This window comes from Flavobacterium sp. S87F.05.LMB.W.Kidney.N (assembly GCF_004366435.1).
Taxonomy (GTDB): Bacteria; Bacteroidota; Bacteroidia; order Flavobacteriales; family Flavobacteriaceae; genus Flavobacterium.
The window spans coordinates 333,316-448,658 of record NZ_SODX01000001.1 but is presented as its reverse complement, the minus strand read 5'-3'; the positions used below and the strand labels follow the sequence as shown (position 1 = coordinate 448,658).

The following is a 115,343-nucleotide window of genomic DNA, read 5'->3' as shown; positions in this document are numbered from 1 at the left end:
TAGTTAATACTTTACATTAAACAAACTTTTGCTTAACAATTTGGTAACATTGAATAAAAACTTAACATTGGAAAAGTATTAACAATAAAAAAACCAGTGCTTAAGCACTGGTTTTACTGGTATTTTAGAAAAAACTCTAATTTACGATAACGTTATAAATTTCGTAAATAATTTAGTTCAATAATGCACTTAGCTGTTTATCAAGTTCAGGATCAGATGGTCTAGGCGCTTCAGACTTCACAACATTTCCTTGTGGATCAATTAAGATAAATCTCGGAATTCCAGTTACACCATAATTAACGACAAACTCAGATTCCCAGTCTTTATCTGCAAAAAGCTGTGTACCTCCCAGATGTTTATCTGTCACAAACTTTTTCCATTTTTCATTGTCTTTCAATTTATCAATAGAGATACTTACGAATTCAATGTTTTTCCCGTGATATTTTTCCTCAATCTTTTGAAGATACGGAATTTCAGCTCTACAAGGCGCGCACCAAGTTGCCCAAAGGTCAATGTAAACATATTTCCCTTTTAAGTCAGACAGTTTTGTTTTTCCGCCTTTAAAGTTGTCGTAATTAAAATCTGGAGAAGCTTTTCCAACCATTTTATTAGCTTTTGCAGCTCTTTCATATTCTTCAGCAGCATATTGGTGGAAACCGTCAAAACTACGTTTTAGTGCTGTTTTAAATTCTGGGTCAAAATTTCCTTTTTCAAGACTTTCTGTATCTGCTTTTAATTTAGCATCAAGTAATGCTGTAAATTCCCCTGATTCTTTAGAAAAAGCATCTTTCTGAAAGTTTTCATCTTTTAAAGCTTGCTGCGCCAAAAAGTTACTTTCATCTACACCTTTACCTTTATATACAATAGTCTCATCAAATTCTTTAGCGTTCATGGTCAGATTAACTTCAGAATTTGGTTTTAAATATAAATTTGAAGATTCTGTTCCATCAGAAAACATATAAAATCCTTTTGGAGCATCAAAAGCTGCAGTAAAAACCTCTTTTTTATTGATTGGAATTACTTGCTTAAAATTATCTTTTCCTTTAATAACTAAAGTGTCACTGTTTCTATTTGATATTTTAGCCGTGAACTTAATCGAATTTTTACTTTGACCAATAACATTCAAAGCATTAAAAATTACCAACCCTGCAACAAAAAGTTTTTTCATAGGTATTTAAATTTGTTTTTTTAATGATTCAAAACTAAAGAATTTAAAGCTTCGTGATTTAAGAATTAACAAAATATTTAAAATTATTCTACATCAACTTATCACTTTACTATATTAATTTGAATTTTGTGTTTACTTTTGCAGTCTAAAATTTGCATCATGTATAGAAGTCATAATTGCGGCGAACTAAATGCCTCAAATATTAATACGGAAGTTACTCTAGCGGGCTGGGTACAAAAGTCACGCGATAAAGGATTTATGAATTGGGTTGACTTACGTGACCGTTACGGAATTACACAACTTATTTTTGATGAAAGCCGTACCGATAAAACAGTTTTTGAATTGGCTAAAACTCTAGGAAGAGAATTTGTTATTCAAGTAAAAGGAACTGTAATTGAGCGTGAAGCTAAAAACAAAAACATTCCAACTGGTGAAATCGAAATTTTAGTTTCTGAACTAACGATTTTAAATACTGCTTTAACTCCTCCATTTACAATTGAAGATGAAACTGACGGTGGAGAAGATATCAGAATGAAATATCGTTATTTGGATATCAGAAGAAATCCTGTAAAAAACAGTTTATTATTCCGTCACAAAGTGGCAATGGAAGTTCGTAAATACTTATCAGATTTAGATTTCTGCGAAGTAGAGACTCCTTATTTAATTAAATCTACTCCAGAAGGAGCAAGAGATTTCGTTGTACCAAGCCGTATGAACGAAGGTCAGTTTTATGCTTTGCCTCAATCGCCGCAAACTTTCAAACAACTTTTGATGGTAGGAGGAATGGATAAATATTTCCAAATCGTGAAATGTTTCCGTGATGAAGATTTACGCGCAGACCGTCAGCCGGAGTTTACACAAATCGACTGCGAAATGGCATTTGTAGAACAAGAAGACATTTTGAATGTTTTTGAAGGCTTGACAAGACATTTATTAAAAGAAATTAAAGGTATTGAAGTAGATAAATTCCCTAGAATTACTTACGACTATGCCATGAAAACATACGGAAATGATAAACCAGACATCCGTTTCGGAATGAAGTTTGGCGAATTAAACGAATTTGCACAGCATAAAGAATTTCCAGTTTTTAATAGTGCCGAATTAGTTGTCGGAATTGCAGTTCCTGGGGCAGGAAATTATACTCGTAAAGAAATTGACGGTTTAATTGACTGGGTGAAGCGTCCGCAAGTTGGAGCATCAGGAATGGTGTATGTAAAATGCAACGAAGACGGAACGTTTAAATCATCTGTAGATAAATTCTACGATCAAGAGGATTTAACAAACTGGGCAAAAGCTACAGAAGCAAATCCGGGAGATATGATTTTTGTACTTTCAGGTCCTGCAAACAAAACACGTGCACAGCTTTCTGCACTTCGTATGGAATTAGCAACTCGTTTAGGATTGCGTAAACCAGAAGAATTTGCACCACTATGGGTTGTAGATTTTCCATTATTAGAATTAGACGAAGAAAGCGGACGTTATCATGCTATGCACCACCCATTTACTTCTCCTAAACCAGAAGACATGGCTTTGCTAGAAACAGAACCAGGAAAAGTTCGTGCAAATGCTTATGATATGGTTTTAAACGGAAACGAAATTGGCGGAGGATCTATTCGTATTCACGATAAAGCTACGCAGCAGTTAATGTTTAAATATTTAGGGTTTACCGAAGAAGAAGCAAAAGCGCAATTTGGTTTCTTAATGGACGCTTTCCAATTCGGAGCGCCTCCTCACGGTGGTTTAGCTTTTGGATTGGATAGATTAGTTGCTATTTTAGGAGGTCAAGAAACTATTAGAGATTTTATTGCTTTCCCTAAAAACAATTCTGGACGTGATGTTATGATTGATGCACCTGCAGCAATTGACGATGCACAATTGAAAGAATTACATATTAAAATCGATTCTATCTAAATTATAGAAATTAAATACCTAAAAGCGCCTGAAAAATTTTCAGGCGCTTTTTTTTTATGAAAACATCAAAATAATCTTAAAATAATCATTTTTCGAAATATGAAATTCTTACAAATGGCTTGTTTTTATATTCCTACAATAAATGATTCTCAAATTATGGTATTTCATATAAAATTTGATGCAATAAACTACGTAAAAACACTGGAAATCAATAATTTTTACAAAAAATTAACACCTTAGTGTCTTTTGTATGAATTTATATGTTACATTTGCTTTATTATAAATTATTATTACAATTACAATGCGTACAGGTACAGTAAAATTTTTCAATGAATCTAAAGGTTATGGATTCATTACAGACGAAGAAACAGGAAAGGATATCTTCGTTCACGCTTCAGGAATTAACGCGGAAGAATTACGCGAAGGAGACCGTGTAAGCTATGAAGAAGAAGAAGGAAGAAAAGGGAAAGTTGCTGCTAAAGTAGCAGTAATCTAAGAAAAATATAGCAATTTATTTTTTTTGCCTCTGAATGGTCTAGAAAACGTTTCGATTAATATCGAGACGTTTTTTTTTGCTCTTTTCTTAAAATAATATTAAAATAACGCCCTGTTATTTATAATCAATAAAAATTAGGCATAAACGCTATTTCGTACCTCACTTAAAACCTTTTTTAGCTTGTGTTTTACAGAGTTGAAAGTTATCTTTGTGGCTCATTTTTTAAGTAAAAAATCGAAGTTTATGCAATCTGATCAATACAGTTACATTCCTATTTTAATGCAGTTTATTTTAGCTGTTGGTTTTGTAGTAGGAACAATCATTATTTCTGGAAAATTAGGACCAAGAAGAACCTCTGAAGTTAAAGATAAAAACTTCGAATGCGGTGTCGAATCTGTTGGTAATGCCCGTATTCCGTTTTCTGTTAAATATTTCCTAGTTGCCATTTTATTTGTATTGTTCGACGTAGAGGTAATTTTCCTTTATCCTTGGGCAGTAAACTTCAAAGATTTAGGAATTGAAGGAATGCTGAAAATGTTAGTTTTCATGTCATTACTTTTAGTTGGTTTCTTTTATATCATCAAAAAGAAAGCACTAGAGTGGGAATAAGAAAATTTAGATTTCAGATTTTTGATTTTAGATTGTTTTGATTTAGAATTTTAGATTTGAAAGCTTAATTTCTCAAAATACAATAATGATTTTAAAAATATAGATCATAGACTAAGATTTGAAAAAATCTAAAATCTAAAATCTAAAATCTAAAATAAAATGAGCGATTCAAAAGTAAATATGGTTGCGCCACCGGAAGGAGTTGTAGGAGAAGGTTTCTTCGCTACAAAACTTAATGATGTTGTTGGTTTGGCACGCGCGAATTCTCTTTGGCCTTTACCTTTTGCAACATCTTGCTGCGGAATTGAGTTTATGGCAACAATGGCTTCACATTACGATTTGGCACGATTTGGATCTGAGCGTGTGAGTTTTTCTCCACGTCAAGCAGATATGTTATTAGTAATGGGGACTATTTCAAAAAAAATGGCACCTATCTTAAGACAAGTATACGAGCAGATGTCAGAACCTCGCTGGGTAATTGCAGTTGGAGCATGTGCTTCATCAGGAGGAATATTTGATACTTATTCTGTTCTTCAAGGAATTGACAAAGTAATCCCTGTTGATGTTTATGTGCCAGGATGCCCACCAAGACCAGAACAAATCGTAGATGGAGTAATGAGACTTCAAGAATTGGTAAAAAGCGAATCTGTGAGACGCAGAAGCTCACCAGAATACCAAGAATTATTAGCTTCATATAATATCTCATAAGATGGCTTTAGAAAATACCCAGATTCAAGATAAACTTACAGAAACATTTAATAACGATGTTTTTAACTTTCAACAAGAAAGAGATATTTTTTCTTTAGAAGCTTCGGCTGATAAAATTACAGCGTTGATTTTATTCCTTAAAAACGATCCAGAATTACGTTTTCATTTCTTAACTGATTTATGTGGTATTCATTACCCAGACAATGAAGCAGAACGTCAATTTGCAGTTGTATACCACCTGCACAATTGGTACGAAAACAAAAGATTAAAGATCAAAGTTTTTCTAAATGGTGAAAAACCAGAAATCAAGTCAATTTCAAATATCTTTTTAAGTTCAAACTGGATGGAAAGAGAAACATACGATTTCTTTGGTATCAATTTTATTGGTCACCCGCAATTGAAACGTATTTTGAATATGGACGAAATGGTGTCTTTCCCGATGAGAAAAGAATTCCCAATGGAAGACAGCGGAAGAACTGATAAAGACGACAGATTCTTTGGAAGAACAACAACAAATTGCTAAAAAATAAATAATTCAACATTATAAAATGTCAGAACTATTATTACCACCAGAGCATCGTTATGCTAAAATAATTAAGGAGAAACTAAATGAAGACGGAAGTGAACTTTCAGTTCTGAATTTAGGTCCGACACACCCTGCAACACACGGTATTTTTCAAAATATACTGTTGATGGATGGGGAAAGAATTCTTGAGGCTGAACCAACTATTGGTTACATCCACAGAGCTTTCGAAAAAATCGCCGAAAATCGTCCTTTTTATCAAATTACACCTCTTACAGACCGTATGAACTATTGCTCCTCTCCTATTAACAATATGGGATGGTGGATGACTTTAGAAAAATTATTAGGTATTGAAGTTCCTAAAAGAGCACAGTACTTAAGAGTTATCGTAATGGAATTGGCTCGTATTACAGACCACTTAATCTGTAACTCGATTTTGGGTGTAGATACTGGTGCGTATACTGGTTTCTTATACGTTTTTCAATTTAGAGAAAAAATCTACGAAATCTACGAAGAAATTTGTGGAGCTCGTTTAACTACAAATATGGGAAGAATTGGTGGTTTTGAAAGAGACTGGTCTCCAGAAGCTTTCAAAAAACTAGATACTTTCCTTGAAGAATTTCCAATTGCTTGGAAAGAATTCGAAAACTTATTCGAAAGAAATAGAATTTTCCTTGATAGAACTGTAAATGTAGGCGCAATTTCTGCTGAACAAGCAATGGCTTACGGATTTACAGGTCCAAACTTACGTGCTGCGGGTGTTGATTATGATGTTCGTGTTGCACAGCCATATTCATCTTACGAAGATTTCGATTTTATTGTTCCTGTTGGAAAATCAGGAGATACTTATGATCGTTTCTGTGTTCGTAATGCTGAAGTTTGGGAAAGTTTAAGCATTATTCGTCAGGCGTTAGAAAAAATGCCTCCAGGAAACGAATATCATGCTGAAGTTCCAGATTACTACCTTCCTCCAAAAGAAGATGTTTACACTTCTATGGAATCTTTAATTTATCACTTTAAGATTGTAATGGGAGAAGTTCCTGTACCAGTTGCAGAAATTTACCACCCGGTAGAAGGAGGAAACGGAGAAATAGGATTTTATTTAGTTACAGACGGAAGTAGAACTCCATATAGATTACATTTCAGAAGACCATGCTTTATTTATTACCAAGCATATCCAGAAATGATCAAGGGTGCTTTACTTTCTGATGCAATTGTTATTTTATCAAGTTTAAATGTAATTGCAGGTGAATTAGATGCCTAAAAATTGTAGAATTTAGATTTTAGATTGCTGATTGAGAATGCATTTTAGAATTTAGATTTAAAATTATAATTAGGAATTGAAAAATTCAGATTGAAGAATCTAAAACTTAAACAATGATTGAAGAATCATGGATTGTAGAGAAAGATTGAAAAAATCTAAAATCTAAAATCTGAAATCTAAAATTAAAAATGGAACGTAAACATTACAAACAAGAAATAAACATGACCGAAGCATTGATGAACCGCATCAATGAATTGATCAGTCATTATCCTGAGGGCAAACAAAAATCGGCTTTACTGCCTGTTTTGCACGAAGTTCAGGATGCACACAACAACTGGCTTAGTATTGAACTTCAAGATAAGGTTGCTGAAATTCTTCAGATAAAACCGATTGAGGTTTATGAAGTGGTTACTTTTTATACCATGTTCAACCAAAAGCCAATTGGTAAGTATATGTTTGAGTTCTGCCAGACTTCTTGCTGCTGCCTGCGTGGTGCCGAAGATTTAATGGATTATACTTCTGAAAAATTAGGCATTAAAATGGGAGAAACAACTCCAGACGGAATGTTTACCATTGCTGGTGTAGAATGTTTAGGTGCCTGCGGATATGCTCCAATGATGCAGTTAGGTGACTTCTACAAAGAGAAATTGACAGAAGAAAAAATCGATCAGATTATTGCTGATTGTAGAGATGATAAAATAATATTACACGATAAATAAGATGTCACAAAAAATATTATTAGATAAAATCAATATTCCTGGAATTAAAACCTACGAAGTATATCGCCAAAATGGTGGTTATGCTTCTGTAGAAAAAGCTTTAAAAACATTAACACCAGACGAAGTTACTGAAGAAGTAAAAAAATCGGGGCTTCGCGGCCGTGGTGGTGCAGGTTTCCCTGCTGGAATGAAATGGAGCTTTATTGATAAAAAATCAGGAAGACCAAGACATTTAGTTTGTAATGCTGACGAATCTGAACCAGGAACTTTTAAAGATCGCTTTTTGATGGAATATATTCCTCACTTATTGATCGAGGGAATGATTACTTCAAGCTACGCATTGGGAGCTAACCTTTCCTATATCTACATTCGTGGAGAATATATGTGGGTTTTCAAAATTTTAGAAAGAGCAATCGCCGAGGCTAAAGCTGCAGGCTGGTTAGGAAAAAATATATTAGGTTCAGGTTACGATCTTGAACTTCACGTTCACTGTGGAGCTGGAGCTTATATCTGCGGAGAAGAAACCGCACTTATTGAGTCTTTAGAAGGTAAAAGAGGAAATCCTCGTATTAAACCGCCTTTCCCAGCAGTTTCAGGACTTTGGGCAAATCCAACAGTGGTAAACAATGTTGAAACTATTGCAACTGTGCCATGGATTGTAAACAATTCTGGTGATGATTATGCTAAAATTGGAATCGGTCGTTCTACAGGAACTAAATTAATTTCTGCTTCTGGACACATCAAAAATCCTGGAGTTTACGAAATTGAATTAGGTTTAAGTGTAGACGAATTCATGAATTCTGATGAATATTTAGGAGGAATGTCTTCTAGCCGTCCATTAAAAGCATTTGTACCTGGAGGTTCATCTGTGCCAATTTTACCAGCAGATTTGATTTTCAAAACAGCAAACGGTGAAGATCGTTTAATGACTTACGAATCTTTAAGTGATGGTGGCTTTGCAACTGGATCTATGTTAGGTTCTGGAGGATTCATTGTATATAACGATACTGCATGTGTTGTTAGAAACACTTGGAACTTTGCACGTTTTTACCACCACGAATCTTGCGGACAATGTACACCTTGCCGTGAAGGAACAGGATGGTTGGAGAAAATTTTATGGAGAATCGAAAACGGTCAAGGCCGTGAAGAAGATATCGAATTATTGTGGAGTATTCAAAGTAAAATCGAAGGAAACACAATTTGTCCTTTAGGAGACGCGGCTTCTTGGCCAGTAGCAGCTGCAATTCGTCACTTTAGAGATGAATTTGAATATCATGTTCGTTTCCCTGAAAAAATCAAAAATAGAGATCACTTTGTTGCTGAACCTTTTTCACAAGTGAAGCATTTAGTAGGCGGTAAAGTAATCGTATAAAAATAAAAAGCAGAAAGTTATAAAGTTCATAATGTTAAAAAGGACAGCAATTCTTTTCAATATTCCGACTTTCAACATTCAAATCATAAAGAGATGAAAGTAACCATAGACGGTCAAAGTATAGACGTAGAGCCAGGAACAACGATCCTGCAGGCTGCACGTATGATTGGTGGAGATTTGGTACCGCCAGCCATGTGCTATTACTCAAAATTAAAAGGCAGCGGTGGAAAATGTCGTTGTTGTTTAGTTGAAGTTTCTAAAGGTAGTGAAGCTGACCCAAGACCAATGCCAAAATTAATGGCATCTTGTGTAACAGGATGTATGGACGGAATGGAAGTAAACAGTAAATCTTCTGCAAGAGTTACCGAAGCGCGTAAATCTGTGACAGAATTTTTATTGATCAATCACCCGTTAGACTGCCCTATCTGTGATCAGGCTGGAGAATGTGATCTTCAAAACTTAAGTTTTGAGCACGGGAATCCAAAATCACGTTATATTGAAGAAAAAAGAACATTTGAACCAGAAGATATTGGTCCAAATATTCAACTTCATATGAACCGTTGTATTCTATGCCAAAGATGTGTACAAGTTGCAGATCAATTGACAGACAATAGAGTTCACGGAGTATTAGATCGTGGTGATCATGCTAATATTTCGACTTGCATTTCTAAAGCCATTACAAATGAGTTCTCTGGAAACATGATCGATGTTTGTCCGGTTGGAGCTTTAACAGATAAAACATTCCGTTTTAAATCAAGAGTTTGGTTTAACAAACCTTACAATGCACATAGAGAATGTAATACTCCAGGATGTTGTGGTAAAACTACAGTTTGGATGTTTGGTGGAGAAATTCAACGTGTAACTGGTCGTAAAGATGAGTACCATGAAGTTGAGGAATTCATTTGCAACAGCTGTCGTTTTGATCACAAAGATGTAAACGACTGGGTTATTGAAGGACCAAGAGAGTTTGAAAAAGATTCTGTTATCAATCAAAATAACTACACTCAAAAATTAGAAAAAGTACAAATCGATACTGAAAAGAATATTCTTATGGGTAGAGATGTTGACCGTAAAAAAATTAGTATGGCTGAAATTCCATTAAACACTAACAACAAAAATTCTTAACGATGGTAGATGGTGCGTTTATTATAGAAAAGAGTGTTGTAATTGTTGTGGTTTTTGCCGTAACAATGATTATGGCGATGTATTCTACTTGGGCTGAGCGTAAAGTTGCAGCTTTCTTACAAGACCGTGTTGGTCCAAACCGCGCAGGTTGGGGAGGTTTATTACAGCCGCTTGCCGATGGTATGAAATTATTCTCTAAAGAAGAATTTTTTCCAAATACCCCAAATAGATTTTTATTTGTTGTAGGTCCTGCAATTGCAATGAGTACAGCCTTAATGACAAGTGCTGTTATTCCGTGGGGAGACAGACTTCATGTTTTTGGAAGAGAAGTTATCCTTCAGGCAACAGATGTTAATATTGCTTTGTTATACATATTTGGAGTTCTTTCTGTTGGAGTTTACGGTATCATGATTGGTGGATGGGCTTCTAACAATAAATTCTCATTAATGGGGGCTGTTCGTGCGGCGTCTCAAATGGTTTCTTACGAGATTGCTATGGGATTATCGATGATTGCATTATTGATGATGACTGGAACAATGAGCTTAAAAGAAATGTCATTACAACAGCAAGGAATGAACTGGAATGTTTTCTATCAGCCTTTGTCGTTTTTAATTTTCTTAATTTGTTCGTTTGCAGAAACTAACAGAACTCCTTTTGACTTAGCAGAATGCGAATCAGAATTAATTGGAGGTTACCACACAGAATATTCGTCAATGAAAATGGGATTCTATTTGTTTGCTGAATATGCGAGTATGTTTACTTCTGCAACTATTATTTCGGTATTATTCTTTGGAGGATATAATTACCCAGGAATGGAATGGATGGTAGAAAATGTTGGCGTTAATGCTGGTAACTTATTAGGAATCGCGGTATTGTTTGCTAAAATATGTTTCTTCATATTTTTCTACATGTGGGTTCGTTGGACAATTCCAAGATTTAGATATGACCAATTAATGAACTTAGGCTGGAGAATTTTAATTCCGCTTTCGATTATTAATATTATGATTACGGGCGCTGTTATCTTAAGACACGATATCGCAGCTGCTTTAGGATTCTAAGAACCGTACTGCTCTAGCCCTTCCATAAGCAATATCTTTTTGTGCGAACAATAAAAGATACAGCGGATAGCAGGATAAGCTTCAAATAAAAACAAAATAGATTTTGAATTTGATTATCTCAAATTATAAATCATAAAATATAATAGTAAAAATGTCAATAGAAACTATATCATTATCGGGTAGAAAAAAGATGGTCTCTAATAAAGAGATGACTTTTTTAGAGCGAATGTATCTTGTGGCGATTGTAAAAGGATTGTTTATCACATTGAAACACTTATTCAGAAAAAAAGTGACTATTCACTATCCTGAGCAAGTGCGTACAATGAGTCCAGTTTATCGTGGTCAGCATATGTTGAAACGCGATGAGCAAGGTCGTGAAAACTGTACTGCCTGCGGATTATGTGCCTTGTCATGTCCTGCAGAAGCCATCACAATGAAAGCTGCTGAGCGTAAACCGGATGAAAAACATTTGTATAGAGAAGAAAAATACGCTGAGATTTATGAGATAAATATGCTTCGTTGTATTTTTTGTGGTTTGTGTGAAGAAGCTTGTCCAAAAGACGCTATTTACTTAACTACTTCTAAAGTTTTAGTTCCTGCAAGTTACGAAAGAGAAGATTTCATTTTCGGAAAAGACAAATTAGTGATGCCTTTAGAAATGGCTATGAAAAATGCTCAACTTAAAAACGCGAACTAAAAATGATACATATTCCTGATTTTGCACACGCAACTACTGTTCAAGTTATCTTTTGCTTTTTAGCGTTTATTACAGTTATTACTGCTTTCTTGACGATTTTCAGCAGAAATCCAATTCACTCGGCTATTTATTTAGTGATCTGTTTCTTTTCAATTGCTGGTCATTATTTATTATTAAATTCTCAGTTCTTAGCAGTTGTACATATAATAGTCTACTCCGGAGCTATTATGATTTTGTTCCTGTTTACAATCATGTTGATGAACCTGAACGAACAGCGAGAAGTACACCGTCCTAGAATTACACGTTTAGGTGCAATTGTATCTTTCTGTTTAATATTAATCGTTTTGATTGCGCTTTTCATCAATTCTAAACCAATTGTTGGCGAATACGACTCTACAGGAGAAGATTTCCAATCGATTAAAGTTTTAGGTAAAATATTATTGAACGAATATATGGTTCCGTTCGAATTTGCTTCAATCTTACTTTTGGTTGCAATGATTGGAACAGTTTTATTGTCTAAAAAAGAAAAATTAAATAATAAATAATGGGTAATATATTAAATCAAATAGGTATTGAAAACTACATCTTTTTAAGTGTTGTACTTTTCTGTATTGGTATTTTTGGTGTATTGTACAGACGAAATGCTATTATCGTTTTCATGTCTATCGAAATTATGTTGAATGCGGTAAACCTTTTATTTGTTGCTTTTTCAACTTATCATCAAGATGCACAAGGACAAGTGTTTGTGTTCTTCTCGATGGCAGTTGCTGCAGCCGAAGTTGCGGTAGGATTGGCCATTTTAGTTTCTATTTTTAGAAATATCGGCTCAATTAGTATCGATAATTTAAAAAATTTAAAAGGATAATCAGAAATGGATACCAATTTAGCTTTAATTTTAGTTTTAACTCCTTTACTAGGTTTTCTAGTAAATGTCTTTTTTGGAAAAAGCTTAGGAAAAACAGTTTCTGGTGCCATCGGAACTATTGCCGTAGCAATTTCTTTTGTAGTTTCTCTTTTACTTTTTAATCAAATAACTTCGACTGGAAAAGGAATTGAGGTTACTTTATTTGATTGGATTCAAATTAGCAACTTAAAAATCAATCTTGGATTTTTATTAGATCAATTATCTGTTCTTTGGTTACTTTTCGTAACTGGAATCGGATCTTTGATTCATTTATACTCTATTAGTTACATGCATGATGACGAAAACATGCACAAGTTTTTTGCTTACTTAAACTTGTTCGTTTTCTTCATGATTACACTTGTAATTGGAAGCAACTTATTAGTTCTTTTCATCGGATGGGAAGGTGTTGGACTTTGTTCTTACCTATTAATTGGATTCTGGCATAAAAACCAAGATTACAATGATGCTGCTAAAAAAGCTTTCATCATGAACAGAATTGGAGATTTAGGTTTATTAATCGGTATGTTCATCATTGGTTCGATGTTCTCTACATTAGATTATGCAACTTTAAAAACGGCAATTGCTGGAGCTTCTAATTTAAATTTGCCATTACTTTCTCTAGCAGCTTTATGCTTGTTTATTGGAGCTTGTGGTAAATCTGCTCAAATTCCGTTATACACTTGGTTACCTGATGCGATGGCTGGACCAACTCCAGTTTCTGCTTTGATTCACGCGGCTACAATGGTTACTGCGGGTATCTTTATGGTAACAAGATTAAACTTTGTTTTTGACCTTGCAACAGACGTTCAAAGCGTAATTGCAATTATTGGAGCGATCACTTCATTAGTTGCGGCTACAATTGGATTGGTTCAAACTGATATTAAAAAAGTACTCGCTTACTCTACAGTTTCACAATTAGGATTAATGTTTTTAGCATTAGGATTTGGAGCTTACGAAGTAGCAGTATTTCACGTAATCACGCACGCTTTCTTTAAAGCTTGTTTATTCTTAGGTTCTGGATCTGTAATTCACGGATTACACGGAGAGCAAGATATGCGTAAGATGGGTGGACTGCGTAAAGCAATGCCAATTACTTTCTGGACTATGTTAGTTTCTTCATTGGCAATTTCAGGAGTTCCATTCTTTTCTGGATTCTTTTCTAAAGATGAAATCTTATTGACTGCTTTCCACCACAGTATTCCATTATACGTTGTTGGCTCTATTGCTTCAATTATGACAGCTTTCTATATGTTTAGATTAATGTTCTTGACTTTCTTCAAAGAATTTAGAGGAACTGAAGAGCAAAAACATCATTTACACGAAAGTGGTTCATTAATTACAATTCCACTTATCATCTTAGCTATTCTAGCAACTTTTGGCGGATTAATCAGTTTACCTGGAAACAGCTGGTTGAATGAATATCTTGCTCCTCTTTTCACAAAGGCGGCAGGTGAAGAACATCATTTAGGCACAACGGAATATACTTTAATGGGAGTTGCTGTTTTGGGAGGTTTAATTGGAATTTTAATTGCTTATGTGAAATACTTTAAACAAGATAATGTTCCAGAATCTGATGAAAATATTACTGGTTTAAGTAAAGTGTTATACAACAAATATTATGTAGACGAAATTTACGATGCTGTATTTGTAGCACCTGTTAATAGTTTATCTAAATTCTTTAGAGATTACATCGAAACAGGATTATCTGCTCTTGTTTTTGGATTAGGCAAAATAGCAAACGAAATTGCTTTTCAAGGAAAAAAATTACAAACCGGAAGTATAGGATTATATCTATTTGTTTTTGTTTTAGGACTTTGTGCAATTGTTTCCTATATATTTTTAGCTCAATAATATTATTACTATGAACGTTTCTACTATATTAATTATACTTTTAATTGGTGCATTTGCCACTTATTTTTCTGGTGACAAACTAGCTTCGAAAGTTGCTTTACTTTTTAGTTTAGCCGCTTTAGGATGTTCAATTGTATTATTGAATAATTTTTCTGCTGGTGAAAATATCAGCGTAATCAACAGCTGGATTACACAGCCAAAAATTTCATTTGCTTTAAATGCTGACGGACTTGGACTTGCAATGGTTTTACTAACTGCAGCTTTAACTCCGATTATCATATTTTCTTCTTTCGGAAATGAATATAAAAATGCTAAAGGTTTTTATGCATTGATCTTGTTTATGGCTTTTGCTATGACTGGAACTTTCTTAGCTGCTGATGGTCTTTTATATTATATTTTCTGGGAGTTAGCACTTATTCCAATCTACTTTATTGCTTTAATTTGGGGTAATGGCGATGCTGAGGAACGCAGAAAAGCTGTGGTTAAATTCTTTATTTACACGCTTGCTGGTTCATTATTCATGTTAACTGCCTTCATTTATTTATATCAAAAAGCTGGTTCTTTCTTAATTGAAGATTTATATAAAGTAGAGTTATCTGCTTGCGAGCAATTCTGGATTTTCTTGGCTTTCTTCTTAGCTTATGCTATCAAAATTCCAATTATTCCGTTTCACACTTGGCAGGCAAATGTTTACCAAAAAGCACCAACTGTTGGAACAATGCTTTTATCTGGTATCATGCTAAAAATGGGATTGTACAGTGTAATTCGCTGGCAATTGCCTCTTGCGCCGATTGCTGCTAAAGAATACATGTATATCTTTATTGGTTTAGGAATTGCAGGTGTAATCTACGGTTCGATCGTTGCATTGAGACAAAAAGATTTGAAGAAATTATTAGCTTATTCTTCTCTTGCTCACGTTGGACTAATTGCTGCAGGATCTTACACTTTAACTCTTGATGGTTTAAGAGGTGCTGTTTTGCAAATGATCGCTCACGGTTTTGTGGTAGTTGGATTATTCTTTGCTGCTGAAGTAATCTACAGAAGATTTGAAACTAGAGAAATTGGAGAAATGGGCGGTATCCGTACGCAGTCTCCAAAATTTACTTCAATGTTTTTAATCTTAGTATTAGCTTCTGTTGCATTGCCAAGTACTTTTAACTTTGTTGGAGAATTTACAGTTTTATACAGTTTATCTCAAATCAATATTTTGTTTGCAATTTTGGGAGGAACTACAATTATTTTGGGAGCTTATTATATGTTGAGAATGTTCCAGCATGTAATGTTAGGCGAAACCAATTCTAAAACTTTTGCAGATGTTTCTTTGAACGAAGGAATTTCATTTGCAGTAATAATTGCTGTTTTATTGTTCTTCGGATTTTATCCAAAACCAATTACAGATTTGATCACACCAAGCTTGGAAACGATTTTACAAGTTATCAATAAGAACTAATATTTTAAACAAAAAATAAATTAGGATTACAATCATGATTTGAAATCCTAACTCAAAAAGACAAAAATGAATACATTAATAGCTATAACAGGATTGGGTATTTTCTGCCTATTGTTTGAAATTCTTAATTTAAGGAAAGCCATCGTTCCTATTACCATTGTTGGTTTATTAGGTGTATTGGCTCTTAATTTCTACGAATTTGGAACTGAACAAAGTTATTACAACAATATGATAGCAGTGTCAAGGTTTTCTACAGCTTTTTCATCGTTGTTCATCGTTTTGACGATTTTCCTTGTAGCATTAAGCCATAATTTTTATCACAAACATCCATCAAAAATTTCAGATTTCGTGGCAATTAAAGTATTCTTACTTGCTGGAGCTGTTGCAATGGTTTCTTTTGGAAACTTAGCAATGTTCTTTCTAGGTATTGAAATCTTATCAATCGCTTTATATGTTTTAGCGGCCAGCGAACGTTTAAATTTAAAAAGTAACGAAGCGGGAATGAAATATTTCTTAATGGGATCATTTGCTTCAGGTATTATTTTATTTGGAATTTGTTTGATTTATGGAGCAATGGGAAGTTTTGACATCAGTGAAATACACGAAAGTGCATTGTCTGCAGAATTACCAATCTGGTTTCCTATCGGAATGATTTTAATGGTAGTTGGAATGTTGTTTAAGGTTGCTGCAGTTCCTTTCCATTTCTGGGCTCCAGATGTTTACGAAGGTTCTCCAGCTTTAACAACAGCTTTGATGAGTACATTAGCAAAAGTGGTCGCAATTGCAACCTTATTCAAATTAATTGCTGGTATGAATTTCATTTCTTCATTAGAAAACCAAGATCTTTTACATACGTTTGAAGTTATAGTGGTTATCATTTCAATCGCTTCAATGTCTGTTGGTAACATTATGGCATTGAGACAAGTAAACGTTAAACGTATGCTTGCTTTTTCTGGAATTTCTCATGCTGGTTTTATGTTAATGACATTATTAACTGTTTCTGCTTCTGCTGGTGTTTTATTATATTACACTGCTGCTTATGCTTTGGCTGGGATCGCTGCGTTCAGTGTTATCTTATACGTATGCAGAGATCATGACAATGAAGACATTACAAACTTTCATGGTTTAGGAAAAACAAATCCGTTATTGGCTGCTATTCTTACAGCTTCATTATTATCAATGGCTGGAATTCCTATTTTCTCTGGATTCTTTGCGAAGTTGTTCTTATTCAATCAAACTATCCAAGCAGGATATATTGGTCTAGTAATTGTTGCCGTAATCAATTCTATTATAAGTGTTGGATATTATTTCAAACTAATTATAGCAATGTATTCTAAAGAACCAAATCAAGAAAGAACTGGAAAACCATTTCTTATTTATGCCGTTGCAGTAGTGTCTATTGTATTAAATATTGCATTAGGTTTATTCCCTTCATTAGTTTTAGATCTTTTGAATTAAATAAGATTTCTTCTTAAATTAAAATATAAAAGAATCCATCAATTTAGTTTTGGTGGATTTTTTTTATACGGTAAATAAGGAAGAGAAATTCATGTTAAAAATTTCTCTCATTCAATTGCACTTCAAAAAATCTCCATATATTTGAGTTCAATTAAATGTATTAAATTATGAACTTTAATTCAAAAAATCCGTTTTTAAACAGTAAGCGTTTTTCTAGTGCAACTTCAAAAGCTGAAGAAGTACACCAAGCTCAAATTATTGATTACAATCAAGAAATGACTTTGTCTGGAACAATTAATAAAACGGCAATCTTATTTCTAATTTTATGTGGTGCCGCTATGGTAACATGGTGGATGGCTTTTAATGGAATGAACCCGATGCTGCCAACAATTGGAGGAGCAATAGTTGCTTTTATTCTGGTACTTGTTTCTGCTTTTAAACCTCAGGCTTCACCTTATTTAGCTCCAGGATATGCATTGTTTGAAGGTTTATTTATTGGAGGGATTTCTGCCATATTTGAATTGAAATTTCCTGGAATTGTAATTAATGCAGTTGGAGCAACTCTAGTAACTTTCTTAGTTTGTTTAGGTTTATACAAATTCAAAATTGTTAAAGTTACCGAACAATTTAAATCTGTTGTGATTGCAGCTACGTTGGCCATTGCAACTTATTATTTAATTTCTTGGCTTATATCAATGTTTACAAGCTTTACTCCTGTTCATTATGGAAATTCAATGATGAGCATTGGTATCAGCGTTTTTGTGATTATTGTAGCTGCTCTTAATCTATTCTTAGATTTTGATTTAATTGAAAAAGGTGTTCAAGAAAGAATGCCCAAGTTTATGGAATGGTATGGTGCAATGGGGTTAATGATCACATTAGTTTGGTTGTATATTGAATTCTTAAGACTTCTAGCTAAACTATCAAGCAAAGACTAATAATCTATTTAATATTATTAAGAGCCTTTTTGAGTAAAATCAGAAAGGCTTTTTTGTTGCAATCAATTCAAATCTTTTTTTCCCTATTTCTAAAACGGAATTAACTTCTTCATTTTTAAAACTATTTCTGATATTTTAAAAGACAAACAAAGTTTATTCTTACAAAATTTTATAATGTAATAAATGTAATTAAAAAAAATGCATTTTTATTATTAAATCACATATTAGAAAATGAAATTCACAAAATACTAATAAAATTAAGCATTTTGCCAATATTCAAAATATGTAATAAATTACAATCAATGCAATTTATTACATTTTTAATATTTTAAACGCTAATATTTTTTGTTATTATCTTTTTTTTTATAAAATAATTATTGATTTAAGAATTAATATATATTTTTGTGTAATCGATTACAATTAACCACTTGTAACGGTAGTAAAACCACTTACTATTATTAACATTCTTAAACCACACAATTATGAAAAAAAACCTACTCTTATTGGTTGTCTTTCTCATGACAGCTCAGTTATGGGCTCAATCACTAACAATTACCGAAGCTTCAGGCTGGTTAGAAACAGCATTTGTTAAATGGCAGCCTGTTAGTGGTGCGCAGTCTTACAATGTTTATTATACTGGAAACGGATTTACAGACAAAAAAATAGACGATCAGCTTATTAGAAGTTATGGATCTTATTTTCGTGCTGACATTCCAGGCTTGAAAGCTGGGACTTATACTGTAAAAGTAAAACCTGTCGTAAATGGGACAGAAGGAACTGGAGCTACTACAAGCAACTTAACTGTAGCTGCTCATGACAGAAATGGATTTGCTTTTGAAGGCGGACGTGTTCCCGGTGGATATAAAGCTGACGGTACTCCGAAGGATAATGCCGTTATTCTTTACATTACACAAAATACCAAAAACACGATTTCAATGAATATTACCGGAGCAAGTACAAATCCTTGCATTGGTTTACAAAATATTCTTTATGCTATTAAGAAAGGAAAAGACACTCGTCCGTTTATCATTCGTTTGATCGGAAATATTACTGATATGACTGTCATGGAAGGTGGCGATGTTGTAATTGAAAATGCTAACAATGCTTCAAGTTATGTAACTTTTGAAGGAATTGGTAATGATGCTGTAGCTAATGGATGGGGCGTTCGTTTGAAATCGGCTTCTAACATAGAGGTTAACAATCTTGGTTTCATGAATTGCAACAGTACAGCTGGAGATAATGTTGGAATGCAGCAAGATAATGATCATGTCTGGGTTCACAATTGTGATTTATTTTATGGAAATGCAGGAAGTGATGCCGATCAAATAAAAGGAGATGGCGCATTAGACAATAAAACTTCAACTTATATTACATTGTCTTACAATCACTTTTGGGATAATGGAAAAGCCAGTCTTTTAGGATTAAGTGAAGGAACAACATCTGGTTTGTACATAACATATCATCACAACTGGTTCGATCATTCTGATTCTCGTCATCCAAGAGTACGTTATTATTCTGCTCACATTTATAACAATTATTTTGATGGGGTTGCAAAATATGGCTCAGGATCTACATTGGGATCTTCCTTATTTGTAGAAGGAAATTATTTTAGAAATAGTAAACATCCAATGTTGACTTCTCTTCAAGGAACTGATATTTGGGACGAGGCCAATCAAGTGAACAATGCTGGTACAATGGGAACATTTTCTGGCGAAGCTGGAGGAAGTATTAAAGCTTTCAACAATACTTTTGATGCTTCAAATGGAACAAACAATATGCGTTTCGTAGCTTACAATGATCCAAATCCTTTATACAATATAGCAGGAAAAATCAGCTCTACAACAGATTTTGATGCTTACGTAGCTACAACAAGAGGTGAAGTTGTAAGCAGTTCTGTGAAATCTAAATCGGGAGCGAATACCTATAATAATTTTGATACTGATGCTGCTTTATACGTGAAAAACCTTGTAATCGATCAGCCATCAACAGCAAAAACGAAAACAACGCAATATGCCGGACGTGTTTCAGGAGGTGATTTACAGTGGGTATTTAATAATGCAACTGACGATACTTCATCATTAGTAATTACTGCATTAAAAACGGCACTGACAAATTATACAGGGACTTTAGTTTCGGTACAAGGAGAAGGTAATCCGCCTGGAGGAACTCAGACTTTAACATTAACTTCATCTGCAAATAATAATCAAACTGTTGCAAGTGGAACAGCTATAAGTTCGATCGTATTTACTTGGGGCGGTGATGCAACAGATGCGACTGTAACAGGACTACCAGCTTCTGGATTAACTTTTGTAAAAAATACAACTGCAAAAACAATAACTATTACTGGTACACCAACTGCAACTGTTTCTTACTCAATTGCAACTTCTGGAACTAGCGGCTCGCCAGCAACTGGATCTGGAACTATAACCGTGACTGCGGCAGGAAACCAAACTTTAACTTCTTCTGGAAACAATAGTCAAACTGTCGCTTCTGGAACCGCAATTAGCACAATCGTATTTACTTGGGGTGGAAATGCCACAGATGCAGCCGTTACTGGAATACCAGCTTCTGGATTAAGCTTTGTAAAAAACACAACCGCAAAAACAATAACTATTACAGGAACACCAACAGCAAATGTATCGTATTCTGTAACGACTTCTGGAACAGCAGGATCTCCAGTAACAGCATCTGGAACGATTACTGTTTCGACAGGCTCATCAGGAAGTGAAATTCATAACTTTACTACATCTGGAAAAACGAGTTCATTTTATACAATTACAGGAAATATGAATTCTACGCCTGGATCTGTAACCTACAACGGTTTAACATTAACAGAACGTTTAAAAATAGAATCTAGTACTACTATCGCCTATACAACTACAAGTACGTCGACATTAACTTTGGTTTTTGACTCCAATTTTACGGGAACAATTAAAGTAGATAATGTTTCTTATACTGCATCGGCAGGTATTGTAACAGCATCAATCGCTGCAGGTTCACATATTATAACAAAAGGTTCTGTTGCAAATTTGTTTTACATCAGTACAGTTTATGGAGGCAGTACATTAAAAGTAGCGCCTGCAGCAGATTCTTTAGTAACTGAAAGTACTAATTCAAAAATAATATTATATCCAAATCCAGTTTCCAGCACTTTATATTTGTCAGATTCAAATCAAAAAGTCGAGAAAGTTCTTATTTATAATATTTCTGGAAATTTAGTTATTACCTCTGGAAAACAAACTGAAAGTATTGATACAAGCAGTTTAATTCCCGGAACTTATCTAGCCAAAATTTACACAACCGAAGGTTCATTTAATCAAACCTTATTAAAAAAATAAAACCAAACTAAACAAAAAGGCTTCCAAATCTGGAAGCCTTTTTTATTTTTAATTAAAATATTACAAGTCAAACTTAATTCCCTGAGCCAAAGGAAGATTTGTGGTGTAATTAATAGTATTCGTCTGGCGTCTCATGTAGATTTTCCAAGCATCAGAACCCGATTCGCGCCCACCTCCAGTTTCTTTTTCACCGCCAAAAGCACCGCCAATCTCTGCTCCTGAAGTTCCGATATTTACATTTGCAATTCCACAGTCAGAACCTGTAACAGACAAAAATCTTTCGGCTTCACGCAAATTATTCGTCATAATTGCTGATGATAATCCTTGAGCAACTCCATTTTGAATTTCAATTGCATTATCTACTTCTCCAGAATATTTAATCAAATATAAAACAGGAGCAAAAGTTTCGTGCTGTACAATTTCAAATGAATTTTCTGCTTCTGCAATCGCAGGTTTTACATAGCAGCCACTTTCGTAACCTTCTCCAGAAAGCACTCCGCCTTCAACTATAATTTTTCCACCTTCGGCCACTACTCTATTTAAAGCCGCTGCGTATAATTCCACAGCGTGCATATCAATTAAAGGTCCAACATGATTGTTTTCGTCAAGAGGATTTCCGATTCGTAATTGTTTATAAGCAGCTACTAAAGCATCTTTTACTTTATCATAAATACTTTCGTGAATAATCAATCTTCGAGTTGAAGTACAACGCTGTCCAGCAGTTCCCACAGCTCCAAAAACAGCTCCAATTACAGTCATTTTTATGTCTGCCTCAGGAGTAACTATAATGGCATTATTTCCGCCTAATTCTAACAATGATTTCCCTAATCTTCCTGCAACAGCTTGGGCTACAATTTTCCCCATTCTTGTAGAACCAGTCGCAGAAATTAATGGAATACGAGTATCTTTTGTTAGCAACTCTCCTATAGTGTAATCTCCCGTTAGTAAACATGAAATTCCTTCTGGAAGATTATTTTCTTTAATAACTTGAGCAATAATATTTTGGCAGGCAATTCCACAAAGTGGAGTTTTTTCAGAAGGTTTCCAAACACATACATCACCAGAAATCCAAGCTAAAGCAGTATTCCAAGACCAAACTGCAACGGGAAAATTAAATGCAGAAATAATTCCGACAATACCTAAAGGATGATATTGCTCGTACATACGATGTCCTGGTCTTTCAGAATGCATCGTTAATCCGTGCAACTGACGTGACAAACCAACTGCAAAATCGCATATATCGATCATTTCTTGAACTTCCCCAAGACCTTCCTGCAATGATTTTCCCATTTCATACGAAACCAATTTTCCAAGAGCTTCTTTGTTTTGTCGCAATTTTTCCCCAAACTGACGCACAATTTCACCACGCTGCGGCGCAGGAATTAATCTAAAAGTTTTAAAAGCTTCTGTAGCGGAACGCAGTACTTTTTCATAATCTTCAAGAGTTGAAGTTTTAACCGAAGCAATTAATTTTCCGTCTACTGGAGAAAAACTATCCAAAACTTCGCCCGATGCAAAATTTTCTGTTCCTGTTGAAGTCCCTTCGTTCACTAGTTTTATTCCCAGCTTTTCCAAAGCTTCATTCATGCCAAATTGTGATGCTATTGTTGTCATTGTAACTTTTTTAGTTAAAATTGTTATATTTTTTATGTAAAGATATTATTTTAGAATTAATTTCTACTTGTAGTAATCCTATAAAGAGAAGTAAATTTAAGGTTATTTAATAGTATTAACTGAAATGAAACGGCATAAATTGAATTTATTTAATGAAATTTGCATTACTTAAAATAAAAAATATGAGCGCTTTCAGTCGGCTTTTAGTTTGCTTTCTTTTAATTTCAACTAATATATTTTCTCAGAAAGAGCAAAAATCTTCATTTGAAGTTGTGCCTTTAGGTGTGAAAGGCGGTATCGATGAAAAAAATCTTTCGGCTTATTTAGTAGCACCATCCAACACAAAAGATTTTATTTGTTTAGATGCAGGAACTATAAACGCAGGAATTGAAAAAGCGATTGAAAAGAAATCATTCAAAGTTTCAACTAATGAAGTCTTACGAAAATACATTAAAGGTTATCTAATTTCGCACGCGCATTTAGATCACGTTTCGGGATTAATTATTAACTCTCCTGCTGATTCTTCTAAAACAGTTTACGCAACTAATAAATGTATGGAAATGATGGAAAATCATTATTTCAATGATCAGACTTGGGCCAATTTTGGTGATGCAGGTCCTGGATTTCCTTTAAAAAAATACCATTTTCAAACTTTAAATTTAAATGAAGAGACTGCTCTAACCAATACAAAAATGACGGTTAAAGCATTTTCTTTAAGTCATGTTAATCCTTTTGAAAGCACTGCTTTTTTAGTTAAAAATGAAAATAATTATGTGCTTTATTTAGGAGATACCGGACCAGATGAAGTTGAAAAAAGCAATAATCTCCGTGATTTATGGACAGCAGTTGCACCTTTGGTTAAAGCCAAACAATTAAAAGGAATTTTTATTGAAGTTTCTTTTCCGAACGAACAGCCTGATAAATTTTTATTTGGTCATTTAACCCCAAATTATTTAATGAAAGAACTTCACATTTTGGAAGAATTAGCTGGAAAAGATTCCTTAAAAAATTTCAAAATCATTATTACACATTTAAAACCGCCTGCTAAAAATATTACCAAGATTAAACAGCAGTTAAAGGATCAAAATGATTTGGGATTGAAGATAATCTATCCCGAACAAGGAAAAAGATTTGAGTTGTAAAAGCGATAAATTTGTAAGTTATTTTTTATATTTTAGCCGAATATTCAAATTCATAATGAAGATTATTTGGTCTAAAAAATCAGAGTATAACTTTGATAATATTTACAATTACCTTGAACAATTTTGGTCGCCAGTCATAGCTCAAAAATTCATTAAAGATGTCTTAAAAATCATAACTTTATTAGAAAACAATCCTATGCTTGGAAAATATAATTCAAAATTAAAATGTCGAAGTATGACTATTTCAAAAAACGTTACGTTGTACTATCAAATTAATGAAGATCATATCGAATTGATTTCTTTTTATAATAATCGACAAAAACCCATAAACTTTATATAAGATTTTTACTCTTAAGCTTAGCTAACATTTGTTCATGAGTTATAAAATCTCCGTTTTTTATATCTCGCTTTCCTTGCTCAATTTCACTTTTTAATTCTAACATAAAATTCTCTTCTGGAGAAAGTATTTTAGCAATAGATAATACTTCATCAGCAGTAAAAGTCCGGCTTTTTAATTTTCTGTAAAATGTGGGGCTGGGAATCCCAACTTTTTCAATAATATAATTTTTCTTATATGGAGATTTATCCATTAAATCTTCCATATTGTCTACTATATTCTTATATGCGATTACTTCTTGTATCATAATTGATTCTTTTTTATCTCATTTTTGACACAAAAATACAAAAAAACCACATAAAAATATGATTTATGTGGTTTTTCATTATTATTTCTTCGCCGTAAACCTTGGATCAGTTTCCATTACTGTTCCACATTTATCGCATGTTCTTAATTCTTCTGAATTGTAGAAATGCTCAAAATGAGGAAGGAAATCCTTCTCGATATTGTGCAATTCAAAATATACTTCGTAAAGTTTGTGGTTGCATTTATCGCAATGCCAAAGCAAACCATCTGTATACCCTTTTCCAGCACGTTTACGTTCAATAACTAATCCAATAGAACCTTCTGAGCGCACTGGAGAATGCGGCACTTTAGCAGGATGCAAATACATATCACCAGCATTTAATTCCATTTCCTTTCGTTCACCATTTTCTTGAATAACTACTTTTATACTACCTTCTAACTGATAAAAAAGTTCTTCTGTTTCATTATAATGATAATCTTTTCGAGCATTTGGCCCCGCAACAATCATTACAATATAATCTCCAGAATCAACATATAAATTTTTATTTCCAACAGGCGGTTTTAATAAATGACGGTTTTCGTCAATCCATTGTGTCAGGTTAAAAGGTTTTGCTATAGCCATTTTTTTAAATACTAAATTATGAAAAGCTAAGTTAGTGAAAAGTTTTCAGTCGTTAGTTAGTATTCAGTCACAGTCTCGGTTTTCAGTTAAAACTGTGACTGAAAACTGCGACTACGACTGAAAATTATTGAACCTCTTTTATCAAATAAATATATACTGGAAAATGATCACTAAAACCTGCTTCTGCCAATGTATTTCGAAGCGGATAACCTTTATATTGTCCTGAAGTCTGAATAAGATACGGTGCTTTAAAAATTCCCGCTTTCCAAAAATTAAATGTTGAAAAATCATTTTTGAGAAAAGATTCCGTCATGATAATCTGGTCGAATATATTCCAAGAATCTCTAAAAGCAATTGTTCCCATTCCTTTATTTGCCATTTCTTCAAACGGATTAAAAACGCCAAATTCTGGAACTTCAGCTTTTTTTCCTTTTGCTCCTAAACCAGTTTTGACACTATTATTCAATGGTCCGTCATTCAAATCGCCCATTGTCAAAACTTTTGCTCTCGGATTAATACGCTGTAAGGAATCAATAATTTTTCGGTTTAATTTTCCTGCTGCTTCCCGAAATAAACTAGTAGCTTTTTCACCGCCAGAGCGAGACGGCCAGTGATTCACAATAATATGTATTTCTTCATCTTCTAAAAAACCTGAAACCAAAAGCTGGTCTCTGGTAAAAACACGATTATTGTTTTCTTTTTTTACTTCTACTTCATCATCCAAATCTTCCGAGAGTTCTTCTTTCTTTGCGATATTCTTTTTATAAATAATTAAAGGAATGTTTGAAAAAGAAACTGGCCGAAAATATTTTTTCTGATAAAGTAAGGCAACGTCAATACCTCGCTTATCTGGCGAATCGAAATGAACAATTCCCAAATCGAACTGCTGTAGTTTTGGCTCCTTAATTAAATCTTCTAAAACACCGCGATTTTCGATTTCACAGCCCCCAATTATTATCGGAGCATTTGAATTTTCTAGTGTACCAATTTCAGATAAAACTCTTGCAAGATTTTTTAATTTTTGCTGATATTTTTCTGTTGTCCAATGCTGTGCTCCATTTGGTGTCCATTCATCATCATTTGTAAATGCATCGTCTATTGTGTCGCAAAAATTCTCAAAATTGTAAAATGCTATAGTGTGTATTTTATATTTTTTGGATTGCGGATAAACCTGAAAGGAATTAAGGATAATTACCAAAAAACTAATCTTAATAAAATGCATAAATTTTACTTTTAAAAAGTTCAATATTAAGCATTTTATTTAATTGTAAGAAAATTCAAATAATTTTAACCTCTAAATTTTTTATATTTGTCTTTCATACAAAAAATGAAAAAGCAAATTAATATGAAAATGAAAAACCTTTTCTTCAATAAAAAACACTTTGTTCTTTATAAAATCGCATTTCTTACTTTTGCTTTTCAATCATTCACTTGTCAATCTCAACAAAACATGATAACACCACCTTATTTACAAAAAGGAGATACTGTAGCTCTTTTGGCAACAGCCAGAAAAAATATCGACGACAATTTAAAACCCACTATAGATTTACTCCACAGCTGGGGCTTAGAAGCCGTAGTTGGAAGCACAATCGGATTAGACTATCATCAATTGGCAGGGACTGACGAACAGAGAGCAGCCGATTTTCAAAAACAATTAGATAATCCGAATATTAAAGCTATTTGGTGTGTTCGCGGTGGCTACGGAACTGTTAGGATGTTAGATTTATTAGATTTTACCAAATTCAAACAACATCCAAAATGGGTTATTGGTTTTAGTGACGTTACTGTTTTACACAATCATTTAAATACGATGGGTTACAAATCTATTCATGGCATTATGCCGGTAACAGTTCCAAGAGCGACTCCAGATGCCGTAAGCTCGTTAAAAGCCGCTTTATTTAACGAACCTATTTCCTACTCTATCAGTCCAACTCCGATGAATCGTTTCGGAAGTGCAACTGGAGAATTAGTAGGCGGTAATTTATCTATTTTATATAGTTTATTAGGATCACCATCGGCAATTGACTGCAGGGATAAAATTTTATTTATCGAAGATCTAGATGAATATCTTTATCATATCGATCGTATGATGATGAATTTGAAACGAAATGGATGTATCGAAAATCTAAAAGGAATAATCATTGGAGGCATGACAAGTATGAAAGACAATGAAGTTCCGTGGGGGAAAAATGCATTAGAGATTATTGATGATGTGACAAAGAAATATAACATTCCAGTAATTTTCAATTTCCCAGCCGGTCACATTAGAGACAACAGAGCTTTAATTATGGGAAATACCGTTTCTATGGAAGTTACTGCTTCTGGAAGTACTGTTACTTTTAAAAAATAATATCACCGAATCCTAGTAAGGAAACTCAAGAATACCACATAAAAAATCTCGCAAAGACGCGAAGCCGCCAAGTTAAATACTCTTAGCGACTTCGCGTCTTTGCATGCAAATAACCTGAAACTTGAAACAAAAAAGAACATGGCAGAACATAATGATTTAGGAAAATTAGGAGAAGATCTCGCAGCTGCACATCTCGAGGAAAATGGTTATAAAATTATAGAGCGAAATTATGTTTTTCAAAAAGCCGAAATAGATATAATTGCTCAAAAAGATTCCATTTTAGCAATTATCGAAGTAAAGACGCGCTCAAGTTTAGATTTTGGATCGCCGCAGGATTTTGTCAAGCCAAAAAAGATTCAATTACTCATTAAAGCAGTAAATGCCTACATAAACGATAGGGAAAAGGATTTTGATGAAGATATTGAAATCCGTTTTGACATCGTTGCCATCCATAAAAACGGCGAATCATTTGCAATTGAACATCTTACCGACGCATTTTATCATTTTTAACATAATTTTTTATTGTTATAATTGTAACAATTTGTTTTTTTATTTATATTTGCAAAGATTTATAACATCGCAATGTTAAATTAACAACCAACCGAATACAAAAAAAAAAAAAAGAATTATGAAAACTGTTTCTTCTATTGTAGAAAACTACATTAAAACAAAACCATTTTTATTAAATGCCCTATCACTCGGAATTATTAACCTAACTTCACTTTCGCGAAATATTATGACCGAATTAGAAAGTGAGTTTGGAAAAGAAGTAAAACAAGGCGCTGTTGTAATGTCTTTAAAACGACTTACGGAAGAACTAGATTTTAAACTAAACCACAAAATCAATAAAGTAATTAAAAATATCGGTGAAATCACGGTTCGTTCTGAACTTACAGATTACACTTTTGCAGCTTCTGAAACTGTTCTAAACAAACAAGCCGATTTAATTTCTGATATTAATGCTTTATCTGATATTTTCTATACCTCATCTCGTGGTGTAAACGAAACTAATATCGTTGTCAGCAGCAGTGTGAATCATTTAGTTGAAAAACACTTTATGAGAGAAAAATTAATTCAGAAATTAGATAATTTAGCTTCAATTACTGTAAAATTACCAAAAGAAAATATTGTAGTTCCTGGTATTTATTACTTCATTTTCCAGCGTTTAGCTTGGGAAGGAATTATCATCAATGAAGTAATTTCGACTTCAAATGAATTTACAATTTTAGTTGGAGAAGATCAGGTTGATGTTGCTTTTAAAGTAATTAAAGATTTGAAAAACTAATCCAATTTATAATATTTAAGAATCATTTTTGATTCTCTTACTCATAATCCTTTTGTCTTTTTATTTAAAGATAAAAGGATTTTTTTTGAAATGAAATTATCATCTTCGACTAAATTTCATTTTTCGCAAATAAGAATATTCTCAAAAGTCAAATTCTAAATTAAATTTTATTTTACAAAAGCGTCAATCTGACACTTACTTGCGTGAAAGCGACTTGCCAGTACTTTTTGCCTGTTTTATTTAAAAAACTACTTGAAAATAAGAATTAAGTTTTTTTATATATAATTTGTTGCGAATAATATTTTTATATATTTGCCATGAAGTCAGATCTCCGACCTCTTATTTTGATAGTTTAATACCATTAGAATTAAATAAAAGCGAATTAAATTGTTAGAAGCTGCCAACCATAGTGAAAAATTATTGGTAAGTGAACTCAAAAACGGGAACGAAAAAGCTTTTCGCCAACTTTTTGATTTATTCCACCAAGATATTTATGGATACAGCATCAGTCTTCTAAAATCAAAAGAGGCAGCGGAGGAAAATGTTCAGGATGTTTTTTTGAAGGTCTGGCTCAACCGTGAGAATTTAGATATTGAACAATCTTTTAAATCTTACATTTTTACAATCGCAAGAAATCAGGCTTTTAATGTTTTGAATAAAGCTGCGAATGAAATTTTATTGAAAGAAGCCGTTTTCTACGAAAGTCAGAAAACACATGAATACGGAGATTATGCCATTCGCGAAGCCGATTGCAAAAAACTCCGAAAACAAGCCATAAAGCAGCTTCCACCCAAACGACGGCAGATTTTTAAAATGTCTCGGAAAAAAGGAATGAGCTATGAAGAAATAAGTCAGGAACTCGGAATCTCGATAAACACGGTCCGGAACCAAATGAGTAAAGCGCTCGAATCAATGCGCGGTTTTTTTCAACTTCACGATGAAATTATCTAACCAAAACCACAATAATGCCATTAAATCACTCTTCGGAGTGATTTTTTTTTGATTAAAACTTTTGATCTTTTTTTAGCCACAGATTAAAGGATTTCCACTGATTAAAAATCCCTTTTTAATATTTTAAATCTGTGCTAAAAAATTCAATTGCCTCCAGTTTTAACTGGAGGTTTATAATAAAACCGCACGAAAGGCTTTAGCCAAACTATTTATTTTGCTAAAGCCTAGTATCATGAAGCATTTTATGACCTCCAGTTAAAACTTGAGGCAATTGAACAAACTTTAGCATTTCTAAGCTTGGCTATAAATTTTATTCTTTGTGGAAATTCTTCTAGATGACAAAAACTGGTTAATCATTAATTATTTAAAAATATTTTTTTTTCAAAACACTAAAAATCAGATACATAAAAAATAAAAAACTATTTCAAATGTTAAAATTTAAAAATTTACAACGTTTGAGTAGTACTCGCCTTCTCTTCAACTGTATTATATAAACACAGAACCTAAAAACATTCTTAATGAATTCAAATTCTGAAATAAAAACGCTTTTACAAAAGTTTATTCTCAATCAATGTACTGCCGAAGAAACAGAACAAGTAATTGCCTATTGCCGTAATAACAAACTTACAGAAGATTTCCCAACAGTTGAAGATGTACAAAAGCTCTTAAACGAAATGCCAAAAATGAAGGCTGAAAAAGCAGACTCTATCTTCAACAATATTTTAGCTGCAGGAAAAGAAGAAGAAAACGTAATTGAACTTCATCCTAAAAAATCAAATCGCAGAATATATATTTCTATTGCTGCATCTCTTTTGGTATTACTTGGAATTGGTTTTGCCTACAAACAAGTTTTTTCTAATAAAGTTACTGAAGTTCCTTTCGATTTTAAAAGCACAGATATCGTTTTGCAAATGGAAGACGGAAGTGTTCAGATTATTTCAGAAAATGGAAAAGTGCAGGTTCATGATAAAAATGGAAATATTGTTGGAAATCAAGACGGAGACAAACTGGTTTATGAAAAAGAAACAGATTCTGAGAAGTTAACCTACAATACTCTTAAAATTCCATTTGGTAAAAAATTCCGTTTAGAATTATCAGACGGAACTTTGATACATTTAAATTCTGGAACAACTTTGAGATATCCGGTAAAATTTATTGCCGGTCAAAATCGTCAGGTATATCTTGACGGTGAGGCATTTTTTGATGTAGCAAAAGATAAAAAACATCCTTTTATTGTAAATGCCGACGAACTAAACGTGCGCGTTTTAGGAACTCACTTTAACGTCTCTAATTACCCTGAAGATGCTCTTACCGATGTTGTCCTAGTAGAAGGTTCCGTTGGAATGTATCGTTCTAATGAAGATTTTGATGCGAGTAAAAACACTATTCTAAAACCAGGATTCAAAGGAAGTTTCAACAAACAAAACGCTTCAATTTTCACAAAACCCGTTATAACAGAAATTTATACTTCTTGGATAGAGGGCGGATTGACTTTTAGAAACATGACTTTCAAAAACATTATTACAAAACTGGAAAGACGCTATAACGTAACAATCATTAATAAAAATGAAAAACTGGCGAACGAGAAATTTAATGCAAGTTTTAAAGAAGAATCTATAGAAAATGTAATGAGTTATTTTAATGAAATTCATGGCATTAATTACACCATAAAAAACAATCAAATACTAATTAAATAACCACTAACCCAATGAAAATTTATGAGGAAAAAAGAATACTAGAATAAAAAAATCGGAAAGAGCTGCGAACAATTTCCGATTTACTAAGTGATTGAATATAACGAATTAACTACAATCAATTAACAAAATTATGAAAAAAAAATCTAAGAATAATGGGTTTCTATACTCATTGTTCCAAAATGACCTAAAATTGAAACTAACTACTCTACTTATTTTGGTCGCCATGTTTAATATTAGAGGGAATACTTATGCCCAAAAGACAAAAGTTACCCTTGAATTAAACAATTCAACAATCGAAAAGGTTATTGAGACCATTGAACAAAAAACAGATTTTAGATTTATTTACAAATTGAGCGACATCGACTTGGATCGAACCGTTTCAATTTCTGTAAAAGATCAATCTATATATGTGGTTTTAGACAAACTTTTTAAAGGAACTCCAACCGAATTTAAAATTCGTGATACGCAAATTATACTTAAGAAGCCAGAACTTAAAACACAGGTAATTGAATTTCAAAAGCAAACCGTTTCAGGTATAATTACAGATGAAAATGGCATGCCTTTACCAGGCGCTTCTGTTATTGAAGAGGGAACAAAAAACGGAATGGTAACTGATTTTGACGGAAAATACAAGCTTACGGTTGAAAGTAGCCAATCGGTAATTATTGTGTCTTTTGTTGGATATAAAGAGAAAAAAGTAGTTGCCAGCCAAAGCGTTATCAATATTCAGCTTCTTCCAGATGCAACCGATTTGCAAGAAATTGTAGTTGTGGGTTACGGTACAACATCCAAAAGAGATGTAACTGGTGCTGTTTCGTCTATTGGTGCTAAAGATATGAATCAAGGTGCGATTGTAAATCCGTTACAATTAATTGCGGGAAAAGCTGCAGGTGTTAATATTACACAGTTAGGAAGCGAGCCAGGTTCTGGTCCAAGTGTTCGTATTCGTGGAATTTCTTCTTTAATTGGCGGAAGTGATCCTTTGGTAGTTGTTGATGGAATTCAGGGAAATATGGATTTGCTGAGCCAAGTTCCCCCTAGCGAAATTGAAAGTTATGATATTCTAAAAGATGCTTCTGCAACTGCCATTTATGGTTCTCGCGGTGCGCCGGGAGTACTTATAATTACCACTAAAAAGAATAAAGCAGGTAAAACTACTATGGAATATACTGGTTCTACATCTTTAGATTTTATTCCAAAAAAATTAGACATGTTAAATGCTGACGAGTGGTGGGCTGCTGCACAAAGTGTTGGCGTACCTGCATCTGCAAATCATGGTTCTAATACAGATTGGTACGGCCTTTTGACACAAACTGGTTTAACACAAACTCATACACTTTCTTTTGGTGGAGGAACGGACAAATTTAATTATAGAGCTTCTTTAACTGCGATTTTGCAAGATGGAGTTGTAATTAATTCAAGTAATCAAAAATACATTGGGCGTATTCAAGCAACTCAACTGGCACTTGATGATAAATTAAGTTTAACTTTTAATTTAAACACAGGAATTAATAATACAACCAGCATTATCCAAAGTATTGGAACTGCAGCGTATACTTCAAACTTAATTACTAACGCATATTTAGTAAGACCAACAGATCCAGTTTTCAATACTGATGGAACTTATTTTACAGATCCTAACGTATTTCAATACTTAAACCCGTATGCAACGGCTCAATCTGTTTCAAATAATGCAGAAAATGACAACTTATTTGCAAGTTTAAAAGCTGATTTAGATTTGGCTAGAGGTCTAAAGGCTAGCTGGTTTGGAAGCTGGAGAAAAACAAATACAACAGAAGGTTATTATCTTCCTGTAGTTTCAACAAGTGCTTATGCCATTGATCAAAATGGTTATGGAAATGTTAGAAACCGCAGACAAAATGAGAAACTTACGAACTTTAGTTTGAATTACAAGAGAACATTTGGCGTACACAGTATAAACGTATTAGGTTTATACGAATGGCAAAATCAGATGTATCAGGGAAGTTTTGCACAAGTAAGAGGTTTTATTAATGATAAAGCCACTTATAATGCACTTCAGTTAGGAGATTTGACAAAAATTCGTCCTGGCGATATTGAAACCTATAAAAACGACAGAACTTTAGCTTCATTTTTAGCGAGAGTAAACTATTCTTTATTAGATCGATATTTAGTTACAGCCAGTATCCGTCGTGATGGTTCTTCAGTGTTTGGTGTTAATAATAAATGGGGAAATTTCCCTTCTGCATCTGTCGCATGGCAAATTGAAAAAGAACCATTTATGCGTAACCAACGATTATTTGACGAATTAAAACTTCGAGTAGGATATGGAGAAACGGGTAACCAGCAAGGACTTTATCCGCAAAACTCAATTTCATTAGTGGGCAGCAGCGGAACGACTTATTTTGGAGGTTCGCCAATTACAAATTACATAATCACCCAAAATGCAAATGCCGATTTGAAGTGGGAAACCAAAAAACAAACCAATTTAGGTCTTGATTTCGCACTCTTAAATAACAGATTAAGGGGAACTGTCGATGTTTATGATTCTAAAACAGAAAATTTATTATTTGATTATACAGTACCTCAACCTCCTTATCCTTATCCTACTATTAAGGCAAACGTGGGAAGCATTTCAAACAAAGGTATTGAGGTTTCTCTTGCTTACGACGTTATTAAAACACAAAACAGCACACTGACTTTGGCAGGAAACGCTTCATTTATGAAAAATGAAGTCCTAAATTTAGATGGAAGCATTAATGGCGTTCCTTTAAACACTGATTATGTGGGTTGGGGAGCCGCAAACTCTTATCTAGTAAAAGGAAAACCAATTGGAGCATTTTATATTCTAGAACATACCGGCAAAAACGAAAACAATGTTGAAACTGTTTTGGACCGCGACGGAAATGGTATAATTGATCAAGGTGTAAAAAGTCCAGATCGTTACTACGCTGGTTCTGCTTTACCAACTTATACTTTTGCATTTAATCCATCTTACAGATATAAAAACTTTGACGCTTCTCTTTTATTAAGAGGTTCTGGAGGAAATAAAATCTACAACGGATTGCGTTCTAACTTAAGCAGATTAGAAAACATTGGTAAATCGAATGTCTTGGCAAGTGCCGTAGATCAAGGAATTTATACCTCTCCTTACGGTTCAGATTTATGGTTAGAAGATGGTTCTTTCATTCGTTTAGAAAATCTTACAGCGGGATATACTTTCCGTTTCACAGATAAATATATTGATACTATTAGACTTTCACTTACAGGAAACAACTTATTCCTGATCACGGATTATTCAGGTATTGATCCAGAATTGAACGTAAGCGGAAGTGGCAGACCTGAAGATAACTTTGGAGGCGATAGAGGAATTTATCCTCGTACCAGAAGCGTGGCGTTTGGTTTGACTGTAAAATTTAAATAGTAAAAGACATGAAAATTAAAAATATATTGATAACAGGAAGCTTGTGTTTCCTGACTCTTTTTAGTTGTACAGATATAGACGAAAATGTGTACGATAAATATCCCGCAGAAGATTTTTACGGAACTCCAGAAGGGGCTGATATAGCGCTTGCAAGCGTTTACGCCCAAGTTCCTGGTGATTTCGTAAGAGATAATGCCTCTGGTGTTGGTTATGCAGGTGCAGACAACGGATGGTACGATATGAACTGTATGTCATCAGACGAGCAGGTTATTCCACATAGAAATACAGGTGACTGGCAGCAGGATTTCGCCCGTCTGCATAAACACGAATGGCTGCCAACAGATTTCATTATCAACAATACTTGGAACTGGCTTTATAAATCTATTTTCAATGCTAATTTAGCGGTTAGCTTATTAGAAAAATCAAATGCCGAAGCTTCTAAAATTGCTGAAGCTAAAACATTGAGAGCTTTCTTTTACTATTTATTAATTGATGACTATGGCGATGTTCCTTTCTTTACTGATAATAATATTACTGTTGATAAAATTCCGCAGTCAAGCCGTAAAGAAGTTTATGATTTTATCGTAAAAGAATTAACCGAAAATGTAGAACTGCTTTCTGGAACAAGAGGCGGCAATTATTATGGAAGATTCAATAAATGGGCGGGTTATACTTTACTAGCAAAAGTATATCTGAACGCTCAAGTATACACAGGAATTCCAAAATGGAACGAATGTTTGGCCGCTTGTAACAAAGTTGCTGAAGGTGGTTTTTCACTTCACTCAGGAGCGGCAGATGCTGCAAATCCTTTAGGAAGTAAATATTATGAATTATTTGGAGATGTACTTCCTGAAGATGAAACCATTTTACCAATTTACGCAACCTTAGATGTTGTATCTCGTAACGTTTATGCGGTTCGCAGTTTATATGGTCCGCACGCACAAGCTCTATTTGGTTTCAGCGGATGGAACGGTACAATTGTTCCTAAAGAATTTTTCTTAAAATACGATGTAAATGATATTCGCAGAAAACAGTTTTTATTTGGAGAACAGCCAGGCGGTTTCAATTACACACTTGATGTTGCTTCATTAGACAATCCAGGAGCAGATCCGCAAGCCGGAGTTAGAAACGTGAAATTTTATCCTGTAGCACCAAGAACCGGCGGAGGAGCTTCTAACGACTTCCCTATTTTCAGATATGCAGATGTTATTTTAATGATGGCTGAATGTAATGCACGCTTAGGAAATCCAGGTGCTGCAAAACCTTTCATAGACCAAATCAGACAGCGTGCCGGGTTAAATGCTTTAGATCACGACCCAACTCTTGATGATATTTACAATGAAAGAGGATTCGAACTAAACTGGGAAGGACACAGAAGACAAGACATGATTCGTTTTGACAAATTTTTATTGGCAAATGAATTTAGACCTGCATCTCCTGCTTTCAGAAAATTGTTCCCAATTCCAACCTCAGCTCTAGACGCCAATCGTGGATTAAAACAAAACCCAGGTTATTAAAAACAAAGACTATCATGAAAAAATATATCAATAAAATATTCATATTAGGCAGCTTGCTTTTCTTGGGTTCATCCTGCGAAAGCGACGCCGAATTAACAACATTAAAATCTGTTAGTTTTCCATCAGAAATCAGCGTTTCATCCAATACGATAGTATTAACAGAAGACACTGCAGAAGATCAGGCATTACTCGTTTCTTGGCCATCCGTTTCTTTTCCTATTGAAGCTCCAGTAACTTATGCCCTTCAATTTGATTTAGTTGGAGATACAAGCGGCTCTAATGCTTGGTTAAAAGCAAAACGAATTGAAGTTGGAACCGATGTTTTAAGCAAAACTTTAATTGGTCAGGATCTAAATAAAATTGCTGTCGATTTAGGACTTCCAATTGATACTCAAGGAAAATTAGTCGTTCGTGTAGAAGCAACGATGGATCGCAAAATCTATTCTGACCCTGTTACTTTGACTATTACTCCTTATGAAAAAAGTGTTGTTTTCGGCGAAATTTATATGCCTGGAGCCTATCAGGGAGAATGGAATGTAGACACTGCTCTTGCTTTAACGGCTATCGCAAAAGGTGTCTATCAAGGTTATGTTACGGTACAACCAGGTTATGGCCCTGTATTTAAATTAAATCAGGGAAGAAATTGGGAACAGTACTATGGTGCAGGTGCTACTAACAGCGATCTACAAAACATGAGTACGAAAGATTTTGCACTTCCGGGCGAAGGTTCGTATCAGGTTAAAGTAAATCTAAATACTTTAAAATGGACAGCTACACCTTATTCTTGGGGTATTGTTGGTGATGGAACTTCTGGAGGCTGGGATAACAGTACACCAATGAATTATGATTACCAGACAAAAACATGGAAAATAACCGCAGTTTTGGTTCCAGGAAATGTAAAATTCAGATTAAATAATAACTGGACAATCAATTACGGACCTAAGAATACAACAGATGGAATTGTGTATTTAGATGATCCAGGCGCTCATTATGTTGGCGAAGGCGGTACTTATGAAATCACATTCAAAATAAATGATGTTGATCCTGCAACTACTGGATATCCTCCAACAGCAACTTATACAATAACTAAAAAATAGATAAAAATTAAGTTTAGTTTGGTTTGAGTTTACCTGTCTTTTTACTTCGAAAGGCAGGTTACTTCTCAACCATTTAAAATATAAAAAGTAAAATCATGAAATTTAACATAAAAATCGTGTACGCATTACTGCTTACATTGGCATTTGTTTCGTGCAGTTCATCTGACGACGATACAAAAACACCAGAATCTCCGTATACACAATATGGAGCTCCTTTTGAAAAAATGCCAAAGAAAGAAGATGCTATAATCTATCAAGTAAATATTCGTGCCTTTAGTCAGGCAGGAACATTAAAAGGCGTTCAGGACAGATTGACACAAATTCAGGAACTGGGAGCAAATGTTATTTATTTAATGCCTATTTATCCTGTTGGAAAAGAAAGAGCTTCAGGCGAATTAGGATCTCCTTACGCGGTAAAAGATTATAAAGCCGTAAATCCAGATTTCGGAACGTTACAAGATTTACAGACTTTAGTCGAAGAAGCGCATAAAAAAAACATGGCAGTTGTTTTAGACTGGGTTGCCAATCATACTGCTTGGGATAATACTTGGATTACACAACATCCAGACTGGTACCAAAAAGATGCAAGCGGAAACATTATTATTCCGCCAGGAACAAATTACAATGATGTAGCTCAATTAAATTTTAATAGTACTGAAATGAAAGATGCGATGATCGACGCCATGTCATACTGGGTTTACAACGCAAATATTGATGGATTCAGATGCGATTATGCTGATTTTGTTCCTCAAGATTTCTGGTCTGATGCTATTTCAAAATTGAGAAAAATCAAGAAAAATCAAACCATTTTAATGCTTGCCGAAGGTTCTAAAGTAAATCATTTCGCATCAGGTTTTGATTATACGTTTGGATTCAATTTCTTCAGCACTTTAGAACAGCTTTTCAAAAACAACAAACCTGCTACAACTATTCAAGATTCGAATGCAACTGAATATGCAAACAATTACAATCCAGAAAATAGAGTTGTTCGTTACACCAGCAACCATGACGTAAATCTTTCAGATGGAACTCCATTAGAACTTTTTGGAGGTAAAAAAGGATCAATTGCAACTTTTGTCGTAGCTGCTTATTTAAAATCTGTTCCAATGATTTATAATGGTCAGGAAATTGGTTACGATAAAAGATTAAATTATTTTGCCAAAACACCAATCGACTGGAGTACTGCTGATACTGAAATGCTGGCAGAATACAAAAAAATCATTGCCTTTAGAAATACAAGTAATGCCATTAAAAAAGGTATATTTACAGGTTACAGCAGCGATGCCGTAAGTGCATTTACGATGGAAAAAGATGCAGAAAAAGTTTTTGTACTTTCTAACTTAACCAATTCAACAGTAAAACATCTTATTCCAAATACTTTAAAAGGAAACTGGAAAGACGCTTTTACTGGAGCTGCCGTAACTGTAGGTTCTGAAATAACACTTCAACCCTTTCAATATTTAGTATTGAAAAATTAATATTCTTATGCAGCTTTAAAACCTAAATTTGCAAAAAACTTAATAACATGAATTTTCAATCCCAAAAATCATTGCTTCAAATTTGTTTGAGCAAAAAAACAGCGTTTTTATTTTTTCTACTTGTCCACACAATATGGATTCACGCACAAGAAATAACTTCGCCAGACAAAAATCTTTCTTTAAAATTTGAATTAAAAGAAGGCGGTGTTCCGTCTTACCAATTATCATATAAACAAAAAGCAGTTATAAAACCAAGTTCTTTGGGCTTAGAACTGCAAAACCTGCCTTCGTTTTTGGATGGTTTTACCATTACAAATACAGCACAATCTTCTGTTGATGAAAATTGGAATCCAGTTTTAGGCGAAGAAAAAACAATTCGCAATCATTACAACGAATTGGTTGTCACTTTAGCTCAGGCAAAAAACAACAATAGATTTATTCGCATCCGTTTTCGTTTATTTAACGACGGATTGGGATTTAGATATGAATTTCCGAAACAAAATGATCTAAGTTATTTTGTAATAAAAGAAGAACGTTCTCAATTTAATTTGGCTGGAAATCATAAAATTTTCTGGATTCCAGGAGATTATGATACCAACGAATATGCGTATACAACCTCAAAAATTTCAGAGATTCCTTCGTTGATGAAAAAGGCGACGATCGAAATCAATTCGCAGTGGCCCATAAAAGAACTTTCTGTTCAAACGCCGTCAATGATGAAATCTGATGATGGTTTGTACATCAACATTCACGAAGCTGGATTAATCAATTATCCGGCAATGTACCTTGAAGTTGATGCAGTAAACAACAAAATGATCAGTCATTTAGCACCAGATGCAGTTGGCGCAAAAGGTTATATGCAGACAGATGCACAATCGCCTTGGAGAACTATTGTAGTAAGCGATAAAGCAACAGATATTTTAGCTTCAAAATTAATTTTGAATTTGAACGAACCAACAAGTTATAAAGATGTTTCGTGGATTAAACCCGTAAAATACATTGGAATTTGGTGGGAATATTTCGTAGCTGGAAAAAGTACGTGGGCTTTTGGAAAAGAAAACAATGTGAAATTAACAGATGATTTTACGAAACTTACTCCAAACGGAAAACACGGTGCTACAACAGAACGCGCCAAAGAATATATTGATTTTGCTTCTAAAAATGGTTTTGATGCGATCCTTATCGAAGGCTGGAACATTGGCTGGGAAGACTGGATTGGCAACTGGAAAGAAGAAGTTTTTGATTACGTAACGGCATATCCAGATTTTGATGTAAAAGCAGTTCATGAATATGCAGCTTCAAAAGGAGTAAAAATTATCATGCACCACGAAACTTCAGGATCGGCAACCAATTACGAAAGACGTTTAGATCGTGCTTTTCAATTTATGAATGACAACGGTTATGACGCTGTAAAAACCGGTTATGTTGGAAAAATTATTCCGCGTGGAGAACACCATGACGGACAATGGATGGTCAATCATTACATCAATGTAGCCAAACGTGCTGCTGATTATAAAATTATGATTGACAGTCACGAAGCCGTTCGTCCAACAGGTTTACACCGAACTTTTCCAAACTGGATTGCTCAAGAATCTGCTCGCGGAACGGAGTTTGAATCTATGGGAGGTTTAGCGCCAGATCATACTACGATTTTACCATTTACAAGATTAATGGGAGGTCCAATGGATTATACACCTGGGATTTTTCAAACCGATCTTTCTTATTACGGAACAGGAAGTTCACAGCGTGTTAATACCACTTTGGTAAAACAATTGGCATACTATGTAACTATGTACAGTCCGTTGCAAATGGCAGCAGATATTCCGGGGAATTATGAGCGTTTTCCAGATGCTTTTCAGTTCATCAAGGATGTTGCTGTAGATTGGGACAATAGTTATATTCTAGAAGCTGAACCTGGAGATTACATTACAATTGCGCGTAAAGCAAAAGGTAAAAACGAATGGTTTATTGGTGGTATTACAGATGAAAATGCAAGAACTGCCAGCATTTCATTTGACTATTTACCCGCTGGAAAAAATTTCATCGCCACAATTTATGCTGATGCCAAAGAAGCCAACTGGAATGTAAATCCTCAGAAATATACCGTTACTAAAGTTATCGTAAACTCAAAAAGCAAACTGAAGCAATATTTAGCTCCAGGCGGAGGTACAGCTATTAGCATCAAAGAAGGAAATTCTACAGAATTAAAAGGATTGAAAAAGTTATAATTTAAGAAACTTAGGTTCTAAGTTTTTTGCCACAAATTTCACGAATTGACACGAGAATTAGCTGCAGATTAAATTTGTGCTAACTCGTGAAATTCGTGGCAGAAACTTATGCTCATTAATGAGCAAAAAATTAAAAAATTTACTACTTGAAAACTATTAACCACAAAATGTTTGTCGAATTTAAAAACAATGCGAGTGAGAATGAATTTTAGTTAGAAATGCCGACAAGCATTCAAAAAACTATTATTATGAAAATCAAAATTACCACTAGATTATTTCATATTACCAAAGCATTAGTTTGCTTTCTATTATTATTTGCAAGCTCCGTTTATGCGCAGGATCCTCCGCAATACGGAACACCTTTTGCCGGTGTGCCCGATCCGAGAGATGTCAATATGTATCAAGTGCATATACGTCCGTTTAGTGCTAACGGAAATTTAGCTGGAGTAACCGCCCGATTAGACAATATAAAAGCACTCGGCACAAATGTTATTTATTTAATGCCGATTTTTCCTCATGGCACCGATTCCCGAAGTTCGGCTTCGCCCTATTGTATCAAAGATTTTAAAGCTGTGGGATCAGAATATGGTTCGCTTGCAGATTTAAGAACTTTAGTCGATGGTGCTCACAGTCGTGGAATGGCCGTAATTCTAGATATTGCTATCAACGGAACTTCATGGGATCATGGATGGACAACTTCTCATCCAGAATATTATAAGCGAACTGGAACAACGATTCAGCAATTAGGAAACTTCTCCGATATTGCTGCGCTTGACCTTAATAGTTCGGCTACACGAGCAGCTATCAAAGATGCTATGCGTTACTGGATTTTCGCTGCTAACATTGATGGTTATCGCTGCGATTATGCTAATAATCCTCCTTTAGATTTCTGGTCTGAAGTCAACTCAAATCTTCGAAGTATTTCTTCTCATAATTTATTAATGTTAGCCGAAGGAGACAGACAAGAAAATTTTCAGGTTGGTTTCGACATGAATTATGGCGACAGATGGTTTCACAGCGGTTTATATGATATTGCTAATGGAGGACCAGTTTCTCAAAGACTTCAAGATCAATCTACTTATGAATATGCTAAAGCAACTGGAAATCAGCAAATCGTTCGATATACTGGTAATCATGATACGTACACCAATGATGATGGCGTAAGAAGACCGTTCGTAGCCTTCAAAAATCATAACGGAATTGTTGCCAACTTTTTAGTTTCAGCTTATATGAGAGGTGTTCCCTTCTTAATGAGCGGACAGGAAATCGACTACGAACCCAAAACAGATTGGCCGTGGACAAACTTCAAATTCAACTGGTCTCAAAACCCGACAGCTGCTGCAGATTTCGCCAAAATCTTAAATTTCAGAACTACTAGTGCTGCCATCAGACGTGGTGATTTAACCACGTATGCAAATGATGATATCAGTATTTTCACTAAAACATTAGGTACAGAAAAAGTAATCGTAATGTCGAATTTGAGAAATGCCTCAAAATCGTATGTAATCCCAGCGGCTTTAGCAGGAACTTATGTAAATCCATATAATAACAATGCCTCTGTAACTTTAACAACAGGCGCGACAAGAACATTTGCTGCTTTTGAATATTTGGTTTTAACGAATACCAATGCGCCTGTTGTGGCCGTAACTGGAGTTTCAGTTAGTCCGACAACGGTAACTGTTGGTTTAGGCACAACACAGCAGTTAAATGCAACGATAGCTCCTGCAAATGCCACAAACCAAAACGTAACCTGGACATCCAGCAATACTGCAGTTGCTACTGTAAATGCATCTGGATTGGTTACAGCCGTTGCAGCAGGAACAGCAACTATTACAGTTAAAACAGTTGACGGAAACAAAACGGCTACTTCTGCTATAACTGTTGCTGCAATTCCAGTTTCTTCTGTGGCAGTTTCCCCAACTTCTGCAATTCTGTATGCAGGAAATACACAACAGCTTTCTGCAATAATTGCTCCAGCAAATGCCACGAACAAAAATGTAACGTGGAGTTCCAGCAACAACGCAATTGCAACGGTAAACTCAAGCGGACTTGTAACGGCAGTTGCTGCAGGAACAGCAACGATTACAGCAACAACACAAGACGGAAATAAAACAGCGTCGGCAACAATTACAGTAAATCCGAATACGAATTTTACGGTTTATTTCTATAAACCATCAAACTGGGGAACTGGGATTAAAATCTATTATTGGAGTGCTTTACCAACAGGAGTTTTAGCAAATGCAACCTGGCCGGGCGTAAACATGAGCGATGCGGGAAGCGGATGGTACAGTTATACATTTACCAATGTAACCTCAACAAATTTAATTTTCAACGACGGAACCAATCAAACTGCCGATTTAAGCAGAAACAAAACCGGCTGGTATATGAACAACACTTGGTACGATTCTAATCCAGGAACGGGCGTTGCCGTTACAGGTGTAACTTTATCTCCAACCACTGCGGCTTTATCGGTTGGTGCAACACAGCAATTAACGCCAACAGTTTCGCCATCAACAGCGACAAACAAAGCCGTAACTTACAGTTCAAACAATACTGCTGTGGCAACAGTAAATACTTCCGGATTAGTAACTGCTGTAGCAAATGGAACAGCTACAATTACCGTTACAACTGTTGACGGAAATAAAACGAGTACTTGTGTCGTAACAGTTTCTACAACTTCTACGGGAGGAACATATTATACAATTAAAAACAGATGGACAGGAGCTTATTTATCTGATGCCGGGACAAATGTTGGCTACGGAACAACGGTTTCTGGAAACAACTACAAATGGCAGAAAATCGCTATTGATGCCACTTACTTCGTTCTTAAAAATGCAGCAACTGGAGAGTTAATTAATATTGAAGGTCAAACAGGAACTGTTCAATGTAATATAACAGATACTACTTTCTGGAGTGCACAATGGTCAAGCGATTATATTGACGGAACCTGGGTAAGATTAAGAAATAGATGGCAGACAGGAAATATTATTCATGTTGAAAATCAAACAGGATCTGCTCAATATGGAAATTCACAAGACGGCTGGTTCAGCGCACAATGGCAGTTGGAACCAACTACTGTTGGTACATCAAAAATGGCACTAAATGTTGAAGAAGTTTCAACAGCAGAACCTGTAATTGGTATTTATCCAAATCCTGCAATAAACAATGAATTTCATATTCTAATGCCAGAATTAGCAAATGGCGATACTGCCGAAATTTTCGTTTCTGATTTGAATGGAAGAAGTCTTTTAACCGAAAAACTTTCTTCTTCAGGACAAGTTAATCATCATTTATCTTCAGGCATTTACATTGTAAACATTATTTCTAAAGATTTTAATGTGATTAAAAAACTAATTGTTAAATAATTTTTTTCGCCGCGAATTCACGAATTTAATTTAACCTAATTTGTGAATTCGTGGCGAATATTTTTAAAAAGAATAATTTAAAGCAAACCCAAAATTATTATTTAATGTAATATCATTATTGATTACGGAAGGTTTAAATACTAATCTCTCGCTTACATTAAACTGCGATAATGCCGCATCGATATTAGCATCAATAATATTCAAAACGTAAAAACCAACTATAAATAGGGCTGATAAATCTCTGTTCCTTTGAAATTGTTTCTGAGCAGAAATCAATTGACTTTCACTTAATCCAGCTAAATAATCAGAGTTACTGGTATTTCCTTCCAATCTGCTTTTATATTCATCTCTGTATATTTTGTACTTTTTTTGATTGTCGATATATAGATAAGTGCTTGTGCCGATTGCTCCATAAACTAAAGGAACTTTCCAATATTTCTTATTGTAAATCTGACCTAAACCTGGTAAAATAGCTGAATAAAATGCTGCTTTTGCGGGACGAAGCGGATCAATTGTTTCTGATCTAAGAGTGTCATTTAAGACAATTTTAGTTTTTTCCTGAGCAAAAAGAGAAGTTAATCCAAAAAATAAAAATAGGAGGATGAATTGATTCTGCATATAAAGTTGTCTTTGAAAATTTGATCAAAGAAAACTTTTTAGTTCTAAGATTTTTCTTAAATAAAAGATAAAGAAAACTTAATTTTTAAATCAAGTGATAATCAGAGACATATATTTAAAAAGAAAAAATAATACTACAAATTTTGCAATATTCAACTTAAAACTGTTACTTTGCAACATGAAAACTACAACAGTAAATAAGGAAGCAATTAAACAAGCCATTATCAAGATGAGAGAAGATAAGGTTGCTGTACGCTCTTTTTTACAAGGAAAAACTTCTGCAGAAACCTTAACTTCAAAAGGTATAAAACTTGTTAAAACAATATAATTATACTTTTAATTCTGATTCTGGTTATTATAGTTTCTTTACAAAAAGACAAATTGAATACAGAGTTGCTTTCTACGAAGATTTCACGTTAGCATCTTGCGTTGGGAACGATATAGAACTTGGAAATGTTTATCAAATTACCATAGACAAAATTAGCTCTAGGCCTGAACAATTTGATGTATTGATTTCAAAAACAATCAAAAACATTATTGCCACATTTTTTGAAAATATTCATGATGCATTAATTTATATTTGTGATGATAATGATAAAAAGGCATTTCAAAGATTTTCTGTTTTTGATAGATGGTACAAAAAAAGTTCCATGACCAATTATATCACAAAGCTTGATAATATTATTGAATTTAATTCTGATACAGAAACTATTAAACTTTATACCTCTTTAATGTTTCATACAGAAAATACGAATTTTAAAACTATAACAGAAGCTTTTAGTAATATCAGCAATGTTTTAAATGGAGCAAAACCATAGCTAGTTCTAGCAATAAAAAAACCGACATATTTCTATATCGGTTTTTTTATTTATTAATATCACTTTACTCCTCAAACAACTCCATCAATTCCAGCGACCGTTTTATCGACTTCACATTTTCAAAAGTCAATAATAAACGTAATCCGTTTACGGTTTGTTTTTCTTTCATTTTGCAAAGATTACTATGCTTCTGAACAAAATTTAAAACATTTCTAAACTTCACCGACTGATAATAATCAGATTGCTGGTCTGAAACGAAATAGCCTATCATTTTGCCTTGTTTCAAAACTAATTTCTCGATTCCAACACGCGTTGCAATCCATTTTATGCGGATGCTGTTTAGTAAGGCAGTTGCTTGTTTTGGCAAAGGTCCGAAACGGTCAATTAGCTTTCTTTCGAATTCCTGTAAACCAGCTTCGTCTTTTATAGCGCCTAATTCGTTATACAAAACCAAACGTTCCGAAACGTTATTGATATATTCATCTGGAAATAATAACTCAAAATCGGCATCGATTTGAATGTCTTTTACATATTCCTTAGTATCGATATTATTTTCTTCCGGATATAAATCTTTGAACTCGTTTTCTTTCAATTCTTCAATCGCTTCATTCATGATTTTTTGGTACGTATCAAAACCAATTTCGTTTATGAAACCGCTTTGTTCTCCACCTAATAAATCTCCTGCACCACGAATCTCCAAATCTTTCATTGCAATGTTGAAACCGCTTCCTAATTCGCTGAATTGTTCCAAAGCCTGAATACGTTTTCTTGCATCTTCCGTCATCGATGAATACGGCGGACAGATGAAATAACAGAATGCTTTTTTGTTGCTTCGTCCAACACGCCCGCGCATTTGATGTAAATCTGATAATCCGAAATTGTTGGCGTTATTAATGAAAATGGTATTGGCATTTGGAACGTCCAAACCACTTTCTATAATTGTTGTCGCCACCAAAACATCAAAATCTCCATTCATGAAACCTAACATCAATTCTTCGAGTTTTGCACCCTCCATTTGTCCGTGGCCAATTCCGACTCTTGCGTTTGGAACCAAACGCTGAATCATTCCTGCCACTTCTTTTATATTTTCGATTCTATTATTGATAAAGAAAACCTGTCCGTTTCGCTGAATTTCATACGAAATCGCATCACGAATGATCTCTTCATTAAAACCAACAACATTCGTTTCAATAGGATAACGATTTGGCGGAGGCGTTGTAATTACAGACAAATCTCTCGCCGCCATTAAAGAGAATTGTAAAGTTCTCGGAATTGGCGTTGCTGTTAATGTCAACGTATCAACATTTGCTGAAATAGTTTTTAATTTATCTTTTACGTTAACTCCAAACTTTTGTTCCTCATCAACAATCAACAAACCTAAGTCTTTAAAAACTACATTTTTGTTGACCAATTGGTGTGTTCCAATTACGATATCGAGTTTTCCTTCGGCTAAATCTTTTAAAGTCTGCGCTTTTTGTTTTGCTGTTCTAAATCGGTTTAAGTAACCAATAGACACTGGCATATCTTTTAAACGCTCCGAGAAAGTTCTATAATGCTGATAAGCCAAAATAGTCGTCGGAACCAAAACGGCAACTTGTTTGCTATTATCAACCGCTTTAAAAGCAGCGCGAATGGCAACCTCTGTTTTTCCGAAACCAACATCACCGCAAACCAAACGATCCATGGGGCGATCACTTTCCATGTCGGCTTTTACTTCTTGTGTCGATTTAGTTTGATCTGGCGTATCTTCATAAATAAACGAACTTTCTAATTCGTTCTGAAGATAACTGTCCGGCGCAAACTGAAAACCTTTTTCTAAACGACGTTTTGCATACAGCTGAATCAAATTGAATGCAATATGTTTGACACGCGCTTTGGTTTTTTGTTTTAAAACTTTCCAGGCGTTCGATCCTAATTTGTAGATTTTCGGCGGTGTTCCGTCTTTTCCGTTGTATTTGGAAATTTTATGAAGCGAGTGAATACTCACATACACAATATCATTATCGGCATAAACCAATTTTATGGCTTCCTGAGTTTTGCCTTCTACTTGAATTTTCTGCAAGCCGCCAAACTTCCCAATTCCATGATCAATGTGCGTTACATAATCCCCAACCGAAAGTGCTGTTAATTCCTTAAGCGTAATATTCTGCTTTTTAGAATAACCGTTTTTGATGTTGAATTTGTGATAACGTTCAAAAATCTGGTGATCGGTATAAGCCGTTATCTGATTTTCTTCATCAATAAAACCTTGGTATAAAGGCAGTACAATAGTGTTGTATTGTTTTCTGATATTCTCAGAATTCGCTTCGTCCAGCGATTCAAAAATATCATGAAAACGTTTGGCCTGCGTTTCATTCGAACAGAACAAATAATTTTTGTATCCGTTAAAATGATTATCGCTCAGATTATTCAGCAGCAAATCAAATTGTTTATTGAACGAGGGCTGAGGCTGAATATGAAATTCGAATTTTTTAGTGGTTTTAAAAATTGTTTTTGAAGCCAATTCTACTATCGAAAAATCTAAAGCTCGTTTGATAAACGAAGCCTGATTTAAAAATAATTGTTCTGGTTCGGCGTGTTTTATTTCTCCTGAAAGTTTTGAAAAAGTTTCTTCTGCCCTCGCAAATTGTTTGTCTAACTGACTAAAAAGTCCATCAGTATTTTGAATAAAAAGTACTGTTTTCTCAGCAATATAATCTAAAAAGCTTTCACGGTTTTCCTGAAATATCTTGTTTTCGACATTCGGAATAATGGTGATTTTTTTATGCGTTTCAACAGATAATTGTGTTTCTACATCAAAACTTCTGATACTGTCTACTTCATTTCCGAAAAATTCAATTCTATACGGATGATCATTTGAAAATGAGAATACATCGACAATACCTCCACGAACCGAAAATTCTCCGGGTTCTGTAATAAAATCGACTCTTTTGAATTCATATTCAAACAAAACTTCATTAATGAAATCAATTGAAATTTTATCGTTTAAAGAAACTTTCAACGTGTTTTTATCCAATTGCTGGCGCGTCACTACTTTCTCAAAAAGTGCTTCTGGATACGTAACAATTATGGCCGGTTTTTTTCGGGAATTTATTCGGTTTAAAACCTCAGCGCGAAGCAAAACATTTGCATTGTCTGTTTCATCAACTTGATAGGGACGACGGAATGAAGCGGGATAAAACAATACATCCTGCTCGCCAATCATCTGTTCTAAATCGTTTAGGTAATACGCAGCCTCTTCTTTATTGTCTAAAACAATTAAAAAAGGAAGTTCGGTTTTTTTAAAAACAGAGCGGACAACAAATGAAACTGCAGATCCCAGCAATCCGCTGAGATGCATTTTTATCTGATTTCCTTCCAGTAAATTTGATGCAATCTGCTGTGCTTTTGGCAGATTGTCGTATATCGTGTATAAGGCGTTTTTACTCAATTCTAGGTTTATTTTGATCTAATGGCGGCGTAGAACTCGGTATCGCGCGCGTAGTGTCTAACATTCTAAGGAAATCTGCTTCTCCTTCTTCTTTCGGAATTTTGGCTTTTTCGACAATTTTATCCATTTGTCTTTCCAGCGAAATCAATTCTTTGTTGATTTCTTGTATCAAAAAAACCACTTTATCATCTGGAACTTTATTTAAATGAATAAATAAATCCATCATTTTTATTTTGGTAATTAAAATAGAAATACGGCTTTTTATTTGAGGCACATTAAATTCTGGCGGAATATTGTTATTTAAAGCCATCGCTTTTTTAGAAATAGCAGCCGATTTTTTCTGAAATGCTCCAATTGTTTTTCTTGGCTTATCTCCAATCTCTTTCATAAACTCTCGCCATTCTGTCCAAGAATTTAATTTTTGTTCTGAGATTTCATTGATAGGTTCATCAATAAACGTCCAGCCTTTATTTATATTATTAAAAATAGCTTCTTTCTTTTTTGCTTCTTTTTCATTTTCAGCAAGACGTTTTTCATCTTGATTTTGACATGAATTCAACACAAAAACAAAAAGCAGAAAAAGAGATATCTTATATTTCATTTGGTAAAACATTAAGCTACAAAGTTACAAAGTAAATTTACAATTACGAATTCTGATTTTTGCCTTTGATTCACATAAATTGCTGTCTTTTTTTTACGACAGATTATGCAGATTTAAAATAATTTTCTTTGGTTTTATTATCAATAAAAATGATCTTTTACATAGATTTTTGAAAGGCACAAAGACACACCCTTGTAAAAGAGAATTATCCAACAAACAAACTTTTTAATTGTTGAATTTATAATTTATTCTTCAAAAAAGCGCAAGTAATTGCGAAAACGTTATATTTGTATCTCTAAAAATCATCGAAAAATGAATCCTAAAATATTGATCATTGGTGCCTGCGGTCAGATTGGAACAGAGCTGACGCAAAAACTGCGCAAATTATACGGAACCGAAAATGTAATCGCTTCTGATATTCGAAAATTAAATACTGATGTTGTTAATTCGGGACCTTTTGAAGTGGTCAATGCTTTAGATTTTAATCAAATTGAACATTTGGTAGAAGTTCATCAAATTACTGATATCTATTTAATGGCGGCACTTTTATCTGCTACTGCTGAAAAAAATCCTGCTTTTGCCTGGGATTTAAATATGAATTCTCTTTTTCATGTTTTAAATTTAGCGAAAGCAAAAAAGATTCAGAAAATTTTCTGGCCTTCGAGTATTGCGGTTTTCGGACCAACGACTCCAAAAGAAAACACGCCACAATATACTGTAATGGAACCTTCAACAGTTTATGGAATTAGTAAACAAGCTGGAGAAAGATGGTGCGAGTATTATCATAATATTTATGGTGTTGATGTTCGAAGTATTCGTTATCCTGGTTTAATCAGCTGGTCTACTCCTCCAGGCGGCGGAACTACAGATTATGCTGTCGATATCTTTTACAAAGCGATTGCTGATAAAAAATACGAATGCTTTTTATCATCTGAAACCAAAATGCCGATGATGTATATGGATGACGCTATTGATGCTACAATTAATATTATGAAAGCTCCTGCTGAGCAGATTAAAATACATTCTTCTTATAATTTGGCTGCAATGAGTTTTACTCCGACAGAAATTGCGAATGAGATTAAGAAACATATTCCTGATTTTGAAATCACTTATAATCCAGATTTCCGTCAAAAAATTGCTGACAGCTGGCCGGCAAGTATTGACGACAGTTCTGCCAGAGAAGACTGGAACTGGAATCATAAATTTGATCTGGAATCTATGACAAAAGATATGATCGAGCATTTGAGTTAAACCTTAATGATCTAAAATAAAAAGTCCCGTTTATTAATTTAAACGGGACTTTTTTTATTCTTTAAATGAAGATTATTTCACGTCAAAAACATTGTTTGCAGCTTTTACATCAGCCATTAATCCGCTTGGGTCAATAGTGATTTTTTTGATTGCAGTTTTGTTTTTATCGATTGTAAAACTATAGTTTTGCTGTGCCCAAGCCCAGTCTTCTAAAACAGTTCTTTTTTGATTTGGATTTGGATTCGGTTTAATAAAATTCATCATTCTTAACGGAATGTAGAAGTTCTCAGAGGTTCCGTCAGTATAATCTACTTTTAAGTCGATTGGCATTGGCATTCTTCCAATTCTCTCCAAAGTTACAGTTGTTTTTCCTGCATTATCAGCAACGTCTTTAATTCCGTAATCAATCGTATTTAATGTTTGCGTCCAATCTGTTAAATACCAATCTAGCTCAGCTCCAGAAACTCTTTCTGCTGTTCTTTTGATGTCATTTGGAGTTGGATGTTTGAATTTAAAATCGTTGAAATATCTTTTTAAAGTAGCATCAACATTTTCTTTTCCAATTACATATTCTAATTGAGAAAGAAAAATACTTCCTTTTACGTAAGAAGAAATACTGTAAGGACGATTTTCGTCATAGCGATCTCCGTGTGTACTTTGCGGCTGTTCTTTTCCAGAATTTACTAAACTGTAATAAGCAGCATAATTCCCTTTAAATGGATTTACTTCTTTTTTATCTCCCTTTAATTCGTTCAAAGCACTGTCTTCAATGTAAGTTGTAAAACCTTCATCCATCCAAGGATGTTTGGATTCGTTTGAAGCTAAAATATGCTGAAACCAAGAGTGTCCTAATTCGTGTGTTGCAGTCCCAAGAATTCCTTCCAGTTTTCCGTTTCCTAGCATTAAGGTACACATTGCATACTCCATTCCACCGTCTCCACCTTGAATAAATGAATATTGTTTGTACGGATAAGCTCCAACTCTTTGGTTGTAATAATCCATTACTTTTACCATTAATGGCTCTAATTGTTTCCAGTTTTCTGCCACTTTTGGAGTGTTTTTATAGAAAAAATGCAAATCAACATCGTTTGGTCCTTTTACAATATCATGTGCATATTCTTTGTCTGCTGCCCATGTAAAATCGTGAACATTTGGAGCTATAAAATGCCACGTTAACGTTTTTGCTTTTTTAGGATAAGTAACTGTCACACCAGCATCTTCGTAACCGTGTCCAATCGAATTTTTGTCTTGTAAATATCCAGAACCTCCAATTGTGTATTCCTTATCTATTGTAATTTTTACATCAAAATTTCCCCAAACACCGTGAAATTCTCTCGCGATATAAGGATCTGCGTGCCAGCCTTCGAAATCAAATTCTGCTAATTTTGGATACCATTGTGACATCGAAAGTTCAATTCCCTCCGAATTATTTCTTCCCGAACGACGAATTTGCACTGGAACTTGTCCGTCAAAATCTAATGTGAAAGTAGTTTTTGAATTTGGTAAAATTGGTTTAGCCAAAGTAACTTCTAGAATAGTTCCTGAAACTCTTGTTTGAGCTGCAGTACCATCCTGCTTAAAATTTGTGATTTTTAAAAATCCAATTTCATTTGGTTTTAAAGTTTCAATTCGGCTTTGTTTTACATCTTTTCCGTCTGCACCTTTTACTTTATTTACCATTCTTCCGTCTGGATCTTTGATAAAATGGAGACGCGCATCCATTTCACTTCCTGGCTGAAAAGCATTTGGAAACAAATGATAGAATACTTTTCTTAAAGTATCAGGAGAATTATTGGTGTAAACCAATTCTTGTTTTCCTTTATACTGATAGTTTTTTACATCCATTGAAACCTCCATTTTGTAATCGGCGTGTTGCTGCCAATATGAGGTGTTTTGAGCAAAAGCTGTGTTTAATCCAAAGCTCAGGAAAGAAAGTAAAATAATTTTTCGCATGTTTATATGTAATAGAAAATGGAAGAGCGCGAACTCTTCCATTAGATTAATAGTGTGTTATTCTTTATTTTTTAGACATCTTCTCTGCCATTAATAAAGCGTTGTAAGCATTTACCATTTTTGCAGTTTTTGATGATTCTGCAGAAGAAACCGCTACTGGTTTTTCATTTGGATTTGGATTTTCTCCCAAAATAACTTTAGAAGGAAGTGCAACTCCAGAGTCCATCAAAATCTTCTTAACTTGGGCAGCTTTTAATTTTGGGTAGTAAGAACGAATTAAAGCCGCAACACCCGCTGCATTTGGAGATGCCATCGAAGTTCCTTGTAAATATTTGTATTTATTGTTTGGAACTGTTGCGTAGATTTCTTCACCTGGAGCAAAAACGTCAACATTAATTTTTCCGAAGTTAGAAAATGGTGCAACAACCGTTTCTCCGTATTCTTTATTAATTGCTCCAATTGTGATTACATTATCAGCAAATTCTTTTACGTTGTCTTCAGAATCATTTGGATAATTGATGTTTTTTGTCTCATCAATATTATATCCGTCGTTTCCTGCAGCATGTACAATTAAAACGTCTTTTTTAGCTGCATATTTAATAGCATCGTAAACCCATTGTTTGTGTGGAGAAAAGCTTTTTCCGAAACTTCCGTTAATTACTTTTGCACCATTATCTACTGCATAACGAATTGCTAAAGCGATATCTTTATCATACTCATCACCGTCTGGCACAGCTCTCACAGTTAAAATCTCAACGTTTGGCGAAGCAACTCCGTCTCCTCCTAAATTGTTTCCACGGATTTGTGCAATGATTCCAGCAACGTGAGTTCCGTGAAGTGCTTTTTCTTTATCTGGACCAAAAACAACATTATTTCCATAATGATTGTCTTTAATATCTTCTGGATTATCGCCTACGACTTTTCTTCCGTCAAATTCTTTATTTAAATTATAATTCAATTGATCGTAAACTTGCTCTTTATATTCTCCAAAATCAGCTTCTGGGTTAAAAGTTGGACCAGCATTTGTAAAAATTTGAGTCATTATTGCTTTTGCTCTAGCAACTTTTGAATCTGTTGACGTAATAGATGCTAAATCCTCAACTTTATAATCTGTTTTATTTAGTTCTTTTTTGATAGTATTATGAATATCTAATAAAAAATCAACTTGTTCTTTATCTTTTAGAGCTTTTTCGTATTTCTCGTTGTATTGGGCTAAAGCTTCTTTGTATTGAGCAGAACCATCGTCTCCTTTTTTGACAATACGTGTCATTTCAAGATTTTCATTAACAGCATTTCCAAGGAAATTCCATCCGTGAACATCATCAATAAATCCGTTTTTATCATCATCGATTCCGTTTCCAGGAATTTCTTTTGCATTAGTCCAGATCATTCCCTGCAGATCTTCATGTTCGATATCTACACCAGAGTCTACAATACCAACAATAACTTTATTGCCTTTTTTACCTTGAAGCAATTCAGTTAAAGCTCTATCAACACTCATTCCTGGGATAGAATCTTTTACTAAATCAAGATGACTCCATCTTTTTAGTTCGTTTTCACTAACTGGTGCTTTTTTAACAACTGCTAAAGGAGCAACAATTGGTTGTTTTGGCACTGATTTTTGCGCTTGCAAACTTGCACTGCATCCTGCTAAAACAAGTAATGCAAAAGCAGATAATTTAAGAGGTTTTATATGACTCATGTATCTATTATATAAGTAAAGTTAAAAGATGGGTCTAAATTATGCTTTTTTGTTACAAAAAACTAACTGTTAACAATGTGTTATGAAATTTTAATTAAAATTTACCATCATGAAAATTAGCATAAACAATTAAAATTCAAATCATTGTAAAGCATCTACATATTAAAAACTCTATATTAAAAAAAGAATAACGTGAATAATTGTCCACTTATCAAAAAAGCTTACAACTATATTAAATGATTTAGAGAATCATATTTAAAAAAATGAATGAATATAAAACGTAATCTATTAGTAAATAAACCTCCGCTTAAAAAATCTCCTCGCAGGTAAAAACCTCTTTTAATCGAACTCCTTTTTCGGTATGTTCGACCGTTATAATTTGATTATGAGCATCGTGCTCTAAAAATAAATAATGATTTTGGTCTGCTGCCAAATTCAAGAATTTTGATTTTTCAGGCATTGTTAGCAAAGGTCTTGTATCGTAGCCCATAACATAAGGAAGTGGAATGTGTCCGGCAGTCGCTAATAAATCGGCACAAAAAACGATTGTTTTATCTTGGTATTTGATATAAGGAATCATTTGTTTTTCGGTGTGACCGTCTACGTAGAAAATTTCAAAGCCCATTTCTTTTGAAAATCCAAAATCGGTTTCTCGTCTTTCGATGAAATTCAATTGTCCGCTCTCCTGCATTGGTAGAATATTTTCAGATAAAAAAGACGCTTTTTCTCTTGGATTTGGTTTTGTAGCCCACTCCCAATGATTTTCATTTGTCCAGAATTTTGCATTTTTAAAAGCTGGTTCATATCCAGTTTTATCCGAATTCCACTGAACGCTTCCGCCGCAATGATCAAAATGAAGATGTGTCATAAAAACATCTGTAATATCATCTCGGTTAAAACCGTATTTTGCTAAGGATTTATCTATAGAATGCGAACCCCAAAGTGAGTAATAGCCAAAAAACTTTTCCGATTGCTTATCGCCCATTCCTGTATCAATTAAAATCAAACGATTTCCGTCTTCGATCAATAAACAGCGTGCGGCAATATCAATGAGATTATTAGAGTCAGCAGCATTTGTTTTGTTCCATATTGTCTTTGGAACAACACCAAACATAGCACCGCCATCTAATTTAAAATTTCCAGATTCGATTGGGTAAAGTTTCATGAGTTTGATTTTGTAAAAGAACAAAGCTAGCAAATACAAAATCCTTTTACTACAATTTATTTTTAAAAAACGCTTATTCTAAGGTAATCGAAGCGCTTCCCATTATTTCCTGCTTGTCGAAGAAATTGACAAAATAGGTTCCTTTTTTAAACTGGTCATTTAGAATTCCATACACATTTACCGATTTACCCTGAAAATCTGTGCTCACAATAAAACTATATACCAGAGCTTTATCATTTCCAAATTCAATCAATTTATTATCACCCAAAACATTATTCTTCTGGTCGAGTACTTGAATGTAAAAGATTCTTTTTCCTGTTTTTGCAACAGCATTTCCATTAACAGCAAAAATAGCTTTAAGTTTTTTTGTGCTTTTTGCCTTTGTAGTTTCCAGTTCTGCTCCCGAGCTTTTTTCGCGCAGAGCAATTACTTTAAAATTGCTTAGAGAAAGTTTTGATGCATCTTTTAAGGTAGACTCTAATTTCTTTTGTTTAGAAATAAGTGTATCATTTTCTGCTTTTTGGTTGTACATTACAACATTCTGACTTTCAATTTCTGTCAATAAATTTTTATTCTGAGATTTCAATTTCTTAATTTCTAACACTTTTCCTTCTAAAGAAAAATTCAAATCTGAAAGTTGATTTCTAAATATTTTAATTTGAGCAGCAGATGGATTTTGAGAAGCCTTAATGATTTCCATTAAATTCTCAACATTCTTACGCTCTAGCTCCAACTCTTGAGATAGCGCCGTTTTTTCTAAAATTGCAATATCGTACGCAGCCTTGAGTGTATTTAGAGAATCTAAAATATTTTTTTGTTCTGTGTTTTCTGTATTAACAAATGGAATTTTGGAAGTACTTTCTTTTTTAACCTTATTTTCATTTTTATCAGACTCATTGCTAAAAACTAGTACTGCAGCACCTACTCCAAAAACAAAAAATACTGCAAAAAAGATTTTTACCCAATTATTTTTCTGTTGTTTTTTCATAATTACTCACAATTTATTGCAAAAGTACCAATAAAGCATGGGTTGTAATTGAGTATAAATACTTGTTTTTTAACATTTATAGGCAATAAATTCAATTTAAAATCGTAAAATTAATTTATTCGAATTATTAGCCTCTTTTTTCAGGTTGATTTTATCAAAATAACTAATATCTATTTTCTCATTTGTTATAATAATGTGAACCGTTATGGAAAAAGGTTTTTAAGTCGTATCTTTGCAGATAATTTCTATTTAACATTGAAAATTAGCGCTTTAAATCTGTACTAAATTAATTACAGACAAGAAATGCTTATTAAAAAACAAACATCTAAGAACAATGATAAAAGTTTCTGATACTGCCAAAAAGAAAATCATCGACTTGATGACTGACGATGGTTTTGACGCCGCAAGCGACTACGTAAGAGTAGGCGTGAAAAGCGGTGGATGCTCTGGCTTGTCTTATGATTTAAAATTTGACAAAACCAAAGGAGAAGACGACAAAATATTCGTAGACAATGATATCCAAATTGCTGTTGAAAAAAAATCATTTCTATATTTAGCTGGAACAATTTTAGAATTTTCTGGCGGATTAAACGGAAAAGGATTTGTTTTCAATAATCCAAATGCAAGCAGAACTTGTGGCTGCGGAGAATCATTCTCTCTTTAGTCAAAGCTGAAAGTCGCAAGTCTTAAGGACTTAAAATGACTTTCGAACTTTAGACTTTAAAACTATTTAGACAATAAAAAAATAATGAGCAAATACACCGAAGACGATTTAAAAATCGAACTGGAAACAAAAGAATATGAGTACGGATTTTATACCAATATAGAATCTGAGACTTTCCCTATTGGCTTAAACGAAGAGATTGTTAGAGCTATTTCGCTTAAAAAAGAAGAACCTGAATGGATGACTGAATGGCGCATCGAGGCTTTCCGTGCTTGGAAAGAAATGATCGAGCCAGAATGGGCAAACGTAAATTACGAAAAACCAGACTTTCAGGCAATTTCTTATTATTCAGCTCCAAAACAAGTAGATCCTAATAAAACTTTGGATGATGTTGATCCAGAACTTTTAGAGATGTACAAAAAGTTAGGAATTTCTGTTGATGAACAAAAAATGATGAACAATGTCGCAATGGATATTGTAGTCGATTCTGTTTCTGTAGCAACAACTTTCAAGAAAACTTTGGCTGAAAAAGGAATTATTTTCTGTCCGATTTCTGAAGCTATTAAAGAACATCCTGAATTAGTAAAAAAATATTTAGGGACTGTTGTACCTCAAAAAGATAACTTCTATGCAGCATTAAACTCAGCGGTTTTCTCTGATGGAAGTTTCTGCTATATTCCAAAAGGCGTTCGTTGTCCAATGGAACTTTCTACTTACTTCAGAATCAATCAGGCAGGAACAGGACAATTCGAAAGAACCCTTGTTATTGCAGATGAAGGAAGTTATGTTTCATATCTTGAAGGATGTACAGCTCCAAGCCGTGATGAAAACCAATTACACGCTGCTGTAGTTGAATTAATTGCGTTGGATGATGCTGAAATTAAATATTCTACTGTTCAAAACTGGTTCCCTGGAAACAAAGAAGGAAAAGGCGGGGTTTACAACTTCGTAACCAAAAGAGGTTTATGCGAAACAAACGCTAAAATTTCTTGGACACAAGTTGAAACTGGTTCTGCTGTAACTTGGAAATATCCTTCTTGTGTACTTAAAGGAGATAACTCAGTAGGAGAATTTTATTCAATCGCCGTTACGAATAATTACCAACAAGCAGATACTGGAACTAAAATGATCCATTTAGGGAAAAATACTAAATCGACTATTATTTCTAAAGGTATTTCTGCTGGAAAATCACAAAACAGTTACCGTGGTTTAGTGCAAATCTCTCCAAGAGCAGAGAATGCAAGAAACTTTTCGCAGTGTGACTCATTGTTAATGGGTAACAATTGCGGTGCGCATACTTTCCCTTATATCGAAAGTAAAAATCCATCAGCAAAAATCGAGCACGAAGCAACTACAAGTAAAATTGGAGAAGATCAAGTTTTTTACTGCAACCAAAGAGGTATTCCAACTGAAAAAGCGATTGCCTTAATTGTAAACGGTTTCAGTAAAGATGTATTGAATAAGCTTCCTATGGAATTTGCTGTAGAAGCTCAAAAATTATTAGAGATTTCTTTAGAAGGATCTGTGGGATAATAAAACAAAGCGATATGGACATCATCTTAAAAAATGTAAAGAAAAAAGATTTCCCAGTCTTTCAATCACTGGCAAAATCTCTTGGTTTTGAAATTGTTCAAGAAAATGAAAAACCATATAATCCTGAATTTGTGCAAGAAATTTTACAGGGACAAAAAGATATAAAAGAAGGCAGAGGAATTAAAATGACAATGGAGGAATTAAAAGCTTTATGCAAATAATATTTACTCCAAAAGCTAAAAAAGATTTAGACTTTTGGGTCAAATCTGGAAATAAAAATATTCTCAAAAAAATAAATTCGCTAATCGAAGATATACAACTCCATCCTTTTGACGGAATTGGCAAACCCGAAGCTTTAAAGTATAGTTTAACGGGAGTATAGTCAAGACGAATTGATAGAGAACATCGATTAATCTATGAAATCATAGATGAGAACACAATTGAAATACTAAATATCCTTTCCCTGAAAGGACATTACGAATAAAAAATAAAAATGGCAATCTTGGAATTTCAAATTTTCCAAATTATCTAATATTCAAATAAAAAAGATGTTATCAATAAAAAACCTTCACGCCTCAATTGGTGATAAAGAAATCCTTAAAGGAATTAATATAGAAGTTAAAGCTGGAGAAGTTCACGCTATTATGGGACCAAACGGTTCTGGAAAAAGTACACTTTCTGCTGTTATTGCAGGAAACGAAAACTACGAAGTTACAGACGGGGAGGTAATTCTTGACGGAGAAGATCTTGCTGATTTAGCTCCTGAAGAAAGAGCTCACAAAGGAGTTTTTCTTTCTTTCCAATATCCGGTAGAAATTCCAGGAGTTAGTGTAACTAACTTTATGAAAACTGCTATCAACGAAACTCGTAAAGCAAACGGTCAGGAAGAAATGCCTGCAAATGAAATGTTGAAAGTAATTCGTGAGAAATCTGAATTATTAGAAATCGACCGTAAATTTTTATCTCGTTCTTTAAACGAAGGTTTTTCTGGAGGAGAGAAAAAAAGAAACGAAATTTTTCAAATGGCAATGTTAGAGCCAAAATTAGCCATCCTTGACGAAACCGATTCTGGTCTTGATATCGATGCTTTAAGAATCGTTGCAAACGGAGTTAACAAATTGAAAAGCGACAAAAACGCAATTATCGTTATTACTCACTACCAACGTTTGTTAGACTATATCGTTCCAGATTTCGTTCACGTTCTTTACAACGGAAGAATTGTAAAATCTGGAGGAAAAGAATTGGCTTACGAACTGGAAGAAAAAGGATACGACTGGATTAAAGCGGAGAATTAATATAGTCTGAAAGTCGAAAGTCAAAAGTCGAAAGTAGAGCAATGAGTAAATTTAAATCTTTTGAAGAAATAAATTCTTGGCAAAAATCTCGAATCTTCAATAAGAAAATATATTTGATTACTGAAAATTCTAATTTTAAAAAAGACTTTGATTTTGTTAGACAAATAAGACGTGCATCCCTTTCTATATCATCAAACATAGCAGAGGGTTTTGAGAGAAATACAGATAAAGAATTTGTTTATTTTTTATATGTAGCCAAAGCATCCGCAGGAGAAGTCAGATCTCAATTATATTTAGCTTTTGATTTAGAATATATTATAAAAGAAGAATTTGAAATGCTTTTAGAATCGATAACAGAAATATCGAAGTTGCTAAGTGGTTTCATAAAATATTTGAGTCAAAAGTCATAAAGTCAAAAGTTATACAGTCTGTTTAGACTCAACTTAGTTTATGATTTTTTCACAAAAATAGTCGACAATCTAAAGTCTTTCGACTTTCGGCTTTCGACTTTAAGACTAAAAAGAACAATGGATTTAAAAGAAAAATTAGTATCGTCTTTTATGGCTTTTGAAGAGCGTGTCGATGTACATTCAGATTTACACGACATACGCACAAATGCTTTAAAAAACTTCGAAAATAAAGGTTTCCCAACCAAAAAAGAAGAAGCTTGGAAATATACATCGCTAAATGCCATCTTAAAAAATGACTTTACGGTTTTTCCTAAGCAGGAAAATGCAATCGAATTTAATCAGGTAAAAAAATACTTTTTACACGAAATTGACACTTATAAATTAGTGTTTATTGATGGTGTTTTTAGTTCACATTTATCTTCTACAACTCACGACGGAATCGATGTTTGTTTGATGTCATCGGCATTGACCAAACCAAAATACAAAATGGTTATTGATACTTACTTCAATAAAATAGCAAGTAAAGATGACAGCTTAACTTCATTGAATACAGCTTTTGCAATTGAAGGTGCTTTTATCAATATTCCACAGAAAAAAGTAGCTGACAAACCAATTGAAATTATGTATTTCTCAACAGGAAATGAAGCTGCGTTAATGGTTCAGCCAAGAAATTTGGTTATTGTGGGTGAAAATTCACATGTACAAATTATCGAGCGTCACCAAAGTTTGAATGAAAATCCAGTTTTAACAAACTCTGTTACAGAGATTTTTGCTCAAAAACGTGCAATTGTGGATTATTACAAAATTCAAAACGACAATAGCGAAGCTAACTTAGTTGACAACACTTATGTTTCTCAGCAACAAGAAAGCCATGCTTCTGTTCATACATTTTCATTTGGTGGAAATTTAACTCGTAACAACTTAAACTTTTACCATTTTGGAGAAAGATTGACAAGTACGCTTAACGGAATTTCTATCTTAAATGACAAACAACACGTTGACCATTATACTTTGGTAAACCACGCAACTCCAAACTGCGAAAGTTTCCAAGATTATAAAGGAATTTTCTCTGATCGCTCAACAGGAGTTTTTAACGGAAAAGTTTTGGTAGAAAAAGAAGCTCAAAAAACAAATGCTTTCCAAAAAAGCAACAACATTTTATTGAGTGACAAAGCTACTATCAACGCAAAACCACAATTAGAGATTTTTGCAGATGACGTAAAATGTTCTCACGGTTGTACCGTTGGACAGCTTGATGAAACAGCAATGTTCTACATGCAGTCTCGTGGTATCCCGAAAAAAGAAGCAAAAGCTTTATTGATGTACGCATTCTCAAATGCCGTTATCGAAAGCATCAAAATACCAGAATTAAAACAAAGAATTACTAAAATCATTGCCATGAAATTAGGCGTGAATTTAGGATTTGATTTGTAGTCAGGTTTACCGCAAAGACACAAAGGTTACGCAAAGTTCGCAAAGGTTTATTACAAAACTTTGCGAACTTTGCGCTTTTTGCTTGCGCCTTTGCGGTTAATTATCTTCAATGCTTAAAATTTCTCCTCTCGCAACTAAATTAGGACCTTCATGAATCCACCAGATTTGTCCTTTGTTAAGATACTTTTCAATTGGCTGATTAAGTAAAAATCTCACTATAACTATTTTTTCTTCTCCCGGCTCAATGGTCACTTGATTTTCAAAAATAATATCTCCCATAAAAGTTTTATTTATTTTTCCATCCTTTTCATACTCAAAAACATGATTAGGTCTATAACCGCTCATAATTCCTGTGCGCCTTCCGCCTTCATCATTTCGTTTAAGCCTGATCTTAGCTTTAACAGAAACTAATTTATTTGAATTTTCATAATGCAAATCTTTATAACTCATTAGCGTGTATTTGTCATAAGCCATTATATCAAATATTTTAGAGTTTCCAGTACTTAACCAACGTTTGTATATTAGAACTCCATTCATATATAAATAAAGCTCATCATTTTCTATTCTTTTTAAAATTGCCATTTATTATTTCTTCACACTCTCAATTATCCCCTTCAAAAACCCATTAAAGTCAAAACTTTTATCACCTTCTCTCACTCCCATTCTCACAATTACCATATCCAGAGACGGAATAATCGCTACCATCTGGCCTTGATAACCACTGCAGTAAAACATATCACGAGGAACATCAGGGAACTTCCCTCCTGCGTTTAGCCAAAATTGCGCACCGTATTTTCCCTCAGAAGTATTCGTTGGAGTTGCAGTATATTTTACCCAGCTTTCGTCAAGGATTTGTTCGCCGTTCCAGTTTCCTTTTCTTAGATATAACAATCCAAATTTAGACCAGTCGCGCGGCGTTGCCCATCCGTAAGACGAACCAACAAAAGTTCCTGACATATCCTGTTCCACAATCATCGAGTTCATTCCTATTTTGTCGATTACGGCACTGTACCAAAAATCAAGATATTCTTGCTGTGTTTTAAATTGTCTTCTTAAAATCAGGGATAATAAATTGGTTGTTCCAGAAGAATAATTCCAATGTGTATTGGGTTTAAATTGAGCTGGTTTATCCAACTGCACTTTCCCCATATCTTCAGCCTGAAAAAGCATTTTTGTGGCATCGCAGATTGTACTGTAATTCTCTTCCCATTCTAAACCAGAATTCATGTGAAGCAAATCGTTAAGCGTAATATTTTTGCGTTCGTCATTTTGCCATTCTTTAACTGGTGCCGGTTTGTAAATATCGATTTTTCCTTGTTTTGCCAAAACACCAAAAGCCGAACTTGTGATACTTTTTGTCATCGACCAGCCTAAAATTTTACTGTCTTTATTAAAACCTTTATCGTATTTCTCGGCAATTAATTTGTCTTTATATAAAACTACAACGGCGCGGGTTCTTTTTGTTCCGCCACTAGGTTTATCAAAAGCATTATCAACCGCTTTTTTTAATTTGGAATAATCAATATTCGAAAATGCGGTATCTTTTGGCTCCTTATTACCGTAAGGAAAAGGAAGATTATTAACCAATTTGGTTCTCTTTGGCAGCAGATACGGTTTCGAAACATCAAAATCATCATTAATCAAAACAGCACCTAAACCTTCTCTGTAAATCGCTTTTCTTTCTTTTAAACCATAAACATTTGAAGTTGCAAATTTTCCTGCATCATCAATTGCATTCGTTGCCAAATCAATCATGTCGATATCATTGTCGGTTTTTTCAATTAATTCTTTCGAACGATTATCTATAAAATGTCCTGATGCAATACTCTTGGCAGAAAATCCAGAAATCAAATCCAGTTTAGGGTAAGTTGTAAATCCGAAATATAAAAAAGCCAGAACAACTACAAGCAGAAGTACTTTGAGAAATTTTTTCATTGATACGTTATTTTTTATTGCAATATAAATAATTTATGTTCACGTTTTTAGGACTCAAATTATAAATCTGATTCAGATAATTCAGAAAAGTCAACCGATTTTTACAGAATCAGCATTTACGCCTTGTAACAATGATACCATAAAAGGAAATTATAGAATTCCTGTATAAACAAATTTAGTTTTAGTACTTTTGTAAATAGATTTTTTCTAAATAAGACATGCTAGATATTCAAAAAATAAGAGCTGATTTTCCAATTCTTAACCAAAAAGTTAACGGAAAACCTTTAGTATATTTCGACAACGGAGCTACTTCTCAGAAACCACAAGTTGTGATCGATGCGGAAGTAAAATATTATCAAGAAATTAACGCCAATATTCACCGTGGCGTTCACACTTTAAGCCAGTTAGCTACTGACGCTTACGAGATTTCTCGTGGCAAAGTAAAAGAACATATAAACGCAAAACATGCTCATGAAGTACTTTTTACTTCGGGAACAACTCATGGTATTAATTTAGTAACCAATGGTTTTGCTTCAATTTTAAAACCAGGTGACGAAGTAATTGTTTCGTCATTGGAACATCACAGTAATATTGTGCCTTGGCAGATGTTGTGTGAAAAAACAGGTGCGGTTTTAAAAGTAATTCCAATTAATGAAAACGGAGAATTAATTCTAGAAGAGTTTGATGCTTTGCTTTCGGAAAAAACAAAGGTGGTTACACTTAACCATATTTCAAATGCACTTGGAATCATTAATCCGATAAAATATATAATTGATAAAGCGCACTCTGTTGGTGCCGCTGTTTTAATTGACGGTGCTCAGGCAGTTCCTCATTTAAAACCAAATGTTCAAGAATTGGATTGCGATTTCTATGCTTTTTCAGGGCATAAAATGTGCGGTCCAACCGGAACTGGAATTTTATACGGAAAAGAAGAATGGTTAAACAAACTTCCTCCTTATCAAGGCGGCGGCGAAATGATCAAAGAAGTTACTTTCGAGAAAACTACTTACGCAGATTTGCCTCATAAATTTGAAGCAGGTACACCAAATATTGCCGGCGGAATTGTTCTTGGAACTGCAATTGATTATTTGAATACTATTGGTTTCGAAAATATTCAAGAGTACGAACACGAACTTTTGGAATACGCCACAAAACGTTTATCTGAAATTGAAGGTTTAAGAATCTACGGAACGGGGAAAAATAAAGCATCTGTAGTTTCGTTTAATATTGATGGAATTCATCCGTATGATATTGGTTCTATTATAGATAAATTAGGAATTGCCGTAAGAACTGGACATCATTGTGCACAGCCAATTATGAGTTTCTTCTGTATTCCTGGAACAATTCGTGCTTCTTTCTCTTTTTATAATACTAAAGAAGAAATTGATTTAATGGTTGATGCCGTTAAAAAAGCACAAACAATGCTAAGCTAAAAAAAACTATTTTTATGAGAATATTGTCTTTATTGCTTTTAACGCTTTTTATTGCAACTGGATGCTGCAGTCAAAAAAAAACAGATATGACTTCAACACAAATTGAATATTCTGCGCACTCAAGAGGTTATTACAAAACTATCGTAACACAAAACAAATCGGTTTTGGTTACTACAGCACGTAATGCTGAACCTGTGCAAATTAATATTGATGATGCAAAATGGAACGAAATTGTTACTGCATTTTCTAAAGTTAATTTAGACAATCTTTCCTCTTTAAAAGCTCCAACTGACAAACGTACATACGATGGTGCTGCTATAGGAAATTTAAAAATAACAAAAGATGGAAAAATCTATGAAACACAAGGTTTCGACAATGGTTTTCCTCCAAAAGAAATCGAAAAACTAGTAAATTTATTAGTTGATTTTGTTAAAGAATAATTATGACAATAAAAGAAATACAAAACGAAATAATAGATGAATTCTCAATGTTCGACGACTGGATGCAGCGTTATGAATACATCATCGAGCTCGGAAAAACGCTTCCGCTGATTAAAGAAGAATATAAAACCGATGAGAATTTAATTAAAGGATGCCAGTCAAAAGTTTGGTTACAAGGTGAAGAACAAGACGATAAAATTGTTTTCACGGCAGACAGCGACGCTATTTTGACTAAAGGAATAATTGCAATTTTAATTCGTGCTTTCTCTAATCAAAAAGCAAAAGACATTCTAGAAGCTGATGTAGATTTTATTGATGAAATAGGTCTAAAAGAGCATTTATCAGCAACACGTGCTAACGGTTTGGTTTCGATGATTAAAAACATCAAAATGTATGCTTTAGCATTTGATTCAAAAAACAAAAATTAAATTTCTTCTGCCACGAATTTCACGAATTAACACAAATTTTAATTCGGGAAATTTGTAAAATTCGTGGCAAAAAACAAATAAAAACAATGGAACAAGAAATAGACACAAACGAATTAGGAGAATCAATCGTAAAAATTTTAAAAGGAATTTACGATCCTGAGATCCCTGTTGATATTTACGAGTTAGGATTAATTTATGACGTAATGGTAAATACAGATTACGAAGTAAAAATCCTAATGACTCTTACATCTCCAAACTGCCCAGTTGCAGAAAGTTTACCACGCGAAGTTGAAGAGAAAGTAAAAACAATCGAGCACATTAAAGATGTTGAAGTAGAAATTACTTTTGATCCACCTTGGAGTAAAGATTTAATGAGCGAAGAAGCGAAATTAGAATTAGGAATGCTTTAAAAATATTTGTTTCAGGTTTCAGGTTTAAAGTTTCAGGTTACTCAACTTGGAACTTGAAACCTCAAACTTGAAACTAACTTTTCACATGGAAGAAATTATCAATAAAGTTGCCAATAGTGCTTTAGAAGTTTTTGATTTAGAGGATTATTATCCAAAAGGAATGCGTGTGCAAATTGACATTTCGCAATGGCTTTTGGAAGGATTTTTATTGAAAGAAAAAGACTTTAGAGAGCACCTGAAAAATCATGATTGGTCGCAATATCAGGATCAATATGTTGCTGTACATTGCAGTACAGATGCTATTATTCCGGCTTGGGCATTAATTTTAGTGAGTGTTCATTTAGCTCCGTATGCCAAAAAAGTAGTTAACGGAACAATCGAAGATCTTGATGCAAGTCTTTACGAAGAGATTTTAAGTAAAATTGATTATTCTGTTTACAAAAGCAAACCCGTAATTGTAAAAGGCTGTTCTAGAAAACCCGTTCCTATGCGTGCTTATATTTTAGCTGCAAATTATTTACAGCCATTTGCTCGCAGCATAATGTATGGCGAAGCATGCTCTGCAGTACCTTTATACAAAGAATCTAAGAAATAACCTGCAATTACAAGCGATAATTATCTAGTTTCAATTGGTTTTTAGTATATTTGATAATACACTTAAACTAAACAACCATGAGAAAGCTGGCGTTATTACTATGCATTTTAGCGAACTTTGCTATTGTTCAGGCACAAAATTCAGAAAAAGAATTAATTCAGAATACCGAAAAAGCAGTAAAAAAAATTAATGATACTATTGAAGGAGAAGGCTGGAAAGCAAAAGGAACAGTATCTCTTTTGTTAAACCAATCAAGCTTCAACAACTGGATCGCTGGTGGTGAAGATAGTTTTTCTGGAACTTTAGGAATAAACTATGACTTTAATTATAAAAAAGACGATGTAACCTGGGATAATAAAATCCTTGCTTCTTACGGACTTTTACAAACTAAAAATACCGACTTCGGAAAAAAAACCGATGACCGATTAGAGTTTAATTCAATTGTAGGGAAAAGAGCTTTTGGCGAGTGGTACTACTCTTTCTTTTTAAACTTTAGAACGCAATTTACAACGGGTTATATTTACGGTCAGGATGCTAACGGAAAAGAGATTAGAACTGAACAGACTAAATTCATGTCTCCTGGATATCTTACTACTGGTCCTGGTATTTATTGGACAAAAGATGATAATCTTAAAATAAATTTTGCTCCTCTTACTTCAAAATTCACTTTTGTAGACAATGCTTATACAAGCGGAATTGACAGATTTACAGGTTTGCCTTATGTAGATGGTGATTATTTTGGAGTTGACGAAGGCAAAACGATGCGTTACGAACTCGGTTTTTATGCTTCAGTTTATTATAAATTGGCGATTATGACCAATGTAACTGCAGAAAACACATTGAATTTATACTCTAATTATTTAGAAGATCCTCAAAATGTTGATATCAATTACTCTTTGAATATCATAATGAAAATAAATAAATTCTTATCTGCTAACTTAGCATTCCAAGCAATTTACGATGATAACGCTTTTGAAGGTCTCCAAACTCGAGAAGTATTTGGTTTAGGAGTTAACTTCGGATTTTAATCTATAAAGTCCTTATTATATTTTACCGCAAAGAGGCAAAGTTTTTTCAAATCTCAATTTTATAAAATAAAAATTCGCAAAGCTGGATGTTATTTAGCTTTGCGAACTTTGTTTTTTATGGTACTATAATATAAAAATCTTAGCGCTCTTTGCGGTAAAAAAATTATTATTCTTCATTTTCTTCTTCCTTCTCAATCGCATCCTTATAATCTGGATACAAAAATTTATTATAAGGAAAACGAGTAATATGAATTTGTCGAACAGCTTCATAAACCGTTTCTCTAAATTCTTCAAAGTTTTCTTTTTCTCTTGCTGAGATAAATAAAGCTTTGCCTTCTCCTACATCATTCATCCAAGTTTGTTTCCATTCTTCGAGTGTATAATGTTTGCGGGTTCTTTCGGTAATTAAATCATCTTCTTCAATAGTGAGATGACGGTAAGCATCGATTTTATTGAAAACCATGATCGTTGGCTTATCATTACTTTTAATTTCCTGCAACGTTTTGTTTACAGATTCTATATGATCCTCAAAATCAGGATGTGAAATATCTACAACATGCAAAAGCAAATCTGCTTCACGAACCTCATCTAGTGTACTTTTAAAAGAATCAACCAATTGTGTTGGTAGTTTTCGAATAAAACCAACGGTATCTGAAAGCAAAAATGGTAAGTTTTTAATCACCACTTTTCGAACTGTAGTGTCCAAAGTTGCAAACAATTTGTTCTCAACAAAAACATCACTTTTACCTATTGCATTCATCAAAGTCGATTTCCCAACGTTTGTGTAACCAACCAAAGCCACACGAACCATCGCACCGCGATTACTGCGCTGAATGCTCATTTGCTTGTCAATCGTTTTGATTTTATCTTTCAACAACGAAATTCTGTCACGCACAATACGTCTATCCGTTTCGATTTCTGTTTCACCGGGTCCACGCATACCAATACCCCCTTTTTGACGCTCAAGGTGTGTCCATAAACCAGAAAGTCTTGGAAGTAAGTACTGACATTGAGCCAATTCTACCTGAGTTCTTGCATATGAAGTTTCAGCTCGCTGCGCAAAAATATCCAGAATCAAATTGGTTCTATCCAGAATTTTACAATCAATAATTCTCGAAATATTTTTTTGCTGTGAAGGCGTTAATTCATCATCAAAAATTACTGTCGATATTTTGTTTTCTTTTACAAAAAGATTGATGTCATCAATTTTTCCCGTACCCACAAAAGTCTTGGGATTCGGACGTTCCATTTTCTGCGAAAAGCGTTTAATAACTTCACCTCCTGCGGTAAATGTCAAAAACTCTAATTCGTCCAAATATTCATTTAGTTTTTCTTCACTTTGATTTTGAGTAACAATTCCAACAATTACTGTTCTCTCAAAATTTATAACTTCTTTTTCTAACATAGTCTTGAATAAGTTGCAAATTTAATCATTTGTAAGCTACAATCAATTATACAATTTCGTTTTTAAATTTATATCTACAACTGCTTTTACAGCAAATTATAAAAAAATGGAATTCTGTTAAGCTTACCTCAACAAAATTCCATTTTGAATAATTTCTAAATTTGAAATATTTACTCGTAAATAAACGTTTTTTCTGTTTTTACAATTCCGTTTTCTTCAATTTGCGAACAAGAAATCGGAAAGTTTAGTTTGTTGTATTTGTATTTTCTGCTTACCGCTACTAAAGCTGTAGACGAAGGACTAAAATTCATTTCATTATTGTATGAAATCGATTCAAAGGCAAATTCGTCTTCATGGTAAGAAATCATTGGTACAATTACTTTGTAATTATCACCAAACAAGCTTTGAACAATTAATTGATCCACCGATTTTTTATCATCGTAAGTGTAGGTTTTAGAAATTTTATCTCCAACCAATCCTTTGTGTTTAGATACATTATCGTTTACATAAACGTATTCAAGTTTTCCAATAATTTGTTTATTTCTATCGCGTGAAGTACGTCTTACAATGATTCCGTTTTCAACAAGATATTCGATATCATCTACTAAATTCTGGTGATTCGTGCTCTTTTTTGTAGTAACTTTAATCCTTGCACCTTCATAAACAAATGAAACCACTTTAGTAATATAATTTGGTCCTTCTTGATATTTTTTGACAAACTTTGTAATATTGTTGTCAGCATCATAAGTATAATTTACGACTTCTTTCCAGTCGCTTCCAACCTTATCCTTAACAGTCATATCAAGCAAACCATTTTTGTTGTAAAAGAAATGCTGTACAACGTCTGAAGTTGTTACGGTTTGAAGTTTACCATCTTTAAAGACCATTGTTTTATTTACAATTTCACCGTCTTTAGAGTTTTGGTAATTTGTTTTAACAATATTGATCTGCTTCAATTTAACAGGAGCGTCCTGACTATGCAGTAAACATGGAAAAACCATCATCAAGATGGCAAGAAAGTAGGTTTTCATGAGGTATTTGTATTGATTTGGGATGACCAAAATACAAAATTCAATCAAATTTCAGGAATTTGAAATACGAAAACTACAAACTTTTAAATAAAGCTCTAAAAATCAACTATTTAATTTTGAATTTAAAAATTACGTCCTATTTTTCTCCAAAAATCTTAATATCATCAACCATAAAAGCGCCGTTTAAAGTTTTATCTTTTCCAGAACCGATGTATTTAAATGCAATATGAATATTTCCAGAATACGCCGAGAGATCAATTCCTCCAGAGCTTATAAATTCGCGTGTTGGTGTTGCTAATGAAGGAACTTTAGCTTCTAATTTTGTCCATTTTGCTTTGGTAACATTCGAACCATCAAAATTGGTTGAAACATAAACTTCTAACGTATTTAAAGGCGAATCCATTTTTAAATCATGCTGTGCACTTCTAAACGAAAATACCGCATTTTTATATCCTGCTAAATTAATTTTAGGAGAAACCAGCCATGCAATATTTTCGGCTGCCGTCGTGCTTGTAGTATTAAACTCTGCATACCCATTTCCGGAATATACCATACTCTTCCAAAGTTTAGTGGCTTTTTCTACAATATTGCTCCAGCCAGGCAAAACAAAATTTACATTGTTTTTAACGGACTGAAAATCTTCTGCAAAAAACGGGACATTCCTTTTTCCATTCATATCAATGTCACTTTCGTATCTTACCATCAATTGATAATCAGTGCCAAATTTGGTCAGAATCCCTCTTACTTTTCCACTTCCTTCTGGCACAAAATGATCTGCAAATTTTGCATAACTGCTGGTTCTAAAAATAATTTGGTTTCCTGTTTTATCTCGCAGATTCCAATTTGTAGATCCGCCCACATTATTTGATTCTTCAAAATAATGACGTCCTAATGCCGCCTCTGTAAATTCGACATTATTTAATTCTATTAATGTGTTTAACTTAATATCCTTAAGCGCCTCTTCTATAGAAAGTGATTCAACCAAAGTATTTTCATCAATTATTGTACAGGAAGCATTCAGAACATTTTTATAATCATTTTGAGAAATCCTGCCAATTGTTGGATCGCCGGCATTACTTACATATAAACTTCCAATTCTTAATCCGCCATAGTATAAATCTGTAAATTGGTTTTTAAGTTTTACATATACTTTATTTCCAACGCGATAATCAATATAAGTATTTGATGCATCTATGGGAACGCTAAAACCAATTGCTGGAGTTTTTGCAGCAGCAATTGTCTGCAATGAAATCGTCTTAAAAAAATTACCGCCTTCGTCACTAGAAACTACATACGCTTCAATAATATCATCGTATAAATATTGTTTGGCCGTATTATTGGAAAGTTCATATACTTTTTCTACAGTCTTATTTACTGTGAAATCTGGCTGTGTGCAAACCAATTTCGGCATTTCGACTTCGGTACTGCAACTCGTGATAATAAATAATGATAGTCCAAAAAATGAATTTAAAAATATGTTTTTCATGAGATTTTGATTTACAATCCAATGGTGAGATTTAAAAAATAAGTTCTTCCGTAACCATGATAATATTTAGGACCAAACGATGGTGTTCCGCTGGAAACATCTTGATTTAGAGCTCTGAAATTTGCATTTCGTGCCTGTTCAAAACCTCCAGTTTTATATATTGAATTGAAAACGTTATTAACGCTGGCAAAAAGACCTATATATTTTTTACGAATGCGCCATGACTTTCCTCCACTTATATTTAATAATGATACTGGATCAAACTTTTCTTGTTTCAATAATTCATTTCCTCTTTCTGAAGTTGCTTCTGGGAAAGGAAAATTATTGGCTGGATTTATGTAAAACTGGGAAGTTCTTGAAATTGGCGAAACATCGATATAACTTTCTGCCAAATAATTAATATTAGCAGCCAGCCACCAAAATTTTGGATCGCGATATTCCATTCCAAACGAATAAGCCTGCTGCGGAGTTCCTGGCTGTTTGTAATTTTTAAGATAGGCTTGACCAAAATCAAAGGTAGTCTGCGCACCATCTTTTGCTGCGTTTGCATCATTTGTAATTGATACGTTTGGATTACTGCTGTAAACATAATTTCCGTACGCTGCAGACAAGGTCGCTTTTAATGTCGATGAAAATTGATATTCTAAACTTAATTCTGATCCAGTATTTTTCTTGTCTAAATGCGTTAAAGTCTGACTTACAAAAGCATCTGTAGCATCATAACCTGCTCCGTTATCGAAAATTCCTTCGGCATAGAAAAAAGAAATTTTTGAAGTGTTTTTTATTAAAGTGTAATAAGCCGTAAAACGCATTTTAAGTTTTGGCGATCGATAAACATAATTGGCTTCGGCACTGCTAATATTTTCACTTTCAATTCCATTAACTATCGAATTATTTAATCGTGAATTTGAAAATGTATTTCTAAGAGAAGGAGCTCTTGTCAAATGCGCTGCATTAAAAAACAACAGCTGCTTTCCAGAGATTTTATACGTAAATCCGCCTTTGAAACCAAAATTTTCAAAGTTAACCTTATCACTTTTTCCCAGTGAAGAAGTTGGATAAAGTCCGTTTTGATACAATCCTTCTCTTTGATAATCGGAAATTGCGTATGATTGTGCCAGATAAAATTCTGTTTTATTATAAGTAAATTTAAACTGCGTGAAAACATCTAAAGTATTAGCAAGCAAATTATAATTATACCCATAAATATCTCCTTTCTTAACTTTTCGATCTGGATGCTGTAAATCTGATTGTGAAAGATTTCCTTTGTAAAATGGATCAATATCTTCGAAATATTCTCCGCCTAAAAGATCCAGCAAATACTGAAAATTATGTGATTTTAATTTTCGGAAAGTGAATCCGCCATCAAATGAAATATTTGGAGTAATCTGTGTATTTAAGTTTGAATTTACTGCAAAAGTCTTATCGTCTGTTCGGTCTTCATAGAGAACATATTTACTTTTTGCAGGTTCATAACCATTTTCCGTTGGATTTTGATTAGCAAGATACATTGACTCCCAATCAATCTGAGGATTTTCGAGAAGTGCAATTGTATTTTTTACTGCATTTTCATAATCTGGAGTAAACTCACCTGAAAATTGTCCTTGATCTTTCGCATAAAGCGAACTAAAATAACTTGGCATTTTTTTATAATAAGCGGGATCTGGACTATCTGCATTTTGATAATCTATACTGCTGTTTCCGACTTTCCCAAATAGATACATAACGCTCGAATTCAGGTTTGTTTTAGCATCAATTTTAAAATAATGATTCAGCATTAATAATGGTTCTTCAACATTTTTAACTCTTGCATTTCGTTTTTCACCATTCTGAAATCCCCAGTACGAATTGTACTTTTCTCCCATTAAACTGGTCACTTCACTTGTATTTGCCGAATTTTTTCCGCGCGAATTCGGAGTATAAAACCCTGTAAAATTCAGAGAATTTCTGTTGTTTAATTTCTTTTCGACACTAATGAAAAAAGAATCTGCATTGAAATTTGTTCCTTGAAAGTAACCTTCATCAGCCCATCTTTTTCCTGCTGCAACCGCATAAGCCCAGCCAGAAGAATTCATTCCAGATGCATATGTTCCAATTGCACGCCAAGTGTATGTTGTATTGCTTCCAGAAAATGTAAGTGATGTTCCTTTTCGGTATAAGGAAGCTCGAGTTGTTATTTGCTGTGTCCCTAAAATTCCACCGAAAGTATAATTTGATGCAGCCGTTCCAACAGAAAATTCTTGATTACGCAATACATTATTTAAGCCTCCCCAATTGTTCCACTGCGGTCTTCCGTCGTAGATTTTGTTCATTGTCATTCCGTTGAGCATCATGGTTCCGTCTTCACTGTCTAAACCGCGAATTCTAAACCGAGCTTGACCCCAATTAAACGCAGATGCCTGCATAAAGGCATCTTTTGAAGATTGTAAAAGTCCAGATGTCATTTCTGAGGAGCTGTTATCTTCAGAAAAATCATTATCAGACAAAGTAATCAATGCAGCTGGAACTTCATCCGAATAAGTATCTTCGATCTGTAAAATTCCTAGATTAATGTTTTGTTTTGAAGATTGGATTTTTAAAATATAATCTTTGTATCCTTGGTTTCTCAGCAAAAGTAATTGCTCTTTTTGCGGAAATATATGAAGTTCAAATTTTCCATCTTTTGACGTGAGCTGCATCACTGCTGTATTCTGTATCGTCACGACTACATTTTCCAGCGGATTTTGCGTTCGCGCATCAATAACGATTCCAGTAACAGTTATTTCCTGCTGCTGTGCCGATGCAAAAGTACAAGACATTAAAATTAAAGCCGTTAAGTATTTTTTTACCATTAAAAATTCCAATTTATTTTTGAAAATTTTTTAGGATCGCAATCCTTATTCAAAAGATAATATTGGTTTTTGGAAAAGAAATTCTAAGTTTTAGCGGTGAGGCTCTAAATTCAAAAATAGGTAAAATATTTAAATATAAGTAAATTCTTCCAAATTTATTTTAATTAATGAAAAGCTAATTAAGTACTCATAAGCGATAATTTAAGCTGTAGTGCGAATTTTAGAAACCATAAAAGCGATCAAAACTCCAAATATTCCGATAAAAGCAAAAGAGAATTGAAGACCAAAACTTTGTGCAATATGCCCAATTACAGGAGGTCCCATCAAGAACCCTAAGAAACTTACACTCGAAACAATCGTTAAAGCTTCGCCGGCAGGCACGGTTGGATTTTTCCCAGCAATACTATATACGGTTGGAACTATAGTAGCAACGCCCAAACCAACGAACATAAAAGCAATGGTGCACGGAATAATATAAGGAAGAAAAACAGCAGTAAAAAGTCCGGCAGAAATCATAACGCCGCTAATCTGCATAACGCGTTCACGACCAAATTTATTGATTAATCCGTCACCCAAAAATCTTCCGCCAGCCATCATAATCATAAAAGAAGTGTAGCCTAAAACTACTAATGCTCCAGGCGCTTGTACAATATCTTTAAAGTAAACACCGCTCCAATCGAACATAACTCCTTCGCTTGCCATACTGCAGAATCCGATTACACCAAGCCAAAGTAAAGCTGTGTCTGGTTTTACAAATAGTTTTTTGCCTTCTTGTTTTACTTTTACTTTTTCTTTGGCTCGCACCAAAAATTTAAAATTAAAAGCAACCATAAGCAAAACTATTCCAGCCACAATTAGAAAATGATGCAGCGGACTTAATTTTAAAGCAAGCATGCCTAAACCGACTAATGCTCCTGTAAATCCTGCAAAACTCCACATTCCGTGAAATGCTGACATGATTGTTTTTTTGAACAAAACTTCCGTGTAAACTCCTTGCGTGTTTACGGCAATATTGGCTAGATTTCCAAACAAGCCAAACAAAAATAATCCTAAAGATAATTGTAAAGCCGTTGTTGCTAAACCCAAATTAATTAAGCAGAAGACGTACATTATTAAAGAAAAAATCAAAATGCGGTGACTGCCAAATTTGGTAACCATTTTTCCAGAAAATGGCATAATCATTAATTGCCCAACTGGAAGCGCAAAAAGTATAGAACCTAAATCGCCTTCTGTTAAATGCAAAGCCGTTTTAATATCTGGAATTCTGCTCGCCCATGTTGCAAAACTCAAACCCATTCCGAAATAAAACATTCCAACGGCAAAACGAATCCGATTTAAATAAGAAGCCTTTGCCTCTCTAAATACTTTCTTGATTTTACCTTTGGTCTGAAAAAGCGCTAATGGATTAAAATTTATCAGCATATTTAATTTTTAATGAATGATATTTTCAAAAATACTAAAAACACATGTTAAAGCGCATAAAACCTAATCTTATGCACAATATACAACGTTATTGTTTATAAATTCGAAGGTTTTCAATTGAAATCTTCTTATTAAAATTACAACTTTTCAGGTTTAGTAGAATTATAATCTGCCTCATTTTTTATTAAAAACAAAAAAAGGAGCAATCTCAATTTTCGAGAAAACTCCTTTTTATTTATATTTCTCTGTTCCATAGGAACATTTCGTCGGTAGAAAAAATTATATTGTTGCGAAATTTTACGTTCCGTAGGAACGTTTGATACATTTAGATTATAAAAATGACAACAAAATCAAACGTTCCTATGGAACGTAAATGCGACTGAACATTATATTTTTTACCGACGAAACATTCCTACAGAATGATAATCCTACTTTACATACTTATTATATACTTATTACCTTTTGCTGGGCATTACTTGCAATTGCAGCCTCTATAACCTGCATTACCTTTATTCCATCTTCTGCAGTCACTGGTTCTTTTTTATCGTTTACGATCGAATCGTAAACTCCATCAAAAAAACTGAAATAATTACCTTGAAGTGTCGGGATTTTTTCTCTTACTATTTTACCATCAATTTCTGTGTGTAAAAGTCCTTGGAGATTTTCATCTTCTGTTCCCCAAGATTCTAGATTTGGTTTTTTTCCGATTTTTAAATCGTCTTCCTGAACATCTCCTCGAGGTTTCAAAAAAGAACCTTTTTTACCGTGAATGGTATAAGCTGGATTGGCTTCTCTCACAAAAAAACCTGCTTTTAATCTTACTCTGAAATTAGAATAAAACAATGTCAAATCGATCCAGTCGTCTACAACAGAATTTTCTCTGGTTACTCGAATATCCCCAAATACTGATTTCGGACAGCCAAATAAACTCACCGCTTGATCTATTAAATGCGGACCTAAATCTTTTAAAACTCCAGCGCCGTCATTTGCCGTTTCTTTATGTGCCTTCGGACTCAATAAAGGATTATAGCGGTCAAAATGAAATTCTGCTTCTATCAAATCACCTAAAACTCCTTCGTCGATAATTTTCTTGATTGTTTTAAAGTCACTGTCCCATCTTCTGTTTTGAAATACGGCTAATTTCAGTCCTTTTTCTTTAGCGATTGATGAAAGTTCTTTTGCCTCAGCAACTGTTGTTGTAAAAGCCTTTTCTACTACAGCATGTTTGCCTGCCAAAAGGACTTTTTTAGCATATTCATAATGTGTTCCTACGGGTGTATTTACAATTACTAAATCTACATCGTCGTTTAATAATTCGTCTATCGAAGCGTAACTTTTAACGTATGGATAATCTTCTTGAATTAACTTTTTGCTTCTTTCCCAAGAACCTAATAATTCAAATCCTTCGTGAATATCTAGAAACGGTGCGTGAAAAACTTTTCCCGACATTCCGTATGATAAAAGTGCTGTTTTTATTTTTTGCATGTTATTTTTAGTTTTTTGCCACAGATTAATGTGATTAAAAAGGATTTTTTTTGCCGCGAATTTCACGAATTTACACAAATCGTTGCTTTACAAGTTTAAAATAATTCCTGAAATTCGTATCGAAAAACATTAAAAAGAAATCATTTTAATCTTTGAAATCTGTAGCTAATAAATTTTAAATCTTAGCTCGTTCGTATTGTTTTGGCCATTGAATTTCGCTGTCTAATTCTTTAGCGAAATCTAAAGGCAAATTCGGATTTCTCAAAGATTCTCTGGCGAATAAAATTAAATCGGCTTGACCGTTTTTTAGTATTTCTTCGGCTTGTCTGGCTTCGGTAATTAAACCAACTGATCCTGTTGAAATATTAGCTTCTTTTTTTACTTTCTCTGCAAAAGGAACTTGATAACCTGGGCCAAGTGTAATTTTTTGATGCGAAACCAATCCGCCTGATGAAACGTCAATTAAATCTACTCCTTTTTCTTTTAATATTTTTGAAAGCTGTACAGATTCTTCAGGATTCCATCCGTTTTCTGCCCAGTCAGTTGCTGATATTCTAACAAATAATGGTAAATCAGATGGCCATTCGGTTTGAACTGCTTCTACAATTTCTAAAGTAAAACGAATTCTATTTTCAAAACTTCCTCCATATTCATCTGTTCTCACATTAGTCAATGGAGATAAAAACTGATGCAGCAAATATCCGTGTGCGCCGTGAATTTCTAAAACCTGATATCCAGCTTCTACCACTCGTTTTGTTGCTTCTTTAAAATCTGAAATCACTTTTTGGATTCCGTTTTTATCCAAAGCTTCTGGAAGAAATGGTTCGTCATCATGATACGGAATCGCACTTGCAGAAACGGTCTGCCATCCGCCTTGAGCGAAATCTAATTTTTTATTGCCAAGCCACGGAGCAGAAACACTTGCTTTTCGTCCCGCATGCGCCAATTGAATTCCCGGAATTGAATTTTGAGAAATAATGAATTGGTTGATTTGCTTCAATTTTTCGACATGTTCGTCTTTCCAAATTCCAAGATCTGAAGGAGAAATCCTTGCTTCTGGAGAAACTGCAGTCGCTTCCTGAATAATTAATCCCGCACCTCCAGTCGCTCGACTTCCTAGATGAACCAAATGCCAATCGTTTGCAAAACCGTCTTCTGCAGAATATTGACACATTGGAGAAATTGCAATTCTATTTTTTAAAGTAATTTTTTTTATAGTTAATGGAGTAAATAATTGTGAAGCCATAATTGTAACTTTTGAAGATTTTATGCTGCCAATTGAAAATGACAACAGTTTAAAAAGTAAAGTTACGGCATCTTGCTAAAACGAGAAATTGAAATGTTTATTAATTAACAAACATTTAAATCAAATTCTATTCAATACTATTTATTGCAAACAATTCTTTCTCAATTTCTGAATATTGGCTTTTTTCAAACTCAGTAATGTTTTTATTTTGAAGTAAAAAGATTTTGTCACAATCCCTGTAAAGTATCTCTAAAATATGCGAAGAAATAAAAATAATACTCTTTTTTGAAAGTGCTCTAATATGGTTCATCAACAAATAATTTGATTCTAAATCGAGACCGTTAAAAGGCTCATCCAAAATATAGATTGCAAATTCTTTTTGAAAAACGGCATTCAGATATGTTTTCTTTTTCATTCCGGTAGAAAACTCTCGAATTAATTGATTACTTGGAACTTCAAATATTTGAGACGTGCTTTTTCTTTCTACATCTACTAAATGGGCATAAAAATCGTAAAATTCGACCGCAGTAAGTTCTCCATAAATTGGAGGATCTGTTGGAACCCAGCCTGCGTTTTGCAGAACAACTTTTTCTTCATTAACAGAACAGCTTCCATTAAACTTTTCTAAACCTAAAATACATTTAAAAAGTGTTGTTTTACCTTGACCGTTTTTACCAATAACACCATAAATTCCAGGTTGATCAATACTGATATTAATGTTTTCTAATATTGATTTGTCTTTATATTTTTTCTGATCAATAATAATCTTCAGCATGTTTTTAATTCGTTTAAGGTTTTAATCGCTTTTTTATAAATAAAAGGTGTTGCCAACAATGGAACTCCAAATAAAAAAATACTTGAAGCTATAAAAAGAGTAAAGAAAATCTGCTGTAAATAGTTGTTATTGAAATAAATATATTTTAACAGGAGATTCAATAGAGGAACAATAAATATAAAAATGAGAAATATTAATTTCTCCCACTGCAATAAGAAGGATAACGTTAAAGCAAAGGGAAGCACTAAATATGCAGTATTGATAATTGAATTTTTAAACTGACAACTCAAGTATTTTTCGGCACTAAAAGGATTCTGTTTTATTTCTTCTGTTGTTTCTCTTTCAAAAGATGGAACGCAGGTTATTAAAGACAAACCTAAAAAAACCGCATACAATAGATTTTGATTTTTACTGTTTACCGCCATAAAAATAATGGTAATCAAAATTGGAAGAATATAAATCAGCTTGTATTTTCTAAAAGAGATATGCCAGTAGATATTAAATGTATCAAAAGGATATTTAATGATTTTTAAATTGAATTTAGGAGCATTGATTAATAGAATCTTAAACAAAATAATTGCTGCGATAAAAATAAATTCATTCTTTAATAAGAGTACTAAATAAAATGGAGATGAATAAATAAGGTATTCTATAAATAGAATTAATTTATAATTTTTCTTCATTTTTAGAAGCTCTACATCTAACCTCTGCAAATGATAAACCACTATCTCCAAGAAAAGGAGGGGAACATAACTCCTGAACTTTTCGAAGTTTTTATAAATTAAAAATGCGCTGACAAAATGGACTGCTATAATTAGAAATACTGCCAGATTATCATCTTTAGAAACTAATTTTCTAAAACGAACCAAAAACAAATAATGTAAGATTGTTCTCAATATTTTTTTTCCGAAATTTACTGTTTTTTATTTATAACCAAAGAATAAAAGCTCATTTTACAAATACTTGCCGAAGATATTTGTAACAAATAATCAAAAATGTTACTAACAAACGAACAATATTTACTTTATTGAAAAGTAAGGTCAATTATTAACAAACATTTAAAACCTTAAACATTATCTTGCGGTCTTAAATTAAATAAGAAAACGCTACTTTTGTGCGTTAAATACGAACTAAAAATAAAAAATGGATATAGTTATCAAACTCTCTCAATTTCTATTGAGTTTATCTTTACTTATTATTCTTCATGAATTAGGGCATTTTATCCCTGCAAAATTGTTTAAAACAAGAGTCGAAAAATTTTATTTGTTTTTTGATGTTAAATATTCACTTTTCAAAAAGAAAATCGGAGAAACAGAATATGGTATCGGATGGCTTCCGCTTGGAGGTTATGTGAAAATTTCTGGAATGATTGATGAAAGTATGGACAAAGAGCAAATGGCTCTGCCTCCACAGCCTTGGGAATTTCGTTCAAAACCAGCTTGGCAGCGTTTAATTATTATGCTTGGCGGTGTTACGGTAAACTTTATTCTGGCTTTTATTATTTATATCGGAATGGCTTTTGCCTACGGAGATACTTATATTGCTAATGCCGATTTAAAGGATGGTGTTGCAATTGAAAATCCTGCTATGATTAAAGCTGGTTTTAAAACTGGCGATAAAATTATTTCTATTGACGGAAAAGCTGTAGAAAACTACGACAGTGATATGAACATGAATGTCATCATGGCAAAACATGTTTTGATTGAAAGAGACGGAAAACAGCAGACTATTACAATGCCGACTGATTTTGTAGACCAGCTTTCTAAAACAGAAAAAGGACTTCTTATTGGTATTCGTACTCCTTTTGCAATTGGTAAAGTTGCGGAAGAATCTCCTAATCAAAACTTAAAACCAAAAGACTTGGTTCTTTCTTTGAATGGACAAAAGATTAAATACTTTGATGAAGCTAAAACAGTTTTAGAAGCTAACAAAGGTAAATCAATTCCAGCTGTTGTTTTACGTGATTTAAAAGAAACTCCAATTACCTTAAAAGTTAATAACGAAGGAAAACTAGGTGTGGTTGCAGGAGGTTTAGACATGAAATCATTAGAAAAACTAGGTTACTATAAAATCAGTACTAAAGAATATGGTTTCTTTGAATCTATTCCGGTTGGTCTAGAAAAAGGTAAAGACCAATTAGTAGGTTACGGAAAACAATTAAAAATGATTTTTAATCCAGAAACTAAAGCGTACAAACAAGTTGGTGGTTTTGCAGCAATTTTCAATATTTTCCCTACTTCTTGGAGCTGGGAAGTATTTTGGTCAATCACGGCTTTATTGTCAATTATGCTTGGAGTTATGAATTTATTGCCAATTCCAGCACTTGATGGCGGCCACGTAATGTTTTTATTGTATGAAATGATCAGCGGTAAAAAACCAAGTGATAAATTCCTAGAGAATGCGCAAATGGTTGGTTTTGTTTTACTTATTTCACTATTACTATTTGCTAACGGAAACGACATTTACAAAGCAATTGTAGGCAAGTAAAAATATTTAATAAAAAGAGTGAAAATGTTTTTGAGAAACTAAAAATAGTTTTATATTTGCACTCGCTAAAAAGAGCAACAACTTCCTCCTTAGCTCAGTTGGTTAGAGCATCTGACTGTTAATCAGAGGGTCCTTGGTTCGAGCCCAAGAGGGGGAGCAACTTTTTTTAGCAAACATATTTACCTTTAAGGTGATTCCTCCTTAGCTCAGTTGGTTAGAGCATCTGACTGTTAATCAGAGGGTCCTTGGTTCGAGCCCAAGAGGGGGAGCTTAAAAAAAAGACGATCAAATTGATCGTCTTTTTTTTTGTCAAATTCCAAAGTTTAAAAAATTCCAAATTCCAATACTTTAGGACTGATTATTTTAATAGTAAAGGCGCAGGGTTTTACGCAAAAATTGCCAATCTATGTCGACAAACCATTGATCTCTGGCCCCTCAAGATGACAAATAAGATATCTAATAACATGCTTGATTTTTTGATTTATGTAAACCATTTTGTTTAAATTATCAAATTAACATACCCTTTGGTTTCAACCGTTCACCTTTTTTTTAATATTGATTTTCAAAATCTATAAAATTAGATCTAATTAACCTTGGCGCACTTTGCGCTTTTTCTTAGTGTCTTTGCGGTTAAATCTGCGGTTAACAAAATCTACTTCACTACCAAGGTCTCGCTTTTAAATCGTTTCATCAACAAATCAGCTTTTTTGATTTGGTTGACTGATTTTAAAGACTGGGCGTATCTGTAATAATAAATAACATCTGGATCTTTAACGAGATTAAACAATTGCTCATAATATTCTGCCGCTGTATTAAAGTTTCCTTCGAAGTAAAGTCGATCGGCGACTTTTTGAAGCATTTCTGGAGATTTATATCCTTTTTCCAGCACTCTTTCATAAGTTCTCGTTACATCTACTTTGACATATTTTTCAGGCTCAGTTGGAACTTTAACCACAACTAGCTCTGAATAGGCTGTTATACTTTCAATAGAAACTTCAGGCTGTGTCATACTTGCTCCTTTTTGTTTTCGCTTGACATATCTAGGAATAATAGTTCTAGTATTATTTGGTCCTAAATCGTTGGTATAGACCATATCCAATTTAGTTACCTCATAAGTTGTAATTCTGCCTCCAAAAAGTTTATTGATTCTCTCTTCTACATAATATGATTTTATAACATAATCCCTGTTTGAAGCAAGATTGTCCGTCAAAATTATAGTTTTTCCGTTAGCGGAAGATCCCTGGGCATTTGTCGCTTGTTGTGCAAAGCAATTAAGTGATATTATTATTAAAAATGCGCTTAAAAACGCTTCGAGCTTTTTCATAAATATTCAATAAAATTAATGGATCGCCTTAAAATTTTATTAAATATATACCATTCAAGCCGTTACGATTAATATTCTCCGCAAATAACTAGAAAAAACGTTGAAGCGCTTCTTTTCTTTTAAGTGTTCCTGATTAGGGAAAAAGGTTCCTTAAATTGTTTATAGGAAAAATGGCTTAATGAAAAATATATAATTAATCAATAAAAAAAGCGCCACAATTTCCATTGTGGCGCTTTCTCTATTTCTTAAAAACTCTCAGGATAATTAAACCCCTAATTTCTTAGCAATCTCAGTTGGAATTCCTCCTTTGTTTACTAATAATGCTGTAGTTTTATATTTTACGAAGTTCTTAGTTACAAACAAGAAACCTTTGTAGTCGTTTGTTTCTCCCCAAGAATTTTTTACGATATAGTATTCTTTTCCAGTTTGATCTTTTGCTAAACCAATAATGTGCATTCCGTGGTCGTCTGTTGTTGCGTAGTTATCAAACGCAGCCTGACGCATTTCTGGAGTAATTTCTGGTTCTGCTTTTGGTCCGTTAAACATGTCTGCTTTTTCTTCAGCCGTCATATCGTCGAATTTTTTAGTTGGAACATAAGCTACTCCATTTTTCCAGCTGAAACTTTTCTCACTTACATCTGTTGCCCAAGCCACAGTATATCCTTTTTTCAAAGCATTGTCGATAACATCTGTCATATCGTTTACTTTTACGTTGTAAACTTGATCCAATGACCAGTTGTCTGGCACCATCATTGTAGTTTTTTGATAGTACGGAGATGTTGTGAAAGATGACATTTCTACATAATCATCTGGGTTAATTCCAACCACTTCTTTTGCAAAAGATTGCGGTGTATAGTTTTTTCCTTTGTAATTGAAGTTATCAGGCACTTTTCCTAAATAAGAGTCAATAACTGCTGTGTAAGCTTTTTGCCAGTTTGGTGTCAATTCTCCATTCGGGTTTTTAACAACCGCTGCCAAAACTCCTTCGATTAGAGCAGCCATTTCTCCAAATTTATTTTTATCTGTTCCGTAGTTTAATCCTGTGTAAACTTCTCTAGGAACAGTTCCGTATTTTTTGTACATATTAATTACATCGTGCAAAGCTCCTCCATCTCCAAGCGTAATTGCTCCGTGCATACGAACATAATTTACACCTTTGTCAACATATACATTTCTTGCAGAGTAAATTTGAGATAATTCTACTGGCTGCTTTCCTAAACGAATCATTTCTGATTCTAAGAATGAGTTTGTTGAATAACTCCAGCAAGTTCCAGATGAACCTTGAGTTTTTACTGAGGTTGTACCTAGGTTAATTACTTCTGTAAATTTAAAGTTCTCTTTACTTTTGTCGCTAGCGTTTAGTTTAAGTGAATTTACTAACACGTCTTGCGCAAAACAGCCTGCTGTTCCAGCTAAAAATACTGAAGCTGCAAACACTGATTTGAATGAAAATGTATTCATAATTTATGTTTAAAGTTTAATAAAATTAGTCTCTAATGTTTCTAATTTGTTACAAAACAATTAAATATTATAGAATTTGTGTAATGTTTAATTGTTAATATTTTCTTAATGAACGTAATTATTAGGTTATTTACGACAAAAAGCCTCAATAATGCAATATTGAGGCTTTTCAAAATTATTTTTTTATAAATCAACTTCTTACAAGTTTTTTGCTTTTATTTTATCGCAACCAATTACTTCCAAAAACGATATAGTAAGCCCAATCTTCTGGTCCTTTTGCAACGTCAACACCCATTCTGAGTTTAAACTTTCTGGCCAGTAAATATCTGAAACCTGTTCCGTAACTATAAACAACTGGTTTTGCAAAAGCATCGTCCCAATCGTTAAAAGCACTTGCAAGACCGCCATAACCCATTATACTCCATCGTCGGTAAAAATCCCATCTTAATTCAGCTTCGGTTACAATACTTGTTTTTCCTTGGTATCGTGCGGCTGGAATTCCTCTTAAATTAATTCCCGGCAAAAGATAAAAAGGCGGGTTACCAAACGCCTGTTCCCCTTCAATCCTCAGCCCGCCGATTAATTTTTTAGTTATGGGATAAAATCCAATTGCAGATAGATTGACGCGCCAGGCATCATAATCACTTCCTAAGATATTATCAGACCAGAAGAAATCTGATTGAAGCCTAATTCCTTTATCTGGTGTAAAAATATTATCACGTCCGTCGAATTGCACTGCTAATCCGAGCTGGCTTATGGTACTTTTAATATCTTTTGGATCTACAAATGGCGGGGGAAGATTAACATCAGGCAGGTTTATTTTAGAATTTAAAAAAAGATATTGTGGTCCTGCACTCCATTTTGGATTATTAAACTGCTTGAGCCATTGTGTATAAAAAATAGTAGATTTAAAATTGAGTTTAAATTCCTGATCTGGCAGATTTGGTCTGTTGTTGGCATAAAATGATAAATTCATATCGCCATAGCCAGCCATAACTCTGTATAATATTTTGGGTTTAATAAGCGTTCCTGAACGAAAAGCCCCAACCATCCAGCTTTTATTTCCTGTATACATCCCGATTCCGCCCGTGATATCTGGATTTATAAAACGCTTTTTACCATTTTCGTCTACAACTGGTGCATGTTTTTTTAAGAAAACAGGCACGATTGCACCTCCAATTCCTCCTAAAGCTGGTTCTGTAATTACGGTTGGAACGACCAGAAATCCGTGTGCGTAAATAATATAATCACTTAAATCAAACGCTCCGTCTAGAGAATCTTTTACACTTATATGCTGTTTTTGTGCATTTATAACATTAAATGACAACAGAAATCCAAGCAAGAATAGGATAATGTTTGGTGGTATTTTTTTGTTTTTCATATAAAGAAGCTGAATCGTTTTACATTTAAAAATTACCGTATTCTTAAAGTTCCGAAATCTCTTAATTACTTTTTCTTGAACTCGAAAACATGTGCCAGCGTAATGAAGAAGGTATTTCCTTGAAATCTATTTACAGCGTTAACTTCTCCAATCCATCTCAATCCTGCAGAAGTCATACAGCCAATATGAAGGTAATTAATCTCAGCGCCAAGTCCGCCGACATGATCTTTATCTGGCTCAAGCAATAGGCTTCCTACTGGAATTTTATCATCAGAAACTTTGTATTGGAAATAATAAATTAAACCTGCATTTAATATTCCTTTTGGTGCTGTTTTTTCAGCATTCATACAATAAAAAGTTTTCCCGAGACCTCCTTCAACACTAAGGATATCACCTGTTTTGATATCGGTATCTTTTTTCTTTCCATTAATTTCGTAAGAGGCTAATGCTGAAAAATGAAATGTTTTTTTATCATTAAAGAACAAAGTTGTTCCTGCTGAAAACTCATTCATAAACATTCCTAAACCGCTGTTATTACTTCCGCCAAGTTCATATTTTCCTGTTGGAAGATACATTTGGTAAGTAAAAATAAAATCGGCTCTTTTGTTATGCCAGCCCAGCTGAATGGGCTGTACATACATATCTGTAAACGCAAAATCACTTTTTGAATCGATATAACTTCCTTGAATAGTATTAGAAGCACCTGCTAATAAAATAGTTGCACCGTAGTTGGCTCCTAAAATTTTAAAGTCGGTTACATAAGAAGCTCCTGCTCCTGTTATAAACATGGTCAAATCTGGATTGCCAATTTTATCGCCGTCACCATTCCTTAAAGATGATGCCGTATAAATATAACCTGGAATATATACTCCTAAAGTATTTTCTGGAGCTTGAGTTCCTGATTGAAGTCCCATGGCGCCAAGAATATGTCCTCCTTTTAATTGTGCCGTGCTGTGAAAGGAAATGGCGAATGATATAATGGTGAAAATTGATTGTAATGCTTTTTTCGAATTATTAATTTTTGCTTTCATATCGAAATGTTTTAAAATTAATTAAGACTTTACGAGCGCTAATCATAACTGATTTTATACAACAGCTATTTCTTATTTAAAATAGTAAGCACTTGTACGATCAGGATTTATTCTAATGGTTTTAAAATATTCTGATGGTGATTTCCCAGTATGCTTTATAAATGCTCTAAAACAGGTTGTACGGGATTTAAAACCAGAATCCCAAGCCATTCCTTCTAGAGACAAATCTTTCCATTCTGGATCGTTTATTTTATCTTTAAAATATTCTATCCTTTTGAGGTTGACATAATCCTGAAAATGAAGTCCAAATTCAGAATTAATTAAATTGGATAAATGGTGAACAGATATTCCTGTTTCATCAGACAAGTCTCTGATTACAAAATCTTTCTTTAAAAAAAGCTTTTTAGCATTTAAAACATAATCTAGTTTTAATAAATAATCTTCTTTTTTCTCGGGTGTTAACTCATATGTTATGAGAAGATTACTCTTGATTTCTTTTGATTTTACAGCAACCATATTGTCGCTTATAAAATCGAATGTTTCTTCTTCATCATGAAAAATTTGAGTTTTGAAATAAAGCCATCCCACAGTAAAAAACAAAACTGATGAAATTAAGAAATAGCAGGATATGTCTACAACATCAATTTTTCGTAATAGAAAATGATGAACAAAAAGCGCAGAAAATAAAAACAAAATCATAAGATTGTAAATCTTGATCCAGTTGATTACTTTAATTCGATGAAATTGATCTCCTTTAAATTTTTTCAGATCATAGTTTAAAATCAACATGGTTTGAAAAAAGACATAGGACAGCCAAATCGTCAAGGCTAAAATAGAAAATGGATTTTTGATTTTGATTGCAATATAATGGGCCGCTTTTAGATTGGTAAAACTTCCAACGTATGCAAAAAGTGTCAATACAAAATAAATAACAAAAGGCAGAAAATGAAGCCAATCGTATTTCCTAATTCTTTTATTGAGAGATAAAATATTTCTAACATACAAATAAGAACAAGGGGCTGCTAAAAAAATAAACGATTTTGTAATAGTGAATAGTTCTGGAAAGTTTTTAATGGTATTGGCAGACAGATAAAAATTGTAAATACTTACCACTGCAAGACTCAGCAAAAACATTCCTAAAAAGAAACTTTTTGAATAGGTTTTTTTGGAAAAAAGCACCATAATTGAGGTAGCCAGACCTGCAATTGTGGCTATAAAAAAGAAGAGTGAGAGTAATATATCGATCATTTTTTTTAAGGTTAATTAGCATTATTTCTCTTAAAAATGCGAAAGGGAGCATTCAAATAGAAGCTTCGGGCCTGTCTAAGCTGACAGGCACAAAGCTGTTTATTGATTATTTACTTTTTAGCTGATCCCGGAGGAAAATCAGCAAGTATTTTTTTGATAGCACCATTTATAAATTCTTCGGGATTATCTGGTTTACTGTCAATTTCAGCATTTCCAATTCCCTGCCAAAGCAGTTTTTGACTTTTAGTAGAGACAATATCAATTACCAATGAACCATCGACATAATCATAGGTATTGAATGTTGTATTGGCTCCTCCCATCATAGCGCCGCCGCCCCAATATCCGTACGGACGATACATACCGCCGTATCCATAAAAATCTGTGTTTGCACTTACAGAAGTTTTATTTTTTAATATCGAAACTGCATTTACTTTTAAATCAGGATTACTAGATTCTGTAAAGCCTTTAGCAAGCATTTCGTTTCGAATAGCTTTTGTTACACGATCAACATTTAGTTGATTAACTTGGCCTTGCTGTGCTTTTAAATCATAAACCGCAAAGGTTTTATATTCGCCAAAGTTGGCAGAATGATCATAATCTGATGTGACTTTTACAGTTGGAGAACAGCTGTAAATTAATCCCAAAAACAATACTGGGAGTATACGAAGATTTGTTCTTTTAATCATTGTTGTAGTATTTAAATTGTTAATTAAATTATTTTTAACTAGAATGTATTAAAAACTTAAAATCTTGAAGAGAAGGGCTTAGAATGGCTAAATACGACCTAAATACACACAAGTATCTACTAAACAATTACTTAGCTTACTCTCAAAGATAAATCATTTTATTTAATAATTCAATTAAATAAATAAAATCTTACTTGTTTTTTTACCTCCTTGTTAAATTCATAAATTTCAAATTTATTTTACTCTATGCAGTTATTTAAAAATTATATCTCTGGCGAAATTGGGAGTCTTCCTGCTTTTACAGCTTCGACCATTTTATTGTAATCTGACTCATTTTGATCTGCATATAAAATGGAAAACTTGGCAATTGCGTCGGCGAAGTCGTCATTTTTACCCATATATCCCGACAGCAACGACGGATCTCCTGTTCTTGCGTGTGCTCTTGCAAGTGCCCATCCGCAGGCTTTGGCATAATCATTCATATTTTGTTCTTTCATTATTTCAAGAACTGGTTTTACTTTGGCATCACGAAGCTGGCGGATGTAAAAAAACTTGTTCTGGCTGTCGTTTGTCCATCCTAAAAACATATCCGAGGCAGACTGCATCAGCTTTTGTCCCATTACAATTCGTTCTCCTTCGTGCGGATACTTGTTTTTAATTTTTACATTTTCTTCGAGTACACTTTTTCGGGCTTCTTTAAATTGTAAAAAAATAGGTTCACCAGTTGCCGACATCAGTAAACTAATGCCGCAGCTTGTGCCGACACTTCCTACACCTACCACTTTTACAGCTAGATCGTGTAACGTGTAACGGTTTAAAAGCACCTTTTTATCATCTGGCAGAGAATTGATATAACGTTTGTGCACAATTTCGGCTTCTTTCAAAATTCGTTTTCCTTCTTCTCCCGTTGGATGATAAATTAAAGGTGGATCGTCTTTTATTCTTGCGCGCGAACCTTCGTGATAAGTCATTTTTGCAAACTCTTTTTCGTGTGCGGTATATTCAGCTGCTTTTTTGATTCGTTTTTGCTGAAAGGATTTTATTTCTTCGTCTTCTCCTTTTTCTATTAATTCTGCCAGGTCAATATGGGCGTACCAAATTTGAAGTGCCGATAATTTACTGTATTCCAGAATGTGCCTTTTGTAACTATCAGCAACATTCCATGCAAATTCCTTACAGGTTTTGTTCGAAAATTTTTTCCATCTCCCGGCAATTGCAAAACTGGCAGCCAGTCTTTTCAAATCCCATTCCCACGGACCTGGATATGTTTCGTCAAAATCATTAATATCAAAGACCAGTTTACGTTCTGGAGTTGCAAATCCGCCAAAATTCATCAAATGACAATCACCGCAAAGCTGCAAATGAATTCCAGTATTGGGCGTGTGAGCCAAATCAGCAGCCATAATTGCGGCGGCTCCTCTAAAAAACGAAAATGGCGATTCCATCATTCGGCTGTATCGAATAGGCAATAGGTTTTCGATTCTTCCAATACTTGTTTTAATGAGAATCTCTACAGGATCTTCGCGATCATCTGCGAGATTCAATTGCCGATGAACCGAACGGGGCGTAACTTTCCTAATGGCAGCGCCTTTCTCAAAACGTTCCGCTTTTGAAGCTGCAGCATCAAATGAAGTGTCAGTTCTATTTTCAAATTCTTCAGCCATAAAACTATTTTTAATCTATTACACTTTAATTACAGCTGGCGGCGTCCAAATATCTTTCAGTACTTTTTCTTCTGGCCAGTAACATCTTATGTAAAGTGAAAAAACTTCTTTTGGTGCTGGCAGCCAATTGCTCATTTTTTCAGCAGATGGCGGTGCATTTTGAACATATAAAGTCAGTGATCCATCGGCATTGTATTTCAAGCCTTTATTCTTAGTTCCAAGAGAAAATCGATCAACAGAATTTGGAGAGAAGAAATGGTATTCATTATACAATGTAAGTGACCAAAAACCTTTTACAGGAGGCACTTCACCTTTTGCAAAAGTTACCGTATAATTATTCTTTCCGCTTAATCGTACACCTGAAACATCTCGGTCTTGATAGAAATATTTTGTTTCAAAAGGTTTATTCACGAAAATATTTGCTTTGGCACAAGACGTTCTGGTTAGATAATCTAAACCGAATTGCGCTCCATTTGATTGCGTTGTCCAATAATCTTTTACTGGATAACCCACATTCGAAAACTGAAATAAAGGCTGAATCAGCTTTTGATCTGCTTCGATGGCAGTTTGTTTAAGCAGATTTTTGATCTTTGGATCTTTTGCAGCTGCAGCTAAAACAGATTGAATTTGTCCATAAATGGCTTCTTCTCCAGGCAACGCAGGAACTTCTTGTAAAATAGCAGGCAATTCATCAAAAAATACCTCAGGTTTTACCCATTTGGTTTCTTCGTTTCCGGTTTTTGGATCTGCTGGAAGAATTGGTGTTTTAGCCCATTCTTTTGTTTTCATTTTTCCGTCGAACTGACTTAAAGTGTATATCATTATTTTGGTCAGAACGGGTTGAATCGCTTTTTTATCTGCTGGATCATCTGATTGAAAAACACGAGGAATTACAACTCCTAAATCTGTATCACATTTATAAACTCCCGAAATTCCATCTGGCACTTTTCCCTTCCATTTTGGACCAGTCAGCAGATAAAAACCAGGTTTTGTCCCGTACATTTTTCCTATTGGGGCGTATCCGTCTATTCGCTGGTTGCAGATTTGGTAGACCCAAAAACGATCTCCAAAATCAGGAACCTGAACTACAATTGCATCTTTTGTAAAATCAGTAATTCCAAATCCATAAACCACATCCTGATTAGGACATGCAACTTCTCTTTCTCCTGGTTTAATGTAATCCGTAAGCATACACAATTGGTTTGGAGGACTTAAAGGAACAATTCCGCCTTTGTACATTGGCTGAGGAAGTTTCTCAAAAGTTACTTTTCTGTTATGGATATTAACCATTGGCCATCCCCATAAATAAGCAATTGCCCCAACATGTTTTACATATTCATCTGTCAAAATAGTATTTGCGACTGGACCGGCAGGGATATTTTTTTTAACTGCTGAAGAATCTGCGACAGTTACATTATCCCCTTCTGTTTCTTTAATTGTAGTTTCTTTTTTACAGTTTATAAATAGTAATGAAACTGTAAGTAATAATAGATACGTTTTTTTCATTTTTAAATTTTTTATTATAAAAATTACTTTATTTCTTTAATGTCATCCATTTTCCAACTCTTATCGAAATAAGCTTCTGTCGGCCCATAAAAACGCATATAAGTAAACCAGTGTTTTCCCGGTAAAGTCTGCACCCAGTTTTCCTCTTTTCCTGCTGGAGCTTTTGGTCCAAAATATAAATCAACAGAGCCATCGGCATTTTTTATCAGATCCTTACGGGAAGATAAATCAGCATTTCTCTGCGGATTATCAATCAAACATCGTGTTGCTGTATCATAAATCGTAATCGACCAGAAATTGACTGCAGGTGGATTTGCCGGAACTTTCAGCGTGTAATTTTTACCGCCGTCTAACCAGTTGCCTTCACTGTCGTAATACGAGCCTAAATACGCCTGACCGACATTTGGAATTTTGGTAATCATAGCTTTTGAATATGTAACGGCTTCATAGAAATAAGAAGTTCTTTCGAAGAATTCGTCGTAATTATCAGCATGCTGCGAGGGATCTTTGATGATCATTACATAATCCCATTTTTTATCCGGCCAGTGTTTTACATCTTTGAATCTTTTGTTGAAAGAATTTGCCATCGCCATTTGTTGACCTTTCGCAGCAGCGGCAATTAAAATTTTCTTCTGACGTTCGTCTGGCGTAAAAGGTTTGCCTTTTTCGATTCCGAGATTTCTAAGCCAAGCCATGAAAAAACGATCGCGTTCTTCAACTGGTTCGTTTTGTAAAATAGCATGAAGGCGTTCCCAATAAGCGATTCCCGTTGGCTGAATTCCGTACCATTTTTTTCCTGCCGGCGGACTTACCACTTTTGTAGGTGTTGGATTGGCGCGTTGTGCGTATGGATAAATTTTTACTTGTTTTACCAATGTTTCAGTCGCTTTTGGATCTGGATCTAATGCTCTGAATCCGAAAAACATATTTACTGTCGTACACGGCACTATAAAATATCCTGCTGGTTTGAAATCTTTCATCGTTGGCGGCACTAAAATGTATTTTCCCCCTTTCCCTTTATCAGGTCCCATTTCACCAATTACGGCTTGCTCACGCTGCCAAAAATCTCCAAGCCCGCCTGCTGTGTGTCCTGCGGGCATTTCAATAACCGTTGGTCCGTTTGCAGCAAGATCAATAAATGACATAATATAAGGCGTTGTAGCATTTCCTGTTAGAATTCCTAAACGGTCATTATAAGTATTATAAAAAACAAGGTCATTACTTGTAGCATTAAATGTTTTGTAATGAATTTGCTGCCATTCGGCGAAAGCCACAATTGGCAATCCCCATAAATAACACTGGGTTGCCTGCTGAAAATCCATTTCATCAAACAAAACCGGAATCGATTCTTTTGAAGGCAGTTCGCCATTCATTTTTACTGGAGTTCCAAACTCAGAAGCCACAACTGTTGTTGTGTCAGATGGTGACGTTTCATTTATTACTGTCTTTTTTTCACATCCAACAGCTAAAATCAGCATAGAAACTACAAGTATTATAAGGCTTTTGTTTTTCATAACTTTTGTTTTTGAGTATTAAAAAGTGCTATTTTTTCTCTTCAATAGGAGCAGGAAACCATTTACCATCCTGAACTTCTTTCTTAGGAACATACGTTCTAAAGTTGATAGAAAAACCTTTTCCTGCAGGAGTTGGCAGCCAGTTGCTTTCGATTGCATCTTTTGGCAATGAAGAAGCTAACCAAATGCTTAAAGAACCATCAGGATTTTTCTTTAAACCCGAAACATTATTAAGGTTATAGCGTTTTAATTTATTAGGTACTACTCGATAATCGGGTACGCTGTAAACCGTTGCTGACCAAAATGCATTAACCACTTTGTCTGGAAGTCCATCTTTTGGAAATCTGATTTCATAAACTTTATCTCCGCTTAATGGCTGTTTATTGCTGTCAATTAATCCAATGAAATAAATGGCTTCATCAATTTTATTAGCCCATAAACCTCCGTAATTAATAATATCACGTGCCAAAATATCATCACCAAAATTACCTGTCGCGTATGATACTGACCAGCCTCCTTTTTGAGTTCCAAAGCCTTTTGCTCCAGCTAAAAATCCTGGAATTGCTTTTGTTTCAACAATTTCATCGATACGGGCTTTGGCTTTGTCATCTTTTTTGCGATATTCTCCTATTGCAATTGCTTTATCCTGATATTCTTTTCCTTTTGGCATTACATCAGGATAAGAATTTAGGACTTCTTCGACTTTGTCAAATATTTCTCCGCCAATTGGTTTTTTTGGTGTAAAATCTGGTATAGCAACTGGAGGCGCAATTTCAATTCCTTCAGGAACTGTCAGCGTAAATTGTTTTTGCAGTTTTTGTGCAATATCTGGAGTTCCTTTTAATTCTACACGAGCCAGAATTTTTGCTTTTTCTGCCGGCAGTTCTATTTTTACAGCATCTGCAGGAATGGCTGGATTTGATCCTTTTAAAACCAAAGCAAATTTCCCGTAAGGAGTTTTAGGAAAGTTACGGTTGTTGATATTGACAATTACATTGGCCCAGCCGTCTAATAATTGTGCGGTATAATAACGTCCTTCAATTTTAGGAACATTTAAAATAACTGCATGATCTTTATCTACAGCAATCCAAGCTTCTAAATAAGCGACATCTAAATTTGGATTTACAAACTGAGCTGAACCCAGCGGATTGTATTTGATTTTATTGTATCCTATTTTCTCTACATTGATATCATAATTTTCTTGTTGCAGTACTAAATATCTTGCATATAAATAAGTATAGGCATCTACAATATCCTGATCTGAAGGAACTGCATTTGTTGCTTCTACATTAGAAGTTGATTTTTCTGAAGTTGATGTTTCTTTTTTGCAGCTGACAAACAGAATTGCTGCAACTAAAATTAGAAGTGCTTTTTTCATGGAATAACTTTTTTAAATGAGAAATAATCTTAAATGAAGAAGGTTTTTAAGAACCTGGAAATACAAAAGCGACAACAGCTCTTAATCCCCAATCGGGTTTAATTTCATGAGGCCCTACAATTGGTATCAGAGGCATAACAGCAAACTGAACGACTTGATCTCCTAATTTGGTAACGGCTCCAATGGATGGATTTAAGGAAATTAAGGTTGTATTGGCTTCCCAGTTTTGAGTAATTTCGGCATTTACGCCTAAACTCGCTCCACTTTTGTAACTGTGTGAAAGAAAGATTTGTGTATAAAAACTATTGAAGTCGGCACGGTCTTCATTGCCCGCAACAGACCAAATTTGATTGGCTATAAAACCAACCGAAAGTCCTTTGCCTTGATGCATTACCAAAACACTTGGTCCAACACCAAATTTTTCTGTTCCTAAGAATTTCTCTGTTGCAGTTGGTACTAAAAACGCTGGTCCAATTCCGAAAATAAGTCCTTTCGTTTTAGGTGCGAAAAAGGCTGTTACAGTTGCATCACTTAATCCAAATTCGTGCGTGTTTTCACCAGTTATATCGCGTTGATCAACTACTGGAAGGATGTAACGCGTAATTAAGTTTAAATTATCACTTAATTTAAAAGGAATTACGGGTTGTATATTTATAGTATATTTTGATCCGTTAAATGGTCCAATACCATAACTAAGATTGTTTTGTAATGGAACGCTAATTAAACTAGCAACCGGATTGGCTAATTTATCTGCTAATTCTTGAGCACTTGAGCCTGGTTTTGCAGGTTCTTCTTGTGCGAATGCAGCGAAATTTAAAAGAAAAAATACCGCCGTAGAGAATAATTTGATGCTATTATTTGCTAATACATATTTCATAATCAGAGACTTTAAAAGGATTTCGTAATCATTCTCAGAAAATCAAATGAAACAACTTTCAACTTTAAGAGCTGTTTCATTTTTACTTTTCACTAATTCAAATTATTGGTCTGGAAATATCTTTTTCCAGTCGTCTTTCATACTTATTACGTGATACTTATATTTAGCAGCCGTATTTAGTGATAAATTATCTTTTTCCTGATAGTTATATTCCCTGATAGAATCATTGTGATTTACAATCAATTGGAATGAAGGATATTTACTTCCTTGAGAATATCTAAGCATGGCAAGATCACCAGCGCCGCCTTCGTTTCCGCAGGCAAAAACAGGTCTTTGACCAATATGCAATTGGATGCCAACAGGTTTTCCTTCTTTATCATTAAATTGATCTAAAGCAGGTTCTCTTTTTATACTGTTTGCGGCATCATCAAATTTGTATTTAAAAGAAGTTCCTACTACTTGATCTTTTGGAATTCCGTAAAAATCTTCCGAAATCGCACGGACTAATTCTATCGTTCCTCCCGTTACGATAAAAGTTTTAAAACCGTTTGCACGGAGATAATTCAGCAGTTCTAACTGAGGCTGGTATCTGATTTGTTTTAAGGAAACATTTTTCCCTGGATATTTAGCTCCGGTGAAGAATTCTTTGGTAGAAGCTTCAAACTCGTCTTCGGTCATGCCTGTATGTGTTGCAGCAACTAATTCGATAAGTGCTTTGTCTCCTCCTTTTTCAAAAAAAGATTTGTCTTTTTCTACAACGGCTTTAAATGGCTGTTTTTGTGCTAAAGAAGGATTGGCTTCCACCATTTTTTTTACACGGTAAAAAGCAAATAGTTCTTGAACATAAGGTTTTTCAGCCCATAGCGTTCCGTCGTTATCAAAAGTGGCAATTCTGTTTTCTACAGGAATAAAATCAGCACTTCCTTCTTTGGTTACTTTGCTAACATAATTTATAATTTCTTTCTTTAGCGGAGTATCATTCCAGCTTGGCAGCGGATCAGAACTTGTGGCAATTTTTGTAGTGTCAGGAGAAGAAGTTGTGGTTGCAACATTATCAGCTTTTTTGCAAGAAACCAACAACAAAAAAAATAGGGGCAATATATATATTTTCTTATACATAATATTGATTTTAAGTTATTGAAAAGCTTGAGCTATGAGTAACTCAAGCTTCTTTTTATTAAATACTATTTCTATTTTTTCTTTTTTGTTTCTGCTTCATCCTCTTTTAATTTAGGAAGAACGTTTTTCTCAATATATTTTTGTGCTTTAATATCTTTCATCGCTTCTTCCATAATTGTGTAAGCAGAGAAACTTGGTGGAATTGATCTTGGAGGATACTCTTTAAATGTTTCTGCAAATACAACGACATCTTGAATTGCACCATACATTAGTTGCACATGATTCAACTGATAATCCCAAAAAGTATTTGAAGTTATATCAGCTCTTTCAAAAGGATCCTGATATAAATTAAATATCTTTTGCAAACGCAGTTTGGTGAAAGGTTCTGCCCAGACTCCTAATGTTCCTCCTAACCTTTGTTCGGCAAAAACATATTTATAATCTCCTTCTCTCAACCCAACTAAAAGTCCGTCATCATCTGTGTAAAAGAATTTATCTCTGGCACTTTTTGGTGTTTTGCCTTCTAAAAATTTACTTTGATCAAAACCATCTAAATGCACTTTATATGTTTTTCCATTTGCAGAATAACCTTTTAAAAGTTTATTTACTATATCTGGCTCACCTGCAATTGAAGCAAATGTGGGAATCCAGTCGTTATGGCTCATTATTTCATTAGTTACAGTTCCTGCTTTAATATGTCCTGGCCAGCGAACAATACAAGGTACGCGGAAAGCACCTTCCCAGTTTGTATTTTTTTCTGAGCGGTAAGGAGTCATTGCGCCATCTGGCCATGTATTCATATGAGGACCGTTATCTGTAGAATACACCACAATAGTATTATCAGCAATTCCTAAATCGTCTAGGGCTTTCAAAATACTACCAATTGTTTCGTCATGTTCGATCATACCATCGATATATTCACTATCGCCGTGTGTATATCTGCCTCTATGTTCTGCTCTAACATGTGTACGGAGGTGCATACGAGTGGCATTAAACCAGCAAAAAAATGGTTTTCCCGCTGCATTTTGTCTTTTAATAAAATCAATGGCTGCTGCTGATGTTTCGTCATCTACAGTTTCCATTCTTTTTTTAGTAAGAGGTCCTGTATCTTCGATTCTTTGTTTTCCAACTCTTCCAAAACGAGGATCTGTAGTTCCGTCATCAACATTTGTTGCAGTACATTTTAGTACTCCTCTAGGTCCAAATTTTTTCAGATATTCTGGGTCTTTTGGATAATCTGGTAATTCTGGCTCCTCTTCTGCATTTAGATGGTAGAGATTTCCAAAAAATTCATCAAAACCATTAACTGTTGGTAAGCTCTCATTACGATCTCCCACATGATTTTTACCAAACTGTCCAGTTGCATATCCAAGGCTTTTCATTATTCCTCCAACAGAAGGATCTAACTGACTCATTCCCATTGGTGCTCCAGGGAAACCCACTTTTGTCAATCCGGTTCTTAGACCATGCTGTCCTGTTAAAAATGCTGCACGGCCAGCAGTACAGCTCTGTTCTCCATAATAATGCAAGAATCGCATTCCTTCATTCGCTAAACGATCAATATTGGGGGTGGTATATCCCATAACTCCATCACTATAGGCACTAATATTAGTTGTTCCTATATCATCACCCCATAGCACCAGAATATTTGGTTTTTTACTATTCTGAGCATTTGCTTCAATAAGTGTGAAGCAAACAAATGCAAAAAGCATTATGGCATTTTTAAGTTTACTCTGTTTCATGATAAAAAAAATTCGTTAATGATCTTGTTATTTATATGAGTTTGTAAATCCGAAAGAAAAATGGGTAAAATGCTGCTTTCAAAAACTTATTAATGGAGTATATTTTTTTGATATGGTTTGGAAGATTTATTCCAGAAACTTGAGATATTTTTTTAACTTTTTTTTAAGCTTCTCAAAATTAGCTAATAAATGAGCGAATAATTGTATTTATTTGGCGAGAGCTTGTTTCATTTTATAAAATGAAACAACATAAATGAGGAATTTGCAACAAAAAGCATCATTTTTATAAAAATGATAAATGAAAAATAGAAGAAAACGCTTTTTTACATATAGTAAAAATGACTATTAATTAATTCTATTAAACAGAAATATTTGTAGCCAGAGGTGAAAAATGTGTAAGTAAAAGATTTAAAACAAAAAAAGCCGCTTGAATCAAGCGGCTTTTAAAATATATGTATAGAATAATTTACTCTATTTCAGAAACTCTCATAGTGTTAACCATTCCTTTTTCTTTGATTGGCATTGCAGCAAGATTAATTAAATAATCTCCTTTTTGTGCATAACCTTTTTCAACTGCAATTTGATTTACATCTGTTACAGTATCATCTGTACTTTCTTCATTATCATAGTAGAAAGATTTAACTCCCCATAATAAATTCAATTGTGTTAAGATTCTTCTGTTTGAAGTAAATACTAAAATATGAGCAGAAGCTGGTCTCCAAGCTGAAATTTGGAAAGCTGTATAACCGCTGTTTGTTAAAGTACATATTGCTTTAGCTTCGATTTCATTTGCTAATAAAGCTGCTTGGTGGCAAACTGTTTTAGTAACAAAACGTTTTGTTTTAATTTGCGGAGTATTTTGTGGAACTTGGATTAGTGGTGAATTCTCCACAGCCTCACAAATTTGTGCCATTTTTTGAATTACTTGTACTGGATAATTTCCTGTAGCAGTTTCTCCAGATAACATTACAGCATCTGCTCCGTCCATTACTGAGTTAGCAACGTCATTAACTTCTGCTCTTGTTGGAGTTAAACTTGTAATCATTGTCTCCATCATTTGAGTTGCAACAATAACAGGAATTCTAGCTGTTTTTGCTCTGCGGATCAAATCTTTTTGAACCAACGGTACTTCGTGAGCAGGAAGTTCAACTCCTAGATCTCCACGTGCCACCATTAAACCATCGCAATACGCTACAATTTTATCCATGTTCTCAAGAGCTTCCGGCATTTCAATTTTAGCAATAATTGGAATTTTAACGTCAGAATGCTTCGCGATTAATTCTTGTAAGTCTTGTAAATCGCGTGGTGTTTTTACAAACGAAAGCGCAATCCAATCCACTCTTTGCTCAATTGCGAAAATCGCATCGGCAATATCTTTTTCAGTTAAAGCTGGTAAAGAAATCTTTGTGTTTGGAAGATTAACTCCTTTTTTAGATTTTAATTCTCCACCTTGGATAACTCTAGCAACAACTTCACTTTTTTTATCTGTAGAAACAATTTCGAAAATAAGTTTACCATCGTCAAGCAAGATACGCTCTCCAACGTTAACATCATTTGGAAAATTTTGATATTTCATGAAGGCTTTTTTCGATGTTCCAATAATATCTTCTGCAGTTGTAAAAGTGATTTCATCACCATCATGTACTACAGTACCTTCTTCCATTACACCTACTCTAAGTTTTGGTCCTTGCAAATCTCCTAAGATTGCTGTAGTGTAACCAAACTCATCGTTAAGGCTTCTAATAATATTAATCTTTTCTTTTACTCCTTCGTAATCTGCATGCGAAAAATTGATTCTAAACACATTAACCCCTGCATCGATCATATCTTTGATGATCTCTCTTGTACTACAAGCCGGGCCAAGTGTAGCAACAATTTTGGTTTTCTTGTTTGTTAACATTTTTTTTAAAAAATTAGATTGTTTTTTGATTTTATTTTATCTGTATCTACAGCATAAATAGCTGCAATACTTTCAATGGTATTTAGTTTTTGTTGAATTTCTGAAAAATTAAGCGCCTCTTCGCTATTGTCTATTTTCAGGAAAAAATCGACTTTTTTAAATTCAGGAAGTAAATGAATTGTTGTCGAAACCTCACTTGTTTCATTAGAAAACAAATTCTGAAAATCATTCGTACTCACAGAAATGATTTCATTTTTATTCTGAATTAAATTCCAGGAAACAGCTTTTTCAGAATCATAATAATAGAATCTCGAAAAATTTGCTTCTCCTTCCTTAGTCTGAGCATGGATCTCGTTTTTGCTCTTACTTAAGTTTATCGGAAGGATTTTATTTATAAAATAGGCTAATCGATAATCTTCTAATGAAGTATGAATTGCCATTAAATAATAATCAATTTCGTCAAATTCGTCTAAATCCAATCTATGAATAGCCATGTCTTGAAAAATCAAGTTGTAAATATACTATTTCTAAACGGAGCTTCAACGGTTATAACATGGTTGTTTTGTTAAATTATAAACGAAAACGTTGTAGCATTGTGATACTTACAACATTTTTGCAGCTATTTCTTGTCAATTTTTTCTTGAAACGCAAAGTAAGCTCTTTGAGATGCTTTCTCTTCGGCTTTCTTTTTTGAAGTTGCTCTCGCTCTCGCAACTACTTTGTCGTCAATACTAAGTTTAACACCAAATAAACGCTGTCCGTCTATACCATTATCTTCAAAAATATCATAATGAAAAACTCTTTTTTCTTTTTGACACCATTCAATAACAAGACTTTTATAACTTATAACTTTTCCTTCAAGTCGAGCAATATCGACATAAGGAGTTACTACTCTTTTCTGTATGAATTTTTCACAAAAAGAATAGCCTTTATCTAAATAAATTGCTCCAATAAGAGATTCAAAAATATTACCATGAATGTTTTCGCCAAAGTGCTGAATTGGCACTTTACTTTCTACAAACTGTACTAAGTTTAAATCTTTACCTAATTCATTCAAATGTTCGCGGCTCACAATTTTTGAGCGCATTTTGGTTAAATAACCTTCATCTCCATTTGGGGCTTTATTAAATAAATGTGCAGCAATTACGGCACTTAACATCGCATCTCCTAAAAATTCCAAGCGTTCGTAATTAATAGGATGCCCATTTGGATCTAGTTTATTAGAAGAGCGATGCGTAAAAGCTCTCTTATAAAAATCGATACTAGAAGGCTGAAAACCAAGAATTTTCTGAATAGTGTCAAAAAAAATCCCGTCTTCTAGAGAACGGGATTTAGAAAATATTTTTTTGATAATATTCATATACAGAAATTAGTCAACTAGTTTTTTAAACAATACACAAGCATTGTGTCCACCAAAACCAAATGTGTTACTCATAGCAACATTTACCTCACGTTTTTGAGGTTTGTTTAAAGTAAGATTTAATGATGGATCAATATTTTCGTCAACAACAGTATGGTTAATCGTTGGAGGAACAATTCCGTGTTGCATTGCTAAGATCGAAGCAATTGCTTCAATAGCTCCAGCAGCACCAAGTAAATGTCCTGTCATTGATTTTGTTGAGTTGATGTTGATGTTTTTAGCATGTTCTCCAAAAACTTTACTGATCGCTTTTAACTCAGCAACGTCTCCTAATGGAGTAGAAGTTCCGTGAGTATTAATGTGATCTACATCTTCTGGGTTCATTCCAGCATCTCTCAAAGTATTTTCCATTACGGCAATTACTCCAATTCCTTCTGGATGTGGTGCAGTTAAGTGATAAGCATCAGACGACATTCCGCCACCGCCAATTTCACAATAAATTTTAGCACCTCTGGCTTTAGCATGTTCGTAATCTTCAAGAACCAAAGCTCCTGCTCCTTCTCCTAAAACGAAACCATCTCTGGTTGCATCAAAAGGTCTTGAAGCCGTTTCTGGACTTTCGTTTCTTGTAGATAAAGCGTGCATTGAACTAAATCCTCCCATACCTGCAATTGTAACTGCAGCTTCAGAACCACCAGAAACAATAACATCGCACATTCCTAAACGAATGTAGTTGAAAGCGTCGATTAATGCATTTGCAGAAGATGCGCAAGCAGAAACTGTAGTATAATTTGGTCCCATATAACCATTACGCATAGAAATATGCGCAGGAGCGATATCGGCAATCATTTTAGGGATAAAAAACGGATTGAACTTTGGAGTTCCATCACCTTTAGCATAATACATAACTTCGTCTTGGAAAGTTTCTAAACCTCCAATTCCTGCTCCCCAGATAACACCAACTCTTTGTTTGTTTACATTATCATTAGTAATTCCAGCATCTTTAATAGCTTCATCACTGGCAGCAATTGCATATTGCGCAAATTTATCTAATCTACGAGATTCCTTACGATCCATGTAATCTTCAATGTTGAAGTTTTTTACTTCGCAGGCAAATTTCGTTTTATGCTTTTCTGTATCATAATATGTTATAGGAGCCGCTCCGCTAACCCCATTCACAAGTGCATTCCAATAATCCTGGATATTATTCCCGATAGGAGTAAGTGCACCTAATCCTGTTACAACAACTCGCCTTAATGCCATAAATATGTATTTTGTACTTTAAACAAATAAAACCCACGCTTTCTTAACTTATTGTTACTTAAGAGCCATGGGAATTACAATATAAATATATCTTTTTGATTGAAAATCAATCGAAATTTAAATTTAAAAAAATAATAACACCCGACTTTTAAAAATTTCTATTTTTAAAAAACAAACTCCAATTTTGGAATTTGGATATTCAAATTTGGAATTTTTAAAATTCGGGTGTGGTATTATTATTTTTTAGCTTCCTCGATATAAGAAATAGCTTGACCAACAGTAGCAATGTTTTCTGCTTGATCGTCTGGAATTTGAATATCAAATTCTTTTTCGAATTCCATAATAAGCTCAACAGTGTCTAATGAGTCAGCTCCTAAATCATTAGTGAAGCTTGCTTCTGTTACAACTTCGTTTTCGTCAACACCTAATTTGTCTACGATAATCGCTTTTACTCTTGATGCAATGTCTGACATAATCTTTAATTTTAGAATTTAATTTGTTGGCAAAAATAAAAAACTTTATTTTAAAACAACTATTTAGTTTATAAATGTGACACTAATTTATAAAATTAATTTCAAGAAAGGTCTTTTAAAGCTATTTATTTTCGTTTTTTATTCCGTTTTTTGCATTCTCAAAATAAATTCTATTATGAAAAAAATTATCGTTTTTGCCTCAGGATCAGGAACTAACGCAGAGAACATTATAAAATATTTTTCGAACATTGAAATTGCAAAGGTGGTTTCGGTTTTTACAAATAATGCCTCAGCAAAAGTTATTGACAGAGCAAAAAATCATCAAATTCCAGTCGAAATCTTCGCAAAAAACGAACTTTTAGAGCGAAATGTATTACAAAAAATACAAAAAATCGACCCGGATTTGATCGTACTTGCAGGTTTTTTATTGAAATTTCCTGAAAACATAATCGAACAATATCCAAATAAAATAATAAATATCCATCCTGCACTTTTACCTAAATATGGCGGTAAAGGTATGTACGGCATGCACATTCACAGGGCTATAGTAAATAATAAAGAAAAAGAAACCGGAATTTCTATTCATTATGTAAATGAAAATTATGATGAAGGCGGTATTATTTTTCAAGCAAATGTATCCTTAACAGACGAAGACACGCCAGAAACTGTTGCAGAAAAGATTCATGAGCTGGAACAAACACATTTTCCTGAGATTATCCATAAAATTCTGGAAGATTCAAATTCCAAAATTTAAATTCCAAATTCCAATTTTTAGGTCGCAGAAATCTGCAATCTAAAATCTAAAATCTACACTCTAAATAAATGACTCACGAAGTACATATATATACAGATGGCGCAGCAAAAGGAAATCCTGGAAATGGAGGTTACGGCGTAGTCATGGAATTGGTTGGAACACCTCACAAAAAAGAATTTTACGAAGGTTTTCGGCTTACAACTAATAATAGAATGGAACTTTTGGCTGTAATTGTTGGTTTAGAAAAACTGAAAAAGCCAAATATGAAAGTTCTTGTAATTTCTGATTCTAAATATGTCGTTGATTCTGTTGAAAAGAAATGGGTATTAGGCTGGGAAAAAAAGAAATTTGCCGGCAGAAAAAACCCAGATTTATGGAAACGCTTTTTAGTTGCCTACCGAAAACACCAGGTCGATTTTAAATGGATAAAAGGCCACAACAATCATCCACAAAACGAACGCTGTGATGAACTTGCCGTTATGGCATCTATGCAGCCCAAACTTTCTGTAGACGTTTACTACGAAACTATAGGATCTAAAGAATAAAAAAACGCATCAAGTATTTGATGCGTTTTTTTGTACTAACTTAAACTTTTACTTTACTTATTCTTTATCTAAGTCTTTTGCTGTTTTAAATCCAATTAAAAGTCCGATACCTGCCATTATGAAAATTATTGAAGGATAAACTGCTCCGTCATTCAAAGATGTATAGGTGGTAATCAATAAGGCAATAAAGATCCCTACTCCGCTTCCTATTAATAAGAATGCTAGATTTACAACGAAGATTTTCCAAGCTGGAACTCCGCTTCCTTTTCCCTGCATAAAAATACTGGCATCAACACCTTTCTCGATAAGCGCCAAACGTTCTCTGTTTCTAGTTGAATAAATTAAATAAACGATCCCGAAGATCATTAAAAAAAAGCTGATTGGAATAAAAATTTTGTCCATAATATTTACGTTTTTAATTGATTGATACTCCATATGACGAAGCTTTCCAAATTCAGGTTACAAGTTTTAGTGAAAAATTTTAATTTTTAAATCCCAAATCCCAAAATACACTGATAATCAGTTAATTTTGAATGTATTTTCACGGTACAAACTTGGTCAAAGTTTTTAAACTTTGGCCAAGTTCAGAAAGCCAATTGGAATTTGGAGTTTAAAAATTGAAATTTATTTTTTAAAATTCTTGTAACCTAAACATACAAACTGTCGTCCTATATAATATGAGTACAATAAATGATCAACATTATATCGACAAAGTTCTTCAAGGCGACACCAATTCGTTTGCCGTTCTTGTAGATCGTTACAAAGATATGATCTTTACTTTGGCACTCAAAATGGTTAAAAACCGAGAGGAGGCAGAAGAAGTTGCACAAGATACTTTCATCAAGATCTATAGTTCTCTTTCTAAATTTAAAGGCGATTCTAAATTTTCAACATGGATTTATAAAATTGCTTATAATACCTGCCTCGACAGATTGAAGAAAAGTAAAAAAGACGATTTAAATATTTCTATAGATGATTTTTCTTCCCATTTAATTAAAACGATGGACAATGCTTTGAGCGCTTTGGAAGAAAAAGAACGAAAGCAGACAATTCAAAAATGTTTAAATTTATTACCAAGTGACGAAAACTTACTTTTGACTTTATTTTATTTTGATGATCAGAATTTGGAAGAAATCGGAAAAATCATGAATATATCGGCAAACAATGCGAAAGTAAAATTATTTAGAAGCAGACAAAAATTAGCCGTAATTTTGAGACAGCAGTTAGAACCAGAAATAATAGAATGTTATGAAAGAGAGCGATAAAAACATAGAACACCTTATTGATAAAATGATGGCTGAAGACAAACTGCAGTCACCATCAATAGATTTTACTTCAAAAATCATGGCTGAAGTTCTGGTTTTAGAAGAAAGAAAACTTAAAACATACAAGCCTTTAATTTCTAAACCTGTTTGGATTTTCATTGTAATTGCCATAGTTGCGTTGGTAATTTATTTATCTTTCTTTTCAGTTTCAGAAAACAATTTGGAAATTGGGAAAGTCTATACAGACAAAATTACAACTGCGTTTTCGGGAATTCATTTCTCCAAAAATATAATGTATGCTGTTTTAATTGTTCCTTTTATGATTTTGATTCAGGTTGGCGTTTTAAAGAATTATTTTGATAAGAAATATCAACTATAAAAATGAAAAAAGAAAAGTTAGTTTTCAAACACTTTTTAAGAGCAAAAAAAACATGCAGCTATGCTCTTTTATTGTTGTTGTTTTTTGTTACTGGTTATGCATCAGCAATCCAGCCAGCCTTTACTAAGAAGGAAATAAAATTTGTTAGTGAAGGAATTTCACTCGCTGGTACTATTTTTACACCTAAAAAAATACAGGCAGCCGTTGTAATTATTCATGGATCTGGACAAGAAAAAAGAATGACAAACTTCGCTGTAACTCTAGCCAGCAATGGAATTGCAGTTTTAACGTATGACAAACGCGGAGTCGGAGAATCAGGCGGTGTATATGCCGGACCTGAAGTAGGAACTAATAATGTTGATTTCTCCAATCTAAATCTTTTGTCTTTAGATGCCAGTGCTGCCGTAAATAGTCTGTCTAAATATTTATCAAATGATCAAATATCAATAGGTTTAATAGGAGGCAGTCAAGCTGGATGGATAATTCCATTGACCGCAGAGAAAAATAACAAAGTTAAATTTATGACAATATTTAGTGGCGCTCTTATAACGGTTAAAGAACAATTGAGATTTCAATTTTTCACCAATGGAGATCAAAATTTCTGGAATACACACTCGGAAGAAGAGGCAAGAAAACATGTATTCAATGACCCTGATAAATATGAGTTTATTGATACAGATCCCAAAGACATTCTAGCTAAATTATCGATTCCAGGAATCTGGATTTTTGGCGGTAAAGATATTCAAGTCCCGGTAAAGCTATCAATCGAATATCTTGATGTATTAAAATCTAAAGGAAAACATTATGAATATAAATTATTTCCAAACTTGGGTCACAATACCGCATTTTCAGACGCTGAAGAACCTATGAAGGATGCCATCAAATGGATTAAAAGCATAAAATAAATAAGGCCAATCATACTCAAAAAAATATTCCCGTTTTAATCTGAAAAAGAAAAACTACTTGTTTTAAAAGCTCAGATAAAATTAGATATATTTCAAAAATAAAACTTGCAATTTAAATCTGGAAATCATATTTTAAGCACTCTATTAAATCAAATATAATTCACTCATTTACAATATAATTACATCCGAAATCGATATTATTTTTTTAAGAAAATTTTGAGAACCTAAACCGTTGCAATATTGTAACTTATAGAGTATCTTTGCACCCTAATTCGAAATTCATAAAATGAATAAATTATTGATTGTTGGAACAGTTGCTTTCGACGCGATCGAAACTCCTTTCGGAAAAACAGATAAAATATTAGGTGGTGCTGCAACGTATATTGGTTTATCAGCTTCATTTTTTAACTTGCAATCGGCCATAGTTTCTGTAGTTGGCGACGATTTTCCTCAAGAACATTTAGATTTATTAACTTCAAAAAATATTGATATCTCTGGTATCGAAATTGTAAAAGGCGGTAAAACGTTTTTTTGGAGCGGATTGTATCATAACGATTTAAACTCTAGAGATACATTGGTTACTGAGTTAAACGTTTTAGCTGATTTTCAGCCAAAAGTTCCTCAAAACTATAAAGATGCTGATGTTGTAATGTTAGGAAACTTACATCCTTTAGTACAAAGCAGTGTTTTAGATCAAATGGAGAAAAAACCAAAATTAGTTGTTTTAGACACAATGAACTTTTGGATGGACTGCGCTCTTCCTGAATTATTAGACGTTATTAAACGTGTAGATGTTATTACAATCAATGACGAAGAAGCAAGACAACTTTCTGGTGAATATTCATTAGTAAAAGCTGCTGCCAAAATCCAAGATATGGGACCAAAATATGTGGTGATCAAAAAAGGAGAACACGGAGCACTTTTATTCCACAATAGAGAAGTATTCTTTGCGCCTGCTTTACCATTAGAAGAGGTTTTTGATCCAACTGGAGCTGGAGACACTTTTGCAGGTGGTTTCTCAGGATTTATTGCGCAAAGCGAAAACATTTCGTTTGGCAACATGAAAAATGCAATTATTTACGGTTCAAATTTAGCTTCGTTCTGCGTAGAGAAATTTGGAACTGAAAGGATGGAAACATTAAGTAAAGCAGAAGTAGCGATTCGATTACAGCAATTTAAGTCGTTAACTCAGTTTGACATAGAAATATAATGCGCAAAAGCCTCGATAAACCGGGGCTTTTTTATTACGTTAATACACACAACTTACAACAACACAAATACAAGAAACAATGAGCGACGCTTTAAAACACGAATGTGGTATAGCCTTAGTTAGACTTCTTAAACCGCTTGAATATTATAAAGAAAAATACGGAACTGCTTTCTACGGAATTCAGAAAATGTATTTAATGATGGAAAAACAGCACAACCGTGGACAAGACGGTGCTGGTTTTGCAAGCATTAAATTGGATGTAGAACCTGGACAACGCTACATCAGCAGAGTTCGTTCGAATCATGCACAGCCGATACAAGATGTTTTTAAACAAATAAATGAGCGAATCAGCGAAGAATTAAAAGCACAGCCTGAAATTGGTGACGATATCAATAAAATAAAATCACAGATTCCTTATGTTGGCGAATTGTTTTTAGGACACGTTCGTTACGGAACTTTTGGGAAAAACAGCATCGAAAGCGTTCATCCATTTTTACGTCAAAGCAATTGGATGCACCGCAATTTGATTTTGGCTGGAAACTTCAACATGACCAATGTTAAAGAACTTTTCGAAAATCTAGTTGAACTTGGACAACATCCAAAAGAAATGGCAGATACTGTTACGGTAATGGAAAAAATTGGTCATTTCTTAGACAAAGAAGTAATGCAATTGTATCAAGACTGTAAAACAGAAGGTTACTCAAAAAGAGAAGCTTCTCCAGTAATTGCTGAGCGTTTGGATATTGCTAAAATATTAGCTCGTTCAGCTAAAAATTTAGATGGAGGTTACGCAATGGCCGGTTTATTAGGTCATGGTGATGCATTTGTTTTTAGAGATCCAGCAGGAATTCGTCCAGCTTATTTTTACCAAGACGACGAAGTAGTTGTTGTAGCTTCTGAAAGACCAGTTATTCAAACTGTATTTAATGTACCTTTTGAAAGCGTTCAGGAAATTGAACCAGGAAATGCTTTAATCATTAAGAAAAGCGGTAAAGTTTCTATGAATCAAATCTTGGAACCAACCGTTAAAAAAGCTTGTTCGTTTGAAAGAATTTATTTTTCTAGAGGAAGTGACGCTGAAATTTATCAAGAACGTAAAAATTTAGGGAAATTAATTTTACCTGCTGTTCTTAAAGCAATTGACAGCGATACAGACAATACTGTTTTCTCTTATATTCCAAATACTGCTGAAACTTCATTTTATGGTTTAGTTGAAGCTGCACAGGATTTCTTGAATCAGAGAAAAAACAATTATATTTTAGAAAACAGAAATACACTGACTGCCGAAACACTTCAAGAGCTTTTAGCTGTTAAAATACGTACAGAGAAAGTTGCTATTAAAGATGCTAAACTTAGAACCTTTATTACAGAAGACAGCAGCCGTGATGATTTAGTAGCTCACGTTTACGATGTTACATATGGCGTAATTAAACCAGAAGATAACTTAGTTATTATCGACGACAGTATTGTTCGTGGTACTACATTAAAAATGAGCATCATTAAAATGATGGATCGCTTAAAACCAAAACGTATCGTTATCGTTTCATCTGCACCTCAAATTCGTTACCCAGATTGTTACGGAATTGATATGGCAAAACTAGAAGGTTTAGTTGCCTTTAGAGCAGCACTTGCTTTATTAAAAGAAAGAAACTTATACCATATAGTAGATGAAGTTTATGCTAAATGTAAAGCACAAGAAAATTTCTCAGATTCTGATGTTGTAAATTATGTAACAGAAATTTACGATCAATTTACAGATGAGGAGATTTCAGATAAAATTGCAGAAATGTTAAGCTCTCCAGAAATCAATGCTGAAGTGAAAATTATTTTCCAAACTGTAGAAGATCTTCACAAAGCTTGTCCTAAAAATTTAGGTGACTGGTACTTCACTGGAGACTACCCAACTCCTGGCGGAAATAGAGTTGTAAATCGTGCCTTTATGAATTTTTACGAAGGAAAAGACGCTCGAGCTTATTAAAAAAGTATTAACAAAAGGTTAAATAGTGCATTTCATCGGTTTTTTTTGCCGTTCATCCTGTTTGTTTGGTGAAATTGAAAAGCTACAATACTTTTGAGAGACCATAACATTAGTAGGTTAAGTTTATGGTAGATTTGGGGCAAAAAGGGTGGAAGAAATTCCACCTTTTTTATTGGAATAAACTCAAATATTTCTACAACAAGAGATTACCTTTATCTTGATCGAATTATTCCCTTTAACTACAAAGTTTTTTCAGAGAACACTTTCCATACATATATTCAAAGACATTAGCAATTAAGTTTATAATAAATTGGGGCAAAAAAAAGCTTATTAAAATCCGATTTTTTATTCGTTAATACACTTAAGTATTTACATCACAACAGATTATTCCATTTATCGGATTTACTTACCTTTTATCTAAAAAGTTTTTTTTGCAAAATTACCTTCCATACATTTACTAAACCATAACATTAGTAGGTTAAGTTTATGGTAGATTTGGGGCAAAAAAGGTGGAAGAGATTCCACCTTTTTTATTGTAATAAATCTAACAAAATCAATTAATTACATTCCATTTATCGGATTTACTTACCTTTCATCTAAAAAGTTTTTTTTACAAAACTACCTTCTATATATTTACTACACCATAACATTAGTAGGTTAAGTATATGGTAGATTTGGGGCAAAAAGGGTGGAAGAAATTCCACCTTTTTTATTTTTTTTTTAGAAGAGAAAAAAAGATATGAGAATATAGATTACAGAAAATAGACTAAAGAGAAATAAAAAAATATAGACAAAAAAAAGACGGATAATCTTTCGATCATCCGTCTTTTCTTATTCTATTTTCTTTGAATAGACTATTTGTCTAAAGCAAATCTTCTAGCTACTTCTGTCCAGTTAATTACACTAAAGAAAGCTTCAATATAATCTGGTCTTCTGTTTTGGTAGTTTAAATAGTAAGCATGTTCCCAAACATCCATTCCTAAGATTGGAGTTCCACCGTTTCCAGCAACTTCTGGCATTAATGGATTATCTTGATTTGGAGTACCTACAACTTCTAATTTCCCTCCTTTTTGAACTGTTAACCAAGCCCATCCTGAACCGAATTGTGTTGCACCAGCTTTAGCAAATTTTGCTTTAAATTCATCAAATGATCCAAAAGAAGCTTCAATTGCTTCCAATAAATCTCCTGTTGGTAATCCACCTCCGTTTGGTGACATTACTGTCCAGAATAAATTGTGGTTGTAAAAACCTCCACCATTATTACGAACTGCCGCATTAGATTTATCTAAGTTAATCAAGATATTCTCGATTGTTTTTCCTTCTAAATCTGTTCCAGCGATAGCCGCATTAAGATTTGTCGTATATGCATTGTGATGTTTAGTATGGTGGATTTCCATTGTACGAGCATCAATATGTGGTTCTAATGCGTCATATGCATAAGGTAATTGTGGTAATTCAAAAGCCATGATATTAGGATTTTTATGGTTTATAATAATTTATCCCAAATTTAGACATTTAACTTTGGAATAGAAAATACTATTTCGTTATAATTCAATTTAATTAATCGATAAATTGCTTTTTAAGAAGTTAAATACTTGTAAATCTTTATTTTCCATTAAAAGTAGTCATAGTATTTTCCAATCCTGCTGTTCCAAAAGTTTTGATAATTTCTGCCGAAGTCTCTAAACGTTCTGGTAATTTTGCATCTTCTTCTTCATTCCACTCCCCTAAAACATAATCTATTTGCTGCCCTTTTTTGAATTGGTCGCTAATACCAAATCTAAAACGAGTGTATTGCTGTGTATTGAGAACTAAATTAATGTTTTTAAGTCCGTTATGCCCGCCGTCGCTTCCTTTTGGTTTAATTCTAATGGTTCCAAAAGACAGATTTAGATCGTCTGTAATTACAAGAATATTTTCTAACGGAATATTTTCTTTGTCCATCCAATATTTTACGGCTTTACCACTTAAGTTCATATAAGTGTTTGGTTTTAAAAGAAAAAAAGTTCTTCCCTTAAACTTATATTCTGCCATTGAACCGAGTTTTACAGTTTCAAATGATAGACCTTCTTTTTTAGCTAAAAAATCAAGCACTTTAAATCCGATATTATGTCTAGTGTTTACATATTCGGCTCCGATATTTCCTAATCCTACGATTAAATATTTTTTCATATTATCTATGTTCTCTTCTTTTGGTGTTGATGAAAACAGTTTTATTATCCATTTTATCATGTTGCAAAAATAAACTTAATTGGGAAATTAAATCCTTTGCAATAATAATTTTCTCTAGTATTAAATCTAAAAATCCAAATAAATCTATACAAAATATTTTTTTAAAAAACCTTAATCTATTAAAAAAAAAACATCTTGGGGTAAAATCTCGTTGAACATAAAAAGAAATTTGCACATTCAAAAAAGGGGTCAAACTAAATATCTAAATCCCCGATAATTAAAAGAATACGCTATGAAAAACAAATTTCTTCCTTTGCTTTTTGTGCTAGCCAGTTACGGTGCCTACTCTCAGGTAGGTATTGGAACACTGAAGCCAAATGCATCAACACAGCTAGAAGTTGTTGCTTCAGATAAAGGGATTTTAATTCCTCGAGTTCCTTTAACAGGATCTACAGATGCCACAACAATTAAAAATGGAAATGTTAATAGTTTACTGGTTTTTAATACTGAAACAATTTCAGATATAACTCCAGGCTATTATTACTGGTATGTCGATAAATGGTATAGAATTGCAGTTTCTGGAGAAGGAACCGGTATAGGAACAGCAGAAGGCAATGGTATCCCAGGTAAAAAAGGCGATCCAGGTTATCCAGGTAAAAATATTAATATTTATACTGATAAAATAACTAATACAGTTTATGTACAAAATTCAGATGGTACTTGGACTCCTATTAATGGTCATAATGGAGCGACGGGAGCAACTGGTCCAACAGGATTGACTGGTGCGACGGGTGCAACTGGTGCGACTGGAGCAACTGGTGCAACTGGTGCGACTGGTGCGACTGGAGCAACTGGTGCAACTGGTGCGACTGGTGCGACTGGAGCAACTGGTGCAACTGGTGCGACTGGTGCGACTGGAGCAACTGGT

Annotated in this window: 99 protein-coding genes, 2 tRNA genes and 1 pseudogene; 58 read left to right on the top strand and 44 right to left on the bottom strand. The window is 33.8% G+C overall.

What is annotated here, in order from left to right; genetic code table 11:
- Window positions 1-172 precede the first annotated feature (172 nt).
- A complete protein-coding gene (locus tag EDB96_RS01995) occupies window positions 173-1,168 on the bottom strand; it encodes a TlpA family protein disulfide reductase (protein WP_134138986.1) in 996 nt (331 codons plus the stop codon).
- 159 nt (window positions 1,169-1,327) lie between these two features.
- On the opposite strand from EDB96_RS01995, the gene aspS reads away from it, so the two are divergent.
- From aspS to EDB96_RS01905, 18 genes are all read left to right on the top strand, one after another.
- Window positions 1,328-3,079 (top strand): aspartate--tRNA ligase, encoded by a 1,752-nt coding sequence (gene aspS / locus EDB96_RS01990; protein ID WP_134138985.1) that lies wholly within the window; start codon window positions 1,328-1,330, stop codon window positions 3,077-3,079.
- Window positions 3,080-3,380: 301 nt separating this feature from the next.
- Window positions 3,381-3,575 carry a cold-shock protein gene (locus EDB96_RS01985; protein ID WP_007137066.1) on the top strand — a complete coding sequence of 65 codons (195 nt, stop codon included), beginning with the start codon at window positions 3,381-3,383 and terminating at the stop codon, window positions 3,573-3,575.
- Window positions 3,576-3,818: 243 nt separating this feature from the next.
- On the top strand, window positions 3,819-4,184 hold the full coding sequence (locus tag EDB96_RS01980) for an NADH-quinone oxidoreductase subunit A (protein ID WP_057115716.1): 366 nt from the start codon (window positions 3,819-3,821) through the stop codon (window positions 4,182-4,184).
- 159 nt (window positions 4,185-4,343) lie between these two features.
- Window positions 4,344-4,892: an NADH-quinone oxidoreductase subunit B gene (locus EDB96_RS01975; protein ID WP_035646217.1), complete on the top strand. Its 549-nt coding sequence runs from the start codon at window positions 4,344-4,346 to the stop codon at window positions 4,890-4,892.
- Window position 4,893: 1 nt separating this feature from the next.
- On the top strand, window positions 4,894-5,415 hold the full coding sequence (locus EDB96_RS01970) for an NADH-quinone oxidoreductase subunit C (protein WP_057115713.1): 522 nt from the start codon (window positions 4,894-4,896) through the stop codon (window positions 5,413-5,415).
- Between the two features lie 25 nt (window positions 5,416-5,440).
- Window positions 5,441-6,679 (top strand): NADH-quinone oxidoreductase subunit D, encoded by a 1,239-nt coding sequence (locus EDB96_RS01965; RefSeq protein ID WP_057115711.1) that lies wholly within the window; start codon window positions 5,441-5,443, stop codon window positions 6,677-6,679.
- 188 nt (window positions 6,680-6,867) lie between these two features.
- Window positions 6,868-7,398, top strand: a complete 531-nt coding sequence (locus EDB96_RS01960; RefSeq protein ID WP_057115709.1) for a complex I 24 kDa subunit family protein — start codon at window positions 6,868-6,870, stop codon at window positions 7,396-7,398.
- 1 nt (window position 7,399) lies between these two features.
- The gene (gene nuoF, locus EDB96_RS01955) at window positions 7,400-8,770 is read left to right on the top strand and encodes an NADH-quinone oxidoreductase subunit NuoF (RefSeq protein ID WP_113677155.1); all 1,371 of its coding nucleotides are present in this window, start codon (window positions 7,400-7,402) and stop codon (window positions 8,768-8,770) included.
- A 93-nt stretch (window positions 8,771-8,863) separates the two neighbouring features.
- On the top strand, window positions 8,864-9,895 hold the full coding sequence (locus EDB96_RS01950) for a 2Fe-2S iron-sulfur cluster-binding protein (protein WP_057115704.1): 1,032 nt from the start codon (window positions 8,864-8,866) through the stop codon (window positions 9,893-9,895).
- 2 nt (window positions 9,896-9,897) lie between these two features.
- On the top strand, window positions 9,898-10,953 hold the full coding sequence (gene nuoH / locus EDB96_RS01945; RefSeq protein ID WP_134138984.1) for an NADH-quinone oxidoreductase subunit NuoH: 1,056 nt from the start codon (window positions 9,898-9,900) through the stop codon (window positions 10,951-10,953).
- A 151-nt stretch (window positions 10,954-11,104) separates the two neighbouring features.
- A complete protein-coding gene (locus tag EDB96_RS01940; RefSeq protein WP_057115699.1) occupies window positions 11,105-11,650 on the top strand; it encodes a NuoI/complex I 23 kDa subunit family protein in 546 nt (181 codons plus the stop codon).
- A gap of 2 nt (window positions 11,651-11,652) precedes the next feature.
- On the top strand, window positions 11,653-12,195 hold the full coding sequence (locus tag EDB96_RS01935; protein WP_057115695.1) for an NADH-quinone oxidoreductase subunit J: 543 nt from the start codon (window positions 11,653-11,655) through the stop codon (window positions 12,193-12,195).
- Window positions 12,195-12,515 (top strand): NADH-quinone oxidoreductase subunit NuoK, encoded by a 321-nt coding sequence (nuoK, locus tag EDB96_RS01930; RefSeq protein WP_008466103.1) that lies wholly within the window; start codon window positions 12,195-12,197, stop codon window positions 12,513-12,515. The genes EDB96_RS01935 and nuoK overlap by 1 nt, the downstream gene beginning before the upstream one ends.
- A 6-nt stretch (window positions 12,516-12,521) precedes the next feature.
- A complete protein-coding gene (gene nuoL / locus EDB96_RS01925; RefSeq protein ID WP_134138983.1) occupies window positions 12,522-14,405 on the top strand; it encodes an NADH-quinone oxidoreductase subunit L in 1,884 nt (627 codons plus the stop codon).
- Window positions 14,406-14,415: 10 nt separating this feature from the next.
- Complete coding sequence (locus EDB96_RS01920) at window positions 14,416-15,855, top strand: NuoM family protein (protein ID WP_134138982.1); 1,440 nt, start codon at window positions 14,416-14,418, stop codon at window positions 15,853-15,855.
- 66 nt (window positions 15,856-15,921) lie between these two features.
- Window positions 15,922-17,313, top strand: coding sequence for an NADH-quinone oxidoreductase subunit N (locus EDB96_RS01915; RefSeq protein ID WP_134138981.1), 1,392 nt, complete (start codon window positions 15,922-15,924; stop codon window positions 17,311-17,313).
- 167 nt (window positions 17,314-17,480) lie between these two features.
- Entirely contained in the window at window positions 17,481-18,251 is a 771-nt protein-coding gene (locus EDB96_RS01910) for a Bax inhibitor-1/YccA family protein (RefSeq protein WP_057115684.1), read from the top strand.
- Window positions 18,252-18,733: 482 nt separating this feature from the next.
- Window positions 18,734-21,589 carry a T9SS type A sorting domain-containing protein gene (locus EDB96_RS01905; RefSeq protein ID WP_134138980.1) on the top strand — a complete coding sequence of 952 codons (2,856 nt, stop codon included), beginning with the start codon at window positions 18,734-18,736 and terminating at the stop codon, window positions 21,587-21,589.
- A 60-nt stretch (window positions 21,590-21,649) separates the two neighbouring features.
- On the opposite strand, the gene EDB96_RS01900 is transcribed toward EDB96_RS01905, so the two are convergent.
- Window positions 21,650-23,203, bottom strand: coding sequence for an aldehyde dehydrogenase family protein (locus EDB96_RS01900; RefSeq protein ID WP_134138979.1), 1,554 nt, complete (start codon window positions 23,201-23,203; stop codon window positions 21,650-21,652).
- Between the two features lie 182 nt (window positions 23,204-23,385).
- Between EDB96_RS01900 and EDB96_RS01895 the strand changes: the two genes are divergently transcribed.
- Both EDB96_RS01895 and EDB96_RS01890 read left to right on the top strand, forming a co-directional pair.
- Window positions 23,386-24,345, top strand: coding sequence for an MBL fold metallo-hydrolase (locus EDB96_RS01895; protein ID WP_134138977.1), 960 nt, complete (start codon window positions 23,386-23,388; stop codon window positions 24,343-24,345).
- 55 nt (window positions 24,346-24,400) lie between these two features.
- A complete protein-coding gene (locus EDB96_RS01890) occupies window positions 24,401-24,685 on the top strand; it encodes a type II toxin-antitoxin system RelE/ParE family toxin (protein WP_057115674.1) in 285 nt (94 codons plus the stop codon).
- On the opposite strand, the gene EDB96_RS01885 is transcribed toward EDB96_RS01890, so the two are convergent.
- The 3 genes from EDB96_RS01885 to EDB96_RS01875 form a co-directional block, all read right to left on the bottom strand.
- A complete protein-coding gene (locus EDB96_RS01885) occupies window positions 24,678-24,989 on the bottom strand; it encodes a hypothetical protein (RefSeq protein WP_134138975.1) in 312 nt (103 codons plus the stop codon). The two genes, EDB96_RS01890 and EDB96_RS01885, sit on opposite strands and share 8 nt — an antisense overlap.
- Before the next feature lie 81 nt (window positions 24,990-25,070).
- On the bottom strand, window positions 25,071-25,610 hold the full coding sequence (locus EDB96_RS01880; RefSeq protein WP_134138973.1) for a 3-hydroxyanthranilate 3,4-dioxygenase: 540 nt from the start codon (window positions 25,608-25,610) through the stop codon (window positions 25,071-25,073).
- Window positions 25,611-25,734: 124 nt separating this feature from the next.
- On the bottom strand, window positions 25,735-26,832 hold the full coding sequence (locus EDB96_RS01875; protein WP_134138971.1) for an endonuclease/exonuclease/phosphatase family protein: 1,098 nt from the start codon (window positions 26,830-26,832) through the stop codon (window positions 25,735-25,737).
- Window positions 26,833-27,060: 228 nt separating this feature from the next.
- Here EDB96_RS01875 and EDB96_RS01870 point away from each other — a divergent pair, with 228 nt between their 5' ends.
- The 11 genes from EDB96_RS01870 (at window position 27,061) to EDB96_RS21130 (ending at window position 44,981) form a co-directional block, all read left to right on the top strand.
- Entirely contained in the window at window positions 27,061-27,960 is a 900-nt protein-coding gene (locus EDB96_RS01870; protein ID WP_134139652.1) for an LD-carboxypeptidase, read from the top strand.
- Window positions 27,961-28,098: 138 nt separating this feature from the next.
- Complete coding sequence (locus EDB96_RS01865) at window positions 28,099-28,470, top strand: YraN family protein (RefSeq protein ID WP_134138969.1); 372 nt, start codon at window positions 28,099-28,101, stop codon at window positions 28,468-28,470.
- Between the two features lie 118 nt (window positions 28,471-28,588).
- Entirely contained in the window at window positions 28,589-29,245 is a 657-nt protein-coding gene (locus tag EDB96_RS01860) for a hypothetical protein (RefSeq protein ID WP_008466087.1), read from the top strand.
- A gap of 387 nt (window positions 29,246-29,632) precedes the next feature.
- Window positions 29,633-30,196, top strand: a complete 564-nt coding sequence (locus tag EDB96_RS01855; protein WP_134138967.1) for an RNA polymerase sigma factor — start codon at window positions 29,633-29,635, stop codon at window positions 30,194-30,196.
- A gap of 518 nt (window positions 30,197-30,714) precedes the next feature.
- Window positions 30,715-31,893, top strand: coding sequence for a FecR family protein (locus EDB96_RS01850; RefSeq protein ID WP_134138965.1), 1,179 nt, complete (start codon window positions 30,715-30,717; stop codon window positions 31,891-31,893).
- Window positions 31,894-32,083: 190 nt separating this feature from the next.
- Window positions 32,084-35,296 carry a TonB-dependent receptor gene (locus EDB96_RS01845; RefSeq protein ID WP_243839296.1) on the top strand — a complete coding sequence of 1,071 codons (3,213 nt, stop codon included), beginning with the start codon at window positions 32,084-32,086 and terminating at the stop codon, window positions 35,294-35,296.
- An 8-nt stretch (window positions 35,297-35,304) separates the two neighbouring features.
- On the top strand, window positions 35,305-36,813 hold the full coding sequence (locus EDB96_RS01840) for a RagB/SusD family nutrient uptake outer membrane protein (RefSeq protein WP_134138962.1): 1,509 nt from the start codon (window positions 35,305-35,307) through the stop codon (window positions 36,811-36,813).
- 14 nt (window positions 36,814-36,827) lie between these two features.
- Entirely contained in the window at window positions 36,828-37,910 is a 1,083-nt protein-coding gene (locus EDB96_RS01835; protein WP_134138960.1) for a SusE domain-containing protein, read from the top strand.
- A 95-nt stretch (window positions 37,911-38,005) separates the two neighbouring features.
- Entirely contained in the window at window positions 38,006-39,388 is a 1,383-nt protein-coding gene (locus EDB96_RS01830) for an alpha-amylase family glycosyl hydrolase (RefSeq protein ID WP_134138958.1), read from the top strand.
- 47 nt (window positions 39,389-39,435) lie between these two features.
- On the top strand, window positions 39,436-41,616 hold the full coding sequence (locus tag EDB96_RS01825) for a glycoside hydrolase family 97 protein (RefSeq protein ID WP_134138956.1): 2,181 nt from the start codon (window positions 39,436-39,438) through the stop codon (window positions 41,614-41,616).
- A gap of 248 nt (window positions 41,617-41,864) precedes the next feature.
- A complete protein-coding gene (locus tag EDB96_RS21130) occupies window positions 41,865-44,981 on the top strand; it encodes an Ig-like domain-containing protein (protein ID WP_208326178.1) in 3,117 nt (1,038 codons plus the stop codon).
- 63 nt (window positions 44,982-45,044) lie between these two features.
- Here EDB96_RS21130 and EDB96_RS01810 read toward each other — a convergent pair whose 3' ends face one another.
- Entirely contained in the window at window positions 45,045-45,599 is a 555-nt protein-coding gene (locus EDB96_RS01810; RefSeq protein WP_134138954.1) for a DUF5683 domain-containing protein, read from the bottom strand.
- Between the two features lie 178 nt (window positions 45,600-45,777).
- Between EDB96_RS01810 and EDB96_RS20980 the strand changes: the two genes are divergently transcribed.
- Both EDB96_RS20980 and EDB96_RS01805 read left to right on the top strand, forming a co-directional pair.
- Entirely contained in the window at window positions 45,778-45,927 is a 150-nt protein-coding gene (locus EDB96_RS20980) for a hypothetical protein (RefSeq protein ID WP_166669259.1), read from the top strand.
- Entirely contained in the window at window positions 45,911-46,417 is a 507-nt protein-coding gene (locus EDB96_RS01805) for a DUF6169 family protein (protein WP_134138952.1), read from the top strand. The genes EDB96_RS20980 and EDB96_RS01805 overlap by 17 nt, the downstream gene beginning before the upstream one ends.
- A gap of 64 nt (window positions 46,418-46,481) precedes the next feature.
- On the opposite strand, the gene mfd is transcribed toward EDB96_RS01805, so the two are convergent.
- Both mfd and EDB96_RS01795 read right to left on the bottom strand, forming a co-directional pair.
- Window positions 46,482-49,847, bottom strand: a complete 3,366-nt coding sequence (gene mfd / locus EDB96_RS01800) for a transcription-repair coupling factor (RefSeq protein WP_134138949.1) — start codon at window positions 49,845-49,847, stop codon at window positions 46,482-46,484.
- Complete coding sequence (locus EDB96_RS01795) at window positions 49,840-50,448, bottom strand: hypothetical protein (protein WP_134138947.1); 609 nt, start codon at window positions 50,446-50,448, stop codon at window positions 49,840-49,842. The genes mfd and EDB96_RS01795 overlap by 8 nt, the downstream gene beginning before the upstream one ends.
- Window positions 50,449-50,760: 312 nt before the next feature.
- On the opposite strand from EDB96_RS01795, the gene EDB96_RS01790 reads away from it, so the two are divergent.
- Window positions 50,761-51,699: an L-threonine 3-dehydrogenase gene (locus tag EDB96_RS01790; RefSeq protein ID WP_057115643.1), complete on the top strand. Its 939-nt coding sequence runs from the start codon at window positions 50,761-50,763 to the stop codon at window positions 51,697-51,699.
- Between the two features lie 72 nt (window positions 51,700-51,771).
- Here the strand turns inward: EDB96_RS01790 and EDB96_RS01785 are convergent, their stop codons facing one another.
- From EDB96_RS01785 to EDB96_RS01770, 4 genes are all read right to left on the bottom strand, one after another.
- Entirely contained in the window at window positions 51,772-53,652 is a 1,881-nt protein-coding gene (locus tag EDB96_RS01785) for a M1 family metallopeptidase (protein WP_134138945.1), read from the bottom strand.
- A gap of 64 nt (window positions 53,653-53,716) precedes the next feature.
- Window positions 53,717-55,354: a S8 family peptidase gene (locus EDB96_RS01780; protein ID WP_057115639.1), complete on the bottom strand. Its 1,638-nt coding sequence runs from the start codon at window positions 55,352-55,354 to the stop codon at window positions 53,717-53,719.
- Window positions 55,355-55,661: 307 nt separating this feature from the next.
- Window positions 55,662-56,519, bottom strand: a complete 858-nt coding sequence (locus EDB96_RS01775; RefSeq protein WP_134138943.1) for an MBL fold metallo-hydrolase — start codon at window positions 56,517-56,519, stop codon at window positions 55,662-55,664.
- Window positions 56,520-56,592: 73 nt separating this feature from the next.
- The gene (locus EDB96_RS01770; RefSeq protein ID WP_134138941.1) at window positions 56,593-57,507 is read right to left on the bottom strand and encodes a hypothetical protein; all 915 of its coding nucleotides are present in this window, start codon (window positions 57,505-57,507) and stop codon (window positions 56,593-56,595) included.
- Window positions 57,508-57,841: 334 nt separating this feature from the next.
- Here EDB96_RS01770 and EDB96_RS01765 point away from each other — a divergent pair, with 334 nt between their 5' ends.
- From EDB96_RS01765 to sufD, 7 genes are all read left to right on the top strand, one after another.
- The gene (locus EDB96_RS01765) at window positions 57,842-58,171 is read left to right on the top strand and encodes a HesB/IscA family protein (RefSeq protein ID WP_012023267.1); all 330 of its coding nucleotides are present in this window, start codon (window positions 57,842-57,844) and stop codon (window positions 58,169-58,171) included.
- An 84-nt stretch (window positions 58,172-58,255) separates the two neighbouring features.
- Complete coding sequence (gene sufB, locus EDB96_RS01760; protein ID WP_071635885.1) at window positions 58,256-59,704, top strand: Fe-S cluster assembly protein SufB; 1,449 nt, start codon at window positions 58,256-58,258, stop codon at window positions 59,702-59,704.
- 14 nt (window positions 59,705-59,718) lie between these two features.
- Window positions 59,719-59,925: a DUF2683 family protein gene (locus tag EDB96_RS01755; protein WP_134138939.1), complete on the top strand. Its 207-nt coding sequence runs from the start codon at window positions 59,719-59,721 to the stop codon at window positions 59,923-59,925.
- On the top strand, window positions 59,916-60,086 hold the full coding sequence (locus EDB96_RS21285; protein ID WP_208326177.1) for a type II toxin-antitoxin system YoeB family toxin: 171 nt from the start codon (window positions 59,916-59,918) through the stop codon (window positions 60,084-60,086). The genes EDB96_RS01755 and EDB96_RS21285 overlap by 10 nt, the downstream gene beginning before the upstream one ends.
- A 166-nt stretch (window positions 60,087-60,252) precedes the next feature.
- A complete protein-coding gene (gene sufC / locus EDB96_RS01745; protein ID WP_029271512.1) occupies window positions 60,253-60,999 on the top strand; it encodes a Fe-S cluster assembly ATPase SufC in 747 nt (248 codons plus the stop codon).
- Between the two features lie 41 nt (window positions 61,000-61,040).
- Window positions 61,041-61,409, top strand: coding sequence for a four helix bundle protein (locus EDB96_RS01740; RefSeq protein ID WP_134138937.1), 369 nt, complete (start codon window positions 61,041-61,043; stop codon window positions 61,407-61,409).
- Between the two features lie 117 nt (window positions 61,410-61,526).
- Entirely contained in the window at window positions 61,527-62,843 is a 1,317-nt protein-coding gene (gene sufD / locus EDB96_RS01735; protein WP_134138935.1) for a Fe-S cluster assembly protein SufD, read from the top strand.
- Between the two features lie 96 nt (window positions 62,844-62,939).
- Here sufD and EDB96_RS01730 read toward each other — a convergent pair whose 3' ends face one another.
- Entirely contained in the window at window positions 62,940-63,425 is a 486-nt protein-coding gene (locus EDB96_RS01730) for a hypothetical protein (RefSeq protein WP_134138933.1), read from the bottom strand.
- Window positions 63,426-63,428: 3 nt separating this feature from the next.
- Window positions 63,429-64,778, bottom strand: a complete 1,350-nt coding sequence (locus EDB96_RS01725; RefSeq protein ID WP_134138931.1) for a serine hydrolase domain-containing protein — start codon at window positions 64,776-64,778, stop codon at window positions 63,429-63,431.
- Window positions 64,779-64,996: 218 nt separating this feature from the next.
- Here EDB96_RS01725 and EDB96_RS01720 point away from each other — a divergent pair, with 218 nt between their 5' ends.
- From EDB96_RS01720 to EDB96_RS01695, 6 genes are all read left to right on the top strand, one after another.
- On the top strand, window positions 64,997-66,211 hold the full coding sequence (locus EDB96_RS01720) for an aminotransferase class V-fold PLP-dependent enzyme (protein WP_134138929.1): 1,215 nt from the start codon (window positions 64,997-64,999) through the stop codon (window positions 66,209-66,211).
- Window positions 66,212-66,225: 14 nt separating this feature from the next.
- Window positions 66,226-66,651, top strand: coding sequence for a hypothetical protein (locus EDB96_RS01715; protein WP_134138927.1), 426 nt, complete (start codon window positions 66,226-66,228; stop codon window positions 66,649-66,651).
- A gap of 2 nt (window positions 66,652-66,653) precedes the next feature.
- A complete protein-coding gene (locus EDB96_RS01710; RefSeq protein ID WP_057115618.1) occupies window positions 66,654-67,079 on the top strand; it encodes a SufE family protein in 426 nt (141 codons plus the stop codon).
- Window positions 67,080-67,165: 86 nt separating this feature from the next.
- A complete protein-coding gene (locus EDB96_RS01705) occupies window positions 67,166-67,489 on the top strand; it encodes an SUF system Fe-S cluster assembly protein (RefSeq protein WP_134138925.1) in 324 nt (107 codons plus the stop codon).
- A gap of 85 nt (window positions 67,490-67,574) precedes the next feature.
- Entirely contained in the window at window positions 67,575-68,084 is a 510-nt protein-coding gene (locus EDB96_RS01700; protein ID WP_057115616.1) for a DUF2480 family protein, read from the top strand.
- A 77-nt stretch (window positions 68,085-68,161) separates the two neighbouring features.
- Window positions 68,162-69,112 (top strand): DUF3078 domain-containing protein, encoded by a 951-nt coding sequence (locus tag EDB96_RS01695; RefSeq protein ID WP_134138923.1) that lies wholly within the window; start codon window positions 68,162-68,164, stop codon window positions 69,110-69,112.
- A 166-nt stretch (window positions 69,113-69,278) separates the two neighbouring features.
- Here EDB96_RS01695 and hflX read toward each other — a convergent pair whose 3' ends face one another.
- The 9 genes from hflX to EDB96_RS01650 all read right to left on the bottom strand — a co-directional run bounded on the left by hflX (window position 69,279) and on the right by EDB96_RS01650 (window position 81,689).
- Window positions 69,279-70,517 carry a GTPase HflX gene (gene hflX / locus EDB96_RS01690; RefSeq protein ID WP_057115612.1) on the bottom strand — a complete coding sequence of 413 codons (1,239 nt, stop codon included), beginning with the start codon at window positions 70,515-70,517 and terminating at the stop codon, window positions 69,279-69,281.
- A gap of 170 nt (window positions 70,518-70,687) precedes the next feature.
- Entirely contained in the window at window positions 70,688-71,548 is an 861-nt protein-coding gene (locus tag EDB96_RS01685; protein ID WP_057115609.1) for a hypothetical protein, read from the bottom strand.
- A 136-nt stretch (window positions 71,549-71,684) separates the two neighbouring features.
- The gene (locus EDB96_RS01680) at window positions 71,685-73,034 is read right to left on the bottom strand and encodes a DUF5689 domain-containing protein (protein ID WP_134138921.1); all 1,350 of its coding nucleotides are present in this window, start codon (window positions 73,032-73,034) and stop codon (window positions 71,685-71,687) included.
- 11 nt (window positions 73,035-73,045) lie between these two features.
- Complete coding sequence (locus tag EDB96_RS01675) at window positions 73,046-75,865, bottom strand: carboxypeptidase-like regulatory domain-containing protein (protein WP_134138919.1); 2,820 nt, start codon at window positions 75,863-75,865, stop codon at window positions 73,046-73,048.
- Between the two features lie 201 nt (window positions 75,866-76,066).
- Window positions 76,067-77,287: an MFS transporter gene (locus tag EDB96_RS01670; protein ID WP_134138917.1), complete on the bottom strand. Its 1,221-nt coding sequence runs from the start codon at window positions 77,285-77,287 to the stop codon at window positions 76,067-76,069.
- A 444-nt stretch (window positions 77,288-77,731) separates the two neighbouring features.
- Entirely contained in the window at window positions 77,732-78,772 is a 1,041-nt protein-coding gene (locus EDB96_RS01665) for a Gfo/Idh/MocA family oxidoreductase (RefSeq protein WP_134138915.1), read from the bottom strand.
- Between the two features lie 175 nt (window positions 78,773-78,947).
- Complete coding sequence (locus EDB96_RS01660; protein ID WP_134138914.1) at window positions 78,948-80,018, bottom strand: NADH:flavin oxidoreductase/NADH oxidase; 1,071 nt, start codon at window positions 80,016-80,018, stop codon at window positions 78,948-78,950.
- Between the two features lie 127 nt (window positions 80,019-80,145).
- Window positions 80,146-80,793, bottom strand: coding sequence for an ABC transporter ATP-binding protein (locus EDB96_RS01655; protein ID WP_134138913.1), 648 nt, complete (start codon window positions 80,791-80,793; stop codon window positions 80,146-80,148).
- Window positions 80,787-81,689, bottom strand: coding sequence for a hypothetical protein (locus tag EDB96_RS01650; RefSeq protein ID WP_134138911.1), 903 nt, complete (start codon window positions 81,687-81,689; stop codon window positions 80,787-80,789). The genes EDB96_RS01655 and EDB96_RS01650 overlap by 7 nt, the downstream gene beginning before the upstream one ends.
- Window positions 81,690-81,936: 247 nt before the next feature.
- On the opposite strand from EDB96_RS01650, the gene rseP reads away from it, so the two are divergent.
- From rseP to EDB96_RS01635, 3 genes are all read left to right on the top strand, one after another.
- On the top strand, window positions 81,937-83,280 hold the full coding sequence (rseP, locus tag EDB96_RS01645; RefSeq protein ID WP_134138910.1) for an RIP metalloprotease RseP: 1,344 nt from the start codon (window positions 81,937-81,939) through the stop codon (window positions 83,278-83,280).
- Between the two features lie 83 nt (window positions 83,281-83,363).
- Window positions 83,364-83,437: transfer RNA gene (locus tag EDB96_RS01640), tRNA-Asn, on the top strand.
- Window positions 83,438-83,475: 38 nt separating this feature from the next.
- A tRNA-Asn gene (locus EDB96_RS01635) sits at window positions 83,476-83,549 on the top strand.
- Between the two features lie 383 nt (window positions 83,550-83,932).
- Here the strand turns inward: EDB96_RS01635 and EDB96_RS01630 are convergent.
- The 18 genes from EDB96_RS01630 to EDB96_RS01545 all read right to left on the bottom strand — a co-directional run bounded on the left by EDB96_RS01630 (window position 83,933) and on the right by EDB96_RS01545 (window position 105,207).
- Window positions 83,933-84,604, bottom strand: coding sequence for a hypothetical protein (locus tag EDB96_RS01630; RefSeq protein ID WP_134138909.1), 672 nt, complete (start codon window positions 84,602-84,604; stop codon window positions 83,933-83,935).
- Between the two features lie 264 nt (window positions 84,605-84,868).
- Window positions 84,869-86,065 carry an aminopeptidase C gene (locus EDB96_RS01625; RefSeq protein WP_057115591.1) on the bottom strand — a complete coding sequence of 399 codons (1,197 nt, stop codon included), beginning with the start codon at window positions 86,063-86,065 and terminating at the stop codon, window positions 84,869-84,871.
- 220 nt (window positions 86,066-86,285) lie between these two features.
- A complete protein-coding gene (locus EDB96_RS01620; RefSeq protein WP_134138907.1) occupies window positions 86,286-87,446 on the bottom strand; it encodes a BamA/TamA family outer membrane protein in 1,161 nt (386 codons plus the stop codon).
- A 65-nt stretch (window positions 87,447-87,511) separates the two neighbouring features.
- Window positions 87,512-88,477: a transporter gene (locus EDB96_RS01615; protein WP_134138906.1), complete on the bottom strand. Its 966-nt coding sequence runs from the start codon at window positions 88,475-88,477 to the stop codon at window positions 87,512-87,514.
- A 72-nt stretch (window positions 88,478-88,549) separates the two neighbouring features.
- Window positions 88,550-89,725: a helix-turn-helix domain-containing protein gene (locus tag EDB96_RS01610; RefSeq protein ID WP_134138905.1), complete on the bottom strand. Its 1,176-nt coding sequence runs from the start codon at window positions 89,723-89,725 to the stop codon at window positions 88,550-88,552.
- A gap of 110 nt (window positions 89,726-89,835) precedes the next feature.
- Window positions 89,836-90,411 carry a DUF4136 domain-containing protein gene (locus tag EDB96_RS01605; protein WP_057115586.1) on the bottom strand — a complete coding sequence of 192 codons (576 nt, stop codon included), beginning with the start codon at window positions 90,409-90,411 and terminating at the stop codon, window positions 89,836-89,838.
- A gap of 263 nt (window positions 90,412-90,674) precedes the next feature.
- A complete protein-coding gene (locus EDB96_RS01600; protein ID WP_134138903.1) occupies window positions 90,675-92,075 on the bottom strand; it encodes a DUF2252 domain-containing protein in 1,401 nt (466 codons plus the stop codon).
- A gap of 18 nt (window positions 92,076-92,093) precedes the next feature.
- The gene (locus EDB96_RS01595) at window positions 92,094-93,581 is read right to left on the bottom strand and encodes a DUF1254 domain-containing protein (protein WP_134138901.1); all 1,488 of its coding nucleotides are present in this window, start codon (window positions 93,579-93,581) and stop codon (window positions 92,094-92,096) included.
- A 23-nt stretch (window positions 93,582-93,604) separates the two neighbouring features.
- Window positions 93,605-95,095 carry a DUF1254 domain-containing protein gene (locus EDB96_RS01590; protein ID WP_208326176.1) on the bottom strand — a complete coding sequence of 497 codons (1,491 nt, stop codon included), beginning with the start codon at window positions 95,093-95,095 and terminating at the stop codon, window positions 93,605-93,607.
- Between the two features lie 28 nt (window positions 95,096-95,123).
- On the bottom strand, window positions 95,124-96,473 hold the full coding sequence (locus EDB96_RS01585; protein WP_134138900.1) for a DUF1214 domain-containing protein: 1,350 nt from the start codon (window positions 96,471-96,473) through the stop codon (window positions 95,124-95,126).
- A 46-nt stretch (window positions 96,474-96,519) separates the two neighbouring features.
- Window positions 96,520-97,350 carry a hypothetical protein gene (locus tag EDB96_RS01580; protein WP_057115584.1) on the bottom strand — a complete coding sequence of 277 codons (831 nt, stop codon included), beginning with the start codon at window positions 97,348-97,350 and terminating at the stop codon, window positions 96,520-96,522.
- A 102-nt stretch (window positions 97,351-97,452) separates the two neighbouring features.
- Entirely contained in the window at window positions 97,453-98,469 is a 1,017-nt protein-coding gene (locus tag EDB96_RS01575) for an HAD family hydrolase (RefSeq protein WP_134138898.1), read from the bottom strand.
- Window positions 98,470-98,540: 71 nt separating this feature from the next.
- A complete protein-coding gene (locus EDB96_RS01570) occupies window positions 98,541-100,211 on the bottom strand; it encodes an arylsulfatase (RefSeq protein WP_134138896.1) in 1,671 nt (556 codons plus the stop codon).
- Between the two features lie 466 nt (window positions 100,212-100,677).
- Window positions 100,678-102,111 (bottom strand): pyruvate kinase, encoded by a 1,434-nt coding sequence (gene pyk / locus EDB96_RS01565; protein WP_057115581.1) that lies wholly within the window; start codon window positions 102,109-102,111, stop codon window positions 100,678-100,680.
- A 5-nt stretch (window positions 102,112-102,116) separates the two neighbouring features.
- Window positions 102,117-102,605: an IPExxxVDY family protein gene (locus EDB96_RS01560; RefSeq protein WP_057115580.1), complete on the bottom strand. Its 489-nt coding sequence runs from the start codon at window positions 102,603-102,605 to the stop codon at window positions 102,117-102,119.
- Between the two features lie 125 nt (window positions 102,606-102,730).
- A complete protein-coding gene (rnc, locus tag EDB96_RS01555) occupies window positions 102,731-103,471 on the bottom strand; it encodes a ribonuclease III (protein ID WP_057115579.1) in 741 nt (246 codons plus the stop codon).
- Between the two features lie 9 nt (window positions 103,472-103,480).
- On the bottom strand, window positions 103,481-104,734 hold the full coding sequence (gene fabF, locus EDB96_RS01550; RefSeq protein ID WP_057115578.1) for a beta-ketoacyl-ACP synthase II: 1,254 nt from the start codon (window positions 104,732-104,734) through the stop codon (window positions 103,481-103,483).
- 236 nt (window positions 104,735-104,970) lie between these two features.
- Complete coding sequence (locus EDB96_RS01545) at window positions 104,971-105,207, bottom strand: acyl carrier protein (RefSeq protein WP_007137004.1); 237 nt, start codon at window positions 105,205-105,207, stop codon at window positions 104,971-104,973.
- A gap of 175 nt (window positions 105,208-105,382) precedes the next feature.
- Here EDB96_RS01545 and purN point away from each other — a divergent pair, with 175 nt between their 5' ends.
- Together purN and rnhA are read left to right on the top strand one after the other, a co-directional pair.
- Window positions 105,383-105,961, top strand: coding sequence for a phosphoribosylglycinamide formyltransferase (purN, locus tag EDB96_RS01540; protein WP_134138894.1), 579 nt, complete (start codon window positions 105,383-105,385; stop codon window positions 105,959-105,961).
- A gap of 68 nt (window positions 105,962-106,029) precedes the next feature.
- On the top strand, window positions 106,030-106,506 hold the full coding sequence (rnhA, locus tag EDB96_RS01535; protein WP_134138893.1) for a ribonuclease HI: 477 nt from the start codon (window positions 106,030-106,032) through the stop codon (window positions 106,504-106,506).
- A gap of 57 nt (window positions 106,507-106,563) precedes the next feature.
- On the opposite strand, the gene EDB96_RS01530 is transcribed toward rnhA, so the two are convergent.
- Window positions 106,564-106,908 (bottom strand): DUF6249 domain-containing protein, encoded by a 345-nt coding sequence (locus tag EDB96_RS01530; RefSeq protein WP_373428820.1) that lies wholly within the window; start codon window positions 106,906-106,908, stop codon window positions 106,564-106,566.
- Window positions 106,909-107,183: 275 nt separating this feature from the next.
- Here EDB96_RS01530 and EDB96_RS01525 point away from each other — a divergent pair, with 275 nt between their 5' ends.
- The 5 genes from EDB96_RS01525 (at window position 107,184) to EDB96_RS01505 (ending at window position 112,243) form a co-directional block, all read left to right on the top strand.
- Complete coding sequence (locus EDB96_RS01525; protein WP_134138892.1) at window positions 107,184-107,771, top strand: RNA polymerase sigma factor; 588 nt, start codon at window positions 107,184-107,186, stop codon at window positions 107,769-107,771.
- Window positions 107,755-108,150: a hypothetical protein gene (locus EDB96_RS01520; RefSeq protein ID WP_057115574.1), complete on the top strand. Its 396-nt coding sequence runs from the start codon at window positions 107,755-107,757 to the stop codon at window positions 108,148-108,150. The genes EDB96_RS01525 and EDB96_RS01520 overlap by 17 nt, the downstream gene beginning before the upstream one ends.
- A 2-nt stretch (window positions 108,151-108,152) precedes the next feature.
- Window positions 108,153-109,055 (top strand): alpha/beta hydrolase family protein, encoded by a 903-nt coding sequence (locus EDB96_RS01515; protein ID WP_082586739.1) that lies wholly within the window; start codon window positions 108,153-108,155, stop codon window positions 109,053-109,055.
- A 286-nt stretch (window positions 109,056-109,341) separates the two neighbouring features.
- A complete protein-coding gene (locus EDB96_RS01510) occupies window positions 109,342-110,265 on the top strand; it encodes a PfkB family carbohydrate kinase (protein ID WP_035646428.1) in 924 nt (307 codons plus the stop codon).
- A 79-nt stretch (window positions 110,266-110,344) separates the two neighbouring features.
- Window positions 110,345-112,243 carry an amidophosphoribosyltransferase gene (locus tag EDB96_RS01505; RefSeq protein WP_134138890.1) on the top strand — a complete coding sequence of 633 codons (1,899 nt, stop codon included), beginning with the start codon at window positions 110,345-110,347 and terminating at the stop codon, window positions 112,241-112,243.
- An 854-nt stretch (window positions 112,244-113,097) separates the two neighbouring features.
- Here EDB96_RS01505 and EDB96_RS01500 read toward each other — a convergent pair.
- Both EDB96_RS01500 and pth read right to left on the bottom strand, forming a co-directional pair.
- Complete coding sequence (locus EDB96_RS01500; protein WP_057115572.1) at window positions 113,098-113,709, bottom strand: superoxide dismutase; 612 nt, start codon at window positions 113,707-113,709, stop codon at window positions 113,098-113,100.
- Window positions 113,710-113,848: 139 nt separating this feature from the next.
- On the bottom strand, window positions 113,849-114,475 hold the full coding sequence (pth, locus tag EDB96_RS01495; protein WP_134138889.1) for an aminoacyl-tRNA hydrolase: 627 nt from the start codon (window positions 114,473-114,475) through the stop codon (window positions 113,849-113,851).
- Between the two features lie 232 nt (window positions 114,476-114,707).
- Here pth and EDB96_RS21115 point away from each other — a divergent pair.
- Window positions 114,708-115,343, top strand: a pseudogene (locus tag EDB96_RS21115) (hypothetical protein); the annotation flags it as partial.

Bases quoted from the DNA above. Each gene is read 5' to 3' on its own strand.
- aspS (WP_134138985.1), top strand. From the start codon at position 1,328: ATGTATAGAAGTCATAATTGCGGCGAACTAAATGCCTCAAATATTAAT.
- EDB96_RS01730 (WP_134138933.1), bottom strand. From the start codon at position 63,425: ATGGCAATTTTAAAAAGAATAGAAAATGATGAGCTTTATTTATATATG.
- EDB96_RS01505 (WP_134138890.1), top strand. From the start codon at position 110,345: ATGAGCGACGCTTTAAAACACGAATGTGGTATAGCCTTAGTTAGACTT.
- nuoL (WP_134138983.1), top strand. From the start codon at position 12,522: ATGGATACCAATTTAGCTTTAATTTTAGTTTTAACTCCTTTACTAGGT.
- EDB96_RS01740 (WP_134138937.1), top strand. From the start codon at position 61,041: ATGAGTAAATTTAAATCTTTTGAAGAAATAAATTCTTGGCAAAAATCT.
- EDB96_RS01655 (WP_134138913.1), bottom strand. From the start codon at position 80,793: ATGCTGAAGATTATTATTGATCAGAAAAAATATAAAGACAAATCAATA.
- EDB96_RS01755 (WP_134138939.1), top strand. From the start codon at position 59,719: ATGGACATCATCTTAAAAAATGTAAAGAAAAAAGATTTCCCAGTCTTT.
- purN (WP_134138894.1), top strand. From the start codon at position 105,383: ATGAAAAAAATTATCGTTTTTGCCTCAGGATCAGGAACTAACGCAGAG.
- EDB96_RS01660 (WP_134138914.1), bottom strand. From the start codon at position 80,018: ATGGCTTCACAATTATTTACTCCATTAACTATAAAAAAAATTACTTTA.
- EDB96_RS01900 (WP_134138979.1), bottom strand. From the start codon at position 23,203: ATGACAACAATAGCATCACAATTTGGCATGAATGAAGCTTTGGAAAAG.
- EDB96_RS01520 (WP_057115574.1), top strand. From the start codon at position 107,755: ATGAAAGAGAGCGATAAAAACATAGAACACCTTATTGATAAAATGATG.
- EDB96_RS01590 (WP_208326176.1), bottom strand. From the start codon at position 95,095: ATGAAAAACAAAAGCCTTATAATACTTGTAGTTTCTATGCTGATTTTA.
- EDB96_RS01895 (WP_134138977.1), top strand. From the start codon at position 23,386: ATGAGCGCTTTCAGTCGGCTTTTAGTTTGCTTTCTTTTAATTTCAACT.
- EDB96_RS01595 (WP_134138901.1), bottom strand. From the start codon at position 93,581: ATGAAAAAAACGTATCTATTATTACTTACAGTTTCATTACTATTTATA.
- EDB96_RS01830 (WP_134138958.1), top strand. From the start codon at position 38,006: ATGAAATTTAACATAAAAATCGTGTACGCATTACTGCTTACATTGGCA.
- EDB96_RS01970 (WP_057115713.1), top strand. From the start codon at position 4,894: ATGGCTTTAGAAAATACCCAGATTCAAGATAAACTTACAGAAACATTT.
- EDB96_RS01825 (WP_134138956.1), top strand. From the start codon at position 39,436: ATGAATTTTCAATCCCAAAAATCATTGCTTCAAATTTGTTTGAGCAAA.
- EDB96_RS01780 (WP_057115639.1), bottom strand. From the start codon at position 55,354: ATGAGTCATATAAAACCTCTTAAATTATCTGCTTTTGCATTACTTGTT.
- EDB96_RS01905 (WP_134138980.1), top strand. From the start codon at position 18,734: ATGAAAAAAAACCTACTCTTATTGGTTGTCTTTCTCATGACAGCTCAG.
- EDB96_RS01995 (WP_134138986.1), bottom strand. From the start codon at position 1,168: ATGAAAAAACTTTTTGTTGCAGGGTTGGTAATTTTTAATGCTTTGAAT.
- EDB96_RS01705 (WP_134138925.1), top strand. From the start codon at position 67,166: ATGGAACAAGAAATAGACACAAACGAATTAGGAGAATCAATCGTAAAA.
- EDB96_RS01770 (WP_134138941.1), bottom strand. From the start codon at position 57,507: ATGAAAAAACAACAGAAAAATAATTGGGTAAAAATCTTTTTTGCAGTA.
- EDB96_RS01795 (WP_134138947.1), bottom strand. From the start codon at position 50,448: ATGAAATATAAGATATCTCTTTTTCTGCTTTTTGTTTTTGTGTTGAAT.
- EDB96_RS01725 (WP_134138931.1), bottom strand. From the start codon at position 64,778: ATGAAAAAATTTCTCAAAGTACTTCTGCTTGTAGTTGTTCTGGCTTTT.
- EDB96_RS01765 (WP_012023267.1), top strand. From the start codon at position 57,842: ATGATAAAAGTTTCTGATACTGCCAAAAAGAAAATCATCGACTTGATG.
- EDB96_RS01585 (WP_134138900.1), bottom strand. From the start codon at position 96,473: ATGAAAAAAGCACTTCTAATTTTAGTTGCAGCAATTCTGTTTGTCAGC.
- sufB (WP_071635885.1), top strand. From the start codon at position 58,256: ATGAGCAAATACACCGAAGACGATTTAAAAATCGAACTGGAAACAAAA.
- EDB96_RS01910 (WP_057115684.1), top strand. From the start codon at position 17,481: ATGAACTTTAATTCAAAAAATCCGTTTTTAAACAGTAAGCGTTTTTCT.
- EDB96_RS01875 (WP_134138971.1), bottom strand. From the start codon at position 26,832: ATGCATTTTATTAAGATTAGTTTTTTGGTAATTATCCTTAATTCCTTT.
- nuoH (WP_134138984.1), top strand. From the start codon at position 9,898: ATGGTAGATGGTGCGTTTATTATAGAAAAGAGTGTTGTAATTGTTGTG.
- EDB96_RS01920 (WP_134138982.1), top strand. From the start codon at position 14,416: ATGAACGTTTCTACTATATTAATTATACTTTTAATTGGTGCATTTGCC.
- EDB96_RS01675 (WP_134138919.1), bottom strand. From the start codon at position 75,865: ATGGTAAAAAAATACTTAACGGCTTTAATTTTAATGTCTTGTACTTTT.
- EDB96_RS01775 (WP_134138943.1), bottom strand. From the start codon at position 56,519: ATGAAACTTTACCCAATCGAATCTGGAAATTTTAAATTAGATGGCGGT.
- EDB96_RS01625 (WP_057115591.1), bottom strand. From the start codon at position 86,065: ATGAATACATTTTCATTCAAATCAGTGTTTGCAGCTTCAGTATTTTTA.
- EDB96_RS01700 (WP_057115616.1), top strand. From the start codon at position 67,575: ATGGAAGAAATTATCAATAAAGTTGCCAATAGTGCTTTAGAAGTTTTT.
- EDB96_RS01950 (WP_057115704.1), top strand. From the start codon at position 8,864: ATGAAAGTAACCATAGACGGTCAAAGTATAGACGTAGAGCCAGGAACA.
- EDB96_RS01810 (WP_134138954.1), bottom strand. From the start codon at position 45,599: ATGCAGAATCAATTCATCCTCCTATTTTTATTTTTTGGATTAACTTCT.
- EDB96_RS01680 (WP_134138921.1), bottom strand. From the start codon at position 73,034: ATGAAAAACATATTTTTAAATTCATTTTTTGGACTATCATTATTTATT.
- EDB96_RS01525 (WP_134138892.1), top strand. From the start codon at position 107,184: ATGAGTACAATAAATGATCAACATTATATCGACAAAGTTCTTCAAGGC.
- EDB96_RS01620 (WP_134138907.1), bottom strand. From the start codon at position 87,446: ATGAAAAACAAAAAAATACCACCAAACATTATCCTATTCTTGCTTGGA.
- EDB96_RS01605 (WP_057115586.1), bottom strand. From the start codon at position 90,411: ATGATTAAAAGAACAAATCTTCGTATACTCCCAGTATTGTTTTTGGGA.
- EDB96_RS01840 (WP_134138962.1), top strand. From the start codon at position 35,305: ATGAAAATTAAAAATATATTGATAACAGGAAGCTTGTGTTTCCTGACT.
- EDB96_RS01960 (WP_057115709.1), top strand. From the start codon at position 6,868: ATGGAACGTAAACATTACAAACAAGAAATAAACATGACCGAAGCATTG.
- EDB96_RS01885 (WP_134138975.1), bottom strand. From the start codon at position 24,989: ATGATACAAGAAGTAATCGCATATAAGAATATAGTAGACAATATGGAA.
- EDB96_RS01860 (WP_008466087.1), top strand. From the start codon at position 28,589: ATGAAAACTGTTTCTTCTATTGTAGAAAACTACATTAAAACAAAACCA.
- EDB96_RS21130 (WP_208326178.1), top strand. From the start codon at position 41,865: ATGAAAATCAAAATTACCACTAGATTATTTCATATTACCAAAGCATTA.
- EDB96_RS01530 (WP_373428820.1), bottom strand. From the start codon at position 106,908: ATGGACAAAATTTTTATTCCAATCAGCTTTTTTTTAATGATCTTCGGG.
- EDB96_RS01500 (WP_057115572.1), bottom strand. From the start codon at position 113,709: ATGGCTTTTGAATTACCACAATTACCTTATGCATATGACGCATTAGAA.
- pth (WP_134138889.1), bottom strand. From the start codon at position 114,475: ATGATAAAATGGATAATAAAACTGTTTTCATCAACACCAAAAGAAGAG.
- EDB96_RS01580 (WP_057115584.1), bottom strand. From the start codon at position 97,350: ATGAAATATGTATTAGCAAATAATAGCATCAAATTATTCTCTACGGCG.
- EDB96_RS01720 (WP_134138929.1), top strand. From the start codon at position 64,997: ATGCTAGATATTCAAAAAATAAGAGCTGATTTTCCAATTCTTAACCAA.
- EDB96_RS01695 (WP_134138923.1), top strand. From the start codon at position 68,162: ATGAGAAAGCTGGCGTTATTACTATGCATTTTAGCGAACTTTGCTATT.
- EDB96_RS01615 (WP_134138906.1), bottom strand. From the start codon at position 88,477: ATGAAAGCAAAAATTAATAATTCGAAAAAAGCATTACAATCAATTTTC.
- sufD (WP_134138935.1), top strand. From the start codon at position 61,527: ATGGATTTAAAAGAAAAATTAGTATCGTCTTTTATGGCTTTTGAAGAG.
- EDB96_RS01870 (WP_134139652.1), top strand. From the start codon at position 27,061: ATGATAACACCACCTTATTTACAAAAAGGAGATACTGTAGCTCTTTTG.
- EDB96_RS01670 (WP_134138917.1), bottom strand. From the start codon at position 77,287: ATGCTGATAAATTTTAATCCATTAGCGCTTTTTCAGACCAAAGGTAAA.
- EDB96_RS01985 (WP_007137066.1), top strand. From the start codon at position 3,381: ATGCGTACAGGTACAGTAAAATTTTTCAATGAATCTAAAGGTTATGGA.
- EDB96_RS01665 (WP_134138915.1), bottom strand. From the start codon at position 78,772: ATGCAAAAAATAAAAACAGCACTTTTATCATACGGAATGTCGGGAAAA.
- EDB96_RS01850 (WP_134138965.1), top strand. From the start codon at position 30,715: ATGAATTCAAATTCTGAAATAAAAACGCTTTTACAAAAGTTTATTCTC.
- EDB96_RS01890 (WP_057115674.1), top strand. From the start codon at position 24,401: ATGAAGATTATTTGGTCTAAAAAATCAGAGTATAACTTTGATAATATT.
- nuoK (WP_008466103.1), top strand. From the start codon at position 12,195: ATGGGTAATATATTAAATCAAATAGGTATTGAAAACTACATCTTTTTA.
- EDB96_RS01600 (WP_134138903.1), bottom strand. From the start codon at position 92,075: ATGGCTGAAGAATTTGAAAATAGAACTGACACTTCATTTGATGCTGCA.
- EDB96_RS01865 (WP_134138969.1), top strand. From the start codon at position 28,099: ATGGCAGAACATAATGATTTAGGAAAATTAGGAGAAGATCTCGCAGCT.
- EDB96_RS01965 (WP_057115711.1), top strand. From the start codon at position 5,441: ATGTCAGAACTATTATTACCACCAGAGCATCGTTATGCTAAAATAATT.
- EDB96_RS01630 (WP_134138909.1), bottom strand. From the start codon at position 84,604: ATGAAAAAGCTCGAAGCGTTTTTAAGCGCATTTTTAATAATAATATCA.
- EDB96_RS01610 (WP_134138905.1), bottom strand. From the start codon at position 89,725: ATGATCGATATATTACTCTCACTCTTCTTTTTTATAGCCACAATTGCA.
- nuoF (WP_113677155.1), top strand. From the start codon at position 7,400: ATGTCACAAAAAATATTATTAGATAAAATCAATATTCCTGGAATTAAA.
- EDB96_RS20980 (WP_166669259.1), top strand. From the start codon at position 45,778: ATGAAAACTACAACAGTAAATAAGGAAGCAATTAAACAAGCCATTATC.
- EDB96_RS01570 (WP_134138896.1), bottom strand. From the start codon at position 100,211: ATGAAACAGAGTAAACTTAAAAATGCCATAATGCTTTTTGCATTTGTT.
- EDB96_RS01575 (WP_134138898.1), bottom strand. From the start codon at position 98,469: ATGTATAAGAAAATATATATATTGCCCCTATTTTTTTTGTTGTTGGTT.
- rnc (WP_057115579.1), bottom strand. From the start codon at position 103,471: ATGAATATTATCAAAAAAATATTTTCTAAATCCCGTTCTCTAGAAGAC.
- EDB96_RS01790 (WP_057115643.1), top strand. From the start codon at position 50,761: ATGAATCCTAAAATATTGATCATTGGTGCCTGCGGTCAGATTGGAACA.
- EDB96_RS01560 (WP_057115580.1), bottom strand. From the start codon at position 102,605: ATGGCTATTCATAGATTGGATTTAGACGAATTTGACGAAATTGATTAT.
- EDB96_RS01715 (WP_134138927.1), top strand. From the start codon at position 66,226: ATGAGAATATTGTCTTTATTGCTTTTAACGCTTTTTATTGCAACTGGA.
- EDB96_RS01940 (WP_057115699.1), top strand. From the start codon at position 11,105: ATGTCAATAGAAACTATATCATTATCGGGTAGAAAAAAGATGGTCTCT.
- EDB96_RS01515 (WP_082586739.1), top strand. From the start codon at position 108,153: ATGAAAAAAGAAAAGTTAGTTTTCAAACACTTTTTAAGAGCAAAAAAA.
- fabF (WP_057115578.1), bottom strand. From the start codon at position 104,734: ATGGCATTAAGGCGAGTTGTTGTAACAGGATTAGGTGCACTTACTCCT.
- EDB96_RS01685 (WP_057115609.1), bottom strand. From the start codon at position 71,548: ATGAAAACCTACTTTCTTGCCATCTTGATGATGGTTTTTCCATGTTTA.
- EDB96_RS01975 (WP_035646217.1), top strand. From the start codon at position 4,344: ATGAGCGATTCAAAAGTAAATATGGTTGCGCCACCGGAAGGAGTTGTA.
- EDB96_RS01935 (WP_057115695.1), top strand. From the start codon at position 11,653: ATGATACATATTCCTGATTTTGCACACGCAACTACTGTTCAAGTTATC.
- hflX (WP_057115612.1), bottom strand. From the start codon at position 70,517: ATGTTAGAAAAAGAAGTTATAAATTTTGAGAGAACAGTAATTGTTGGA.
- EDB96_RS21285 (WP_208326177.1), top strand. From the start codon at position 59,916: ATGCAAATAATATTTACTCCAAAAGCTAAAAAAGATTTAGACTTTTGG.
- rseP (WP_134138910.1), top strand. From the start codon at position 81,937: ATGGATATAGTTATCAAACTCTCTCAATTTCTATTGAGTTTATCTTTA.
- EDB96_RS01785 (WP_134138945.1), bottom strand. From the start codon at position 53,652: ATGCGAAAAATTATTTTACTTTCTTTCCTGAGCTTTGGATTAAACACA.
- EDB96_RS01915 (WP_134138981.1), top strand. From the start codon at position 15,922: ATGAATACATTAATAGCTATAACAGGATTGGGTATTTTCTGCCTATTG.
- EDB96_RS01510 (WP_035646428.1), top strand. From the start codon at position 109,342: ATGAATAAATTATTGATTGTTGGAACAGTTGCTTTCGACGCGATCGAA.
- EDB96_RS01545 (WP_007137004.1), bottom strand. From the start codon at position 105,207: ATGTCAGACATTGCATCAAGAGTAAAAGCGATTATCGTAGACAAATTA.
- EDB96_RS01835 (WP_134138960.1), top strand. From the start codon at position 36,828: ATGAAAAAATATATCAATAAAATATTCATATTAGGCAGCTTGCTTTTC.
- rnhA (WP_134138893.1), top strand. From the start codon at position 106,030: ATGACTCACGAAGTACATATATATACAGATGGCGCAGCAAAAGGAAAT.
- EDB96_RS01710 (WP_057115618.1), top strand. From the start codon at position 66,654: ATGACAATAAAAGAAATACAAAACGAAATAATAGATGAATTCTCAATG.
- EDB96_RS01880 (WP_134138973.1), bottom strand. From the start codon at position 25,610: ATGGCTATAGCAAAACCTTTTAACCTGACACAATGGATTGACGAAAAC.
- EDB96_RS01980 (WP_057115716.1), top strand. From the start codon at position 3,819: ATGCAATCTGATCAATACAGTTACATTCCTATTTTAATGCAGTTTATT.
- sufC (WP_029271512.1), top strand. From the start codon at position 60,253: ATGTTATCAATAAAAAACCTTCACGCCTCAATTGGTGATAAAGAAATC.
- pyk (WP_057115581.1), bottom strand. From the start codon at position 102,111: ATGTTAACAAACAAGAAAACCAAAATTGTTGCTACACTTGGCCCGGCT.